This is a genomic window from Rufibacter sp. JT20002 (assembly GCF_056491185.1).
The window spans coordinates 518,890-634,232 of the sequence record NZ_JBSZJY010000002.1 but is presented as its reverse complement, the minus strand read 5'-3'; the positions used below and the strand labels follow the sequence as shown (position 1 = coordinate 634,232).

The following is a 115,343-nucleotide window of genomic DNA, read 5'->3' as shown; positions in this document are numbered from 1 at the left end:
AGGCAGCATAAATGCCAAAGTAATCATTGAACTCACGCGCCATAAAGTTGATGATAAGAGCGCAGTACACCAGCGTAAAGAGAAAGGTGGCATAAAACCACTTGCTGGATAAATGCTCCGGAAATTCGCCTCGACCGAAGCGTAGATACTGCACTAATATCCCTACATCAAACAAAAGCCACAGGTAATCTATGTACAGTTGGGGCAGCGGATGCGGATACACAAAGGAGAAGATAAACTCCCACGACAGGTTGGCACAAAGCGCAACCATGGGCATGCCGTAAATTTTATCCAGATAGCCTCGCCGGAGAATCAATAGATAGGTGATGGTCCAGAAAAGGCCACTGCCAATCATCAGAAAGTGGCTTAAAGCGGTTTCAATATGAACAGGATTCTGCAACATAAATTCCCAAACCCGAAAGGGTGCTAATTTGTTGGAAAATGGCTAATGGAAGCAGTAAGTAAACTTTCAAGTACAAATACATCAGCCTTAAATTATTCCACCCCGTTACTTCAAATACAAAAAAGTAAACGTACAATGGTCAAGGTAATGCGGGAAAAGCGAAAGGTCCTGGTCTTGTTTTTGCTGGGTTTTGTGGGCAACAATTTATCAGCTTCTGCGCAGGGGCTTACCGCCGAAGTGTTTGCCGGAACCTCCTGGAGCATCCCCACTCCTCTCACTATTAAACAGCCTGGTGAAGAAACTCTCCGTTTCAGTGCTCGCTACAAAACCCGTCCCTGGACAGGCTCTCCTTACTACACCTATAGAGTGGGGTACAACAGTTGGAGTGCCGAGTTGGTGCACCACAAAGTTTACCTTGAAAACCCTCCTTCAGAAATAGAACATTTTGAGGTGTCGCATGGGTACAATCTGGCCATGGTAAGCAAGGCTTTTCCCTTCAGAGACAACCCCGGCCTTTTCAGGATTGGTTTGGGCATGGTGATTGGTCACCCTGAGGGACGCGTACGGGGGAAAGCCATCAATCCCGTGAAAAGCTTGCTTGGGGGTGGATACCATATCTCGGGGATCTGCTTGCAGGCGGCGGTGGGTCCTAGACTTGGAGTAGCCGACCATTGGTTTTTCAGGCCAGAGGCGAAACTGACGGCAGCCTGGGCTAAAATGCCCCTTGCTGGAGGCGGAACCGCTTCGGTGCCTAACATCGCTTTCCATACTCTTTTCGGGTTTGGGTACCGGAGCAAACGGTAAAGAGATTTCCACTGCAGCTATCATCTTCTGTATCAAGTGGCTTTTCAAAAAAAAAGCCTCCAAACAGGAGGCTTCTTGGTGGTAGAAAATAATGCGGTGCAAAGTCCGTAATATTTAGGTTTAGAAAATACCCAAGGAAACGATGTGGTCTTTGCTGCCATCGGTTACCCATGAATCTAACTGGGCAGGATCTTTCATCTGTTGGCCCCGGTGACGCGGCACTGCGATGTACCCGCACTTGATATCCGGCAACGCCGACATATCACTCCAGAGTTTTTCAATCTGGGCAACGGGGTAAATGTCTTCCTGGCCGTGTCCCCAACGGTATTTCACGTCTTTGATGGTCACGTAGGTAGGCATGCGGTGCGCCACGCTTCTTACCGCTTTGGCCAGAAGTGCCTCATCGCCTTTTAAGTTCTTGCGAGTTAGCCCGAACAACGCTAACAAAGGATCAATCTGAACCCAGGTAGTCATGGTGTTGTAGTAGCTCAGGTTTAGCTCATCTTCTTCGCGAGGCTGCGCCAGACCTTCCAACAACCGAACTTTACCGTTCACCCGGGCCAACCCGCCACCTCGGTCCTCAATGCGGCGAGGCACTACCTCAAAGGTCAGCACATTGCCAGATTCCAGGTGGTACCCTAAAGCGGCCGGGTTGATGTCTGCGCCTAAAGTATCAATGTTGTGCAGCATGAGGGTCTCCAACTGCGGGTTCTCCTCCAGAATCTGGGCTAAAACCCCATTGCGCAGCATGTTGGACACCTCGTACCAGTGGCCCAGCGGTGAGAACCGTTGAGAGGCAATGTTGTCTACGTAATCAGAACCTTCACCCTTGGACTTCGCCCAATTGATCATGGCTCTTCTTCCGGCTTCCCTTACCTTTTGCTTGTTCTCGTCAAGAGTTTCCTGCGGCATCTCTTCCCACAAGAACCGCAGGTCACGCGCCATGGGAACATACCGTTGCCCAATAGAGCGTCCGGTAGATAAATAAACCGGACCTGCATACCCATATTTCTGAGTCTGCTCCAGGTGCTTCCGGATAGGCTCATGCGTGAGGTAACTGGTGGCCACCACATGGGGCAGCAGCGCACCATACTTGGTGGCTACGGCTTTGGTTTTGGCCAAATGGATTTCCAGGAAGCTCCGGTGCACACCATCTACTTCCACAAATGGATTCAAGGCTTTAATAACCCCGGCCCCTTTGGTCCAACGGCTTCCTACCCCGGCAGCCAAGCTCAGAACGCCAACTTTTCCGCCTTTGATGGCGGCCTCTCCTGTAGAAACGGCACTGGTCAGTTCCTCCAGTTTAACCAAATCACCCGCCTGCACATCTTCAATGGACGTTTCATTAGGTAAGCGGTTTCTGGACAAGCCAATGTAGCCCTTTTGTAGCTGCTCTCTTATTTCTTCGTGCTGAATAAAGTCAAACCCGTTTTCCTTTTTGATCCGGTCGGCTTTTTCATTCTCGTTGCTGCGGCTACCCTGTGACGAAGGATCAGATACCTTGAACAGGTTACTGACAATGGTCCGGAGCAACGGGTAAGCCAAATTGTTCTCGTCACAGTGGGTGGTAAAGAAGTCAATCTCCGCCCGGCGCACATACGAAATAGACTGAGGATCTTTCTTCACCAGATCTGATACATGGATGGCATAATATTGCTCGGGCATCAAGGCTTCATGGCCTTCGTGTAAATAGGACCAGGAACCTTTGTTGTTGATACTCCAATTATAAACCACCGGCTCCATGGCAAACGGAAGCGAATCTGATAGTTCCGCTTTGGTGGCCCGAAGAATATCCAGGACGCGCTGCTTGTATTCTTCGTACTGGTTTGGGTTCACGAACATCCCCATCCCTCCGCCAGACATACCGCCCAGCATCAGGAAGCCCAGGTAGTTCTCCCCAAAGGCTTTCTTTGCCCTCCGGATAATCTCCTCCGTGAAGTGCGTAGAGGCCCATGGGATGATGGTTTTGATAGGCTTTTCAAAGTTATGGGCAGTATTCGCCGCCAACTTACGGATGTCTCCTTCTTTCAGGGCGGCCAGGATGTTGTCGAACACCTGGTTTGTTTGCTGACGCGCTTCCCACTCTTTCTCGCCTCTTAGCAGGTACTTTTCAGAAACCATCTCCAAAATAGGACCCACGTTTGAAGCCATCCCCCCGTGCATGAGCACCAAGGAGTTCATCAGTTTATCGGCCATTTCCGGATGGATGTCCTCACCCTGTAACACCCGGTGCCTTGGCAACAGCGTACCACGGCTGATACCTGCTTCGGGATCCCCTTCCTTGGCAAAAGTACCCTGAATGGCTTTGATGCCTGGCCACACCCCGCCCGAGTCTTGCCAACCACCACCCGAGCCGCCAATCCACTCACCCAAAATTGCACGAGAAGCAACCAAACGGCGTTCGCTTTCCTCCAGACCGCCCACCAAGTTTTTGGCCTGACCGGTGGCGCGCATTAATAAGCTGATGATGGAGCCCAATAGGTTGGTAGAAACAGCAAAACGCGATCCCTTCGGAATGTCATTCACTTTAGTAACCAATTCAATACCCATCCCCGGAGCCACAATACGGGCCAGTACTTCAGGTAAAGATTGGTTAGTTCCCTCAAAGGAAGGCGGAATCAAGCCTGATGCAATTACCCCAGCCTTGATCAAGCTCAGGTAATCATTCCCGAAATTGAAAAGGTCATCCAGTTCGGTGATGTCTTTGGAGGTATTGAGGTCCAGGCTGGTTAACCGAAGCACCGGTTCCGGGATTACCCGCACAAAGGAATGCAAGGGCGGCTTTATGTCCTTGTCTCGGCCGAAAACGCCTAGGTCAATGGAGATATTCAGCACGCGCGCTCCCTCGGGGTAGTCCATTCCTAGGAAGAAGATATCAGACCAACCGCTGTGGGTTAAGTCCATCCGCACGGAGGTCCGTTCTTCCAAAACCGGGTAGAACAGGGAGTTCTCCTGGCGCTGAAGTAGGGACGGATGAATTTTGATTGGATGCTCCTCCTGGTGCCCTACCCGAAACATCCACTGGTTTCCGCGACTGGAGCGCACGCTTTTCCGAACCTGATCGGCCAGGATTTGGAAAGAAAGATGGTGGTAACTCTCGGCCAGGCCGCTAAACAAGGCGGCATTAGGTCCGTTGGTGTCTATTTCCTTAAGAAACGTGGAAATGGCGTGTTCAAACCGGCGCGAAAGTAAATCCTCAAAACCAGCGTAAGGTATTTTACCGGTGGCAGGTGTTTCCGCCGACTCCATGAGGAAGAACCGATACCCTGCAAACAGGAATAAAATGGCGCGTACCTTATCGTATAAACTGGGGGTTGTTTTCCGGAAATCATCTAACTCCCGCAGGGCCTTGAACAGCTCTTTGGTGGACATGTTGCGGCTCATCTGGAAAAATGAGCGGTTTCGTTCTGCCGGGTCTGTAGATGTAATGGTTTGTATAAATATGTTCATCTGCCTCTTTCTATGCCATCTTGTATGGCCTGTACAAAGCTTTACTTACAGCTTAATTGGTTTTTCTTTGGTTAGCCTCGGCCAGAAGTTCTACCATGGAGGTAAGGGTTTCATCGTGGGCCTGACCAGCTAATCCTAAAGCTATCTGGGCTTGCAGTAAACCCTGCTTTTTACTTAAGTCATACCGATTGCCTTTTACTTCCAAGGCCAGGTATTTTTCAGTGGAGGCAACTTCCTGCAAAGCGGGCGTGAGCTGTACATTCTGGCTTCCGCTTTCAATCTGAGTTTGCAGAATGCTGAAAACCGAAGGCGTTAACACGTGCATCCCGAAGAAGCAGAGGTAATAGCCTGCTCTTAGACCAGGGGTTTGTAATTCCAACTCGGCGGTACTCAAAGAAGGCTTTTCAATGATCTTGTCAATTTGGTACACCCCTTTCTGGTTGGGCTGGTGTTTACCGGTGACGGTTCCGTACCGATGAATCTGGTGTTCAATGGTAGGGTTCACCGCCGATACTGCACAACCTTCCTGCACGGCCAGGTTGATCAACTGGGTAGTACAACGTTGGCCTTGAATGGCAGAAACATATAAATGGTCTCCCAGTAAAAGCAAAAAAGGCTCTTCTTTCACGAACTCACGCGCGCAATACACCGCGTGCCCAAACCCGAGAGGCTCTTGCTGTTCAATAAATTGGATGCGGGTACGAAGATTGTCTACCTTCTCTGCTTCCTCCTGCGCCCAGTCGGTGTTCTTGAAAGAGTCAAGCAGGTTAGTTCTGAGGGAAGCAAACGCCTCCTGGTAGCGAGGGCCATCACCGGGGGCGCAGATCACGCAAATCTCTTCAATGCCACTGGCAAAAGCCTCTTCGGCAATAATCTGAATAACTGGTTTTGGAAGTCCGTCAATGTCAACGACCGGAAGCATGGCTTTTTGTACTGTATCGGCAACCGGGTATAGTCTTTCTCCGCGAGCGGCAGCTGTAATGACAGCTTTTCTTACTTTCATAGATGAGTTCTAATTTGGTGATGTGGGGTATCAACAAAGTTTTCCAAATGCTAAATAAGCATATAAAATCCTAATAACACGTGCAGGACACAGGAATAAAGCACTTTTGATTCCCACACCTTTTTTGTAAATCTTGAAGACAACCCCATTTAAGGTTATCTATTTTGGTAGCTACCAAAAACCATTTTTCACCTATTAATCCATAGTTAATTCAAGGGTGCAAATAACCTTACAAATTCGATTTCGATATACTTGTAAGTCAGTAGATTGTATTTGATGCTCCAGTATAAGTGCAGCAGGATTTACCCCTTAACTCATTTCCCTTTACTTATCATATAACTATGGCTTTAAAATTGAAACCTCTAGACCAACAGGTGATTGTAATTGTAGGCGCCTCAAGTGGCATTGGCCTGGCCACCGCCCAGGCGGCAGCGGCCAAAGGGGCTAAGTTGGTTTTAGCCGCCAGAAGTGGGGAGGTATTGGAAAGAGTGGTGCAGGATATCAATGACAAAGGAGGTGATGCAATCCATGTAGTGGCGGATGTGGCAACACGGGAGGATGTACAACGCATTGCGGATGCTGCCATAGAGCAATTTGGAGGCTTTGATACCTGGATCCATAATGCCGGCGTAACGGTTTATGGCTTTTTAGAGGAGATCAGCCAGGAAGACAAACAACGGGTATTGGAGGTAAATTTCTGGGGCGTGGTGCACGGGTCCCTGGTGGCAGTGGCGCATCTAAAGAATCAAGGAGGTGCCCTTATCATAACCGGGAGCTTGGCCTCAGATCTTGGGTTTCCGTTGCAGGGGATTTACGCTGCCAGCAAGCATGCCGTTAAGGGGTTCCTCAATTCCTTGCGGATAGAACTAAACGCCCAGAAAGCACCAGTTTCCGTTACCCTTGTAAAACCTGCCGGAATCAATACGCCTCTTGACCACCACGCCCGAAACTACATGCCCCAAGAACCACAGCTCCCTCCGCCGGTCTACGAACCCAAAGAAGTGGCCTTTGCCCTCCTTCACCCAGCAGCACATCCTGAGCGCGAGATCTACGTGGGTGGGGCCGGGAAAATGATGAGCACTTTGTACAAGCACGTACCCAGCCTGGTAGACTGGTTTAACCAGAAAGCAATGATCCCGCTCCAGAAAAGAGACGAGCTACCCCGTCACCCAGAAGGAACCCTGGACAGGGGAAGCAATGATGGCCAAGTAAAAGGTGACTGGCCGGGGTATGTTATGAAAACCAGCCTTTACACCAGGGCATCAGTATCTCCAATGGCGAAAGCAGGTGCACTTATAGGGTTGGGCTTTTTGGCTTTAGCCCTATTTACCAGAAAAGAGGGTAGAAATAAACGTTAACAGAGGCATTTTACTTATAGCAAACCCCAATTGGGTTAATGGAAACGCTTCTTCAAGCAGGGTATGTATTCTCCTGTAGGTGCTGCAAAAACTTCTGCATTTTCTCGTAATGCGAGCCTTTCCAGTACACCCTTTGGCAATGTGTGCACTGGTAAAAGACCTGAAAGAACTGCTTTGTCTTTGGGGGTAGCAAAGCAATAATCGCTTCCTTTGAAACCTCTTCTATGGTTCCGTTGCAAGCCATGCAGCGGGTAAAGGGAGCAAGTTCATTTCCTAATCCAAATCTGATTAACACCTCCTGCAGCTGTTCTTCCCATTGCTGTGACCGGAGCCAAAGCCCCCACTGAACACTCTTCAATTTCAATAGTCCAATATCTCGGGTAAGCACAATGCGCTGTTCCTGTAAGGCAATCTGCGCAATAGTGTGATCATCTAAGTGGTTTTCATAGGTTGTATCAAATCCTAAAAGGCGAAGGTAACGGGCCAATTTGCCCAGGTGCACATCCAAAACAAAACGGGCAGGTCTGGGCGAAGCGTTTTGCAAAGGCGGTAAGATGGCATTCCGACTCTCTGGAATGGTGGGAAATACGTCTACTTTCCCCTGAGGCTGCAAAGGATGCGAAAAGGACACCTCCTTTCTGTTAAGAAGGATGTTCCCTATTTCTGAATGAGGCACATTAAACGATTCTACCACATCTTTAACGGCCGGCGCTCCCAGGAAGGAATAAGGCACCCATTGTTGCCGACTACTCTTGGGTAGGAAGTCATTGAGAGCGCCATGAAAAAGGATGTGAGCAGTATGTTCCATGGAGAAGTGGCTTTGATAGTAACTACTGGTTAGAAAGCAGATAGTTTAAGCCACTTGGGTATACCCTCCTATTTAGTATTGATTAGTAGTAAAGTAAACCAATGAAAGAGGAAACAAACTGGTGGATTTTATGTTATCGGATCAGTTTTACTTCTTCACCTTACCCCTGCTGCTTTCGCTTTGCAAGTTCCTGTTGTACTTTTCTGGTTTCGGCGCGATTTGCGTTTATCAGATAATGCCGGCCTTTACCACGCTCTCACCTCTGGTCTTCCTGTTGTACCGGTTTTCATTTTTGACCAAGACATTTTAGACCAACTTTCGTCAAAACAAGACAAAAGAGTAGCGTTCATCCATGCCACTATCACCCAGCTTCAAAAACAGGTAACGTCTGCTGGTTCTTCCATGGTGGTAAAATACGGAAAGCCCTTGGAGGTGTTAGAAGAGTTGGTGAAGCACTTTCAGGTTCAGGCGGTGTATGCCAACCAAGATTACGAGCCCTCCTCCATTACCCGAGATCAGCAGGTTGCCGCCTTTCTGGAAAACAAAGGAATTTCGTTTCATACCTTTAAAGACCACGTCATCTTTGAGAAAAGTGAGGTGGTTAAAGATGATGGCACCCCATACCGGGTCTTCGGCGCTTACAAAAGAAAATGGATAGGCTTGCTCTCCGAAGCGGCCCTTTCCCCTTTTCCTTCTGAGCGTTTTCAGGCTAATTTTCTAAAAACTGCTCCTTTTCAAATCCCCTCTTTAGAGTCGATGGGGTTTAGTTCAGCTCTTGATTTTGCATTCCCTTCTCCCGAGATGCAGGAAGCCCTCATCCAAAGCTATGAACAAACCCGAGACTACCCTTTTCTGCCGGGTACCACCCGACTGGGGCTGCACCTGCGCTTCGGCACAGTAAGTGTCCGGAAACTTGTCAGGGAGGGTTTGCGTCTGAATGCTGTTTGGCTTGGCGAACTTATCTGGCGGGAGTTTTTCATGATGATTTTGTTTCATTTTCCGCATGTGACTCATAGGCCTTTTAACCTAGAGTACGAGCACCTGCCATGGCTAAACAACGAAGAGCAGTTTGAGCGGTGGTGCGCCGGTACCACGGGGTACCCCATCGTAGATGCTGGCATGCGCGAACTCAATGCCACTGGGTTCATGCACAACCGCGTCCGGATGATTGCAGCCAGCTTTCTGGTAAAACACCTGCTCATTGATTACCGCTGGGGAGAAGCCTATTTTGCCCAGCATCTGCTGGATTATGAATTATCAGCCAACAATGGCAACTGGCAATGGTGTGCCGGTACCGGCTGTGACGCGGCTCCTTACTTTAGGGTATTCAACCCTGAAACCCAAACCAAGAAGTTCGACAAGCAACAGGAGTATATCAAGAAATGGGTGCCTGAGCTGGGAACCTCGGCGTATCCTGCCCCGATAGTAGACCATGCTTTTGCCCGTGAACGCGTTCTAAAAACCTACAAAGAGGCTCTTGCCAAAGCCAGAGGCCTTTAAATCAGAGGTGTTTAAAGGCTGTTTTATTAAAAATTAGCTTAAAAAAGAGCAAAGGACAGGATAAGCTTTCCTGCCTAGAAACCTAAAAGGGCCCCATTCTATAGTAAGCAAATCTTAAACAGAGGTCAGGAGGTGGTTTCTTACAGGTAGACGCTTTGGTAAACTTCTTTCAAAGAAAGGGGTACATAAATAGATTCTCAAAATAAAACTACCATCATGGCAGATACACCAAAAACTTACCAACCTACTTTCAGCTTGGGAGCAGATTTGACGGTAAACCGAATGGGTTTCGGGGCTATGCGCATCACCGGGGAAGGCATTTGGGGACCACCCAAAGACCGGGAGGAAGCCATTAGAGTCTTGCAACGAACCGTGGAATTGGGCATCAACTTTATTGACACCGCCGATTCTTACGGACCCAATGTGTCAGAGGAACTGATTGCCGAGGCCTTGTACCCATATCCGGCTGGATTGGTGATTGGCACCAAGGGCGGCCTGCTACGCACCGGACCAAACCAATGGCCCATCAACGCCAAACCTGACCACCTGAAAGAGGCACTGGAAGGCAGCCTGCAACGCCTGAAGTTGGACAGAATTGATTTGTACCAACTGCACCGGGTAGATCCTGAAATTCCTTTTGAGCAAACACTTGAGTTTTTGCAGGATGCTCAGGAACAAGGATTGATTAAACACATCGGGTTATCTGAGGTGAATGTGGAACAGATACAGCTTGCCCAAAAGTACGTGGAGATTGTATCGGTACAGAACATGTACAGCTTTGACAACCGCAAGTGGGAAGCAGAACTCATGTACTGCGAAGACAATGCCATGGCCTTTATCCCGTGGTACCCTCTAGGAGGCGGCAACATGAAAGCCCAGGAAACATTGACCCAGGTAAGCCAAAAGTATAATGCTACTCCGCACCAGATTGCCTTGAGCTGGCTCCTGCACCGCTCTCCCAACATTCTCCTGATTCCGGGTACCTCTAAAGTGAAACACTTGGAAGAGAACTACCAAGCAGCTTCCATCCAACTTTCAGAAGAGGATTATGAAGCCCTCAACCAAATAGGTTCAGACACTTTTATAAGTTAGGAACCAAATGCAAATGGGTAAGTAGACTAAGGCTTTGTTTACTTTCTTCATTTTAAAACACTTTTTAATTACTTCTATTTAAATTGATTTGTTTTAGGTGTTTTTTTTCATAAATAACTGCTTTATGACTATTTAGCTGAAAATATGTGTAAAATAGAAAAGGAGCTTTAAAGGCTCCTTTTCTATTTTATTTAAAGCATTAAAGAACTAGTGTCTTAGGGGAATGCCTATTAAAGATAAATAAGTAAATTTAGCTTTTACCCCAATTTCTTTCCAAAAACCCTGCCCTACCAGAACCCACGTAATAGCGCCCGTAATGGCCGGGATTCTTTTTATAATAATCCTGGTGGTATTCTTCGGCCTTATAGAAAGGCGCGGCAGGTAGAATGGGGGTTACAATGGGGCTTTCAAATGGGCCGCTTTTTTGAAGTTCCTTCTTAGAAGCTTCAGCTTGTTCTTTCTGCTGTTCGGAATGGTAGAATATAGCCGTCTTGTAAGAAGAACCCCTATCCCCAAACTGTCCCCCAGCATCTGTAGGGTCAATTGCTTCCCAAAAGATGGAAAGTATCTCTTGATATGAAATGATGGCAGGGTCAAAGGTTACCTGAACGGCTTCGTAATGGCCGGTAGTTTCAGAGCAAACCTGTTCATAAGTGGGGTTAGGAACGTGTCCGCCGGTGTAACCAGACACTACCTCTATAACGCCTTCGTATTTGTGAAATGGCTTCACCATGCACCAGAAGCAACCCCCGGCAAAAGTGGCAATTTCATAGCTTGTATCTTTTTGCGTAGTGTCTTCCATAATGTGGAGGGTATAAATACTGTCGTGTTTCCCTGTAAACTCCTTATTTACCGTTTTGTTGCAATTCTGACCCTGTAAGCAGGTTTAGTATTGTATACGTGCCATTTAGTTTTACAACAATTTTCTTTAAGTAAAGATAATGTTATATCGATTTAATGATTACACATAAAATCGATATAAACAGCAAGAAGAGTAATAGGTATCTATCCATGAAGTAAATAAATTTTGAATAAAAATTTATATTCAATTGAATTTACTTCAATAAACTACCCCAATTATAACTATATCTAAAATCATTTTATAGAAAAAAACATAGAGTAAACTCCAATTAACGACAATAAATTTCAGACCTATTTCGACATCCAAAATCTTGAAATATACTATTGAGCTAAAGCAGCATTTAGTATCGAAATCCGTTAAAAGAGGAACTCATAATAAAACTATAACCTATGCTGTACTTTTTACAAAGCCACTCCGCTCCTGCTGGTCCTGAAACTACGTTTGGCGAAATTGAGGAAACGATCATTCAAGCCGTACAAGCCCTCAAACTTTTGATTGAAACCATCGGGGCTTTGATCATTGGGGTTGGTGTACTAATAGCCGTATTCTACATCATTAAAGGATTGATTCCTCCGCAGGTAGAAAGCTATAACAAAATCAGACTGGTTTTGGCAAGATACCTTGCCTTAGCCCTGGAATTCCAACTTGGTGCCGATATCCTTTCAACGGCCATAGCTCCTACCTGGGACCAGATAGGCAAACTTGGGGCAATCGCTGTGATTAGAACAGCCTTAAACTATTTCCTCGCCCAAGAAATGAAAGAAGAAAGGGAAGCTACTGAACAATCACCAGAGGAAAGGTCCATGGCTCCTGACCCGACTCCAAATCCCTCAAACAAATAGTGGAGCCTTTGAGAAGTAAAACTTCTTAAACGCTCCACTTTCTCTCTGTGATTACTTTATAGTTATAGGTTCTAATAAGAATTGTATTCAAAAACTAACTAAGTAACCTTACTTAGTTCTTCAAGGCAGATACCTTCTCCGCCTTTTGGATGGAAAGGTAAATGGCATCTAAAATCCGTTGCCTTGTCTTCAGGGAGATCAGCTTGTTAGATACTTTTGGGTGCACTCGGTTTGACAGAAACACATATACCAATTCATTTTTAGGATCTACCCAAACACAGGTGCCAGTGTACCCGGTATGACCGTAGGTTTCTGGGCTAGCTAGTCTGGCCGGGTATTTTTGGGTACTATCTGGGTCCCACCGGTCAAATCCCAGGCCTCTCCGGCTTATCGGGGATTGCTTACTGGTGAACAGTTGCACCGTTTCTGGTTTGATGTACTGTTTGCCGCCGTAAGTACCTTTATTTAGCATCATCTGGTACAGAATGGCCAAATCATTAGCCGTGGCAAATAGACCGGCGTTGCCCGATACGCCTCCTAATCGGGCTGCGCCAGGGTCATGCACCTGGCCCCTCAGCAGCGTTTTCCGGAAAGTGGCATCAAACTCCGTGGGCACAATGCGACTCTGCGGAAATCGGTTCAAAGGCAGGTAGCCGGCAGTCTGCATTCCCAAGGGACTGTAAAAATTCTCGGCCACAAAGGTGTCAATGGTGGTTTTGGCTTGTCGCTCAATTGCCTCTTTGAGGTAATACATTCCTACATCGGCGTAGACGTATTTTCCTCTGGAGGTCAGTTTTGCACTCAGCATTTTAGGCCACACCACCTCTTTATAGTAGTCTTTCCGGAGGTAAGCGCTGTCCGAGGCTTTAATAGTAAACTGACTATTGGGAACGGTGCTGACATATTGTGCCGGTAAAGGCAGGTACACCCCGGCTGGCAACCCCGATTGGTGCAACAGCAACTCTCTAAGGGTGAGGTCTGCTTTATTGGTGTTTCTGGCCGAAGGCACATAGAAACCGAAGGTGGAGTCCAAGGCAAGTTTCTGCTGGTCATACAAGTTCATGAACGCCATTGTAGTGGCCGAGATCTTGGTAACAGAAGCGACATCAAATATATCTGAGATCTGGGTGGCCTGGGTATTCTCATAGGTATGTGCGCCATACGCCTTCTGGAAAATCACCTTCCCATTTTTAGCGACCAGCACCACCGCCCCCGGGGTTGCCTGCTCTTTGATGGCCTCGGCTACTATCACGTCAATGGACTCCTGCAGCTCAGAAGTTTTGATTCCTACCTCTTCTGGCACGCTGTACTTCAACCGGATGGGCGTGATGGTAAATCCTTCTCCTTTCTTGTATTTTGAAGAATAGCTTTCTTTAAGAGTGCCCAGGGCGGGTACTCCCCCAAAGACAACTTGTGCGGCGTAGCTACTGGCAGCCGGAGACTCTTCTTTAAACCAAAGGATGGGGGCGGTTACCCCTTCCAACAACTGAAAAGCGGCCGCATCCCCGAAGAGCGCTATCACCAACTGCTTTTGACGTTGAAGCTGCAGAAGAAGATCAAGGTTAGCCCGCTTTTGCAGGTGGGTGGCCTCCACTTGCAAAATCACCGTTTGGTAAGTGGAAAGGTCTTTGAGCAGCCTTGCGAAAGATGGTTCCTGGCTATAAGGCGACACCGGAAAAGCCGTGACCGAGGTATATTTATTAAGAAGACTGTCAAACTGGGCGGAATGGGCTACTTCAAAAGAAACACTGGCTATTTTCTGCTCCAGGTTCTTCAAAGGCACCAAACCAGCTTGATTATTCAGCAAAACCAAATCTTTGGCGACTTCTTTATGCTGCTGCAGCCATGTTTGGTTTTTCTTATTCTCGTTTTTTTGGGCCAGCGTGTCACAGGAAAATCCTGCCATTATGATCAAAATAAGCCAGAAACGAATTAGATGGATTCTAATAGAAGATAAATGCATGTTCAGGGAAGAGCCCAGACAGCCTTTTCCTAAGCTTCTGGGTCATGTTGGTGGTTCTATTTGGCTAATTTACGCCAATTGCTGTTAACGGGACAATTTTAGGAAACTACTTGCAAAACAGGGTGCTTAGGGCAGGAGGACCTTCTGGATCGTATTTCCTGTTTATTGTAACTTCAAAAAGGCCCATTTATTTGATTTTGGCTTATGTGACAGGTCCTTTTCAATCTTGAAAAATAGTATTCTCCTGCCCTGTGTACAAGTTGGCAATCCCTCCGTATATCTACTAGTTAGTAGAATCTTAAACGTAAATCAAGTAGATATGAACCTTACACCTTCCACCACAAACCAGAAAGCGTTGGCACTAGGAGCAGTTGCCGGTATGCGAGCCATGGCAGCACCCGCCATCCTTTCTGATCATTTTGCCAATTCCCCTTCCTTTTTCCTGAAGGGCTCTGCCTTCAATTACCTGCAATCCTCTGGGGTATCTACCGGAATGAAAATCTTATCCGTGGCGGAGTTGATTGGCGACAAAATCCCAAAGGTTCCTAACCGGATTGCCCCGTTACAATTACTTCCAAGAGTACTTTCCGGTGCCCTGGTGGGAGCCGCCATAGCAGAATCTAACGGAGACAGTAAAATCACGGGAGGGTTGCTGGGAGTTGTGGGCGCACTGGCATCTTCTTACGCCTTCTTTTATATCAGGAAGAACTTAGGCAAACTCACCGGTCTGCCAGATGCCACTTTCGCCTTAATGGAAGATGCCCTCGCCCTGAAAGCCGGAACTGCCATTTTAAAGTTGTAAGTGTTTTAGATAAGGGGAGACAAAAGGGATTGCTAAGTAGGTAGGAACTTTATTAATTCCCCCTTTACGCCTTTTGAAGGTGTTTTTATGAAAAGACAAGATAAGCCAGGAAGAGGAATGGTGTTAGACTACCACGCCCTTTCCTGGCTTTTTAATTTAAGAAGTGGCATCCTTGTCATCCACGTACTTTCCGTGCTTGGGAATGGCAATGGTGCCAAAGTCACTCACCAGTTTCTGCAACCCCTCGGTTAAAGCCTCGCCGTGCATGTGTTTGCCGTGCCCCGGTATGATCAGGTTAGGTTTAAGGGCTTCTAATTTTCGGGCAGATTCCCAGGCGGCTTGCCAATCAAGGGTGAAATACCGGGGTGGCCCTTGCACCTCCTCGGTTTGCATCAATACCTTGTAAAATGAATCCTGCTTCACGGTAATGACCGCATCCGCCGAGATAAGGGTTCTGTCCTTCTCCCTGAAAAGCGCAACCTGCCCCGGCGAATGCCCGGGCGTGAATACCCAATGCCAGTCTGGTAACTCAGGCACCGTACCGTCTTCTGGTAGGGGAAGCAAGGTGGCTTGGCTGATGTTTATAGGATCATTGGGGTAAATAGAGGCGATTTTAGCCAACATCCCTCCTTCTACCGATGGATCTGGTTCCGGGTAGGCTTGCTGTCCGGTCAAATACGGAAACTCATAGGGGTGCGCATATACCGGTACCTTCCAGTCCTTCAGCAACCCGACCAATCCGCCCACGTGGTCAAAATGGCCGTGGGTGAGAATAATGGCCGCCGGTTGGGTCTTGGCCCCGAAAATGCTATCGGCAACCTCCCGTATTTCTTCAGAAGACTTAGGCATACCGGCATCCACCAACACCCAATGTGAAGGACTGCCTATCAAGACAAAATTCACGATCTGGTTTGTGTAGTAATACACATCGGGGCAAACCTGCCAGGCTTTTCCAGAGGTGATCGCCGTCATGGGGATGAATTTGTAGTCTTCACCCTCTTGTAGTTTGGTATCCATAAGTCTTCCATGTTAAAGGTGACAGGCTTCGTAGCCTGGTAAATCACGTAAGCAGTAATGTAAGCCCCTGTTTTTAAAGCCATTTGAGAAAAAAGGCTTTAAAAGTGATCTTGCTCTGCCTTAAATACTATTGATGGATAGAGTACGGATGTTAGACTAGAAGAGGTTTCAACGGAACCTGCGGCTACATGCGTTAGGCTTCCTTGTACTTTTGAACCTTAAGGCAGAATGGAAGAAGCGGATGAATTAGGAAACGAATGGTTTAAAAATGATTTATTCATGGTGCCATGACTACCCACTCCAGAACGGGATAGATTAGGTAAGGAGTACTGGTTTCTACCCTAATCCGGCTTCTTTGGCTAAGGTCACCAGGTCTGCAACGTTGTTGGTTCCTAAACGAGATTGGATGTTCCGGCGGTGGGTGTTGACAGTATGTACGCTCAAGAACAGCTTGTCGGCAATAATTTTGGAACTCAGCCCCTGGCATACTAGGTTCAGGATTTCTATTTCCCGCTTGCTTAAGCTGTTAATTAGAAGTTTATTTTTCTGCCGCAGGTTTTCCTGTAAGGCGGCGATCAGCTGTTTCTCGGTGCTCATGCGCGGACTCATGTCCACGTCCACGCAAAGGATTTCTTTTACTTGGCCCTCCTGCTCGTGGGTGAAAGCTTTGGCCCATCCCATAAACCATTTGTATTCCTGCTGGTCTTTGTGCCGGGCCCTGAAAACCCCACCGAACTCTGCCCCGGTGAACTCCTGGTAATGGGAAATACTGTCTTCCGGGATGTTCAAATCATCTGGGTGCACAATCTTCTGCATGTACTCCATGCCTCCCATGGCTTTGATTTCCTCCAAGGTATAACCCAGGGTGGTTTCATTGGTTTTATTGCACCAAACCACTCCTTCCTTCAGGTTTGAGATATAGATATTGGCGGGTACTTCATGAATGACTCTCTCCAGGAAAGCACATCTCTCCTTTAATTCCTGTACCTGTTGCTCCAATGCTTTCAAGGCGTTGATAGAGGAATCCATGCTATAGAATCAATTATTAAGTAAAAGCCCTTTTATTATGATAAATAACTCTTTGCAGCCCTAAGCTACTTTTTAAATTGGGTATCTGGGTGTTTTTGGAAGGAAAGTTTAAGTTAACTAATCTTAAACGCTGTTGATGTAAGAAAATAACGGCATTCTTGGCAAGTACGCAGGGATTAGTTGCAGGTACATACCCAAACCCTAAAATTACCTAAATTCAGAAAGAACAGAATCAGCCCCATCGGAAAGGGCAAATTGGTTTACTTCGGTTACTTCACCGGAAGCCAATCCAGTTAACAGAATAGCACCTATCCTAACCCGAATGAGGCGCAACGTAGGAAATCCCACGGCCGCCGTCATTTTCCTGACCTGCCGGTATTTGCCTTCGGTGAGGGTGATAGAAACCCAACTGGTGGGTCCGTGCCGGTCATCGCGTACCCGGCGGGACCGCTCTGGGAATAAGGGAGCCGGGTCTAGCTTGTAGGCAGCACAAGGTAAGGTAAAGTACGGCTGCTTTTCATGAGAAATTTCGATGCCTCCCTTCTGTAACTGAGCAATTGCTTCGGGCGTGATGATGCCATCTACCTGGGCGTAATACTCCTTCTCTACCTTTCTGCCTCTGACATACTCGCTCATCTTGCCATCGGTGGTAAGCAAAAGAAGTCCTTCACTGTCCTGGTCTAATCGGCCAATAGCCATGGTGCCCGCTGGAAAATCATAAAGATCACCCAGAAGCTTCTTGTTTTTAGGGTTCCCGATGAACTGGCTTAAATAGCCAAACGGTTTGTGCAGGAGAAAATGGCGGTGGTGGGTTTCTGAAGAGGTCAAGGAAACGGGGACTATTTTACTGCCAATTTCAGGAAAACCGGCCTAAAATGGAAATCGGCTAATCAAATGCCACTATGCTAAAGGCCTTGTTTGTTTTAAGCGCCTCTTTTTATTGGAACCCGGAAACCAGAAAGCGACTTTGACCCAGATACCCTAACCATGGAGACAATCCTGTAGATTTCGATATCAAGGTCTACCCAAATCCTGGTTTTTAGCCATAGCAAGAATGAGAGAAGTTTGCTATCTTTCAATAGTTTAGCCCCAGAGAAGATGCAAGCCCTACAAACCGCCACCCGCACTTGCCTGAACTGTTCTGCCTCTTACGAGCCGGACCAACACTTCTGCCCTTCCTGCGGACAAACCACCCAGGTGCACCGGCTTACCATCGGGCATATTTTGCACGAGTTTTTCCATGCCATCTTCCATACAGACACCAGCATCTTCGGGATTATTAAACAACTGCTGGTAAGACCCGGGATCATTGCCAGAGCCTACGTAGACGGGAAGCGCAAAAGTTTGTATAACCCCTTCAACTTTCTGGTAGTCTTAGTAGCCTTCTCTATTTTAATTATCAACCTGACCGGGGTAGATGTATTTCAGGCCAAAAACGGGAACCCGGTGGCAAACCTGATGACCAAGCACTTCAACTTGGTCATCTTTTTCACCGTGCCTCTCACTGCTCTTTATACCTCTATGCTGTTCAGAAAGCAAGGGGTAAACTTTGCCGAGTCTGCCGTGCTTGCCTGCTACACAGCCGGTGAACGGACGGTCTTCTTTTTGTTGCTGGTTATTCCTTTGATGAAGTTCTTCCCCCAGTACCACCTTGCCATCATCTGGTCTTACCTTCTGGTATACGCCGTCTATTATGCGGTAGCCTGTATGCAATTCACCGGGCAGAAGACAGTCGTTGGTTTTTTCAAAGGGATTTTACCCACTTTCTTTCTCCAGACCACCTTGTATGTGCTCATCTTTCTGGGAATTTACTTGTACCATGTCCTGAAATAAGCATTTCAGTGCCATTTTCCTGAAAACACGCTGAAAAAAGGACGGCAAGGCTTGTTCAGGAAAGCGGGTATTCTTCTACCACGGTGTAGATGGGGTGTGGCGAGGCAAGTTGCGATTGCCACAGCGCGAAGGAAGTAACCGGGAACAGTATCTCTTCTTTTGGCGTCAGAACGGGCAAGTTCTGGGGTAGGCTTCCCTCCTTCCTGAAGCGGCACAAGGTCACGTGCGGGATAAACTTTTCCTGCTTCAAAGGCGCCGGCGAAAGCGCCTGGGTAAGATCCTGGCTCAGTTTTGTAAAAGCTTCGTTTTGCTTAAAACGGGCCCAAATCAGTCTCGGGGATCTGGGCTTTGGGCCGGGCTCTAATTGCTCCAGTGAAAGGGTAAACGCCTGATGCCGCTGGGCTACCTGTGCCAGATTCTGCCGGATATACAAGTCCTCGGTGGCTGGCACATTCCCGATGAAATACAACGTGAGGTGCAGGTTTTGCTCGGGTACCGCCCTTATGTTCGGGTCTTCGTACGCCTGCCGGGCCTGCAATAAGTAACTAGTAACTTCTTCGGGCAATTGAACAGCAACAAATAAACGGAGGTGGTCTTTCATAGGTGGTGTATTTAGAACCAGGTTCGTCTGACTTATCCTACATACGTTGCCTTCTCCCCTTGCTGCCAAAATTCTTTTCAGGAAATATTTTTTTTAAAAATGAGTTAATGATTCTGATGACCTCATTCCTTCTTTTTGAATAGTGCAATTTTCTTTATCAACAACTCTTTTAATCTGTTTGGCTTTAAAGTGCCAAACCGAATCAGAAGATCGTTCCTAAGCTTTCCTCCCGCTTTAAAGCTATAGATAAATACTTGCTAGGTTTAAATTATGGTGCAGAGTTCAAGAACTCTATTTTGAATAATCCTACTAATGATAACATCCATAAAAGTAGGTTATACATATAAATAATAAGTGTTTAGTATCTAATTATTAGTTCTAAATGAAACACCTAATTAGACAATAACAGCATATATTAACTATTGCAATATTTATGTAAAATACTGAAATCCAGTATTATAAAGCTTGACGTAGGTTTCCGGGTAAAGCTTACTGAGTAGTAAGTGATGTTCATCACCTAACGTTTCAAGCTTATGGAAATTTTTACCGGATTAAAGCCAAAAATTTGGGTAACCGGACTGGCGATTGCGGGTCTGTTTACCCTGGGGGTAAGTAGTAATTACCTTGAATCGTCCAGCCACAGGGAAGCCCCTATTATTGCCAATGACCCCTTAGCCGATAACACCGATGTGTATGCCTTCCGGAGCCCAACCAACCCGGAAAACATGGTGATTATCGCCAATTACATTCCGTTCCAATTACCTCACGGCGGCCCTAACTACTATAACTTCGGGGAGGATATCGCCTATGACATTCACATTAAAAACAACGCCAGAACCAACCGTGACGACATTATCTACCGGTTCGAGTTTAAAAAAGTAAACGAAGACCCTACCACCTTCTTTAAGATTAGATTAGGGAAGGAAAATCAGAAAGCCACCTATACGGTAAAGAAAAGCTTGGACGGCGGTACCACCTGGGAGGTGATCCTGAACAATGGCCGGGTTGCTCCTTACAACGTTGGCCCGCGTTCCATTGAAGGAGCCGTTGGCCTGAACACCAACTACGATGCCTTGATGCGGGCCTCTATCATGAGCACCACTGATAACTCCAAGGTTTTCTGCGGACCGGTGGATGATCCGTTCTTTGTAGACCCAGGCGGCATCTTTGATTTAGGAAACCTGCGGCCCCAGATGGCGCCAGACGGGTTGGCTAAACTGAATGTGCACACCATTGCCATGGAGATTCCATCTTACCGCTTGTCTGATTACAAACGTAGCGTAAACCGGGCCTTCAACATTCTGGATTCACGCTTTGTGATTGGGGTGTGGGCCTCGGCCAGCCGCAAGCAGATGACCGTTAGAAACACAGACGGTACCATGACCAGCTCGGGTCCTTATGTGCAGGTTTCCCGCCTGGGCATGCCGCTGACCAACGAGGTAATCATTCCCATCGGGCGTAAAGATGAGTGGAACGCCACACCATCTACCATGGAAAACGGGAAGTATGATGAGTACTTTGTAAATCCAGAGTTGGCCTTGTACATGGATGACTCTAAGTTTGGCCAGGCCGTACCCGGTTTAGCTCCGCTAAGAATACAAACCAAGTCTTTGGGTTCCTTTGACTTCAGGAACGGTGCCCCTGGCTTATACCCGCTGCTAGGCAACCCTGCCACCCGCGGTACCGCACTGGACACCAAACTTTACGGAAATTACTTACTACGACCCAACCAACCCCGCTCCGTCGATTTACTGCCCATTTTCATGACCGGAGTGCCAAACCTGGCCCCATACCAACTGGCTACCGGCAAAGGCGGTAACCCATTGGCAAAAGGAAAACCGTTCATCAACAACTTCCTTCCTACTTTTGGCGACATGCTACGGGTGAATATGGCCGTTCCGGTTACCCCGCGTAACTCGCCAGACTTCAGCAACCTAGGCTTGGTGCAGGCTGCGGTGCTGGGCTTAACCGATCCCCGGTTCAATACCAACACCAACCTGGAGTTCATCCCCAACATGGACGGCTTCCCAAATGGTCGCCGCTTAGAGGATGACGTGACCCGCATTGAGTTACAGGCGGTGGGTGGCGTGGTACTAGCGGCCATTGGCTTGTGGTACGATGACTATGTGCCCGGCGGCAGCCCGGTTACCCAGGATCTGGTAGACGTACTGAGCTTTACCACCGGCGTGGAGAAAAACGACAAGGAGTTCCAGACGCAGTTCCCTTACGAGGCCAAGCCTTGGAGCGGGTTTGAAGATGGCCACATCGCCATTAACTGTGACCTGAACGGCAATCCTATTTCTACTTCCGGCATCCAAGGGATGGGAAGCATGAACCTGGCTGCGCCGGAGGTAGCCCTGCAACAAGTAGAGACCTTCCCTAACCCAGCCCGTGATGTGACTACCTTCCGCTTTAAAATAGGCCAGCCTGGTGAGGTAACCCTTCAAATCTATAATGAAGCCGGAGTATTGGTGGCCACGCCATTAGACAGAGCCAGTAAAGCCAAAGGCATCCATGAAACCGTGGTGGATGTGAAGAACCTGAAAAACGGCCTGTATTTCGCCCGCATCAAAACCGGCGACAATACATTCCAGACAGTCAAATTCATCGTGAACAAATAATGGCAGAAAGGCCGGTGCCCTGGTGCACTGGCCTTTTTACTTCCTTCCACCTTTTATTTCTTCTGATATGAAAAAAAACTACCTCTACTTAACGGTTCTCTTTTTTGGCTTTTCCCTGGCCATGGCTTTTTTCTACTTAAAGAAAAACAAACAAGAAGCCGCGATTCCGCAGTTGAAAGAACGGCAAGGTCCTATCTCCACTTCCAGCGAGTGGCTGAACACCAAAGCTGCCATTCAGGGATTGCAAAGAACCTTGCGCGAGAAGCCAGGGGACCACAAAAGCAAACTATTGCTGGCTTTAGCGTACATGCAGGAAGCCCGGGTTACCGGAGACCACCCCTATTATTTCCCCGCTGCTCTTAAACTAGTAGACGATGTGTTGGAAGATGAGCCAGAAGACCTTGTCATGCAGTACGAGGTCACCGTGGCGAAAGCTTCTATCCAGCTTTCGCTCCACCAGTTTGACAAAGCCCTGGAAACCGGCAAAGAAGCCTTAGCCCTCAACAACCGAGGTGCGGCAGTCTATGGGGTTTTATGCGATGCTTACGTGGAATTGGGCCAATACGAAGAAGCCATTGCCATGGCTGACCAGATGACCGCCCTCCGCCCGGACTTGAAGTCATATTCCCGCATTTCCTACCTGCGCGAAATACACGGTGATTTACCAGGGGCCATTGAAGCCATGCACGCGGCCGTGAAAGCAGGTTTTCCGGGCTTGGAACAAACGGCCTGGAGTCAGGTGACCTTGGGTAACTTGTATGAGAAAACCGGTGACCTAACCAAAGCCGAACTACACTACCAGCAGGCGCTCACGTACTACAACCAGTATGCCTTTGCGGTAAGCGGTTTAGGACGTTTGGCTTTGAAGAAAAACCAAGTCAAAGAAGCCCAGGAGCTGTTCACGCAAGCCGCTAACACCTTGCCGGAGCTATCGTTCCAGGAAGAATTGGTGCGCATTTACAAAAAACAGGGCCAAAACGCCAAAGCGGAAGCAGCGCTGGAAGACCTGCTGGAAGGCATGGAGGAAGACCAGGAAGCAGGCCATATCATGGACTTGGAGCTGGCCAATATTCACCTGGAGTTGAAAAAAGACTACTCTAAAGCCCTTCAATACGCCTTGAAAGAATATGAAAGAAGGCCAGACAACATTGACGTAAATAAGACGCTGGCCAACATCTACTACCACCAGCAAAACTACGCCAAAGCCGCGGTGCACATCCAGAAAGCCCACCGCACCAACAGCCAGGATGCCGATCTCCTTTGCCTGAACGGGCTGATCAGTTACCGCTTAGGAAAACTGGCGGATGGGCAGAGCCTAATAAAAAAATCGTTTACCATTAACCCCTACCAGAATACATCGCTTAGCTTTGAAGGCAAAAGTCTCCTGGGTTCTTCTATTTCCAAAATATAAGAACCACTTGTATGAAAAAGCTCTGTTTGTTTTTGCTGCTCTGCCTGCATCTGGTAGAGGTTGCCTACGGGCATGAAGTTTCCATTAAAGGTGTAGTGTATAGCAAAGGCACCAATACTCCCCTGGAGGGCGCGGTGGTCTCCATTCCGTTGATCGAAAAAATTTCCGTGACCGACCGTTTTGGAAAGTATGCGTTCTATGGCCTTAAAGACGGAGCCTACGAACTCAAAATCTCGTACCTGGGCTATCTGCAGGAAGTGAAAACCGTGGCGGTGCAGAACGGCATACCGACTACCCTTTCCTCCCACCTGGAAACGAGCAACCTGGAACTGCAGGAAGTCTCCATCGCCGCCCGGCGCGAGAACCCACTGCACCTGATCAGCGCCGTTGATGCCCAGTTGCGCCCCATCCAGAATGCCCAGGAAATGCTGCGGATGGTTCCGGGCTTGGTTATTGCCCAGCACGCGGGCGGAGGTAAGGCCGAACAGATTTTCCTGCGGGGCTTTGACATTGACCACGGCACCGACATCAGCCTAACCGCCGATGGGATGCCGGTGAACATGGTCTCGCACGCGCACGGCCAAGGCTATTCTGATCTCCACTTCCTTATCCCGGAGACCATTGAAACCGTGGATTTCGGGAAAGGTCCTTATTACGCAGACAAAGGCAACTTCGCCACTGCCGGCTACGCCGATTTCAGAACCCGAAGTGTGCTGGACCGAAGCATGCTCAAAGTAGAGGCTGGTCGGTTTGACACCTACCGGGCAGTGGGCATGGTGAACCTGCTGGGCCAGAATGCCCGCAACAATCAGCAGAACGCCTACATTGCTTCAGAGTACCTGTTCAGCAACGGCTATTTTGACTCGCCTCAAGGGTTGAACCGGTTTAACGTGCTGGGCCGCTACCAAGGCATCTTCAACAAAAACACCATTGTAACGGCTTCGCTGTCGGCGTTTAAAAGCAACTGGGATGCCTCGGGGCAGATACCGGACCGTTCAGTAGCCGATGGCAGCATTGGCCAGTTTGGCGCCATTGATGACACCGAGGGCGGCTACACCTCCCGCTATAATGCCAACCTAACGCTGGACAAAACCCTGGGCAACGGCGCCCTTCTGAAAAACCAAGCCTATGCCGTGAAGTACGGCTTTGAACTGTATTCCAATTTCACCTTTTTCCTGAACGATCCCGAAAACGGCGACCAGATTCGGCAAAAGGAAAACCGCGAGATCTACGGCTACAAGAGCAGCTATGAGCAGGATTTCACCTTGCTGGGTTTCCCGCTGCGTCACAAAATGGGCCTCGGGTTCCGGTACGATGACATCCATGACTCCGAGTTGTCGCACACTAAAAACCGGTCTATTACCCTCTCCCAAGTACAGAAAGGCGACATAGACGAGCTGAATGCCTTTACCTACATAAGCGAGACATGGGAACTGACGCCCCGGTTTACCGTGAACGCTGCTCTACGCGCGGACCGCATCTTCTTCACCTACCGGAATGCCTTGGCAGAGCAAGACGTACCCGCTGTGCTGAAAAATGCACAGAACCGCTTTAGCCCAAAGTTGAACCTGACCTATGCAGTATCACCAATGGTACAGGTGTACCTGAATTCGGGCATGGGCTACCACTCCAATGACACCCGCGTCTCAGCTGGCACCAGCGGACGAGCCGCTTTACCTGCCGCCCGGGGCACGGACCTGGGCTTTACCTTTAAACCCGCTAACCGTTGGTTCCTGAACACGGCGCTGTGGTTCCTTGACCTGGATCAAGAATTAGTGTACGTGGGCGATGAAGGTGTAGTAGAGCCTTCGGGCAAATCGCGTCGCTATGGGTTGGATGTCTCGGTGCGCGGCCAAATAACCGATTACCTGTATCTGGATACGGACCTGAACCTAGCCAAGCCTAGGGCTCGGGAAGAGGAAAAAGGCAATAACTACATTCCCCTCGCTCCTACTTTCACCAGTACCGGCGGCCTGAGTTTCCAGAACAAGAAAGGGATCAAAGGCAGCATGCGGTACCGCTTTGTTGGCGACCGAGCAGCCAATGAAGATTACAGCTTAACCGCTGATGGCTATTTCCTGCTGGATGCCGTGGCCAGTTACACCTACAAGAACCTGGAGTTTAAACTCAGTGGCGAAAACCTGTTGAACAGCAACTGGAAAGAAGCACAGTTTGAAACCGAGTCCCGCTTAGCCAATGAAGTAGACCCTGTATCAGAAATCCATTTCACCCCCGGTACCCCCTTCTTTGTTAAGTTTGGAGTGTCGTATACCTTCGGTTTGTAGAGCAAAGATTCACAACATTCTATTTAAGAGCTGTTTTCCATAAAACGGCTCTTAAACATTTTTTTCTTCTGCTTTAAGCCAAATACTTCTACCCATCTTCAGCAGAGTTTTCCTTACGCAAGATTTCTTTTCTTAAAGCAGCAAAGGCTTATACCCACAATTGGGCCAGGTAGCGGATGACCTAAAACATGCTTAGTTTTGGCGCTGTATACAATAGGTACCATGCAGGAGCAAGCCTTCAAAAACATCAGATTCAACAAGACCGAATGCGGAGTTGAGTTACTGCTCAACGTTATTTCGGGGCAGGAGCTGCTGGCAATTCACCCGGGCTACAAGGACCAAGATACCGGCGTGTACTCCACTGATTCCTTTGAAATTTACTTTTTCAAAAAGGCGAGCGGCTACCTGGTTTTGAACCAAAAGAAGATTCAGGTAAGGGATAACACCATCCTGTTTCTATCTCCTTTTCAGAAAAGGCAGTGGAAACTAACGGCTGATCCTTTGGACTATACCCTTCTGATCTTCCAGGAGGACTTCCTGAATGACTTTTTCGCCGATAAACTGTTCACCTACCGGCTGCTGTACTTCTACCAATTGGATCATCCGCTAAACCTGGTGGTGCAAAGCGCGGAGTTGGAAAGCATCTGCGAAAAACTAACCGAGATCAAATCAGAACTCGTTCATCCTAAACTGGACAGCGAGCACATTGTTCGGTCTCTGCTGTATTATCTTCTCCTGAAACTCAACCGGGAGTATGCCACCCGCAACCAACTGCCTCTGGAGAAACCCGAAAATAACTATGCGTACCAGTTCAAGAAACTGATAGAGCAGCACGTTAAGGAAAAGCAGCGGATCAATGAGTATGCCGCGCTGTTAGGCATCAGCCGGATCACGCTGAACAAAGCGGTGCAAGCCCAGTTCAATGTCACGGCGGCGCATTTGTTAAAGCAGCGGCTGGTCTTTGAGATCAAAAACTACCTGATCCATTCCGACTTAACTGTAAACGAGATAGCGGAGGCCTTACACTTTTCAGAAGCTAACCATTTGATGCGCTTCTTCAAAAAACAAACCGGCCAGACTACCTCTGCCTTTCTGAGTGGTTATCAAAATGGTAGTAGTTCCTGACTTTTTGGTAGGTGCTGGCTCTATCTGGGCATTTACCTTTGTGCCTGATGTACAACCTAGTATCATAAGAAAGTCATGAAGTCAAGTGCCACCATACAGTTAGTCAGAAACGCCACGCTCCTTTTAACCTATGCCGGAAAAAGGCTTTTGGTAGACCCAATGTTCATGCCCAAAGACACCATTGATCCGCTGGCCGGTAAAGCCAGAAACCCGATGGTGGAGTTACCCATGGCGGTGGAGGAAATTACCCAAGGCCTGGATGCCGTGCTGGTCACGCATACCCACCCCGACCATTTTGACGCGGTAGCGAATGAGGTGTTAGAAAAGTCTATCAAACTTTTTAACCAACCGGCAGACGAGGCCTACTTCCAAAAAGAGAAGTTCACCAATACCGAATCGGTTCAGGAGTCTACGGTTTGGAACAACATTACCCTTCATCGTACCGGCGGTCAACACGGAAGCGGTGAGATCCTAAAGCAGATGGGCACCGTGTCGGGTTTTTTGTTGCAAGCGGAGAACCAGCCTACTATCTATGTTGTGGGCGACTGCATCTGGACTGAGGAAATTGAGCAAACCATCCAGCGCTTCAACCCCGATGTGATTGTAATCAACTCAGGAGGCGCGGCTTTCCCGGGAATGGAAGCTACCCCTATCCTAATGAACGAGGCGCAAACGCTAGCTTTGCTCCAAAAAAGCGGAGACGCCAAAGTTATTGCCGTGCACATGGATGCCCTGGACCACTGCCTTACCACCAGAGAGAGTCTGACGCAGATGTTGAAGGAAAACAAAATCGGGAACAAAAAAGTGATTATCCCTCAGGATGGCGAGACCATCACATTATAGAGAGAAGTAGAACTCTACGCTTCTACATGTAAAGAAAGAGGCTGATAGAAGCACTGGAACAAGGTAACTTCCATCAACCTCTTTCCGATTCTGTGCCGATGGGTTAGTGCTCTTCGCCTCAACTACTGCCTACCGCATTCGTAGAAAGAGAACCCTTTTGAGAAAACACTCACTAAACAGAAGAAATCATGGCAGAGCAAGATAAAAAAGAGCAGGATCCAAACCCTACCACCGGAAAGCAGAGCGAGGCAGATCCGCATGCCACTTACAACCCAGACACCGAAGAACTGCGGAACAGCGCGTCATCCTCTACGTATGATGCTGGTTCCTCGGGAAATACCGGACACGAAGGTTTCCTTTCCCGGCAGGACGAGGATGATCTGAAAAGCCGCACCAATGAGCCTGAGAACAGGTAAATTACCCTATAAGTTTTAGACCTACTTTTTGTATAAAGGCCTGAAAACGAGAAAGCCATAGCAATTTGCTATGGCTTTCTCGTTTTTGATGATGACAGAATCTCCTTTACAAGGGAATCCTGGTACTACCTTTTCTACAGGTTTTACTTGATAGCCACCGGCACTTCCAGGTTCTCCCAAACCAATGAGAAGCCCTGCGGCGTTACATTATAAGCCAAACGCTCATTCATCTTAGCCAACTTCTTAGGCGTCACATTTACCGTTAACACGTTGTTTGCCGGATCAAAGTTAGCGCCTTCGCGATTAGTGCCCCATTGGCCAGTTTGTGAGTTGAAGATCACCTGCCATTGTTGCTCACCAGGTACCATAAACACGCTGTACTTGCCTGCTTTCAGGGTTTTGCCTTGCACCATGATGTCTTTGTCTGTTGTGAAAGTAGTGGCTTCGTTCGCACCAGCTCTCCACGCCTTGCCATATGGCACCAGTTCTCCCCACACTTTCCGGCCTTTCACCGCCGGGCTGCTGTAGGCAATGGTAATGTTAGCAGCCCCTACTTTTCCTGTAGCCGTTTGCGCCGGGCTGGCCTTAGGCTTAGGAGCATCCTGGGCAAACACCGAGGTGGTGATGGTGAGGAGGAAAAGGACTGCTACCAGTAAGAAGTTGTTTTTAGGAGTGTTCATAGTTCTAGTAAGTTATTTATGGTATTAAATGTAAACTATTTTGCCATTTAAAGAAATGTTTCAACAAGAACGCTGAAGTTGCTGATGTGTTGTATTGCTTCTTCTGCCAAGCATATCTGAAACTAAAAAGGCATTTTAGTGCTGTTTAGCCTAAAATAGCCTGCAAATGTAATCTTCCGCTCCTCTATCTAAGCACCTCTAACAAACGGCTACAACAATCATAGATTAGGCTACACCAGCCAGGCTGCGCTTTGTGACCTTTGGTTTATGAATCAAAGCAATACCACTATGAAGATTGTTGTAACCGGCTCTTTGGGCCACATCAGCCGTCCTTTAACTTCCACTTTGGTAAAGCAAGGGCATGCAGTCACCGTCATCAGCAGAAACGCAGACAAGAAGCAGGAAATAGAGTCATTGGGCGCAACCGCTGCCATTGGCTCCCTGGAAGATGTGCCTTTCCTAACTGTTACCTTTACCGGGGCAGATGCCGTCTATACCATGGTGCCGCCCAACAACTACTTTGATCCCTCACTGGACATATTGGCGTATTACCGGAGACTAGGTAGCCATTACCGTCAAGCCATTGCCGCAGCGGGCGTACAGCGGGTGGTGAACCTGAGCAGCATTGGCGCGAACCTGCAAAAAGGCAACGGCATACTGTTGGGCGCACATGACGTAGAACAGATATTGAACCAACTACCCGCCGAAAATTCCATCACGCACCTTCGCCCAACTTCTTTCTACTACAACCTTTTCGGCTTTGTAGAGATGATCAAGCAGATGGGCGTGATTGCCACCAATTACGGAGACTCAGTCATTCCGTGGGTTTCTCCTATAGACATTGCTGCAGCTGCTGCTGAGGAACTGGTGAGTACGGCCTCCGGCAGAAAAATACGCTATGTGGCCAGTGAAGAGCTAACGGGCCATCAGACCGCCCGTGTCCTGGGAGCCGCCATAGGTAAACCAGACCTGAAATGGGAAATAGTAGCTGATGAAGAGGTGCTCCACGCCTTGGTAGGTGCTGGCATGAACCCGCAGATTGCTGAAGGGCTGGTAGAAATGTATGCCGGCCTACAGAACGGTACCCTTGCTGAAGATTACTTTCAACACCGCCCCACGCAATTGGGCCAAGTAAAGCTGCACCAATTTGCTCAGGAATTTGCTGGAGCTTTTCATTGAAATTTCTACTATTGTATTATGTCTGGCCAACCACCCATCAGGTTTAAAACCATCTCAGAGTACCACCGGTATATGGGGCTTCCGGCGCCTGATCACCCGCTTGTGAGCGTGATAAACCTGGAAATGATTCCTAATTCGGCTGGCCAAGGCACCCGTAGTTTTGTGCTTGATTTCTACAATATCGCCATGAAACGGAACATGAATGTGCGGTTTAAGTACGGGCAGCAGGACTATGATTTTGAAGAAGGTATTCTGTTTTTCATAGCTCCCGGACAAGTGTACAGAGTGGAAGCGAATGTAGCAGAAGAAGTTCAACGGTCGGGATGGATGCTGCTCCTTCATCCTGACTTCTTCTGGAAGACACCTCTGGCCACCAACATCAAGCACTATGAATATTTTGACTATTCGGTGCATGAGGCCTTGTTTCTGTCTGAAAAGGAAGAAACCATTCTCTCCAACCTTCTGCAAACCATTCAGCAGGAGTACCATTCCAACATGGACAAGTATACACAACAGGTGATCCTAGGCCATGTGGAACTGCTCCTTACCTATGCCGAGCGGTTTTACCACCGGCAGTTCCTCACCCGTCAAAAAGCCAACCATCAGATCCTGGAAAGATTGGAGAAAATCCTGGTCGAGGCCTTCCAGGGAAACACCCTAGCGGAACAAGGATTGCCCACCGTACAGGCCATTGCCGATGCCCTGAACGTGTCTCCCAATTACCTGAGCAGCCTCTTGAAAGTCTTGACTGGCCAAAGTACGCAGCAACACATCCATGACAAGTTGATTGAAAAAGCCAAGGAGCAATTGTCCTCCACCTCGCTGACCGTGAGCGAGATTGCGTTTGACTTGGGGTTTGAGCATTCACAGTCCTTCAGTAAACTCTTCAAGGCCAAGACTAATCTGTCACCTTTAGAATTCAGGCAGTCTTTTAATTAGATTACCAATTGGTTTTTAACCATTCATTAAAAAGTGATTTAAACAGTAAAGCCATGGAAGCTGCGCTCCCATGGCTTTACTGTTTAAATACTATTCTAAAGCTTAGTCCCGGTTATACAACTTGGTCCACTCCCGCAGCTGGTCCTCGGTTTGTTTGTTAATCTGGCCCGGCATCAAACGCCAACCCCAGTTGCCTTCGCCTTTTCCGGGGGTGTTCATGCGGCCCAGTTCGTCAATGCCTAGGACGTCTTGCAGCGGCAGGATGGCCGTTTTCGCCACCGAGGCGTAGGCCAGACGAGCGAAGACCCAGTAGATGTCGTGCTCGCCCAGTTCGCGGCCTACATAGTGCTCAATCTGCTGGTGGTACTCCTTGCCTTCGTTGCGGTACCAGCCCAGGGTGGTGTTGTTGTCGTGGGTACCGGTGTAGGCAATGAAGTTGCGGGCATAGTTGTGCGGCATGTAGGCGTTCTGTGGCATCTCGTCGCCCCACGCAAACTGCAGGATCTTCATGCCTGGCAGGTTGAAATCATCACGCAGTTTCAATACTAGGTCGTTGATCTCGCCCAGGTCCTCGGCAATGAACGGCAGGCTGCCCAGCTCTTTCTGCACGAAGGTGAAGAAATCAGCGCCCGGTCCCAGTTTCCACTCGCCTTGCTTGGCCGTGGTTTCACCGGCGGGTACTTCCCAATAGTCGGCGAAGGCTCGGAAGTGATCCAGGCGCACCAGGTCAAACAGTTCCATGTTCTTGCGCAAACGCCCGATCCACCAGCCGTAGTCCTGCTCCTTGAGCACATCCCACTTAAAGACCGGCATGCCCCAGAGCTGTCCGTCTTCCGAGAAATCATCGGGTGGTACACCCGCTACGCCCGTCATCTGGCCTTCCTCGTCCACGGCGAAGATCTCGCGGTTACCCCACACGTCTACGCTGTCATAGCTGATGTAGAACGGCATGTCCCCGAACATCTGGATGCCGCGGTTGTTGCAGTACGTGCGCAGGCGCTTCCACTGTTTGTTGAAGATGAACTGCACCCACTTGATCTTGTCTACGGCATCGGCGTTGTCTTGGGCCAGTTTCTCCAGCGCGGAAGGGTCGCGTTGCTTGTATTCCTCGGTCCACTGGAACCAGGCACTGCCGCCGTTCTGCTCTTTCAGGAGCACGTACAGCGCGAAGTCATGGAGCCAGCTGGCCACGGTGCCGCAATAGTCAATGAACTGCTGCTGCAGTGTAGGGAAATCACCGGACTTAAACGTCTGCCAAGCTTGTTCCAGCAGCTCGTCTTTCACGCGCTGGGCCTGCACATAGTCTACGTTGCCGGTTTGCGGCAGGTGGTGTTGGCTGAGGTCTGCCTCGTTCAGCAAACCTTCCTTGGCCAGCAGCACCGGACTGATGAGCAGCGGATTACCCGCCCGGCTGGAGATGGAGCTGTACGGCGAGTAGCCCTGCCCCGCCTCTATGGGGTTGAGCGGCAACAACTGCCAGTACTTCTGGTTGCTGGCCTGCAGGAAATCAGCGAATTTACGTGCCTCCGGTCCCATGTCGCCAATCCCGAACGCCGAGGGTAGCGAGGTAATGTGCAACAGAATACCCGCGCCGCGCTCGTTCTGCGCCTGCAGTTTGAGCAAGGCCAGCGGGAAAATCCCGAACAGATCGGCCACGCTCAGTTCATGCGCGTAGTTGCCGTTGTTTTTGATGAAGGTGTCTTGCCAGTCTTTGGGCGCGTCTTCCGGAATGATCACCTTGGTGTCTTTCCAGTCGATGTCCTGCAGGGTCTCTACGCCTTGCTTTTTGGCCAGGGCCGCTAGGTGCAACGGCACCGCCACCACGTACCAGGTACGCAGGTGCTGCCGCGCAAAGGCCAGCACGTGGTCTTTGTATTCGCCCTCTACGGCCAGCGGCAGGTACTTGCCCTTAGCGAAAAGGTCGGCGTTGTTCTTGCGCTCGGTGAAGAGCGTTCGGGTGAGCCACAGCTTGATGCGGGCATCATAGCGGTTCTCCCACAGATCTTCCCAGAGGGCTTCTAGGCGGCGCAGATCGGTGCTATCCAGGTCTTCGAGCCAGGCTTGGCGCTTTTCATAATCTACCGGGCGACGGTTGTCTGGGTCTACCAAACTGAAGTCCCACAGTTCGGTGCCCTGGTACACATCCGGGATGCCCGGCGCGGTGAACTTGAGCAGCACCTGGCTCAGGGAATTGACAATGCCAAAGTCAGTGGTTTTAGCCCTGAATTTCTCAAAACTGGCCCAAAACGGACGGCTCTTGTCCAGCAGCTTCACGGCAAAAGCCTTGGTGGCCGCTTCGTATTCCTCGTTGGGCGTGGTCCAGTTGGAGTTGATTTTGGCTTCGCGGAGCGCTTTCTGCAGATACTCCTGCACGCGGTTCTCGAATTCATCTTCGTCCTGGCCCGGCATGGGGTACGCGCCCAGCAAGGTCTGGTAGATGAGGTATTCATCGTTCACGGTGGGGGCGTCGTTCTGCTTCAGGTCGGCGTTCAGTTCGCGCCACTCCTGCACGGCGGCGGTCCAGTCCTCGGCCAGTTCGGTGAGTACGTTTAGGCGCGCCCGCACGTCTTCACCCCGCTTGGTGTCATGGGTAGAGGTGCCGTTCATAGACAGCGGCCAGTTGGCTTGGCGGTCCTGCATGATCTGGTGGAACTCCTCGGGGCTGGTACCGAACGCCTCCGGCGAATCTCCTACCTCATTGTGCCCGACGAAGCGGTTGTAAGTGTACATGATGGTGTCTTCCACCCCTTTGGCCATGAGCGGACCGCTGAACTGCATCAAGCGCTGGTAAAATTTCTGCGACCGCTCCAGGTACGAATCATCTTCGCCTTCGGGGGCTGTCCCCAGCAAAGCTCTTTCCAGCAGCTCCACGGCCCCAACCATTTCCGGTTTACTTTCCCTGATTCGGTTGAAAATCAACTGCACGGCTTCGGCTTCTTCACCGTCCAGCGGCATCTGGTTGCCGTAGTAGCGGTACACCGGGCACTGGATCAGGAACTCGCCGATGGCGCTTTTAAGGGTTTCCGGCTCCACGCTGCTCAAGACCTCTTCGTCTACCAGGCGCTGCTCCAGGAAGAATTGGTACAGGTTCTCGCGCTCGCCGCGCATGTTCTCGTTCAGGATGTAGGCTTTCTTCTCATGGATCTGCTCTTGCACCTCGGCCCCCTCGCCTACCAATTGGTGGTACAGCTGGTCAAAGGCTTCCTGACCGGGTTTGTAGGTAAACAGGTTGTTTACGAACGACAGGAAATCATAGCCGGTGTTCCCCTGGATGGGCCACTGCTTGGGCATGGGTTCCCCGGGCTCCAGGATCTTTTCTACGGCAATATAGGTTTCCTCGCCGGCCAGTTCACGCAGTTGCTGTAGGTAACTGGTAGGGTCATAGAGGCCGTCTACGTGGTCAATGCGCAGGCCCTGGAACACACCTTCGTCCTGCAGTTGCTTGATGTACTGGTGGTAGGTAGTGAAGACCTCCGGGTCCTGGATGTTGAGGCAGATGAGTCCGTTCACGGTGAAGAACCGGCGGAAGTTGATCTGGTAATCGGTTTCCTGCCAGTGGCAGAGCTGGTACACTTGCTCCTGGGCGATTTGCAGCAGGCGGTCTTTGTCTTTATTGAACACCTGCAGCCCCTCTTCTACCGAGGCTTGCACCACGTCGTTTTTCATCAAAGACGTTAATTGCTGCCGGAACTCATCCCACTTTAGCGAGAAGCCTTTCAGGTCTTCGTCATTATGAATGGATTCCAATTTGGTGAGCAGTTGCTCAATGGCCTGGTTAGAGCCACCCGCCCGCAAAATGTCATCATAAGATTTTGGGTTCAAGGGGTAGGCGCTGTCATAATACTTGAGCACCAGGCGTTGCTGCTCCTCGTTGAAGGCTACTCTCAGTTCGCCGTTCTGGATCACTTCCTCCAGCTTGCCGCCCAAAAACGGCACCATTACGCGCCCGTTGTATACTGAGCTGGTCCAACCAATGTCAAAGAATTTATGGTACTGGCTTAGAGGGCCTTTCTCCAGCACATCCATGAGCCAGGGATTATTAGGGTGATAGGCCATGTGGTTGGGCACGATGTCCTGCAACCAACTGACACCTTGCTCTTTCAGGGCCCCAGCCAGCGTCTTCAGCTCTTCCTCGGTCCCGATCTCGGGGTTGATGCGGTGCGGGTTCACCCCATCATACCCGTGGGTACTGCCCGGAGTAGCCTCAAAAATGGGCGAAGCATAGATGGTGCTTACCCCCAGCTTCTGCAGATATGGTATAATGCGCTCAAAGTCCTGAAAGGTAAACTCCTTATGAAACTGCAAGCGATACGTCGCGACAGGGTTATGCATAGTTTTATGTTGTTTGTAGAGGTGGTATAGGAATGGGTTTGTTAGTTGTTTCCTCTTGCTTTTCTTATATCAATAAGTGAAGCGTACAAGTTGTGTATTAGGCCGTTTCTACGGATAAACGGCAGAAAACGTGGTACTATAAAGGTGTTTATTTCCTATTTAAGAAACTCCTTTCGCTGGAGCGAGCTTGTAGGGTCCGTTTCCGCACGCATTCAGGGACAGGCATTGCAGTAAAGGTTAAATCACCTTGAGAAGGCACGAGCTGGAAGCTCGCGCCAGCGGTGGACATTACACCTGGAAAACTCCCCTGCAAACGTGCAGACAAGGCAGTGCCTTGTCTCTACATTCCTTTATTTTAGAATCATTTCTGTCCTGTTTTCTCTGATACAGGCCGAAAACAGCTTTATGCCTGAAGAACGCAGACATGCCCCAGTTATGCCGCAAGTTTGAGCGCAGCGGTAACTTGTGGCTGCAATTTATGCCAGTTTGTAACTGGCTTGGCGCAATACCTGGTCGGTGTTTCGCCAGTTACAAACTGGCGGTCATTTGTACTCCAAGTTACCGCTGCGCTCAAACTTGAAGTAGGTTATATTTCAGGCCTGTTTTAGAGAAAACAGACCTGAAATGATTTATGCTGTGTACACCACTAAGCTCTCCGGCTGCAGGGTTACAGTAGCCCCCCCTGTTACCGAAGCCTCTGCGGCCTGAGGACCTTTCCAGTCCGGCGCAGCGGAATCCAGCACCAGTTGCAGGTTTTTGGCTCCCAAAGGAACAGTGACGGTTTGAGGTTGTGGGGAGAAGTTCATCAAGGCGATAACCTGCTGGTTTCCTTGTCCCCGCTGGAGAATCAGGGTTTTCTGGGACTCGTTTGCCTCGGCTTGCACGGCTTTGCGGTCCAGGTTTTTCAGAGCGGGCAGTTCGCGGCGCAGGCGCAGGAGGGTTTGGTAGTAGCGGAACAAAGTTTGATGCGGCTCCTGCTGTACCAGGTCCCATTGCAGCTTGGAGTTGTTGAACGTAGTCTCTGCCATGGGGTCCGGGGCTTCTCCCTCGGCGTGGAAAGCGGCGAACTCGGCTTTGCGGCCTTTGCGCACGGCTTCGGCCAAGTCAGGATCAGTGTGGCTCACGAAGTACTGGAACGGATTAGGTTCAGCGTACTCCTCACCCATCCAGAGCATGGGCAGGTACGGGCTCAAGAGCACGGCCCCGGCGGCCAGTTTCTGCATTTCGAAGCTCACCAAGGCACCCAGGCGCTCGCCCATCATGCGGTTGCCCACGTGGTCGTGGTTCTGGGTAAACACCACGAACTGCTTGCCCGGGTTGTTTTCGGCCTTGACCCCAAACGTTTTCATGCGGTGTTCCGAGAACTGCCCGTCAAAAACATAGGCATCCTGGTAGGCTTTGGCCAGGTGGCTGATGCCCGAGAAGTCTGAGTAATAGCCGGTCTGCTCACCGGTGATGGTCACGCGCAGGGCATGGTGGAACTCGTCAATCCATTGGGCATCCATGCCGTAGCCCTGCTCTTCCAGCGGATTGATGAAGCGGGTGTCGTTGAGGTCCAGCTCCACGATCATGTAATGGTTGCGGCCGGTTTCCTCCATGAGTTGGTTGACGTGCTGCTTCATTTCCCGCAGAATGTGGTTGGGGCTGAAGTCTTTGATGGCATGCACGGCATCCATGCGTACGGCATCAATGTGGAAGTCCCGGAACCACATCAAGAGATTCTCGGTGAAGTAGCGACGTACGCCATCGCACCAGGCATCGTCAAAGTTGAGGGCTGGCCCCCAAGGGGTGTTGTATTTGTCGGTGAAGTAGTGGCCGTACACGCCCAGGTAGTTGCCCTCGGGCCCCATGTGGTTGTACACCACGTCCAACACTACCGCAAAGCCTTTCTGGTGGCAAACGTCTACCAGGTGCTGCAAGCCTTTAGGTCCGCCGTAGGTGTTTTGGGCGGCATACGGGAAAACCCCGTCATAACCCCAGTTGCGGTTGCCTGGGAACTGCGCCACGGGCATAATTTCAATGGCGTTAACGCCCAGTTCTTTAAGGTAGTCTAGTTTCTGCTCCAGACCGGCAAAGGTGCCGTCTGGCGAGAAGGTGCCCGTGTGCAGCTCGTACATGACGTACTCTTCCAGGGGCAGGTTCTTCCATTGGTCATCCGTCCACTTGAACCTGTCTACATCAACGGCCTGGGACGGACCGTGCACACTTTCGGGCTGGGACAAAGAGGCGGGGTCTGGGTATTCCTGGTCTTCGTCTATCCTGAATTTATAGGTGTCGCCGGGCTCTACCTGGTCGGTGGTTTCGTGCCAGTAGCCAAATTCACCTTTGCGCAGCGGAATGATGGTGTTTCCGTTGTTCAGGCAGATCTCCACCTGCTCGGCTTTGGGTGCCCACACCAGTATTTCGGCGAGTCCCTGGGGGTTAAAGGTAACGCCCAGGGTTCTTTTGCTGACGTCTATTTTATTCATGGGGTGTATGAAAAATAGGGTTCTTCAAAACTAAGACCGAGCGGCCCTCTACAAAGAATGATTCGCCGGCTTTGTACCGGGTAGGGTTTTCTGGTTCTACCAGGTCACGGAAGGTATCCACCGAGACAATCCACTCCTCTCCGTATTTGGCAGGCGGGGCATGGAACACAATGGAATCATGGTAGGCATTGAAGATCACGTAGAAGGAGTCATCCAGTACCACCTCGCCCTGAGGCCCGCGGGAATGAACCCCACGCCCGTTTAGGAAAACGCCCAACGACTTGGCGTGGTCCTGCTCCCAGTGCTCGTATTCCATCTCCTCCCCATTCGGTAAGAACCATTGGATGTCTTCCAGGCCATGACCTTTGATGGGTTGCCCCTGAAACCAACGGCGGCGGCGGAACACCGGATGGTTTTTACGGAAGTGGATGAGCCTCTTGGTGAACTCCATCAGGTGGCTATCGGCGCCGGGCCAGTTCAACCATGAAATCTCGTTATCCTGGCAGTAGGCGTTGTTGTTCCCGTTCTGGGTGCGGCTCATTTCGTCTCCGGCAACCAGCATAGGTACCCCTTGTGACAGGAACATGGTAGCCAGGAAATTCCTTTTTTGGCGGTTCCGGAGGTCAATGATCCAGTTGTCCTCGGTTGGACCCTCCACGCCACAGTTCCAGGAGCGGTTATGGTCATCGCCATCTTTGTTGTCTTCGCCGTTGGATTCGTTGTGCTTCTCGTTGTAAGAAACCAGGTCATGCAAGGTGAAGCCATCATGGGCAGTAATAAAGTTGATGCTGGCCGTTGGTCTTCTGAAGTCATCAAAATACAAGTCTGAAGAACCAGTGAACCGGTTGGCAAACTCGGCTAGCATGCTGTCCTCACCGCGCCAGAAATCACGCATACAGTCACGGTATTTACCATTCCACTCAGTCCAGCCCGGAGGGAAGTTTCCTACTTGGTACCCGCCTTCGCCTACGTCCCAAGGCTCGGCAATGAGTTTGGCTTGGGAGATCACCGGGTCTTGGTGGATGATGTCAAAGAAGGAGCTCAGGCGGTCTACGGCGTGCAGTTCTCGCGCCAGCGCCGAAGCCAAGTCAAAGCGAAACCCATCTACGTGCATTTCCAGAATCCAATAGCGGAGGCTATCCATGATGAGGCGGAGTACACTGGGCAAATTGGCGTTGAGCGTATTACCGGTACCGGTGTAGTCCATGTAATAGCGCTTGTCATCTTCTACCAGGCGGTAGTAAGAAGCATTGTCGATTCCTTTGAACGACAGCGTAGGGCCTTTCTCGTTTCCTTCCCCGGTGTGGTTGTACACCACGTCCAGAATCACTTCAATGCCGGCTTTGTGCAAGGCTTTCACCATCTGCTTAAATTCAATCACCTGCTGACCTAGCACACCGCTGCTGGAGTACCGCACATCCGGGGCGAAGAAGCCAATGGAGTTATACCCCCAGTAATTGGTGAGCCCTTTTTCCTGCAGGTACCAGTCGGTGATGAAGTGGTGCACGGGAAGCAATTCCAAGGCGGTGATCCCCAGGTCTTTCAGGTACTGGATAGTGACAGGATGCGCAATACCAGCGTAGGTACCTCGTATCTCTTCCGGGATTTCGGGGTGCATCTGGGTGAATCCCTTCACGTGGGCTTCATAGATGATGGATTTGTGGTAAGAGATCTTGGGGGCTTTGTCGTCTTCCCAGTCAAAGTTGTGGTCTATGACCACTGATTTTGGAATATACGGAGCGCTGTCTTCCTCGCTAAAGGTTAAGTCTTTGTCTTCGGTGTCGGCGTAGATGTCATACCCGAAAAGCGACCCGTGCCAGTTCACTGTACCGGCAATAGCTTTGGCATAAGGGTCAATAAGGACTTTGTTATGGTTAAAGCGATGCCCGTTTTCCGGTTCATAAGGACCGTGCACGCGGTAGCCGTACAACTGCCCGGGTTCCAGTTCCGGAATGTAAGTGTGCCACACCTGGTAAGACCGCTCAATGATTTCTATTCGGGCGGTTTCTATTTCATCGGTAACATTAGAGAAGAGGCACAACTCCACCTTAGTAGCATTGTCAGCATACAGGGCGAAGTTCACCCCTTTGCCATCCCAGGTGGCGCCCAGTGGGAATGGACTGCCCGGATAGGTAATTATGTTCATTGTGTTTTAGGTTCAGTAGAAATTAAGGCGATATACTATTCTTGTGGTTGCATGCGTCCCCTTTACGGAAAAATTGTATCAGCGGCTAGGTTTAGGCAGGCTTACCTAAAAATAGAAATATTGGGAAGGACGAATTTTTTGAGTGGCCGGTTACAACAAGTTCTTTTTCATCCTCTTTTTGATAAAAGAACCCTAAATCAAAAACCGGAAATTTTATGGGTTGCCTTTACAAAGTGCCTTTACCTGCTATTGATCCTTAAGCACCCTATAAAAAGGAACCTAATCCTTGTGCTAATCAAAGGAGATTTGAGCATGAAAAGGATTTTTTCGATTTTACTGGATGACCCTCGTTTTTTTGGGTGTTTTCCTAAACGGTACTTAAAATAGAAGCTTTAGCCATCTACTTATTCTTGAAAAGACACACCACCGTTGTAGAACAGGACAGAATCAAAATTACCTGCATAAAAAAAGGCCGCTCCGGTAATTACCCGAGCGGCCTTCATCAAGAAAGTGCCTGCCTTTAGAAGATAAACTTAGTGCTGAGGAAATTGGATTGCCCCTCACTAATGATCTGGTTTAAAAGCTGCTTGTTGTTTTCATTGAACTTGGTAGCCACCAGCGACCTGATAGAGAAAGATCTTAGGGCATCTACCACGGACAAGGTACCTTCGGCGCTGTCTTTACGACCGGTGAACGGGAACACATCCGGCCCGCGCTGGCATTGGCAATTGACATTCACACGGCTCACCTGGTTTACCAAGGGATCAATGAGCGAGGCAACCTCGGTAGCATCTTGGCTGAAGATACTCACCTGCTGGCCGTGGGTAGACTCAATCAGGTATTGGATAGGCTCTTCCAGGTCATCGAATGCCACCACCGGAATGATAGGCCCAAACTGCTCCTCGCGGTACAGCTTCATTTTATCGTTTACCGGGTACATGATGGCCGGGTACACGAAGGATTCAAATGCGGTGCCTCCGCCAGGGTTCACCACTTTGGCTCCGTGCGAGAGGGCATCGTCTATGCACTCTTTTAAGTAAGCGGGTTTGTGCGGCTCAGGCAAAGGCGTGAGGGCTACCCCTTTTTCCCACGGCATGCCAAACTTCAGTTTAGCTACGGCTGGGGTAAGCAGCTCCAGAAACGCGTCTACCTTGCTCCGGTGCACGAAGATGATTTTAAGAGCGGTACAGCGCTGTCCATTGAAAGACAAGGCACCTAAAACCGTTTCTTCCACGGCTAGTTTCAAGTCGGCGTTTTGGGTGATGATGGCAGCGTTTTTGGCGTCTAATCCTAAAATAGCCCGTAAACGGTTCACTTTAGGGTGCAGCTTCTTAAGCTCATCGGCTACTTTACTGGACCCGATCAGCGTAAGTACGTTCACTTTCCCTGATTTCATGAGCGCCGGCACAATGGCGTGCCCACGTCCATAGATGGTGTTGACCACTCCTTCGGGGAACGAGTCGCGGAAAGCCTCTAATAAAGGATAGAACAAAAGCGTGCCGTGCTTCGGTGGCTTGAAAAGGATGGTGTTGCCCATGATGAGCGCCGGAATGAGCGTGGTGAACGTCTCGTTCAAGGGGTAGTTGAAAGGTCCCATGCACAACACCACGCCTAAAGGCGAGCGGCGCACTTGGGCCACAATACCCTGCTCTATCTCAAACCGGGAGGACTGTCTGTCCAGGTTCTTCAAGGCATCTATGGTGGCGTAGATGTATTCCACCGTGCGGTCAAACTCTTTCAGGGAGTCGGCCCAAGATTTGCCAATCTCCCACATGATCAGTTTCACCACAATGTCTTTCTGCGCGATCATCTTTTGGGTGAACTGCTCTACACAGCGGATGCGTCCGTCTACCCCCATGGTGGGCCAGGCACCCCTACCGTTGTCATAGGCGTTGACGGCAGCTTCTAAGGCTTCCAAGGCTTCTTTCTCAGAACAAACCGGGTACGTGCCAATGAGCTTACGGGAATAGCTTCCGTCTGCCTGGGCCACGGCAACTGGCGAGTACACCTCATGCGAGGCTCCGTTCCATTCTTTCATGAACCCGTTGGAGAGATACTCCCGTTGGTGCACTTCACCTGGGAGCGCAAACTCGGTGGGAATCTGGTCTTCGGTGGGAAATATAGTCTGCAAAACGGCCTCGGTGACCTGTGCAACTTTCGCTTCTACTTCCATAGAGATTCTTATCTGAGAACTGGTTTAACAACACTGCTTATCCTCAATCTTATGGATTAATGAAACATCCGCAAAATAAATTTTCTTCATTTAACAGAATTTCAAAAATTAGCGTTTAAAATTAAACAATTAAAAATTATTAAGATTTTATTATAAAAGTATCAAACAAAAACCAGCTAACTGTTGTTTGTTTATTAATTTATCAACAAGCATAAGTGGGATGAAAAAAATTCTAAATGGCTGTTAAAAGGTAAAAAAGTGGGGAATTTAATTGGAGTGAAACCGATGGCATCTCTATATTGACGCCGTTAAATTTTATAGACTAACCTATAGTATAAAGAAGGAGTCTTTATCGCTTTGCCCCAGGGTTTCCCGGCTTTTTTCATCCTTTAAATTAGACAACAGGATGTGCAAAAAACAGGGCAATTTCTGTGCAAGGCGCATTGGTGAAAAGAAGTATGTTCTGCATAACAAATTTCATTTTAAGGCTCTTTTGGCTAACTTCGCCGCGAGGCGAACAACCTAACTAAACACACTTAAAGAAGTAATATGTCTGATTTTGCTGAACTAATTCTTGAGGGCAAATCGTACCAGCTGCCGGTGATCACGGGTACTGAGAACGAGAAAGCCATTGATATTAATGCTTTACGCGCGCAATCTGGTTACATTACCCTAGACTCTGGCTACAAAAACACAGGTGCCACCGAGAGTGCCATCACGTTTTTGGACGGCGAAGAAGGAATTCTTCGGTACAGAGGCTATCCTATTGAGCAGCTGGCAGAAAAATCTTCTTTTATTGAAGTGGCTTATTTGCTTATCTATGGCAAACTACCTTCTCAGACAGAGTTAGACACCTTCGCGAATCAGATCAAAGTTCACACCCTGGTGAACGAGGACATGCGCAAGATTTTGGACGGGTTCCCTTCCACCGCGCACCCAATGGGCATCCTTTCTGCGCTGGTTAGCTCCCTTACCGCTTTCTACCCAGAATCTGTAAAGTCAAACCAAAGCAAAGAAGAGATTGACCTGACCATCATCCGTTTGATGGCGAAGCTTTCCACCATTGCGGCCTGGTCTTACAAGAACTCCATGGGGCACCCAGTGAACTACCCTAAAAACAAGCTGGACTACTGCTCTAACTTCCTGCACATGATGTTTGCGTACCCTACCGAGGAGTACGAGATCAACCCGGTGGTAGTGGATGCCCTGAACAAGCTCCTGATCCTGCACGCCGACCATGAGCAGAACTGCTCTACCTCTACCGTGCGTTTGGTAGGTTCTGCCCACGCCAGCCTTTACTCTTCTGTTTCTGCCGGTATCAATGCCCTTTGGGGACCATTGCACGGAGGTGCAAACCAAGCGGTGATTGAAATGCTGGAAGCCATCAAAGCCGATGGTGGTGACTCTAAGAAGTTCATCGAAAAGGCAAAGGATAAAAACGATCCGTTCCGCTTGATGGGCTTCGGACACCGTGTGTACAAGAACTTTGACCCACGCGCCACCATCATCAAGAAAACCGCCGATGAGGTATTGACTGCCCTGGGCATTAACGACCCAATCCTGAACATTGCCATGGAACTGGAGCAAGCGGCCTTGACCGATCCTTACTTCATTGAGCGCAAGCTGTACCCGAACGTTGACTTCTACTCCGGTATCATCTACCGCGCCATCGGTATCCCGACGGATATGTTCACGGTAATGTTCGCCCTGGGTCGTCTCCCAGGCTGGATTGCCCAGTGGAAAGAGATGCGCGAAGCAAAAGAGCCAATTGGCCGTCCGCGCCAGGTGTACACCGGTGCCACCACCCGCGACTACACTCCAGTTAGCGAGCGTTAATTCTAACTATAAATAAAAGAGAAGGTCAGGCAAATTGCCTGACCTTCTCTTTTATAAATCTGTGGGTTTTAGGCTTCTTTTCAGAATTCAAGCCAATAACTGCTTTAAGGTTCTTTTATGATTTAGCACCTCACGTGAGGCTGAAGTTATTATACCTTCAAGGCTTACTTGGTAGTCTCCTTCGTTGTAAGGATTGGTTCTGCGGAAAGTGCTTTCCCTCTCTGGAATAACTTCCATCCTCTAAAAGCACCGGTGGAGTCATAGTATTGCCAGTCGCCGTGCCATTTGTACATCAGCACGTTGTTTTCTTCAAACAAGAAGGCCAATCCTTCATGGGAAACTTTGCCGTTAGGGTGGTAAAAGGTGGTTTTGATGCGCTTGTGCTTGGGTTCGTAAATCTCCAAACGCTCCAATTTACCGTTCTCAGAATAGGTTTTCCAGGTGCCCCGCTCCTTTCCTTGCTTAAACCTGCCCGTGTACATGAGTTGGTCGGGTTTGTGTTCGTAGAAGGCACGCCATTTCCCTTGGCGGTTCCCGTCTTTGGTGACCTGGTTCCACTTCCAGGGCCAAATAATAGCCTGGCTGGAAAACGGAGCCGAAAGACACACTAGGAACAAAGCTGCCAGAATTGCTTTTCTAAGAGAATGCACAAGCTTTAGAATTATGGGTTTGGACTTATTACCTGACGAGCTCCTAATCTAGCTATTTCTTCCGTTTATCCATACTCTCCAGAACAGGAAGGTTGGTGGTGGGCTCGCCTTTCACAAACGTCTTGGTCCCTAGTAGTTGCCCCTCCTGGTCAAAGTACTCCCAGTCGCCTTCCCAGTAGAAATGAACACCGCCTTTTTCGGCATCGCGCATGTACGCCATTCCTCTATGGGACACCTTGCCGTTGGGGTGGTAGTACACCGTTTTGTAACTGCGGTTACGTCGTTTGATCTTCTCGGTGAAGTAGAGCTTTCCGTCTGGGGTGTAGGTTCGCCAGGTGCCCACCTCTTTTCCGTGCCGGTACTTTCCTTGATAGTGGACCACCCTCTCCTCTGCATCATGGAACACCCGCCATTTTCCGTTTTTAAGCTGTTTAGCGTCATAACGGTTCCATTGCCAGGGCCAAGCCTTTGTGGGTTGGCTTACCAGCAGAAAGCCCATTAAAAAGGTAAGTACCAGAGGAGCCTTCAGGGGGATTATAGTTTTGTTTTGTGCCTTTTCCATATATCAGAATGTATAGAAGTAGCCGTTTGGGGGATTATGGAAGATTTTAAATTTAATATGGGTATTTTCTATTTTGAAACGAATTATTTACCAATTTAGGTATTGATGATGCGCGTCTTAGTTAAGTAATTCTCCACTTCTAACCCTCTTTCGTGTGCAGACAGAAACCAAACCCCGTAAGCGTTCCGCCAAACCAAAGGCCGAGGCGCAGAAACTGAAAAAAGCCTTTGTGCTGGATACCTCTGTCATCCTTTATGACCACAGTGCCGTGGAGCATTTTGGAGAGCATGACGTGGCCATTCCCATCACCGTGCTGGAAGAGCTGGACAACTTCAAGAAAGGGAATGACATCAAAAACTTTGAGGCCCGGGAGTTTATCCGGTACATAGATAACCTCTCGGCGCAACACATGCTCCAGACCTGGATTCCGCTGGAGGGTTCCAACAAAGGCAGGTTCAAGGTGTTAATGGGAAACGGAGCCGACTTAGACGCCGAGAAAATCTTCAATGAAGACAAAGCTGATCACAAGATCCTGAATGCCGCTCTGGCCCTTCAGCAGGAAATGCCTGAGCACCGGGTAATCCTGGTCACCAAAGACATTAACCTACGGCTGAAGGCAAGAGCCTTGAACTTGTCGGCTGAGGATTATGAGACAGGGAAAATCCAGAACGTGACCAACCTGTATCGGGGCAATGACCTGGTGGAAGACATTCCGCACGCGGTGCTCACGAAGTTGTACGACGAAGGCGAATGCCCGGTAGAAGAAGCACTGCCAAATCCGCCCTCAGATAACCATTACTTTATCCTGAGAAGTGCAAAATCTTCTGCACTTGCGTATTATAATCCACAGGAGCGTATCCTGGAACGGGTGGACAAACCGCATGCGGTAGGAATTAAACCTAGGAACGCGGAACAGACATTTGCCCTCCACGCCATCCTGCACCCCGACATCAAGTTGGTGTCCATTCAAGGTGTAGCCGGAACTGGCAAGACCTTGTTGGCCTTGGCCGGAGCCTTGGAACAGCGCGAGGTGTACCGTCAGATTTACCTTGCCCGGCCTATCATTCCTTTGAGTAACCGAGACCTTGGTTTTTTACCCGGTGATGTGAACTCCAAGATTGGACCTTACATGGAGCCGCTCTGGGACAACCTCAAGTTTATCCAGAACCAATTTCCGGAGCACAGCAAGGAGGCAAACCGAATTAAGGAAATGGTGGAAGATGACCGGTTGGTGATCACCCCGCTGGCGTATATCCGGGGAAGAAGTTTGTCTAATATCATCTTTATTGTGGATGAGGCCCAGAACCTGACTCCGCATGAAATTAAGACCATCATCTCCCGCGCCGGTGAAAACACTAAAATCATCTTCACTGGCGATATCTACCAAATAGACACCCCCTATCTGGACAGCCAAAGCAATGGGTTATCTTACCTCATAGACAAAGTCAAAAACCATCCGTTGTACGCCCACGTCACCCTTCAAAGAGGCGAGCGCTCTGAGTTGGCTAACCTGGCAAATCAACTACTCTAAGTTGGGGTTAGTTTTCAATTGTTGAAAATATCAGCTTACAAAAATTAAAATCCCTTTTGGGGCAGTTTTCCTAAAACTGCTCCAAAAGGGATTCTTCTTTGCTAATACTTTCCAATGGAAGTAACCAACAATCAGCAAAAAACTAAAGCTTTGCCAGGTAGCGCTCTTTTAAAATGGTTAGGTGGTGGCGCTCATGTCCGGCAATGATAAAAGCTAAAGCGGAGACCGAAACCGGGCTCCCATTTGCGTTCCCTAATCTGGTCAAAGCCGAGGCTTGAAAGGAGTCAAACAAGGCTAAGGACGCTTCTCGTACCACCTGGTGCTCCGCCAGCAATCCGTTCAAAGAACGTTCCTGAAAGTAAGCGTTGGCGACGTACTGGTTTTCATCAAACCCCGGAAGCGAATTTTTCTCACCTCGGGCAATGCACAAGGCCCGGTACGCCAAAATTCGTTCGGTATCATTCATATGGCCCAACAACTCCTTGATAGACCATTTCCCCGGAGCATAGGCGAAATCAGCCTCACTTTCGGTTACCCGGCCAAATAGCTGGACCACTTCCTCTCGCTGCTTCTGTAGCAACTCCACTATATCTGTCTGGTCAGAGATATTCTGGATGTACTTGTGGTAATACTCGTTGTACTCGCCGGGTTGTGGTTTTGGGATCATCGTCGTGGGCTGTTTTGGATAAAGAAACAAGTACGCAAGTCTACCTCTATTTTACAAAAAGACCATGTTTTATGGCTGAAAGCTTAAAAAGAGGCTTATATCCCTAGGCGGAAGTGCGCCGTATAAGTGGCAGAAACCATGGACTTAACTTCTAAAAAATATGAGCTCGTTCGCTGAGAAAGGATTGCAAATCTCTAAAAATGCATTTTTCAACTTCATGATCTCCCGGGCTTCGGGTATTATGAAGAAACCTGTTAAAATAGGGTTGCTGTTAACTACCGCCTATGAAAAACTGACCGATGCCAATAGTTCAGAAAGCGGATTCAATCAGATAAAGGAAATTGGCTTGCGGTTGGTAAGGCTAGTGAAAGCGTACTACAACGGCAACTACCGCGATATCAATACCAAATCTTTGCTGCTGGGTGTGGCTGTGCTCCTGTACGTAGCAACGCCGCTAGACCTGGTGCCTGACTTTATTCCGATCCTGGGGTTCGCCGATGACCTTAGCCTGATGGCCTGGTTTATCACCGCTTTCCAGGAGGAACTCCAAAAGTTTCAGGTCTGGGAAGAGGGTTCTGTGGCGGTGGGCCATTCCTAATTGATTCCTAGAAAGGAAAGACAATGTTCTTTATTGCGTCCCCTTCAGGGCTTGTTTTGCGAAACATGCCCTGAAGGGGACGCTTTCGTTTTGGAGGGACCAAAGTATAATTCCTTCTCTTATACCTTAAAAGCCAACCTTAACTGGTGCTTAGCTTCTACCTGAGTGCTTTAATTGCTATTTTTGGGTTTTACCAACCTAAACTAACGTATGTTTAACAGTAAACAACTGTGTCTTTGGGTATTGCTGGCCGTCAGTTCATTTTCTGCTTCGGCCCGGTACGATGAAGGCATGTGGCTTCCGATGTTGCTAAAGCAGCTGAACGAAGCCGATATGCAGAAAAAAGGGATGCGCCTTTCTGCCGAGGACATCTACAGCATCAACAAATCAAGTTTGAAGGACGCCATTGTGCAGTTTGGCGCGGGTTGCACGGGAGAGGTGATCTCCAACCAGGGTCTGCTGCTCACCAACCACCATTGCGGATACGGCCAGATTCAGTCCCACAGCTCCGTGGAGAATGACCTGCTTACCAACGGATTTTGGGCCATGTCCCGCGATCAGGAAAAACCTAATCCGGGGCTTACCGCCACGTTCATCGTGCGCATGGAAGACGTGACCAAACAGATCCTGGGCGATGTACCGGCCGGGTTACCGGAAGCGGAACGGGAGAAGCGCGTGCAAGCCAACATCAAGAAGGTGCAGGCCCAAACTACCGCAGGCACGCACTACGATGCCATTATTCGGCCTTTCTTTTACGGAAACGAGTACTACATGTATGTGACCGAGACCTTCAAAGACATCCGCCTGGTGGGCGCTCCGCCCGAAAGCATCGGGAAGTTCGGGGGTGACACCGACAACTGGATGTGGCCACGTCATACCGGTGACTTTTCCCTGTTCCGGATCTACGCCGGTCCCGACAACAAACCTGCGGCTTATTCGCCAAACAATAAACCCTACTCTCCAAAGCACCACCTTCCTATCTCCCTGGCGGGTATCCAGCAGGGTGATTTCACCATGGTATTTGGGTTCCCGGGTAGAACCACCGAGTACCTACCCTCCCAGGCTGTGCGTGAGATTGCCGAGATTTCAGATCCTGCTAAAGTAAAGATCCGAACGGTGAAATTAGGTATCCTGGACCAGGACATGAAAGCCGACCCAAAGGTGCGCATCCAATACGCCGCCAAGTACGCCAGTGTGAGCAACGCCCATAAGAAATGGATTGGGGAAATGCGCGGTTTGCGTAAGTTAGATGCCATTGCCAAAAAACAAGCTTTGGAGCAGCAATTTGCCCAATGGGTGGCGCAGGAAACCGTTCGCAAAGCAACCTACAGCCAAGTTTTGCCACAGTTTGAGCAGAACTACGCCACTTTAGCCAAAGGCATCACCCTTGCGCGCGATTATTTCAACGAAGCTGTTTTAGGCGTGGAATTGCTAAACTATGCCCAAAACTACCTGAACCTGGCAGCCACTATCCAACAAGGCGCAGCCACCACTTCCACAGAAACCCCGCAGGAGCAGATTGAAAGGCTTAGAAAATCGGCGTCTGGTTTCTTCAAGAACTATAACCTGGCTACCGACAAAAAGGTCTTTTCTGCTTTGTTGCAGCTGTACGCCAAAGATCTAGAGGCTCAATTTCAGCCGTCGGTTCTGCAAGCTGTTACTAAGGAGCACAAAGGCAACTGGTCTGCTTACGCCGATGAGGTATATGCCACCTCTAACCTGGTTTCAGAGGAAAAAGTCCAGAACCTGTTGAAACTTGCCCCAGCGCATTTACTTACAAAACTGATGGCAGATCCGGCCATTCAGTTGCTGCAAGAGTTTTCTTCGGTGTACCGGACTAAGGTTTTGCCTACCTTCACGGCCCTTAACGACCAGAACACCCTCCTGAACCGCACTTACCTGCAAGGCTTGCGGGAAATGCAGAAAGACCGCAAATTTTACCCAGACGCGAACCTTACCTTGCGGGTATCTTACGGTCAGGTAGACACCTACAAGCCCGCCGATGGGGTTACGTATGATTACTACACCACCTTGGAGGGTATCATGGAGAAAGAAGATCCGGCTATACCAGATTACAAGGTGCCGGCCAAGCTAAAGGAACTATACCTGAAGAAGGACTATGGCCCTTATGCCCTAAACGGACAAATGCCTGTGGCTTTCATCGCCTCTAACCACACCACCGGTGGAAACTCTGGTTCACCGGTCATCAATGCCCGGGGTGAGTTAATCGGGACCAACTTTGACCGCAACTGGGAAGGCACCATGTCTGACATCATGTATGACCCCGAGCGGGTACGAAACATCAGCATGGATGCCCGTTACTTCCTGTTCATCGTGGACAAATTCGCGGGTGCTGGCCACCTGGTGAAAGAGATGACGTTGGTGAACAACGGCCCACAAGCCCCAGCAACCCAATCCTCCGGGAAAAAGCCTGAACTTAAATTCAAGAAAGGCAAGAAGAAAACCAAGTTGAAGGTAGAAGCTGAATAAGTTTACTCTTCATTCCTTTTCATCAAAAAAGCCCGGAAACGATCCGGGCTTTTTTATTTCTTGTCTCTATTTAAGACTACTCTTTTGCATTTGGCTTTTTGCCGCGTACCATGTCTTCAATGGTATCCCACATCTCATGCGGAACCTGGTCAAGGTAGTTGAACTCACCACCGCCGTACAGCCACTCGCCCCCGTCAATGGTCACGACCTCGCCGTTCACGTACGCCGAGTAGTCTGAGATAAGGTACGCGGCTAGATTGGCCAGTTCCTGGTGCTCGCCGTAACGCTTCACCGGAATTCGGTTCAATGGGTCTAACTTCTTGGCTAATGCCTCTGGGAAAAGGCGGCTCCAGGCTCCTTCGGTTGGAAAAGGCCCCGGGGCAATGGCGTTGGACCGAATGCCGTATTTGGCCCACTCCGCAGCTAGCGATCGCGTCATCGCCAACACCCCGGCCTTCGCCGTTGCCGATGGTACCACGTAGCCAGAGCCGGTCCAGGCATAGGTGGTGACGATGTTCAGGATAGTGCCCGGCTGCTGAAGGTCAATCCAATGTTTACCTAAGGTAAGCGTACAGTTATAGCTGCCTTTCAACACGATATCTACGATCACATCAAACGCTTTAGGCGACAGTCTTTCGGTGGGGCTGATGAAATTTCCGGCGGCATTGTTTAGCAGTCCGTGCACCGATCCGAACTTATCCAGAGTCGCTTTAAGCATGGCTTCCACCTCCAGGGGCTTGCGCACATCGCAGGCCACCGGTAGCACTTGTCCTCCCGTTTGCTCCGCCATCTCTTGCGCGGCTTTCTCCAACACCTCCATTTTACGGCTGGTGATGACCAGGTTGGCTCCCAGTTGCAGGAAGTAAATGCCCATGGATTTTCCCAGGCCGGTGCCGCCGCCGGTAATAATGATCGTTTTGCCGTTCAGCGCCCCGTCGCGCAGCATTGGTTCGGTGTATCTTGCCATAATTTCAATTCTCTTCGGGAAAGATAATAGTTCTGCCGAATTTTAGAATTACTCACAAAAACAATATCTTTATAAATAGATGAAATTGCACCTTTTTAGGTGCCTTACGCCACCCCAAAATACTTACAACTAAGTATTTCATTAGTTTTTCAGTTTTGTTAAACTGACCAGACCAAAGCTTTTGAGTGTACTTGCCAACTGTGATTGTATGAAAAAATTATACTTTCTTTTTTTCTGGTTCAGTCTGGCGTCTTTCCCACTACTGGGCAGATCTCCTGTAGTTCTCATGCAGGAACTTAAACGAGCCTCCACTCCCCAGAAAAAGCTGGAGTTGTATAACCTCATCAGTGAGTATTACCGGGAGGTGGACCCTAAGCAGACGGTATTGTACGGCCAAAAAGCCGCTGACCTGGCCCTCCAGATAAACGACCGTAAACAGCTAGGAACCGCTTACAACAACATCAGCATAGGGCACTATTGGCTCAACAACCTCATCCAGGCTTCGGAATACACCTACAAAGCACTTAAAATACGGGAAGAATTGCACGACTCCGTGGGCATGGCCTCCAGCTACAATGCTTTGGGTAACATTCACCGCGGGCAGGAGAACTACCAAGAATCTTTAAGTTTCTTTCAGCAGGCGCTTAACATTGGCCGCCGGATTGACCGCAAACGCACCATCAGTACCTCGTTGAACAACATAGGAGCTACCTATGAATTAATGAAGCAGCCCGAAAAGGCCTTGGCTTACTATCTACAGGTGAAAGAACTGAACGCCGACGGAGTAGACAAGTACGACCAGGCTCTCAGTGACTTAAATCTTGGCAACATCTATTTCTTACTGGGGCAGAAAAGGAAAGCGTTTTCCCATTTGTATAACTCCTTAAAAGTAAGTGAGGAAATACGTAATGAGATAAACAAACTCTACATCTACCGATCCCTGGCAAAAATTCACCTGCAGGACAAAGAGTATCCCAAAGCCGCTCAACTGGCACAACAAAGCTTGCAAGTTTCGCAGCAGGTTCCCTCCCCTGAAGGGGTCAAGGAGGCCTCTTTGCTATTGAACGAAATCTACCTGGCTCAAAAAAACTACCAGGCGGCCCACCATTACCTTATGCTGCACACGGCCTACAAAGACAGCCTTCAGAACCGGCAGCAGAACGAGGCGCAGGCCGAGATGCACGCCAAATATGAGCTGGAGAAAAAGGAGGCCGAAAACCACCGCTTGCGGGTAGAACAAGAGCTCCAGGTGGAGAAACTGCACCAGAAAGAACTTATCCAGTACGCCACAGGGATTCTGCTTTTAATGGCGTTGGCCTTGGCCTATGTTTCCTTCAAAGGCAGACGCAGAGCCAAGATCGCCAATGAACAGTTGTCTGATTACAACCAGGTAATTCTGGAGAAAAACCAGGACATTCATCAACAAAAAGAGGAACTGGTAAAACTGAACCACCAGAAAGACCTGCTTTTCTCCATTATTGCGCACGATTTAAGAAGTCCGCTTATTTCCTTGCAATCCTTGCTGCAGTTGTTGGCCATGGGAAAACTGCCCCAGGAGAAACTGGACCGTTTTGTAAAGGAACTGGATACCCAACAACAGAATACCCTTAGCCTACTGGATAATCTTTTGGTATGGGCCAGGATACAGATGAAAGGCGTGAGCCTGGAACCTGAGCCTTATCAATTGCACGACCTGGTAGAACAAAACATCCGGTTGTTGTCGCCGCAGGCCGAAAAGAAAGGAATCACCTTGAAGAACAGCGTCTCAGAGGAACACTGGGCCCTGGTGGACGAGGAAACCCTTAAACTGGTATTCCGGAACCTGCTCTCCAACTCTATCAAGTTCTGCCACCAGGGCGATGAGGTTGAAGTCATGGCAGAGCCTCTCGATGAGAATCAACTGGTGGTAACGGTGAAAGATTGCGGGGTGGGCATTAGCCCTGAGAATCAGTTGAAGCTTTTTGGAGCCAACAACTTCAAAGAAAAAGGCACGGCCAACGAGAAAGGCAACGGCTTAGGGCTTATGCTTTGCAAGGAGTTTATTGAAAAGAACGGCGGTGAGATCTGGGTGGAAAGTGAGGAAGGCGTAGGCACCCTTTTCCATTTCACGGTGCCTTCTTGCCAATTGCTGGAAGACGAAGAAACCTTCTCGGCCCCAACCGAGGCCGAAACATTGGTCTAAGCAGGAAGTGTCTTGCCAAAGTGATCCCGCAATAATTTCTGGGCAGCAATAATTCCGCTGAGGCACACCCCGGGAATACCCTGCCCCGGGTATACCGTATCCCCGCAAACGTAGGCTTTCTTTCCATCTAACCGGGCATCTTTCATCTGCCAGGGCTTAATGCGTTGGTATTGCGGGTAACCCCCTACCTGCCCCCATTCCCGCCCGGTCCACTCAATCCAGGCACCAGGCGTAGCAGCCTGCACGAATTGTACCTGGTTTTCAGAAAAGAAGCCCAAAGCCGCCAGGTAGGTCACTACCCATTGCTCTAATTCCTTTTTCTGTTCCACCCAGTTTGCCTTTGGGTGATGCACGTGGGTACTGACCGAAGCCACACAGAAGCCTTCAGGCGCCCGCTGCCGGTCCTCGGGATGGCTTAGACTCACAAAAATACTTTGGCTATTCAGAAAAGGAACGCCGCCGGGTACGTGCAATTGCTGGTGCAGCACCGTAGGCGTGGTGTGGCTCCGCTGAAAAACAATTCCCCAGGTTACCGCGCCATTAACAGCATCTGCTGGTAAGACAAACTTCTTTAATCTCTGCTGCACCTTCTCACTCTTAAACATGGACTCCAAGTTGTTTAAGGGAAGGCCGCAGATCACATATTCAGCCTTGACCGGACCTTTGTCTGTGTCAATGAGGTACCCACCAGAAGCGTCTGGAGTGATCTGCTTCACCAGGCGGCGGTACAGCATCTGCCCTTTCTGCTCCTCAATATAGCGTACCAGGCGCTCACCTAATTGCCGAATTCCTCCGGGTACATAATAGTTACCGTACAAGGTGTAACACAAAGCGGTGGCTCCAAAAAGCACATTTACTTCGGGGTGGTAATTCTGGGCCGTGATTAGCAGTTGCTGGTCTACAAAAGCTACAAACCGCTTATTTTCCAGAAGTCCATGCTGCGCCAGTAGATCGCGCATGTTTTTGAAAGCCAATGGCACCAAGCTTAATTGATTCCATCGTAAGGCTTTAAAAGCGGGCCAAAGGTCTGACCAGGAACTGAAAGGAAAACTCAACTGCTGCAAGGAGGTCCGCCAAACCCCTTTGCTGATGCGGTAGCAGGTTTCCCAGAACGCCCGCTGCCCTTCCTTGCCAAACACGCGCTCGGCTTCCTTTATCCAGTCTTCCAATTGCCCGAAGCGCGTGACCAAGGTGCCGTCTGGCAGGCGCACTTGCATTGGTATCTCTAAGGGAAGCACAGGGAATGGCGGGCCTATCTGCTCCTGCAAGTACCTGAGCGGCATGTGTTCATCCAATCCCACCACCGTGGTAGCTCCGGTTTCAAACCAATAGCCTTTCCGTTTGTAGGAAGAGGCACAGCCTCCGGGGTAATTGTTCTGCTCCAACACTGCCACTTGTAGGCCGTTCTTCGCCAACAGCGCTGCGGCTGTTAACCCGCCAAACCCAGATCCAATAATGGCCACCTGTACCTGTTGTGTTTCCATGTTCTCCATGAACCAAATTGAATCTCTTTTGTTGCGGCGTTGCCCATTTCAGTCGTTCTTTGTGCCATGGAACAAACCAAAACCAGTGTGATGGGATGTGGCTGGCTGGGGCTTCCTCTGGCCCAGCAGTTGGTAAATCAAGGCTACTCCGTGAAAGGATCTACCACCACACCCGCTAAGTTGGATCTTCTTCGCGAGAACGGAATTGAGCCTTTTTTGCTGTCTTTTCCTGAAAACAGCTCCAAAGAAAACCTTGCTGCTTTCCTGACCTCAGACGTTCTGGTTTTCAACCTGCCTCCTTCCAGATCTACTTCTGAAACAAACACCTACGAGCGTTTGCTTCAGGATATACTGGAAGCTGCTTCTTCCTCCCTCAAAGCCATCCTGTTTGTTTCTTCCACTTCAGTGTACCCTGATTTAAATCGGGATGTCACCGAGGATGATGCGGTTTCCAGCCCAGAAGCCGCTTCCCTGATGCTGCGCTGCGAGTACCTGGTTCAGAGAGCCACTCCCTCGGCAACCGTTGTCCGATTCGCCGGATTGATGGGCGGCACCCGACACCCGGGAAGGTTCCTATCCGGAAAAACCGAAGTTCCGCAGCCGGAGGCCCCCATCAACATGATTCATTTGGCAGATTGCCTAGGGTTGTTGATGTCAATTATCGAGCAAAAAAAATGGGGCTTTACTTTTAACGCCAGTGCCCCAGAACATCCCTCCCGAAAGGAGTTCTACACCCTGGCAAGTCAGCAACTTGGGGTTACGCCTCCATCCTTTGCACCTCAGCAGGAGGTGAAGTACAAGCAGATCAACAGTGACCTTATCCAGAAAGAATTGAAGTACACTTTTCTGTACCCAGACCCGCTAGCCTGCCTTACCTCCCCTGACTTCTGATTCTACAAAGGCCACCTGTTTTTTGCGTACTTTTGTAAAAGAAAGGGAGAAACAGATGCAAGAGACAGTAGTCATAATTGGAGGCGGCGCGGCCGGATTTTTCGGGGCGATTACTTGTGCCGAGACCAACCCCACTTTACGGGTTATCTTACTGGAGAAAACAACCAAATTGCTTTCCAAGGTAAAGGTTTCTGGCGGCGGCCGCTGTAACGTCACGCATGCCTGTTTTCAACCATCGACTTTTTCTCTGTTTTATCCCCGAGGGCAGAAAGCCTTGAAAAAGCTGCTCCCCTATTTTGGAGCAACTGACACCGTGGCTTGGTTTGAGAAACGGGGAGTGAAACTGAAAACCGAGCCTGATGGCCGCATGTTTCCGCAGTCCAACACCTCAGACACCATAGTGGATTGCCTTCTCCAGGCTGCCCGTAAAGCTGGCGTGGAAATTAAAACAAGTGTTGGGGTTGAAGAAATCAAAGTTCAGCCAGAGGCACCACTCCAGGAGAAATTTTCTTTACAACTAACCAACGGCGAACGCCTTTTTCCCTCCAAAATCTTGGTGGCCACGGGCGGCAACTCCAAACCTGAAAATTACCAGTGGCTGCAGAAACTGGGGCACACCATTGAATCTCCGGTTCCCTCTTTGTTTACGTTAAATGTTCCTTCCTCACCGTTTAAGGATTTACAAGGCGTATCTGTTCCTAAGGCTAGGATAAAGTTTACCGGGCAGAAACTTGAAACTGAAGGCCCCTTGCTGATCACCCATTGGGGATTGAGCGGTCCTGCCGTATTGCGCTTCTCGGCATGGGGGGCTCGGCTGATGCATGGCTTAACCTATACCGGCACGGCCTTGGTAAACTGGGTGCCAGACATAGCCGAAGAACAGGTGCGGCAGCAGATTCTGCAGCAGCGTCAGAACTCGCCTCGCAAAACAGTGTACACGAATGCCCTGTTCCAATTACCTAACCGGCTATGGCAACGTCTCTGCGAGTTAGCCGAAGTACCAGCGGAGGTGAAATGGTCAGAGTTGGCCGGAAAAGCCCAGAATAAGTTGATTGAACTTCTTCTTCGTACCCCATTTGAGGTGAAGGGCAAAACTACCTTCAAAGAAGAATTTGTGACTTGCGGCGGAATTAAACTAGAAGAACTGCACCTGGAGCGTATGGAGAGCAAGTTGGTTCCGGGGTTGTTTTTTGCTGGCGAAGTAGTAGATATTGATGGGGTAACTGGCGGGTTTAATTTCCAAGCAGCCTGGACTGGTGGTTATCTGGCTGGTAAAGCGATGGCGGAGCAGGGTTAAACCTAATTAAGAGTTGGTGTAGCTTCTGCCTGTCTATTTCTCAATAGCTTTTTTTGTTGCAGTTTTGCTTTGGTGGGCTCAAAGCCGCAGGGCCTCGTCTTCCGGTTGAGCGCCTTTGTTTTAGCCTTGGCCAGTAGGCCTGCCTGCGGCACCAGGTCTAAAACAAAGGCGCTCAACCGGAAGACTGGAAAAGGCTTCTTCAAACTTGAAGTTGCTTAGCCACTACCATTTTCCATGGTTCAAGTCTTTGACTTGGACCTACCACGTCTGCAGTTTGCAACTGCAGTGAGGCAGCAATCTAATAAAAGGAGTTTCAGATTATACCCCTTATTGGTGTTGTCACCAACAACCTTCAAAATTTTCACCCTCATAGACTTTCTACTGGCAAATCTACTTCTGCTTAGGTTTATTCTGGGCTTTCTTTTCTGAAATATATCGCAAACCGGTTGGGGTAGGTACAAAAAAAATCGCGGTCTCTTTTGGACCGCGATTTTTTTAAAACAGATACTAAACCCTTTATTAACTTTTAAGCTCTGTCCCTCATTTATACGGGAGGTATTTTGCCCGGGTTACGATATCTGAAAAAATATTTTAGAAATCTCTTCTTTTACGTTCTCTGAAGCCCCCGCCGCTGTTACCACGGTCACGGTCTCCTCCACCAAAGCTTCTGCCACCACGATCTCCACCGCCGTAGCTTCTGCCTCCGCGGTCACCGCCACGGTCTCTGTCACCACCGAATGAACGGCCGCCTCTATCGCCACCGCGGTCACGATCGCCGTAGGTTCTTCCTCCGCGGTCACCACCACGGTCTCTGTCGCCACCGCCCCGGTTGTTGTTGAACGGTCCATCATAGAATTTTTTTCTAGGACGATCTTCCAGTTCCTGAAGCTCACGACCGCCTTCCGCGGGGTCCATGTTCTTCTTTTCAGCTTTCTGGAATTTAACGGTCATGCCATTAATCTCGGTTACCGCTAAACGGTCCAAAATCTCAGCTGTGTATTCTGTGGGCACTTCAATGAAGCTGAAGCGGTCATACAAGTCAATATCGCCTACTTTACCACCTGGGATGCTGGTGTTATCGGTTAAGATATCTACCAGGTCTTTCGGGTGTAAGCGGTCTTTCTTGCCTAAGGTAACAAAAAGACGGTCAAAGCCTGGTTTAGGACCACCTTTGGCTTCACCAGCTTCGGCGCTCTTCTCCTTGTTTTTGGTGTCTTTCATCACCATTTTCAACAAAGCGGCTGCAATGTCAATAGTAGTGAAATCTTGGTCAACAAGGCGCTCAATCTTCAGGATGTGCTTAGACAAGCCACCTTTCTGGATTACTTCTTTCACCTGGTCTAATACCAACGTCGTGCGCACTTCAGCTACATCCTCATAAGTAGGTACGTTCTGACGTACGATCTTGGCCTTAGTGAAACGCTCAATGTCACGCAGTTTATACAGGTCTCTACCCGCTACAAACGAGAAAGCTTTCCCTGATTTACCAGCACGACCGGTACGGCCAATACGGTGAACGTAGTTTTCCTCGTCTTGCGGAAGGTCATAGTTAATCACGGCCTCTACGTTGTCCACGTCAATACCACGGGCAGCCACATCAGTCGCTACTAAGATCTCCAGGGTACCGGCTTTGAACTTCGTCATCACGTTGTTCCGCTGGTTTTGGTTAAGGTCACCGTGCAGACCATCGGCAAAGTAGCCGCGGGCTTGTAGGTTGCTTACCAGCTCGTCCACCATGCGTTTGGTGTTACAGAAGATGATCACCACCTTGAAGTTGTACATGTCAATCAGGCGAGTGGTCACTTCCATCTTGCCGCCGCTGCGTACTTCAAAGTAGATTTGCTCTATGTTAGTCACAGTTAACTGTTGCTGCGTTACCTTCACAATCTCAGGATTGGTCTGGTACTTGCGCGTCAGCTCCATGATAGGCTTGCTCATAGTTGCCGAGAAAAACACTGTCTGGCGATTTTCTGGCATTTTGGTCAGAACAAACTCAATGTCTTCTCTGAAACCCATGTCCAACATTTCGTCGGCCTCATCTAAGATGATGGTTTTAGTGGTTTCCAGGCGAAGGGTTCCTCTTTCAATATGGTCCATCACGCGGCCGGGTGTCCCGATCACGATTTGTACCCCCTGCTTAAGGGCGCGTAACTGGCGCTCATAGGGCTGACCACCATAGATAGGCACTACGCTGATGCCTTTTTTATATTTTACTAGTTTCTGAATCTCTTCTGATACTTGAATGGCCAACTCGCGGGTTGGGCAAAGGATTAAAGCCTGTACCTCGCGGTTGTCAGGGTCAATACCTTCAATAGTAGGGATCGCGAAAGCGGCAGTTTTGCCAGTACCGGTTTGGGCTTGTCCGATTACGTCGCGGCCTTCCAATAAAATAGGAATAGCAGCAGTCTGAATAGGAGAAGCCTCTTCGTAGCCTAAATCCACGATAGCGCGCTGGATTTCTTCCGATAACGGAAGCTCCTGGAATTTAATTCTTTCCATTAATTTTTGATAGTGTGATTAAAAGACAATACACCTGCCCTAGGGTATTCGTCATTTATCAAGATTTCGTTGCGGGAATCCGCACAGAGGTTTGCTTGAGAAGTGCCTTTTTGCCAAAAAATGAGACCAACGAAGTCTCGGCGTGTATTGTGGTGCAAAGGTACGCAAAAAAATAGTGACGTCCTAATATATAAAAGAAACTAGCTTAATAAAAGGAAAATAGATAGATATATTTTCAAGATGTAGGCCTAACGGTAATTGGCTGATTTATGTGGTGAAATTAGTTGATTTTTATTTTGATTTGCGGACATCGTAGGCGCTTGTCCATAAGTTTATGAGCGGCTCCTTCCTTAGTTTCTGATAAGCGCTCAGCCCGCGGAGCCCCGTCTTCAGCGCTCGCGCTGTACTAGCTTCCTTTGCTCCTTAAAGGTCGAAATGCATGCGGCACCGGAACCTGCATAGGCGCTCGCCCGAAATACTGGATTTAGGGGAAGCAGCATGAGCTGTAATGTTAGAATTGTAGAGACAAGACAGTACCTTGTCTCTCTTCCATAGTTCAAGTCTGTGACTTGGACCTACCTTAGTCGGAAGTTTGCAACTTCCAGAGGGCACAGGTTAAAATTAGCATCTGTAACACGGCACTACTCAGTACTTGTTTTGTCGATGGTAAAGGATCAGGTAAAAAGGGGCTATAGTTTGCGGCTGAGAAAGACTTTTCGGACACTCGTGAAATTTGGGGCGCCAACTGGCCCTTTTTGCGGGTATTCGTTTGTCCAGACCATTTCATTGTCAGAGACAATAGTAATCACGTACCTAAAGGAATAACCTGGGCCAAAAAGCCTTTAAACATGTCAGCTCCATTTTCTTGCGATACCGTGTAGTTCCAGGCATTTGCGGGCCATTCACTCATATAAAGCATTCCGCTCACCATGGCCTAGATGTGGAGACCAACAGATTCGGTTTCTGTTACAACTCTGCCATTGGCGTCTATCACTTTTTAAAATTATCTTGGTTTATTTCCACTCTCCGGGAATGTATTCCTCCATAGAGAATTGGGGCTCATCGTCGTTTTTACAACTGCTGAGAATAAGTAAAAGAAGCAAGAAGTAAAGCAGTAGTTGTTTTTTCATGGCACGTTTCCATCATGGTGTTTTGAAAATAGCTAAAAAGTGAAAGCCAAGTAACTGTCTGTTCTTTTTTGCCTATTTTCGTGAAAACAGCGCAGAAACAAATCACCTATCCTCAGAATTGCTGATTTCAAATTCTAATTTCTAATCCACAAAAGAGTGCCTGCATCTTTTAAAATTTTTTCCTCCTCAGCCGGGTCTGGCAAAACGTATCAGCTTACCAAAGAATACCTGAAACTGGCCCTGCAGAGCGAAGACCCCTCCTATTACAAGAACATTCTGGCCATCACCTTCACCAACGATGCCGCCCAGGAAATGAAAACCCGCATTTTGGGAGCCATGCGGGTCTTCAACGAACCAGGCCTTCAGGAGAAGGTTAAAATTAAAAGCGATGACCTGTTACTAAACATATTAAAAGAGATACAGGCAGAATATGCTCAACCGCACCTAACCGAGGAAGCTTTGCGTGGGCGGGCAGCCCGGGTATTTGATCACCTGCTGTTCCATTACTCAGAATTTGCGGTTAGCACCATTGACTCCTTCGTGAACCGGGTGGTGAGTGCGTTTACTACGGAACTGAAGTTACCCCACAACTTTGAGGTAGACATGGATGCACAGACGTTGCTCAGCACCGCGGTAAGCTTGTTGTTAAACAAAGTAAACACCCAAGCCGAGAACAAACTACTTGCAGAGACCCTGCAGCAGTATGCCTTGGAGAAAGCCGAGGAAGGCAAAAGCTGGAACGTGTTACCCGATGAACTAGCAGACTTTGCCCGGCATCTGCTTAACGAGCAAACTTATGAACACCTGCTTGACATAGGAAAGCTCACCCTCCAGGACTTCAAGAAGATACGCACCTCGCTTTACACCCAAAAACAGGACATAGAGCAGCAGATCAAAGGCTGCGCCGAGGAAGCGATGCGCCTCATTGAAACCAGCGGCCTTTCCCCTGCCGATCTCTCCTACGGCGACCGGGGCATCTATTCGTATTTCCGGAAGTGGACCCGTGACTTTGACATCACCACCGCCAACAGCAACGCCGCCAAAACCGTCTCAGATGACAAATGGCCCAGCGCCAAAGCCAGCACGGGTGCCAAGGCCAGCATAGACCAGATAAAGCACCGGTTGGCCGACTTGTACCGACAAATTGAAGATTTGAAGGAGCGCGAGTCCCAAAACTACATCATCATTTCGGCCATGCTGCCGCACTTGTACAAGTTATCGGTGCTGAGTGAGTTGGAGCGCTGCATTCAGGAGATTAAACTGGACAAGAACCTGGTGCACATCTCAGAGTTCAACAAGCGTATCACCGAGATCGTGTTGCAGGAACCCATCCCGTTTATTTATGAGCGGCTGGGCGAGCGATACCAGCACATCCTGATTGATGAGTTTCAAGATACCTCAGTGCTGCAGTGGAACAACCTTCTGCCCTTAGTGGAGAATGCGCTGGCGAGCGACAACTTCAACATGGTGGTGGGCGATGCCAAACAGGCCATTTATGGTTGGCGCGGAGGCGAGATGGAGCAGATTCTGCACCTGCACCGCAACCAAACCCACCACCTGTACCAGAACTCCCGCTTTGAGGAGAACGTGGCCCCACGCTACGACACCCTGCGCTGGACGCTCACACCAGCTTACCTGAACACCAACTACCGAAGCGCCCCCGAGATCATCCACTTCAACAATGAGCTGTTTCAGTTCATTAGCCAGACCAATCCGCAATTTCCGTTGCTGCAGGCTATTTATGATGATCAGTTTAAACAGAAATCACCGGAAGGTAAAAAAGAGGGCTTGGCGCACTTGCAGATCTTGTTTACCCAGGAAGAAGTTTCGCCTTACAAGTTTGATTTAGATGCTTGCAAGCAAACAGGAGAAATCTACGAAGGCTACGCCGAAGAAGACCTTCTCTCCTACCAGGAAAGCACTTTGCAACTGGTGCTGCAGATGGTGCAGCAAGCCCAAGCCGATGGGTACTCCCCAAGGGATATTGCCATCCTGAGCCGAACCAATCGCAACAGCAAACTGGTGGCTAATTTTTTAAAACAAAAGAAGTACGACATCATCTCGCAGGACTCACTTTCCCTGCAATTCGCGGAGGTCATCAACCTAATCATTTCGTTTTTCAGGATCTTGAACCAACCTGCCAATGCTTTGGCCCGGTCCCAGGCCTTGTACCTGGTTTACAAAGTAGTACACCAGCAACTGCCTGACAGCGCCACCACCGCCAAAATTGCGGAACTGGCAGTTGACCCTAACATTGACCCCTTCTTCCGGTTTCTGCAAGGGCAGGGTTTTGACTTGGCATACCGCGATGCCGGGAACCTGTCTATTTATGAACTGACCGAAAAGCTGATCAGGGTATTTGACTTGTTGGGCAAGAACAACGAGTGCGAGTACCTGTTCCGTTTCCTGGATCTGGTGCTGGAGTACACGCTTAAGTACAGCAACAACCTGAACAATTTTCTGCAGTACTGGGACCTTAACCGCGAAAACCTGAGCATCAACACTCCCAAAGACCGCGATGCTATCACCATCACCAGCATTCATAAATCCAAAGGGTTGGATTACCCCGTGGTCATAGTGCCTTTCTGTGATTGGAGCCTGGAGCCGCAGACCTCTTCCCTTTTGTGGGGCACCTTACCCGAAGAAATCGCCGCCGGCGGAAAACTGCGCACGGCCGTGGTGACGTTGAACAAGAAACTGGAGCAGACCGCCCTGCAGGAACAATACTCCCAGAAGCTGGAGAAAACGTTCATTGAAAACCTGAACATGCTGTACGTGGCCCTTACCCGGCCCGTGGACCGCCTGTACCTCATCGGAAAAGCGCAGGATTTTAGGAAAGGTGGCGCTCAGAAAAACGTAAGTTACTGGCTGCACAAGTACTTAGAGAGCAAAGAACTCTGGCAAGACGGCACCTATTGCTACCAATTAGCCAAAGGAGCGCCGCAGGCCGTTAGTCATAAACCTGTAACCCAAGACGTGTACGTGTTGGACAAATTCACCTCCGCAGATTGGGCTCGCAACCTGAAGCTAAAGCAGCACGCGAACAACGTCTTCGATTTTGAGACCCAACAGGAACATCGGCGCTGGAACCGCAAACTGCACTTCGCGCTTGCCCGCATCACCTACGCTGAGGAAGCACCTAAGGCGCTCCGGCAACTGGTGCACCAAGGCATTATATCACAGCGGGAACTGCAAACCCTCACTCAGATGGTGCAGCACGTGTTGCACCACCCGCAGATGCAGCATTACTTTAGCCGATCTGTAACGGTGGAGAACGAGCGCGAAGTATTGGACGTGCGCACCAACCGCTATAAACCAGACCGCATCGTGTTTGGGCAGAACGGAGACGTGACACTCATTGACTACAAACTTCCTCCCGCCAAACAAGAGTACAAAGACAACCTGAACTCTTACGCTACCCTGTTCAGAGAACTGGTGTTTAGTAAGATATCCTGCGTAGTGTATTATTTTGAAGAGGAACGCGTAGAGGAATGGGAGTATCTGGCAGAGGTAACTCAATAGAGTAAGTCCCTTGTTTATCCTTATAAGCCCCAGTTTCGTTTCAAAGCCCTTTTAGGTAAATAGGCTCAGAAACATAACTGGGGCTTTTTTGCTTGGTGGAACATAAACTATCACCTTTAGAACCGCCGTGCCAAAAGAAGAAAAAATTCTTCCCTTAGATGTTGGCTTTTCTTTTGAGAATGTAGTGTCGGTTATCCACTTTTACGTTAGGGTCTAGGTAGGTCTCTACCAATTCCCAACCCTGCCCCGCCAGGTGGTGGAGGGCATCAATGGGCGAATTAAACAATAGAGGCTTACCAGAAGGATCTTTCACCAAATCAGTCAGTTGTTTCCGCTCCTGCCCGAAGTCTACGGCAATGGCAACTTTGTTGGAGAAGGTTCTTTCTACTATCAAAACATCACAGTACTCGACCGTTCTTTTCAAAGGTGTTTCCTGCGCAAAGGAGGTGCCGTAGAGCAGCGAAGCTAAGGCTACCAGGTAGAAGCTCTTTTTCATAGTGAGGGATTAAAGGTTAATGATAAAACTACCCGATCTTCCTCAAAAAACCTGCCATTGTACCCCTTCTTGAACCTTCCATCATAAAATATTAGAAACTTACTACACATAGCAGTAATTGCTCCTGAGTGTGTTTCATTTACCAGATAATTACCTTAGCAATTCACAAGTTTGATTTCTGAAGACTTCAGGCAACCTTTTATTTTATACAGCTTTCTGTTTAAGCCCCTACTTTTATTCACCGAGAAAAAACAGGCTTTTATCCGGCAAATCTTTGCTTGTTCCTCTGATCTTACTTTTTTATCTCCTATTTTACAGTACTCATCGAAACATAGATAGTAATCATGCACCTACACTTACCTTTGTTATATCCAATTAAAATCTAAGAATTGTTTTACTGCCCTTTTTACACAACTACAAACAAACTGGTAGAGGCGTAGGCCTCTACCCTCCTTTTCCCACCCACTCCTACATCTGAGTACTCCAATCTGTACTTAACTCCTTTATTGCAGATCAAGAGCCAAAAGCAAACTTGTTTCAGGGGTGTTTCAACCAAAACAGATCATACCCTCCAAAGGAAGCATAGATGAGGCCTTTGAAAACTTACAAGGAGAGTTGCTTTACAGCAGTATACCATAAAGGCTGGAGGCAAACTTCTAACCCCATGAAAGACAATCAGAAAGGGAAAAGTTAGGGCTACTAAGGGCTTAGCAGGTTATTAAGGCTTTTTCTTTTCGTATCTTCCTGATTTGGGTAAAACATTTTCAGTTGGTTTCTTCGTACTCTTGGAAGTATATAATAGGAAACCATGGACAAAATAGTAACCGAACCAGATGTTGTGTTGATTGGGGCGGGCATCATGAGCGCCACCCTGGGTGTGATGCTAAAACAGCTGCAACCGGATCTGACCATAGAAATATATGAGCGCCTGGATGAAGTGGCCTCTGAGAGCTCTGACGCTTGGAACAATGCCGGCACTGGCCACTCAGCTTTTTGCGAACTAAACTATACCCCTGAGCGGGCCGACGGCTCCATCGACATTTCCAAAGCCGATGTCATTGCCGAGTGGTTTGAACAGTCACGACAGTTTTGGGCTTTCTTAGTTGAGAAAGGCATTCTGGCTGACCCCAAGATGTTCATCCGCAGTGTACCGCACATGAGTTTTGTGTGGGGAGATAAAAACGTGTCTTTCCTCCGGAAGCGCTACGATGCCATGACCAAGTCTCCGCTGTTCCAGGGCATGCAGTATTCTGAGGATTTCGACCAGTTGAACCAGTGGATGCCGCTCATCATGAAAGGCCGCAGCAGAGATGAAAAAGTGGCAGCCACGCGCATGGAAGTAGGTACCGATGTGAACTTCGGCTGTCTTACCCGCCAACTCTTCAAGCATTTGAAAGAAATGGGCGGCGTGGAGCTTTACCGGAACCACGAGGTACGCTCTTTCCGTCACAAAGACGATGGCATCTGGCGCGTGCGCATCAAAGACCTGACAACCGGCCAGAAACGCAGAGCCCGCACCCGCTTTGTATTCATAGGCGCTGGTGGAGGCTCTCTTCCCTTATTACTCGCGACCGGTATTCCGGAAGGAAAAGGCTTTGGTGGGTTCCCAGTAAGTGGCCAGTGGCTTAAGTGCACCAACCCCGAGGTAATTGCCCAACACCAAGCCAAGGTGTACGGGAAAGCCGCAGTCGGTTCACCGCCCATGTCGGTTCCGCACTTAGATACCCGCGTCATCAATGGTGAGAAAGCGCTATTGTTCGGACCTTACGCCGGTTTCACGACCAAATTCCTGAAAAAAGGCTCTTTCTTTGACTTGCCGCTTTCCATCAAACTAAATAACCTCCGCCCGATGTTGGCAGCGGGCTACACCAATATCCCGTTAACAAAATACCTCATCAACCAGGTGAGGCAGTCGCCCGAAGACCGTTTGGAGGCCTTGAGGGAGTATGTACCTACCGCCCAAGCCAAAGACTGGGAATTAGAAATAGCAGGTCAACGCGTGCAGGTGATCAAGAAAGACCCTAAACGCGGCGGTGTTCTGGAATTCGGGACTGAAGTGGTGAGTGCCGCCGATGGTTCCGTTGCCGCTTTATTGGGGGCTTCTCCGGGAGCTTCCACGGCCGTTTCCATCATGGTCAACCTCATTCATAAATGCTTCCCCCAGAAAGCAAACTCCCCTGAATGGCAGGAGAAGATTAAAGAGATGATTCCGTCTTATGGGCTTTCGCTGGCGGATAATCCGCAAATGTGTGAGGAGTTTAGAGCCCACACCGGCAGGGTGCTTCAGTTAGAGGAGCCGCATCCGGTACAACGATAGTTTAAGTAAAAGCCTCAGAGATTGTTCTGAGGCTTTTTTGTTTTTAAGAGTATAGGTTTAAATGCAGGCATTAGATGTCAGATGAAGCTTTCGGTCTATCTGTGTTGAGTTGTTTTAGATAATTGATTTAGAGGAAAGGCGCTTTCGGTCTTTAGAAGCTTTGTTGTTTCATCTCTGCTTTGGTGCGCTCAAGGCCGCGAGGCCTCGTCTTCCGGCCTCGCGCTTCTGTTTTAGCCTTGGCCAGTAGGCCTGCCTGCAGCACCAGGTCTAAAACAAAGGCGCTCTGCCGAAAGACTGGAAAAGGGTTCTTCCAACTTGAAGTTGCATAGGAGAAGGTTTACTAGTCTAAAGAGTTTACTGTGTAAAATGATTACCTCCATTCTTATCCTTCGAGACAAGTCGTATTGGTTTGTTGGAATTTAGAATGGGTTAAGGTATTGCACAAGGAATTTCTACTTTGTTGAAGGTAAGATTTTACTTGTATGTCAAATCTAAATTTCTTCTTTTCCGTTTAAGAACTTTCTTCGAGAATTAGAGTAGTAAATCTATAGAAGGCTTTTATTTCTATAAAAAAAGAAATACCTGAAAGGGTTGATGTAACCTTTAACTATATAGAACATAAAGCAGTATAAATTGAAATATATTCATAAATTAGTAGAAACTACAAGTTTATTCTCGTAAATACCACAGGTACTCAGCTAGCAATAACAAAGCGGAGATTCTCTTGTGTTTGAAGTAGAAAAGAAGACTTGAGAGGAGAATTGGAAGGCTTCTGTCGTTTTTTGGCGTAGTTTTACAAACCAAATTCTAAACCAGAAGTTTGTGAAATGGGGTCAGCCCCTATGTGCAAGTTTTTTTAGGAGCATATCATATCTATGAAGATCGTCTACCCTGCTTTGATCGCTTTCGGTTTCTTGTTGTCTGTTGGCAGCACACAGGCCCAAACGTTGGCTACGCCTCCGTCGGGGAATGCCGCTACTACAGCGCCAAAGAAACAAGATGCCACCTTGGGTTCAAAAGTGAATGCTATCATTAAACAGCAGAAACCAACTTCTACCGCCCCAGCCACGAAGCAAACTCCTCCCCAGGCCTCTACTCCCCCCGCCCAAACCACCGAGGCTAAAAATGACACTACGAAGCAAAAACCATCGGCGGTGACGCAACGGCTCTCTAAAGTAGACCGCTTAATTACCGAGCGCGAGCAATTGGTTCTGAAGTACGATTACCTGAAAACCCAGGGAAACAATTTCTGGGGCAAGGCATCTAAAGAAGATTTGCTGCTGGTGGTAGAAGCCTTAAAAGAGGTACTACAGAAAGACGAGCAGATAATTCAGGCAGTAGAACAAGCCAACTTGGAAACGCGCCGGGCTGTGGCAAAACGGGCCGCGGAGTTGGAGGCCGAGTCAAAGAAATTGAACAGCCAGGTGCAAGGCGATAAACGGGTAATCACGGATAATATCTATGATCTTAAAACCTCTTTATCCAATGCCCAGAACTTGCTCAGAAACAAAGAACGCAAGATAAAGGACCTGGAAGAGCAGCTGCAGGCTTCAAAAGACGCCAAGTTTGACCACGATGCTATTGCCGCCTTCTTTGCGATGCTGAGCTTGGTATTGATCGGGTACATTGTACGCTTGAGAGGCCAACTGGCCAGCATCCGTGATGAGAATCATGTGAAGGCATGAGTGAACGCCTGGTGCCCGCCGCCAAATACCTCACCTATACCGAGGCCATCGGCTTGTATAATGCCCTTACCCAAGTGGGCGTGGTGACTCTGGTAAAAACCTGCGGACCACCCAGTCTGCCCTTCGGAGATGGGCTTTATTACCAGCTTCAGCTGCAGAAAAAAGACTTGGCCACGGCTCAACCGGTTTTAGAAGAGTTTTCCTTAAAACAGTTCCAAATCAGCGAGGAGGCCCAAACCTGCCCAAGGTGTGGCTCCGTATACGTATGGCCTGAAAGAGATTTATCATGGTGGCGGAAAGTGATCTATGCTGGCACCACCGTGTACAAATGCCAGGACTGCACCCATTCATTTTTTGCGTAGTATCAAAGTACCTTGTATCTAGTAGCGCGTATTTGATATACGGTGCTGCCATTACCCCACGGTACAAGAGGAGCGCTACGTGATACTACAACTACAATGGACAAAATCTTAAACGAATTATTAGACGTACGCGCCCTGCTTAAACTGGAGCAGGACGAAGACCGCAAGCAATACCAACTTAAAAACGCCCAAACCAGCATCACTGAACGCAAACGGCTGGGCATTTGCTGGTATCCGGTGAACGTAATCAAACAACAAGTAGGTTTCGGGAATAAAATGGTGGTGGAACTGGAGCGCATCTCGGGCCGAGATCAGTTGCACATGTTTCAGGCAGGTTCCTCGGCGGCCTTGTTTACCAACGGAGAAGGTGGCACTTTAAATGGAGTGGTGCTGGAGGTAAAGCGGAACAAACTGCGCCTGGCTACTTCACGTGAAGACCTACCCGACTGGATTGAAGGCGGCGCCCGCCTAGGGGTGGAATTGACCTTTGATGAGGTAAGCTACCGCGAGATGGAGTTTGCCCTCATGAAAGTGATGGAAGCCCAGAAGACCCGGCTTGCGCAATTACGTGATATTATTTTAGGGGCCGAACCTGCTTTTTTCCGGAGGGAACGGGAGTTCTCCCCTGTTCCGGTCCTGAATGACTCTCAAAACGCGGCGGTACGCAACATCATGCAGGCCAAAGATGTGGCCATCATCCATGGCCCTCCAGGCACCGGAAAAACCACTACGCTGGTGCAGGCCATTCTGAAAACGTTAGAGGCGGGCGAAAAGAAACTTCTGGTCACCGCTCCCAGCAATACCGCCGTAGATCTGCTTACCGAGAAACTGGCTGAGCAAGGCGTCAACGTAATCCGCATAGGGAACCCGTCTCGGGTTTCTGAGGTGTTGCTGGAGCACACCCTGGATTCCCAGATCATGCACCACCGCGACTACAAGCAACTGAAGAAACTCCGGAAAACCGCTCAGGAGTACAAAGCCATGGCTGGCCAGTACAAACGCAACTTTGGGCATGAGGAGCGCCAGCAACGCCAATTCTTGAAAGAAGAAAGCAAACGGATTCTTGACCAGGCCGATGACATCGAAGACTACATCACCGAGGATCTGCTGGACCACGTAGAGGTAATCACCTGTACGCTGGTAGGCTCAGCAAACCGGGCCATCCGCCACCTGCAATACGATACGGTTTTCATTGACGAGGCTGCCCAGGCCTTGGAACCCGCCTGTTGGATTCCAATCACCCGCGCCAACCGCGTGGTACTGGCCGGAGACCATCACCAACTACCACCTACGGTAAAATCCTTGGCGGCGGAAAAAGGCGGCTTGGCCAGAACTTTGTTTGAGAAATGCATAGATCGGCAGCCAGAAACGGCTGTGATGCTGACAACCCAATACCGCATGCACGAGCACATAATGGGCTTCTCCAACGGGCAATTCTACCGTGGCGAACTGCAGGCCCACGAAAGTGTACGCACTGCCACCTTAACAGAAGTGCACCCGGTATTTGAACCTGGGTTGATAGTGGAGTTTATAGACACAGCCGGCTGCGGCTTCAATGACCAGACCATTGGCGAAGGTAGCAGCACGGCCAACCCAGAAGAAGCTGATGTTCTCATCAAGCACTTGCTCAACCTACTCATGCCCTACGAACCTGCAGGCCGGGACGAGGAACAGCAGGAGAAACCGCTTCGGATAGGGATCATCTCTCCTTATCGTGCTCAGATCAACTACCTTAATGACCAGGTGGAGCATCAGCCCAAACTAGCGGTCCTTCAGTCCAGAAGGCAATTATCAGTGGGTACCGTGGATTCTTTTCAGGGACAGGAACGCGATATCATTTACATCAGCATGGTACGCAGCAATCCTGAAGGAGAAATTGGGTTCCTTTCTGATATCAGACGGATGAACGTGGCCATGACCCGAGCAAAGAAAAAAATGGTCATTGTGGGCGACAGTGCCACTTTGGGCCAACACGCTTTCTACCAACAGTTTCTAACGTATGCCGAAAACATAGGGGCTTACCGCAGTGCCTGGGAATTATTGTCTTCAGAAACAGAATAAATCCTTTGGGCTTTCTGCTTCGTTAGAGGCAATATAGAGGAACATAGCGGATTTGTTCTAACTAGCAACCGCCCAATGCAACTTGCTACAGGCGACCAGGCATAACGTACGAAGAGAATCAGAGAGGGTGCGAAAGTTGTTGGTCTGGTTCTCGGCCGTAACAATTCAGGCAAAGCCATGGTACTTACCGTTGAATACCTAACTTTACATTCTATCATCAACAAACGTTTCACCAAATGAAAATCGAAGAAAACAAAGTGGTGTCGCTCACCTACGAGCTACGCGTTACCGACGAAGAAGGAGAAGACACGCTGGTAGAGACCGCCGATGAGGAAAACCCAATGGTCTTTTTGTTTGGTGTGAGCGGCCTGCCTGAAAAATTTGAGCAGGAACTGGAAGGCAAATCAGCTGGGGATACCTTTAAATTCACAGTTGCCTCTGATGAGGGCTACGGTGATTTAGACGAGTCTGCCGTGGTGCCTGTTCCTAAGAATGTATTTGAAATTGACGGAAAGATTGATGAGGAAATGGTGCAGGTTGGCAACTACATTCCTATGTCTGACAACGAAGGCAACCACATGCAGGGCCGTATTGTCAGCGTGGAGCCTGACCACGTATTAATGGACTTTAACCACCCGCTGGCAGGCATGGATATGCACTTTGAAGGCAAAGTCATCAGTGTACGGGAAGCTACCCAAGAGGAAATCTCCCACGGTCACGTTCATGGCGAAGGCGGTCACCACCACTAAAATTTGAATAAACTGTTTTCAAACTAATTTCCTGAAAACAGCTTTAAAGCAGAAAGGTCATTCCTAACTGGAGTGGCCTTTTCGTTTTTACACCGGTTTAGTTAAAAAAGAAGCCTAAATCATAAGATTGTAGCCCTATACCGCTCAAATTGCTTTACAACAAATCTACAGTTATATCAAATCAATCTGCTCTTGCACATAGGCTTGCAACTCCGGAAAGAAGCGGTGAAACTCTTCCTGGTAGAAGGCATAGTTCTCCAGCAATTCTACTCCCCCTGTTTCCATGCCCGAGTCGAATTTCGCTCGGGAGCTTAGCCCCTCTAAAGCCCGGGTAATTCCTTCCACCTGAGCGTAGGATACCAGCCAATTGTGCCTGATCATGTAAGGCAAGAAGTGCTGCACCTTTTCGGGCAAAAGCTCTGGCCTGGTTTGCACCTGGGCATAGGCCAAGCGGGCAAATTCGGGGAGCGGTTGTTTGCTGAAAAGATGGAAGTTGGAAGCCAGAAAATGGTCATAATAGATATCGGCCACTACGCCTGCGTACTTTCTGAACTTAGGGCGCAGACGTTCCTTTGTTTCGGCCACAATCAGGTGCTGATCCGTGTACGTGTCAATGAGGCGGTGTAGCCTGATCCCAAGTTGTACCCTTTCAGGGAACCGCAGGATCTGGGCGCCACGCACGCTGTCGGCTATGAAATTGCCCAAGCGAAGGTCTTCATCGTCACCGGAAAGAAATAAATGGGCAAGGTAGTTCAAGGGCGGTGGTTTAAACCAAAGGTACGTATTCTAGTTAATGAAGGTAGGTATCTCCTATGAAAGGAACCCTTAAAGGCAGATACCGTATTCTTGAAAAGCGATTTTTAGACCTAACCTACACTATGGAAAATCAACAAAGCCAAAACCAGGGAGACCTGCAAGCCCTGATAAGCAAAATCAAAGACATAGACACGGCCATGTTCAGCACGGTAGAGCCAGACGGCACCATCCGTTCGCGCCCCATGCGCCACATGACTGTGAAAGAAGACGGCACCATCTGGTTTTTTACTGGTTATGAATCTGGCAAGACCCACGAGATCAAACAAGATAGCCATGTAAACCTGAGCTACGCCAAACCAAACGATAGCCTGTACGTGTCGGTATCTGGGCATGCTCAGGTGCTGCGGGACCAACAGAAAATTGATGAACTCTGGAACCCGGCCATGAAAGCCTGGTTCCCGGAAGGCAAAGATGATCCAAACATCGGGTTGATCAAGGTGACCATTGACCAGGCAGAATACTGGGATACCCCTAACAGCGCAGTGGTGCATTTGTACGGCGTAGTGAAAGCCGCTCTCACCGGAGAGCCTGCTAAACCGGGCGAAAACAAAAAGATCAATTTGTAGTTACTAAAAGGAAGGGAGTTTCGGCTCCCTTTTTTCATGCCAAAGCGGTACCTTGTGGCGTTCTGGCTTTCAGGCTACTTTTTAGAAAACAGGTTTAAAACAATAATACTTTTTGGTTTTGACTGCTCCCGCACCAACTTCTCCGGCACATACTACGCTTTCCTTGTTTGGTGTAAAACTGGGTCATTGGCGTTGGGGCTTGGCTCAGATGGGAACATCGGTGCGGCCGTTGCAGCAAGTGAAAGGCTTGAAGTTTTTTAAGTTGCTGGGTAGTGGGCAGGGCCGTGGGTTCAGCTTGAAACCAAACTGGTACCGCTACGGGCTTATAGCCACCTGGGAAAGCCAGTGGGCGGCGGAAGATTTCTTCCACAAGCACCCGCTTTTAGAGGAATACCGCCAACACACCTTTGAGCAATACCACCTAGCCCTACAACCACTGCAGGCGCACGGGCTTTGGAGCGGCCAGAATCCTTTTACCCAGGAAAAACACCCTGCGCCAGAAAATGCTCCTATCGCGGTGCTTACCCGCGCTTCCATCAAGCTCACCAAAGCCATCGACTTTTGGAAAAACGTGCCTAAAACCAGCGACAGTTTAGACCACGCCGAGGGGTTGCTGGCTTCCATTGGGTTAGGAGAGGCTCCTTTTGTGAGGCAGGCCACCTTCAGTCTTTGGCAGGATGAAGCCAGCATGAAAGCCTATGCCTACAAGCAAGCTGCTCACCGCGAGGTCATCAAACGCACCCGCTCACAAGGTTGGTATTCTGAGGAGTTGTTTGCCCGGTTCACGCCTTTAGCCAGCTCCGGCACCTGGAACGGCGTTGATCCTTTGGCCAGAGTTTTAAACCATCAACTCAAATAAATACATCCCTTCTATAGGGCTTCCCTCCTTTTGCCCCGCTCCTTTCACAGTCAGAACTTAGCCTAGATTTAAGGAAAGGCGAATTGCAGAAATTCCCTTACTTTTGTCTTTGGCCGGTTTTGGCCTTCTGAACCTGAACACTACAAAGAAAACATACCGATGTCAGAGTACGATTATCGTCAGATAGAGCAGAAGTGGCAGCGCTTCTGGAGCGAAAAAAAAACCTTCAAGACAGAAATAGACACAAGTAAACCCAAGTTCTATTCTTTGGACATGTTCCCGTACCCATCGGGAGCGGGTCTGCACGTAGGGCATCCGCTCGGGTACATCGCCTCAGACATTGTGAGCCGCTACAAGCGCCTTAAAGGCTTTAACGTGCTGCACCCCATGGGTTTTGACTCGTTTGGCTTACCAGCCGAGCAATATGCTATCCAAACCGGACAGCACCCGGCGGTGACCACCAAACAGAACATTGAGCGCTATATTGAGCAGCTGAACAACCTGGGCTTCTCCTTTGACTGGGACCGCGAGGTACGTACCTCTGACCCCAGCTACTACAAATGGACGCAGTGGATCTTCATGCAGCTCTTCAACAGCTGGTACAACTACGCCACCGATAAAGCCGAGCCCATTGACACCTTAGTAGCCGAGTTCAAGATGCGGGGCAACACTCACGTGAACGCCGCCTGTGACGAAGATACCCCCCATGTCACGGCCGATGCCTGGGCCCGCCTTTCTGAAAAAGAACAACAGGATTTTCTACTTAAATACCGCTTGACCTTCTTGTCAGAGGCTGTGGTGAACTGGTGCCCGCAATTAGGGACCGTTTTGGCTAACGACGAGGTAAAAGACGGAGTTTCTGAGCGGGGCGGCTATCCGGTAGAGCGCAAGCTGATGAAGCAGTGGATGATGCGCATCACGGCCTACGCCGAGCGCCTGCTGCAAGGCCTGGATACTATTGACTGGCCAGAGCCGGTGAAAGAAATGCAGCGGAACTGGATCGGGAAATCAGTAGGGGCCGAACTGCACTTCCAGCTGGAGGGCCATGAGCATAAACACATCACCGTGTTCACTACCCGCATTGACACCATCTTTGGGGTTAGTTTTGTGGTTTTAGCCCCAGAACACGAATACGTACCCGAGCTCACCACGCCAGAACAACAAGCCGAGGTAGAGGAATACGTGACTTGGGCCAAAAACCGCTCAGAGCGCGACCGTATGTCTGACGTGAAAACCGTGACCGGTACTTTCACAGGTTCTTATGCCATCAATCCAATCTCAGGTGAGAAAATCCCGGTTTGGATTGCGGATTACGTGCTGGCTGGTTACGGTACCGGCGCCGTAATGGCCGTTCCGGGCCATGATACCCGTGACTACGCCTTCGCGAAAAAATTCAACTTACCTATACCTGAGGTGGTAGCTGGTGGCGATCTAACCAAAGAAGCCTACGCTGCGAAGGAAGGCAAAATCATCAACTCCGGTTTCCTCAACGGTCTGGAGGTAAAAGAAGCCATTAAAGCTGGTATCCAGCGTGCTGAAGAGTTAGGCGTGGGGAAAGCCCGCATCAACTACCGCATGCGTGATGCAGTGTTCGGTCGTCAACGGTACTGGGGCGAGCCGGTGCCCGTGTATTACAAAGACGGCATCCCTGCCCTGCTGGAAGAAAACGAATTGCCATTGGTGCTTCCGGAGGTAGACGCCTATCTGCCTACTGAAACAGGAGAGCCGCCATTAGGCCGCGCCCAGGATTGGAAGTACCGCGGTGTGTTTGAGTATGAGCTGAGCACCATGCCAGGTTGGGCGGGCTCCAGCTGGTACTGGTACCGTTACATGGATCCTCAGAACGAGAAGGAATTCGCCAGCAAGGAAGCCATTGACTACTGGCAGAACGTGGACCTGTACATCGGGGGATCTGAGCACGCCACAGGTCACCTCCTCTACTCCCGTTTCTGGAACAAGTTCTTGTTTGACCTCGGACTGGTAAACCAAGAAGAGCCCTTCAAAAAGCTCATCAACCAAGGCATGATTCAGGGCAGGTCTAACTTTGTGTACCGCATTAAAGATTCCAACACCTTTGTATCTAATGGCCTGAAAGACCAGCACGAGGTTACCGCCTTGCACGTTGATGTAAACATCGTAGAGAACGATGTGCTGGATCTGGAGAAGTTCAAGGCCTGGCGCCCGGATTTTGCTGACGCTGAATTTATCCTGGAAGATGGCAAGTACATGGTGGGTGTAGAAATCGAAAAGATGTCCAAATCCAAACATAACGTGGTGAACCCCGATGTGCTGGTGGAGGAATACGGTGCCGACACCCTTCGCATGTACGAAATGTTTTTGGGTCCTTTGGAGCAATTTAAGCCTTGGAACACCAACGGAATGGACGGCGTGTACAAGTTCCTCCGCCGTTTCTGGAAACTGTTTTTTGATGAGGCAGGAAACTTCGCTGTAACAGAAGAGGAACCAATCCCGGCCGAGCTGAAATCCCTACACAAAACCATCAAGAAGGTAGAGGAAGACATCGAACGTTTCTCTTTTGGGACCAGCGTAAGCCAGTTTATGATCTGCGTGAACGAACTCACCGCTTTGAAGTCTAAGAAGCGTGCCATCCTGGAGCCTTTGACGGTAGTACTCGCCTCTTTTGCGCCGCACATTACTGAAGAATTGTGGAGTAGATTGGGTCACGATGAAAGCATCACCTACGCTGCTTTTCCAGAATGGAAAGAAGAGTTCTTAACTGAGAGCACCTTTGACTACCCTATTTCCATCAACGGGAAGGTGAAAACCAAACTTACCTTTGACCTGAAAACGTCTAAAGAAGACGTGGAGAAAGAAGTGCTGGCGTCTGAGCAGGTGCAGAAATTGCTGGAGGGTAAACCGGTAAAGAAAGTGATTGTAGTGCCGGGTAAGATTGTAAACGTTGTAGTATAAGTATTTTAGCCTGCTTTTTCGAAAACAAGCTAAAAACAAACAGAAGGCCTCTAAGATAGAGGCCTTCTTCTTTTTACTTATTAATTGCTTTATCTTAATACCTTATACAACATCAAATAAAATCATGAATAGACGTTACGATCTTCTATTAGGTATTGCCTTATTAATCGCGGTGGGCACTGGCTATTTTTTCAATAATAACAGATACTTCCACTTCACCAAAGGGGAAGAAATAAGCAAAGAGTTGTACCAGAACATTGAAAATAAGCACAACTGGCGGGTTGACTGGCACTTCAACTATGAAGCTGGATTTACCGCCGGGTTGGCTACCCTCGGCTTTGGTTTGGTCATCTTCGGCTGGATTGGCAAGGCAAAAAAGAGGTACTCCAAACTAAAATTAAAAGTACACTTAGCTTTGGAAACCCAACTCCAGCCGTACCTTCTTCGGCAATCCGGCAGAAACTAAAGCATAGGAATGGTCGATCAGTTCAGGCAATAAACCCATGGGAAGAAATACTTCGGGAAGGACGGTATTCCAATGTTTCTTGCTCATGTGGTACCCAGGCTGAATGGCGGGATATTGCTCCCTAAGTTCCACAGCTCGTTCTGGGTCACATTTCAAAGCTACCCCGCCAGCATAATTCGACAAGCTGCACAAGGCAAACATCTTGCCTGCTACCTTGAAAACCAAGGTGTCTTGATCAAAAGGCAGCGTTTCCTCCACGTGGGGTTTACCTAAACAATATTCTCTGAATTCTTCAATGTTCATATAACCGTAAAGTAAACAAAAGCGCCGCCTGTACCAAGAACAAGCGGCGCTTTTTAGTAGGTGCACTATCTAGAATGCTTAACGCATCATCAGTTTTATAACAAGGTAAACCAACCCGCACAGGAACATCAACATAGAGATTTTGTTGATGGTGTGCATGGTGCGCAAATTGAAGTTGGTTTTACGGTTGGGGTCGTGCTTCCGGAAGAAGTAAGTTGCCACTTCGGAGAAATTAAAAAGGCCTTTCATGTCTGGGTATATCTACAGTTTAGTGAACGTCTTTATAATATAAGAACAATCTGGGTGACAGAATGATTTACCCAAGACCAATTATATTTTCTCTTAAACCTCTACTCCTACCGGTTCATTCCAGTTACCGTCTTCCCTGATCAACTCAATCAATTCATCCACGGCCCGTTCCTCCGGAACCGATTTCTTAATTACCTGCTGTCCGCGATACAAAGCAATTTTGCCTTTCCCTACGCCCACATAACCGTAGTCGGCATCGGCCATTTCACCGGGACCGTTCACAATGCAGCCCATGATCCCAATTTTCACGCCTTTGAGGTGATCGGTGCGTTTGCGAATCATGGCGGTGGTTTCCTGCAAGTCAAAGAGGGTACGGCCGCAGCTAGGGCAGCTGATGTACTCGGTCTTGCTCATGCGGGTGCGGGCCGCCTGCAGAATCCCGAAGGCCAATTTGTTCAAGCCCTCCAAGGTAAAGCCCCACTCCTCTTTGGTGCGGTAGCTTAGGTCCTGGGTGCTGAGAAGAACCCCATCGCCAAAACCGTCAATCAGCAAGCCCCCAACATCGGTGGCAGCGTACAACTGCACCTGTTCATCGGTTAGGTCTTCATAAGACCGTTTGATGATGACCGGCACGGGCTGTTCCTGGTTCATGAGCCGGATGAAAGCCTTGCGTTGCTCCGGCATGGCGTGTTCATTCTCCGTTTCCAGGATTAATACCACATCAGGCCGATTATGGAGTGTTTCTATGAAATCATTAGTTAATTGGCCCAGTGACACCTGCACAAAGTTCAGTTGCGGATGCCAGGTGCTGGCGGTCTCAAACTGCACGGCCGTATAAAGCGGGTACCGCTCATCGCGCTGCTCGGCTTCTAACCAAGCGGTATAATCCACGATCTCCTTTAAGCCGTTGGGCAACATAAACGTGATAGGAGAACTACCAGTGTACACGTAATCCGCTCCTTGGTCAGACATATGGAACTTGTCCAAAGATGGGGAGTAGATGTGCCCCACCGGCCGAAGGTCTTCATAGGTGATTTCCTCCAGTCGGCTTAAATCTGCCACCACTCGGGGTACATTGTGCCCACCCAGGTTCAATACTTCCCGTGTTTCGCGCCGGTGGTACTGGAAGGGATTGTACGGCAGGTTGCAAATTGGTTTGATTAGGGTGTGCCCAGCACGGGTGGCGTACCGGTCGATCAACATCTTGGCAACCGGAGCTTCCAGTTCAGGGGCTTCCGTCAGGGAAACGCGAACGGTATCGCCTAAGCCGTCTTCCAGCAAAGTCCCAATCCCCACCGCCGACTTAACGCGTCCATCTTCGCCTTCACCAGCCTCCGTCACACCCAAATGCAAGGGGTATGGCTGCAATCCTTCCTCATCCAACTTCTGCACCAGTAGCCGATAGGCCTGTACCATTACTTGGGTGTTACTCGCCTTCATGGAAAGCACCACATCATAATAGTTCAGGTCTTCGCAGATGCGCAGGAACTCCAGGGCACTTTCCACCATGCCCAGCGGCGTATCTCCGTAGCGGCTAAGGATGCGGTCAGATAAGGAGCCATGGTTGGTGCCAATGCGCATGGCTGTGCCATATTCTTTGCAAATTTTTACCAAAGGCGTAAAGCGTTCCCTTATGCGGTCCAGCTCGGCTTGGTAAGTGACATCTGTATAGTCAATGGTCTGGAATTTCTTTTTATCAGCGTAGTTACCTGGGTTCACGCGAACTTTCTCCACCAGGCGGGCAGCCAGCTCGGCGGCGTTAGGCGTGAAATGGATATCAGCGATTAACGGAACCGAGTACCCTCTTAAGCGAAGTTCTTTTTTTATTTCGCCCAGGTTCTCGGCTTCTTTTACGCTGGGAGCCGTAATGCGCACGTACTCGCAACCTGCCTCCACCATCCTGATCACCTGCTCCACCGAGCCTAAGGTGTCCATGGTGTCAACGGTAGTCATGGACTGCACCCGAATGGGGTTTTCACCGCCCATAGCTAGGTCACCAATGCGTACTTCGCGGGAAAGACGCCGGGTGTAATTGGTAAGGCTAGGGCAATAGATACCACCTAGGGTAAGAGATTCTGAATTCATGGGAAATGATGTTTCCATACTTCTTTAACCAAGCGCCAAACCAGTTTGTTCAGCATAGATTCTGTAAAAGTACAACGTTTTTTTGAGCTGTACTGCTATCTGTCCCTTCACCTCTACCTACTCCTGCCCGGCCGCTTTCCTTTTCTTTGGTAAATGCAGAAATCTAAGTTTTTAGACTAAAATCCAGAAAACACCTCAGGAAAGAAGCTTTCATTACAATACCTTCATTATCAATTAGAAAGATTAGAAGAGACTTCTTGGTGTCTACTATAAAGACAAGCATTTTTCAGAGGAGAGGCAGATGGTTAACATAAATTTTGGAAGAACCGGAAACACCCTCGGCTGTTGGGCGTACATTAATAGCCTAAACCATTTGCAACTATGTCTCTACTGTTTTTATCCCAAAGTCAACGCCAGGTAACTGCTTTGCTCCGGAAGGCAGGAATGGACACCTCCAATATCCCGAACACCATCCAGACTACCCGCGAAACCGCCGAACTCTGGCTCCATCAAGAAATAGAGCAGGGAAATCTGCCGCTGGTTTTTCAGATGGTAAAAGGAAACGCTCTTGAAAAAGATTCGCAGCTGCTGTTTGATGAGCTGAAAGACAAGGTGGTGGCGAAATACATCATGCGGTTGGGCATGCAATATGAACCCGCATCTAAAACGGCTGAAGTTATTCTTCCCTTCATCTTAAAGCTGATGGTGGAATTGCTGCAGAAAAACCCCATGTTTAAAATTTGGTGGGATACCCTTGATCTGCGCAAACACCTGCCCAGCAAAGAGGAGATTAAATCTAAAATAAGGACGGTGGGGCAATCCTTAACCGGTAACCAGACTTCAGAGAACGGTGCTTTTGCTTAAAACTTTGCTTTAAGCCTCTTTTAAGTAAACAGGCCTGAAAACAAACAACAAACATAGATGAGTAAAGCGGAGCAAAGTTATTGCTGCTCCGCTTCTCCTTCTCTCAGCAATGGATCTTCTGTAGAAGCATTGGCTTCACCTTGTTCTTTTAACCGATTGATGCGGTTGCCTATTCTTTTGTGAATGCCATCATCCTCCAGGTACGTTTGCTGGTCTAATTCAAAATCAGCGGGGTTGCACTCCTGGGCCAACTCGTGTAGTTGGAAAATGTAGGTGTCGATTCGGTTAATGGCCTCTGACACAAACGCACTGGCATGATGGTTTTCTTCTGATAAGCCTTCTTTCACCTCTTCGGCCTGCCGTATTTCTTTCTGAATCATGGCAGCAGGTGTCTCCCCGTTCATCCGTTCCCGGTCCATGCGTTTCTTGAATTCAGGTAAGTCAAAATCCATAGGAATAGTAAGTTAATCTTTCCGTTTGTTTCCCCGATACGTAGGATCTGCCCGGGAGTTAAACGAGCTAGCGTAAACAAACCTTCTATTTACCCGTAGCAGGTAAAAAACGAACCTTACCCCTATGTCTGCCCCCTTTTTACAAAGAAGCCATGTCTTTGCCGCCCAACTGTTACATAAGGCGGGTTTGAAGATAACCCAGATTCCCAAGGTGATTCAAATCACCCGAGAGACAGTGGAACAATGGCTTGAGAAAGAGATCGCGAATGGAAATGTCCAGCAGGTACTGCAGGTTTTGAAGGGACAGGCGCAGGAAAAAGGACCTAAACTGCTTCTGGATAAATTGCAGGACGTGTTGTTAATCCGGTTGATGGTGCATTTAGGGATCAAGGGAGCGTTGGCCACCAATATAGTCACCTTGATTTTACCTTTTGTCCTTAAACGAGTATACGACCTGGCTCGGCAAAACCCAAAGATGCAGGCCTGGTGGCGAGAACAGGAATGGCGGCAACAGCTTCCCAGCTTGGAGAAAATTAGAGCAAGGGTAAAGGAAATGGGCCAGAACTTCTCCCCTAACCGGAACCTGCCTAACGCAGATCAGACCTTGTTCATTTGAATAAACTTTGTACGATTTAAACCTTGCCTTTAAGGCTCTATTTCTGAAACAATACTTAAAAAGAAAAGCCTCTGCAGTTTTGCAGAGGCTTTTCTTTTTATACAACTAGGTCTATTAATGACGGAACATCATTTCACGGTATTTCACTAGTGGCCATTGCTCATCAGAAACAATCAACTCCAGTTTGTCAACGCTGTACCGGATGGTCTCAAAGAAAGGAAGCACTTCATCGGTGTACATGATGGCACGCTCGCGGGTGTCTTCAATCTTGTTGGCCACTTTCCGTTGCTCAATCATTGCATCTACGTTAGTCTTGATGGTTGTCAAGTGACTTGAGATGGTTTTGATGGTTTCCAGCGTGGTTTGGGTATACTCGTTGTCATCCAAGCCAATCTCGCGCAAGCCTTTGATGTTCTCCACCAATTTCGTCTGGTAAGAGATAGCGGTTGGAATGATGTGGTTCATGGCCAGGTCACCCATCACACGAGCCTCAATCTGCACACGCTTGATGTAGTCTTCGAGCAAAATCTCGTGGCGGGCATGTAATTCACGTGGGCTGAAGATGTTATGCTTGGTGAAGATCTCCATAGCGGTTTCATCCACCAGTTTATCCAAGGCCTGAGGCGTTTTGCGGATGTTGCTCAATCCACGACGCTCTGCTTCTTCTTCCCACTCCTTAGAGTAACCGTTTCCTTCAAAACGAACGGCTTTAGAAGAGATTACATACTCGCGCAGCACGTCAATGATGGCCACTTCTTTTTTCTTGCCTTCGGCCATCATGGCATCTACGCTGTTTTTGAAGTCAACCAATTGGTCGGCTACAATGGCGTTAAGGGTGGTCATGGCGTTAGAGCTGTTGGCAGACGAACCTACCGCGCGGAACTCAAACTTGTTACCAGTGAAGGCAAACGGAGAAGTACGGTTACGGTCAGTGTTGTCCAAAAGAATCTCAGGGATTTTGTCGATACCTAGTTTCAGGTACACGTTATCGCCTTTGTCAAGTGGCAACTTGGCGGTACGCTCTAACTCATCTAATACCTCGGTCAGCTTCTTACCAACGAATACTGACATGATGGCCGGAGGTGCTTCGTTTGCACCCAAACGATGGTCGTTGCTCGCAGACGCGATGCTGGCGCGCAGCAGATCGGCGTAGCGGTGCACCGCTTTCACGGTTGTGATGAAGAAAGTAAGGAACTGCAGGTTTTCTTTCGGACGACGGCCTGGAGCGAACAGGTTTACGCCAGTGTCGGTGCTAAGGGCCCAGTTGTTGTGCTTGCCACTTCCGTTTACGCCTTTGTAAGGTTTCTCGTGCAGCAATACCTTAAAGTGGTGCTTTTCAGCAACTCTATCTAAGATATCCATTAACAACTGGTTATGATCTACGGCAAGGTTTGCTTCTTCAAACGTTGGAGCGCACTCAAACTGATTTGGAGCTACCTCGTTGTGACGGGTACGCAATGGAATACCCAATTTATGCGACTCCGCCTCAAAGTCAATCATGAAGGCGTGAACACGTGAAGGAATAGCACCAAAATAGTGGTCTTCTAACTGCTGACCTTTGGCAGGCTCATGGCCAAATACGGTTCTGCCGGTCATTACCAGGTCAGGACGGGCTTCGTACAAAGCACGGTCCACCAGGAAATACTCTTGCTCAATACCTAAGGTAGTGGTCACCTTGGTAACGTCTTTGTCAAAGTACTGACACACATCAAGAGCCGCTTTCTCTACCAAGTTAAGGCTTTTCAGCAACGGCGCTTTGAAGTCAAGGGCTTCACCAGTATAGGAAACGAAGATGGTAGGGATACAAAGGGTTTTAGCACCAGCGTTTTCAATGATGAAGGCCGGAGAGGTTGGGTCCCAGGCAGTATAGCCGCGGGCCTCAAACGTATTCCGGATACCGCCGCTTGGGAACGAAGAAGCGTCTGGCTCCTGCTGCACCAGGGCGCTGCCTTTGAAAACCTCAATGGCGCGTCCGTCTGAGCTCAGGTCAAAGAAGGAATCGTGTTTCTCGGCTGTTTCACCAGTCAAAGGCTGAAACCAGTGGGTGTAGTGGGTAGCTCCCCGGCTTAAAGCCCAGGTTTTCATGGCACCCGCCACGGCATCGGCCAGGTTCCGGTCTACTTTGCTCCCAGTTTTGATGGCAAACTGCAGACGTTTAAAATAGTCACCGGACAAGGTTGAACGCATGGCCTCCAGACCAAATACGTTGCTTCCATAATAATCAGAGATTTTGTCAGAAGGTAGCTTCACCTCTACTGGCTCACGTTGGTTTACCAACTCAAGTGCTTTAAAACGAAGAATGGCCATGGATTTTGTTTTGTTTGATAACTTGCCTCAAATGTACTGCAAGAAATTTTGCAACCAAGCACCTACTTATTTTTTTAAGGTACTTTTTACAAAAACAAGCCACTTTTAAGTAAAACCACCCCTATTTGGGAACCCTTTTTCAAAATAGGCACCAAAAACAAGCAGCACCTCCTCTCCTTTTACAACCTTCTTTCAAGAACAGTACTTTTTTTGATGATGGCCCTTTAACGGTATATTTGTCTTGTGAAAAGAATACTTTTTAGAGCTGCTAGCTACTTTTTCTTCTGGACCCTCTTTTTTGAGATCTGCCGGGCTTTCTTCCTACTGTATCATCCCTCCAAAACATCGGGTCTAACACCCGCCGAGATCAGCAAGGTTTTCTGGTATGGCCTCCGGATGGACTTGTCCTTTGCCGCCTACCTTAGTGTGGTCCCTTTCCTGTTATTTCTGAACGAGGTAGCCTTCCGGAAGAAAGTATTCCTAAGGATCGTCAACACGTTCACCTATATCCTGCTGCCCCTGGTGGTTTTGCTGGTGATTATAGATTTGGAGCTGTATTCGGCCTGGGGTTTTAGGCTGGATTCCACTCCCCTGCAATACCTGAACACTCCTGCTGAAATGCTGGCTTCTACCGCCTCGGCTCCGGTGTGGTTATTGGCTTTGCTGTTTTTGCTTTTGTTTCTGATTGGGCTATGGGGTTTTCGGCTTATTAAAAGCAAATGGGAGATTTCGCCTAAAAGAGGGTTGAAACACTTAGCCCCAGAGCTTTTTATGAGTTTGTTTTTGGTGGCCTTGCTGGTGCTTCCCATCCGAGGCGGTTGGCAGCAGATTCCCCTGAACCAAAGTGACGTGTACTTTTCTCCTAAGATTTTCGCGAACCATGCGGGGGTAAACGTGCCCTGGAACGTGATGCACTCCTTAATTAAGAAGAACCACAACACTAAAAACCCTTACCAGTACCTAGAGGAAAAACAGGCTCAAGCCCTGGTGCAGGAGCTTTACCAACCTAAAAGCGATTCGGTTCCATCATTGCTGCGGGTAAAGAAGCCTAACATCCTGTTTATCATCCTGGAAAGCTATACCGCTAAATTTATTGGGGCTTTGGGAGGACCGGATGAGGTGACGCCTAACTTCAACGCTTTAGCCAAGGAAGGACTCCTGTTCAATAATATCTACGCTGCGGGCGATCGTAGCGAAAAAGGCATGGTGGCGCTTTTGAGCGGCTATCCGGTTCAAACCACGACTTCTATTATCAAGACTCCTAAAAAAACAGAGCGGCTGCCGCAACTGGCGGCAGAGTTGAAGGGATTGGGTTATAGAACCAGCTTCTATTACGGCGGCGAGCTGGCCTTTGCCAACATCAAATCGTACCTGATCAACGGCCAATATGACAAGCTACTGGAGAAAGCAGATTTCCCCAGCGAAAACTACAACTCCAAGTGGGGCGTGCACGATCATATCCTCTTTGACAAGGTTCTCGCCGATCACCAGAACCCCCAGCAGCCCTTCCTAACCACCGTTTACACCTTGAGCAGCCACGAACCTTATGACATTCCTACCCAACCCAGGTTCCCGGGTACCGACGAGGAAACCAGGTTCAAAAACTCTTTCCATTACACCGACTGGGCTTTAGGGCGTTTTATCTCAGCCGCTAAGAAAATGCCGTGGTGGCAGAATACCTTAGTGGTGTTGGTTGCAGATCACGGACACCATTTCCCCGGCAGAGACCAGAACGATGCCCCCGGTAAGTTCCGGATTCCGTTGCTAATGACCGGCGGCGCTTTGGCTGTAAAAGACTCTGTGATCACCAACATTGGCTCCCAAACCGATTTGGTGCCCACCCTCTTGCAGCAAATGGGCATCCCCACGCATCAATTTGCTTGGAGCAAAAACCTTCTGGATCCGAATGCTACCCCATTTGCCTTTTACGTCTTCAATGATGGCTTTGGGATGGTATCCCCTCAAGGGGCAGTCACCTTTGACAACGTGGCACAACGGCCGATTTTGCGGGAAGCAGGGGTACAGGACAAACAGATACAACAAGGCAAAGCCTACATGCAAATCAGTTTCGGGGATTTTCTGAAGAAGTAGTTGGCTGTTTGTTTTCTTTAGTATCAGGGGATGGTGTTTAAGTCCTGTTATTATAAAATGGGATTGATAACAGAAACTAACAATTTCAGCTAAGTTACAAAGGTAAAGGCACCTCTTGTGGGTGCCCTTACCTTGGACAATCGTATTTAATATTCCTCCCTCTGCTTACCGGTACTTACCCTTTGTTTTAGACTTGATTTCTATAAAACAGGCCTAAAACCACCTTCCAACCGCAACTATCAACCCACAACTTATAACTATTTACCGTTTCTCCGTACCTTTGTGCCTTGATTATGAAAAAGGTAGCATTTTATACGTTAGGCTGTAAACTCAACTTCTCTGAGACTTCAACCCTTTCCCGGATTTTCCAGGAGCGGGGATACGAGAAAGTAGAGTTCACAGACACGCCAGATATTTACGTCATCAATACGTGCTCCGTCACTGACAACGCCGATAAGAAGTGCCGCAAAGTGGTGAAGGAAGCGCTCAAGCATTCGCCTAATGCGTTCATTACCATTGTGGGCTGCTACGCTCAATTGAAGCCAAAGGAGATCTCCGAGATTCCAGGGGTAGATGCTGTATTGGGTGCCGCTGAGAAATTCCAGTTGGTAGACATCTTAGATGGCTTTGAGAAGAAAGAAGGTCCGCAGGTACACGCCAGCCCCGTATCTGAAGCAAACACCTTTGTGAACGCTTATTCTTTTGGCGACCGTACCCGCACCTTTTTGAAGGTACAAGACGGCTGTGATTATTCATGCACTTTTTGTACCATTCCGCAGGCACGGGGCAAGAGCCGGAGTAACACCATTGAGAAAGTAGTGGCGGAAGCCATCAGCATCGGAGAGTCTGGGGTAAAAGAGATTGTGTTAACAGGCGTGAACACCGGGGACTTTGGTTTGCAGGAAGGCGTTCGTAAGGAAAATTTCTTCCAGCTGGTGCAAGCGCTGGACCAAGTGGAGAATGTCAGCCGCTTCCGAATCTCCTCTATTGAACCTAATCTTTTAAGTGAAGAGATTATCCAGTTTGTAGCGAGTTCTCAGCGCTTTATGCCGCACTTCCACGTTCCCTTGCAATCGGGTAGCAACAAGATATTGAAGCTGATGCGCCGCCGGTACCTGCGAGAACTGTACGCCCAACGGGTAGAGTGGATTAAAGCCGCCATGCCGCACGCCTGCATTGGCGTGGACGTGATTGTGGGCTTTCCTGGAGAGACAGAGGAGGATTTTCTGGAGACGTACAACTTCCTGAATGATCTTAATATTAGCTATCTGCACGTGTTCCCTTATTCAGAACGGGCTAACACCTTAGCGATTGATTTACCCGGGGTAGTGCCGCAGAAAGATAGAAACCGCCGCGCTGATATGCTGCGCATCCTTTCAGAGAAGAAGAAACGAGCCTTTTATGAAAGCCAGATCGGCTACGAAGGAAAAGTTCTCTTTGAAGCAGACATCACCGACAATCAAATGGAAGGCTTCACCGAGAACTACGTACGCGTGGTAGCCAAGTATGACCCGGTTCTGGTGAACGAGCAAAAGCACGTCCGCTTGACCAACCTTACTCCTGCCGGCTTAATGGAGGCAGAGGAAACCTACCAGGAACTGCTGGCTCATTAAGCTTTTACCCTCCCTCGCTTCACATCATCAAAAAAGCCCGGCTATGACTTTCCTAGCCGGGCTTTTTCTATGTTCATTTCCTTTTCAACCGGAGACTGGCTGGCCATGCGTTGCGCCAGGATGCTGGCGGCAATTAACTGCAGGGCATGGTACAGCATGAGAGGCAGCAGAATGATGCCTACAATGTTGGCATCCGGAAAAATCACCTTTGACATGACCGTGCCGTGCACCAATGATTTCTTTGAGCCACAGAAAATGGCGGTGATCCGGTTTTCGCGGTTAAAGCCCAGCAGCGCACTTAGAAGTTGAATTAACCCGAACACCAGGAAAAACAAGGCGACCATAGCCACTCCTAACAACAGCAACTCGCCCGCGCTAAATCCCTTGAACATCTCCCGCGCGAAAGATTCACAGAAAGAAGAATACACGATCAGCAAGATGATGGCTTGGTCAAAGAGCCGTAACCTTCCTTTCTGGCGCTCGGCAAAGGCCCCAAAGCGTTTATTCAATAATACGCCCAGCGTTACTGGTAGTAGAACCTGCACCATTAACTTAAAAATGATGCCGCTTAAGTCCATCTCTGCCGAGGTGCTGGTGCTCATGAAAAGGCCCATCCACAGTGGGGTCATGAACACGCCTATAAGACTGGAGATACTAGCGTTGAAAATAGCCGAGGGGATGTTCCCTCCCGCAATAGACACCATTACCACCGAGGAGGAGACGGTGGAGGGCAAAGCGGCCACATAAAACACTCCTAACCACAGCAACTGATCCTCACTTGAAGCAAAAGCCAAATTCGCCAAAAACACCAGCAAGGGGAAAAGCAGAAAGGTGCTCAGCTGTACCACCAGGTGGAGGCGCCAATCACTCAGTCCGGCTTTTAACTTGGCGGGACTCAACCGCAGCCCATAAAAAAAGAAAATAAGGGAAACGCCATAAGTGGTAATCTCTTCCAGGGGAAGGGGGCCGTTTTCCTCGCCTACATGGGGCCACAGGTACGCCAACAGGATCATCGCTAGCAAGGCCAATAGAAAATTATCCAGCCCTAACCGTTTCATAAACTTACTTACCCGCTCCGTGATGGGTACAAGGGCTACTCCTCTTTCTTCTGTATTCAAAGTAAAAAGTTAATCTGGTGAATGCTGTGGTTGATAGGGCCACAGGTTATGGCCTTCTTTTCATAAATAAGCCCAAAAATAAGAGTACGGATTTTGGGGCTAAACATTTATGACTAAAGTTTAGAAATGGGTGCCTGCTCCTTCTCTTCAACAATAATCTGTAAACTACCTACTAACGGTACTTAACTGAGGATCTAATAAAGAGAAACACCCTACCCAGAATATACATTTAACTACTATGTCGGCGGCAATATGGGTTCTGGACTCTAAATGTCTTTACTCATTCAGGCTGCTTTTCTACTCCATCTATGACCTTATATACCTTAAAGGAAACAAGTCTCTTCTTCAACTACCGGATTTCTTTTGAATTCAGTTCTGCAAAACAGGCTTTTAAACCTGCTTTATAGGGGATTTACTCCCCTTTTAACCACTTACAGGAAGAAAAGAAAAATATTTTGCAACAGTACCTTGCTTTACATAGTACCTTATTATATCTTTGTTTCATCCTTAAAGAAAAAGGCAACTTAATCTTCTTATAACCATGGAAAATATAACCATCCTCCAGCTGCTTCTACAGGTAATCTTGTTTCTGTGCTCCTTCACCGCGGTAGTTTTTGGCTATGTGTTCCTGACCTCAGGCCATGGAGCTACTTCGCACAACAAGGTGTTCACCTCGCAAGATCACTTGATGCTATAGCCCTTTGGCTTTTTTTTTACCCATGTACCTTGTATAACCCAGTACTATAAACAACCCTCATCCACAAAAATCCATACCGTTATGAAAAAGTTTTATCACTTCCTCCTGTTGCTAGCCGCCTTGGCTTTCCTTACCCAGGCTGCCCTGGCCCAAACCCCTGGCGCATTGACTGGTTTAGTGGTTGATGAGAAAGGTGAGCCGCTTAGCTACGGTACCGTGGCTCTGCTCAAAGCCTCTGACGCGTCTCTTCTCACCGGAACGGCTATTGACCTGGAAGGTAAGTTCACCCTGAAAACCCCTGCTCCCGGTAAATACTTGCTCCGGATCAGCGCCATGGGATTCGCCAACCAGGACCTTCCGGCGTTTGAGGTCACCGGCACCGGCTTCACGTGTGATTTCGGGAAAACGACCCTGAAACAGGACTCCAAAGTATTGAAGGAAGTGACGGTAAACAACCTACGCCCGGCAGTAGACGTGCAAGCCGACAAGATGGTGGTAAGTGTGGAAGGAACTGCTATGGCCGCCGGGAATACCGCGTTCGATGTACTGGCAAAATCTCCGGGCGTTTGGGTAGACCAGGACGGAAACATCCAGTTAAATGGGAAACAAGGCGTGCGAGTGATGATTGACGGGAAACTGACTTACCTGGATGGAAAACAACTACAAACCATGCTACAAGGCATGCCCGCCGATAACCTGAAGAACCTGGAGATCATTGCCAATCCTTCATCGAAATTTGATGCTGAAGGCACCGCCGGTATCATCAACATCAACCTGAAGAAAAACAACCTGAATGGTCTTAATGGTAGCGTGTACGGTGGCTACCAGTACAACACAAAACACGGCGGCAATGGAGGCTTCAACCTTAACCTGAAACAAGGTAAGTGGAGCTCATTTGCTACTGTTGATGTAGCCAAGCGTCCTCATAAAAGAACGTTTAACATGAACCGCACATTTTTCAATGCGGAAGGCGACAATGCAACTCTTACGCAGAAAGGATTAGAAAATGCTTATACCCTTGCCCCTTCAACCCGCTTTGGAACTGATTTTGAATTAAACAAAAACCATAGCATAGGCGGCTCAGTGAACTTGTCTTACTCCCGCTCCAAATCAGGTGTGAAAACAAACTCCACCTTGGTAGACCCAAAAGAGATGGGCACATTCCTTAATGAAACTTCTACCCACAATAACAAAAAATTCACCAGCTCCTCTTTAAACGCCCACTACGTAGGCAAACTTGATACTGCAGGTACCACGCTTTCAGCAGACATTGACGTGGCCAGAATTAACGACCATGGACTGAGTGATTTCTTGAACTATAAGACCAGAGTGGCCACTGGTACTGTAGAGGAAGAATATTTTGAAAACGACAACCCTACTTCTTACCAGATCTATTCTGCCAAGGTTGATTATACCCGCCCTTTTCCTAAAATCAAGGGAAAACTGGAACTGGGAGCCAAAGCCAGCTACGTGGAGTCAGACAACCAGATAAATTTCTACACCCTGGAAGGCGGACAACAAGTACCTGACGAGAAACGAAAAGGCGACCACTTTATCTATGATGAAAACATCTATGCCGCTTACACTAACTTCAGCGCCACCCTTAGCCAAAAATTCACTTTGCAGGCTGGTTTTCGGGCTGAGTACACCGATTCTGAAGGAAACTCTATTCCAGAACAGAAAGTAACTCCCCGCTCCTACCTTGATCTGTTCCCCAGCGTGTTTGTGCAGCAGAAAGTATCAGAGAACTACCAGATTGGGTACAACTACAGCCGCCGAATCTATCGTCCACGGTACAGCAACTTGAACCCCTTCCGGTTCTACATTGATGCCAACACCTACGCCCAGGGAAATCCATACCTTAAACCAGAGTACACCAACTCATTCCAGGTAACCCAAACCTTCAGAAAGAACTACAACCTGATCTTCGGCTACGCCCACACTAAAGACGACATCTCTGAAGTACCAGCCTTTTACCCAGAAACCAATTCAATGGTGTTCCAGCAGCGCAACGTTGAAAGCGAAACCATTAACGCCACGGCGGTAATCCCAGTAACGGTGACTTCCAAATGGAACATGAACAACAACATTACCGTGGCATACCAAAATTACAACACCTTGGTAGACGGCAAAACCATTCAGAATGCCCAGACTATGCTTACTGCCCAAACCAGCCACAACATTATTCTACCTAAAAATTTCAAAGTAGAGGTGAACGGAATGTACCGCGGTAAAGGGGTCTTCAACGTGTACAAAACGGAGCCTGCGGGTTGGGTAGACGTAGCGGTGAAACGTTCCTTCTTGAAGGACCAACTGGATGTGAACCTGGCCGTGACCGATATCTTCAGAACCCAGATCATGAAAGGTACTTCTGAGGTGCACGGCAACATCAACATGCTGGATATGTACCAGTTTGGCCAGGGTGTTCGTTTGAACCTGCGGTACCGGTTTAACAAAGGTGAGAAATTTGAAATGAAACGCCGCAGCACCAACCTTGACGAGGTAAACCGGGCCGGCGGAAATTAATCTTCTTACAAACCACATTCTCAGGCTTACAATTAATTTTCTTAAATTGAGGCCCTAATACATGATCAGGAGTCGCGCCAAATGGAAACCCGGCCCTGATCATCCCTTTTTTCTTTTAATAACTACAGACTGTGAGCGTATCTAAAAAGCTTATCTTATTGGCTGTTCTATCAGCTTCATTTGCCGCCTGCAAAAACGACCAGGCAACAAACCAAACTACCGCGGCCAAGACCGAAACCGCTACTACTCCTGCCGCTGATAACACCGCTGCAGAAGAAACGGATTCACCTGCCACCACCCCAGCTGCCGGAACGCCTGAGATTGTTTTCGTGAACTCTGATTCCCTTTTGAATAGATATCAGTATTTCAAAGACGTAAAAGCCCGTCTGGAAGCCAAAGGAAAGAGAATGGAGAATGACCTGAGAGGCAAGGCTACCGGGTTCCAGAAAGAAGTGGAGCAATACCGCCAAACCGGTGCCGGCATGACCCAAGAGCAACGGGCTGCCACCGAGCAGCGTTTGGCCCAGAAAGAACAGCAATTGGCCGCCCAGCAGCAGAGCTTAGGACAACAATTAGCCAAGGATGAGAACGATGAGATGAAAAAAATCTACGAGAAAGTAGAAGCCCATCTTAAAAAAATCAGCACCGAGAAAGGCTACAAAATGGTCTTAACCTATACCCGTGGTAACAGCGCCATCCTCTACGGAGATGCTTCCCTTGACATCACTGATGATGCGGCAAGAGGCTTGAACGAGGAATATAAAGCCAACAAACCCAAGAAATAAACTTCTCTCAGAGATAAACATCAAAGCCTGACATTGGTCAGGCTTTTTTTATGCCTTTCTATGAAAACAGCTCAAAAAAGACGCCGCCTGATTTCCGCCAATCTGGTTCCGGTTTCCCTAACAAAGAAGGGGTGCTTACTTGCCACCACTACCTGTGCCCCATAGATGCCGGTATGTCCTGAGAATTGGTAGGCTACTACGCAGGCTAACCCGGCATACACGCCGCAGCCAGTCCCAAATAATTCCATAGCCATGAGAGTGCAGGCCAACGGCGTGTTGGAGGCTCCGGCAAAAACGGCCACAAAGCCCATTGCCACTGTCACCTCCAAAGGTAAAGGCAGCCACGGAAACAGTGCATTGCCCAACGTAGCCCCCACGAAAAACAAAGGGGTCACCTCTCCGCCTTTGAAACCACAGCCCAGCGTTAATGCAGTGAAGGCAAGTTTCAGAAGAAAATCATACGGAGGCAGCTGCGTAGAGAAAGAGGCCACTAAGGTAGGTATCCCCAAGCCAATGTATTTAGTGGTTCCCAAAGCCCAAACCAGCAACGCCAATAGGACTCCCCCAATCACCGGGCGCAAAGGTGGGTAAGCGATGTGTGATTTGAACTTATTCCCTACTGCTTGGGTAGCCCCGGTAAACAGGCGGGCAGCCAATCCAAAGCAAATACCTGCCAGCAAGGTTGCCCCTGCGGTACTGAGGGATAGTTCCGGTACTTCTACCATGGGGTACACCGTATGGCCAACTCCCCAGGCGGTAGTAACCGCATCTGCCACGTAAGCCGCTAAAAAGGAAGGAAGCAAGGCGTTATATCGAAGTTGGCCTAGCAGGAAAACCTCCAAACCAAAGACAGCTCCCGCCAGTGGGGTTCCAAATACCGACGCAAACCCCGCACTTATCCCGCAGATCAAAAGTAGCTTCCGATCTCTGGGTCTTATCTTCAAAAAAGAGGGTAATTGGTCTGCCAGAGCCCCTCCCATTTGGGCAGCGGTTCCTTCGCGGCCAGATGAACCGCCCACCAGATGAGTGATCACCGTTGCAGCTAACACTAAGGGTGTCATGCTTAATGGAATCCTTTTACCCGTTGGGTTTTGGATGCGCTGTAACAACAGGTTATTACCGGGTTTGGCTTCCTGGCCCCATTTATGATAAACCCAACCAATGGTAAAGCCGCCTACGGGCAAAAAAGCGATAAGCCAGAGATGGGCTTCGCGGTAATGGGTTGCCCAGTCCAGCAGGGTCAGAAACAAGGCAGAGGCACTTCCCGCCATCCCGCCAACTAAAAAAGCTAAGCCTAACCAGCGTATCAGGTGGTGAAGACTCACGTAAAACTCCAGGGGAAAAGACCTTTTGGAAAATGGTCCTGATTTAATTAAATGCATACAACCTCTGTAGGTACTTCCATAAGAGCCTACAAGTTACCTGTTATGCGAAGAAGTAAAGTCAGCAGTCTGTATAGAAAGAGTTCTAGATCAAGAGTACTCTATGATCCTTTTTCTTATTCGTACCGAAGTGATTCTATGGGGTCAAGTTTAGAGGCTTTGTAGGCGGGGTAATACCCAGAGACTAGCCCTACTGTAATACAGATGACCATGCCCACAATCATCCAAACCCAGGGAACAAAAAACTCGCCTTGACCGATCAAGATAGCAATTCCGTTCCCCATTAACACGCCCAGCACAATACCAGCAATACCGCCCAACACGCAAATCACAATGGCTTCAATCAGAAACTGCAGGCGTATTTGTTTGATGGTGGCCCCTAGGGCTTTCCGGATGCCTATTTCCCGGGTCCGTTCGGTTACACTAACCATCATGATGTTCATTAACCCGATGGAAGCTCCCAGCAAGGTAATGAAGCCTACTAGAAAGCCGCCTGTTTTCAGGTACCCCGTAATGTTGTTCAATTCCTGCTCCACCGAGTCGCTTCGGGTAATCTCAAAGGAGTCTTCCTGCCCCAGTCGGTCTTGCCGTACTTTACGCATGATCCCGGTTGCCTCTTCCATGGCAAACGCCAGGCTTGACCCATTCAGAATCGCCGATTTGATCTCGAAAGTCAGGGGATTTGGGGTAGGTATTTGAGTGGCTGCTTCTAAGGGAATGATGATGCGCCGGTTACTTCCGCCCCCACCCAAGCCGCCTCCCTGGCTTTTGATTTTGCCAATTACTTTGAAACGGCGGCCCATCAAGATCATGCTTTTGCCTTCAGGGCTTTGTTTCGGGAAAAGTTTTTCGGCGACTTCCTCACCAATGATGGCTACCGGGGCGCCGCTTTCAATCTCCAGGTTAGAGAAAGGACGGCCTAGCTCCAGGTCATAGTTCTCGTTCACCAGGTAATTCTCATCGCCGCCAATCACGCTCATGTTGGGGTTGGTTTTGATATTTCCGGCTTTCACAGACACATTTCCGCTCACCCAGGTAGACAGGCTCACCCGCGCTTTATCGGCCATCAACTCTTTGTATTGCCGGGCCTGGAACTCTGTGATGTTGGGGTACACTTTGGCTTGCCGCCCCCCGCTCATTCCGCCCCCTTCCCATTTTTTCTCAATATCAAAGGAATTGGCTCCCAAAGAAGAAAATGTGCTGGAAACGGAATACTTGATGCCTTCAATTGCCGTTAAAATACCTACCAAAGACATAATCCCGATGGAGATAATCAGGGCGGTGAGCACCGTGCGGAGCAAATTGCCTTTGATGGAGCGGAAACCTTCCTTTGTATTTTCTAAAAGATTCATGTTTTCTCTGTAGCCTGTACCGGTATAGGCTATGTGTCGTACAAATGACCTCTTTCTTACTGTTATAAAAGTAACGGTTTTCCTGTTTATTGCCCTATTTTCTTAAATTCGTTCCAAACTGATTATTAATGAAGACTTTGCACCGGATTTTCTTTCTTCTGCTGGTACTGCTGGGGGGGGCCACCTCTAGTTGGGCCTCCTACCTGCTCCTGCCTATGGACCAGAGCCAGAAGAACCACTTGAAAGCTTATGGTCTGGCGTATTGGGCGCTGCAGCGGCAAGTGGAAGTGGAGTGGCTTTTAAATTACAAGGGCGGCGCTTTTTCTATGAAACAGGTTAATGAGTTGGAGAACGAACTGGTGGTACGTGGCATCAGCTACCAGACCATCTCAGATGCGCAATATTCTCAGATTTTGAACGAGATAGCAGCCCCAGAGTCTAACATGGACGTGATGAAGCTGGAGAAAGCCCCCAAAATTGCGGTGTACTCCCCCAAATCAAAACAGCCCTGGGATGATGCCGTGACCTTGGTGCTCACCTATGCCGAGATCCCCTATGACATTATCTATGACCCCGAGATTCTGGAGGACAAGTTGCCCAAATATGATTGGCTGCACCTGCACCACGAGGATTTCACCGGTCAGCACGGCAAATTCTACACCGCCTTCCGGAACGCCCCTTGGTACATTGAGCAGAAACGCGAGGCCGAAGCCACCGCCAAGCGTTTTGGCTTTAGCAAGGTTCCGCAACTGAAAAGCGCCGTGGCCCAACGCGTGCGGGACTTCTGTGCCGGGGGCGGCTTTATGTTTGCCATGTGCTCAGCTACCGACACCTATGACATCGCTCTGGCCGCGGTAGGTCTGGACATCACCGAAAGCATGTTTGACGGCGACCCCTCTGATCCTCAAGCCCAGCAAAAGCTGAACTTCGGTAACACCTTTGCCTTCAAAGATTTTACCTTAATCAGAGATCCTTACCATCCCGAGTTCTCCAACATTGACAACTCTCAACTAGAGCGTGGCCTGCGCGAGAATAACGACTTCTTTCAACTCTTCACCTATTCGGCAAAATGGGACCCTATCCCTACCATGCTCACCCAAAACCATGTTAAAACCATTAAGGGCTTTATGGGCCTCACTACCGGATTCAAAAAACGCCTGATTAAATCTGAAGTGGTGGTGATGGGCGAAAACAAAGCCATTGACGAAGCCCGCTACATACACGGCACTTTCGGAAAAGGTACCTGGACCTTCTATGGCGGCCACGACCCTGAAGACTACCAACACTTTGTGGAAGAAGAACCAACCGACCTATCGCTTTATCCTAATTCACCCGGCTACCGGCTGATCCTGAATAACATCTTGTTCCCGGCCGCTAAGAAGAAAAAGCAGAAGACTTGATGAATAGTTGGTTGTTGATTGCTAATTGGTTTTAGTCAATTAGGTCTAACATAAAAGTCTGGGGCTGTTTAACGGTAGATTTTCAAAAATCTACCGTTAAACAGCCCCAGACTTTTACAATGAATATTTTTTAACTCAGCTTACCTTAATTCTAAAAAGCAATTTACAATCAGCAATTAACAACCAAGAATCAGTGAATCCGGTCGGGCCGGTGTTCTAGGTTAGCGATGATGTCTGCCTCAATCTCCAGAAGTTCCTGTAGGCGGGCATCTACCACTTCTTTGGGCATGTATTCTTTGGCTAGTTTCACAAAACTCACATAATGCCCAGCTTCGGAGACCATGAGTTCATAGTAGAACTTCTGCAGGTCTTCATCCTTTAGGTTTTTCCAGAGCAGCTTGAAGCGCTCACAGGAGCGGGCCTCAATGAGGGCGTTCACCAGAAGATGGTCCATGAGTTGGCGTTCCCGCTTGTCACCTTTCCGGATGTGCTTGCTTAGTTGCACCACGTACTCATCGGGTCGGTTACGGCCCAGTTCATAGCCCCTTTTCTTCAGTTCTTCCAAGACCCGCTCAAAGTGGCTCCACTCCTCAGCTACCAAGGCCGTCATCTCCTCTACCAGCTTTGTTTTATCTGGGTACTTCACAATAAGCGATATACCAGAGGTGGCGGCTTTCTGCTCACAGTAAGCATGATCTACCAGAATATCCTGGATGTTCATCTCGGCAATGTTCACCCAACGAGGATCAGTCGGCAATTGAAGTTTTAGGATGGATTTAGCCACGGGAATAGTGTTCGGGGTTAAAGTAAAAATCTGGTGCTAGCCATGTAGGTCTAAAAAGCAAGAGCTGTTTTCGGCGTGCTTTCCATAAAACACCCTGAAAACAGCTCAGCACAAAAGTAAGCGTTGAAACAATTCAAGCCATTACTTCACTAGGTTTATTAATCATAGAAGTTCCACTGCAAACCGAAGATAAAGCTGAACGGGTTGGCTACATAGTACGGAGTGGTAAAGTATCCTTGCTCCCAGCTTCTCACCACCGTATTGATGTTACTGAATTTCAGGAAAAAGTTAATGGTTTTGATATCCGTATTCAGGAAAACGTCCAAAGTGGGGTAACGGGTCACCAAAAACTCGTTCTGTAAATGGAACTGCTGGGTTACCGGCATATACCCTTCGGCATAATAATCAGAGTGCCAGTTTACCTCTACCCCCGCTTGCACATTGATGGCTCTTTTGAAAAGCGGCCCTTGCACGTAGGCTTTTGAGTTAACGTACCATTCCGGCATCCTGATCACGTCTTCCCCGTTCACCTTGTTGTAGTAAACGGTGTTATCAAAGACAAAAGACTTGACCCCAAATTTATAGCGCAGGCTAGCTTGCACCAGGTTGGTATTGCCAGCGGTTTGGGCCGGGGTTGCCCACCGGGCTCCACCTCGGTTGGTTGAGTCCTGGTAGTAAACGTAATTTCTTAGGTTGGTAAACTGAAGCTGCCCGTTCAGGTAATGGTTCTTGTAACCTGCCTCCAGGGTTGCCGCTGTTTGGTTCGCCTGGATGTTCTCAAAGTCATTATACCACTCAAAATGGTTGCTGATGAACACCCGCTGCAGAAGTGTAGGAGAATACGAGGTCCTGGTTTGGCGCAGGGTCAGGTACTTGTATCTGGCCTGGGCATTGAGGCGGTAATCTCCGCCCCCAATCTGGAACTCGGCATCAGTAGTGACATAGATGTCATTTTTAAGCCGGAACTGGGCATCACCGCCGATGAAGTTATCGGCAATGGACCTTTTTTCCCGGTCCACATAGTAAATGAGTTCGTCTTCCTGTCCCACCCGTGAAATCCTGTCTACTCCCTCTGAGGTCACTTCATAGGAACCGTCGCGCCGTTTCACATAGGCCCGGTACACAAACAGTTTGCCACTACCCATAACCCCAAACGTGTTTTCCATTTGTTTGAAGTAGGAATCGTCGTAGGTCCTGGTGGTGTCCCGCAGGGGTTTTTTCGGATAAAATTTCAGGGTCAGGACGTTCGGGCTGCCGGTACCCACCGTGTCATACGGTAACTGCTCGTCTGAGTAGAAGTTGTTCTGCGTATTAATGTCAATGGTATGGTACAACTGCAGCCCGGCACCCAGAAGTTTATACCATTGGGTGGCATGAAAATCATTCCGTTTCTCTTGCGTGGCGGCTTTCTGCAACCATACTGTTTCCTCTTTGTACTCAAACAGGCTGTCATATGTGTCGCCGCGTTCTGGTCTGACACCTCCGGTTTCAATCTGCTCGTGACTTGTTTGGCTGTAATTAGCCATTAAACGGTACCGGTCGTTTTTGCTGTAATAATGGGTAAAGGCCTGTATACCGTAGTGGCTCACAAAGGCGTCTCGGCCGGCGCCAATAGTACCTATTTGCCGCTCCGCCCCCAGGCGCTCATAACCAATGCCCACGTTCCAGTTAGCCGAAATATTACGGGTATGCTTCGCCCGGAAAATCTGCTCCCCCAGGCTCCCCTGCATATAGTTCAGGAACGTGAACGGCGATTTGGTGTCATAGTAGGCAATGGTAGCCGGGTTTACTGCATAAGGATCAAAGGCATTGCGCCCTAAACGGTTGCCCAGCTGCGTAGGCATCCGCCAGAAAAGAGGCTTGGAAGCGGTACCCACATTGCCCAAGTTTTGCTGCAAGGTGGTGTCATAGTACCAGTGCCGGAAGTTCTGCAGATTGGTGAGCGAAGTATCTATGCGCGACGGGGTAAGATTCCCCTTGAAGATATCTGCCTCATAGATCACGTTGGTGGTGGCAGACCCATAGATGGCCTTGGTAGAGTCATTCAGGATTTGCGCATGGGCCAGGGAGAAAGTACCCAGCCAAACCAGGAAAGCTGCAGCTAAAAATTTCTTATTAATCACGTTCAAAAGTATGAATTAAATCTGAACCCGCTTGAGGGACCCATGTTCTGATGACTTGGTCAAAAGATGGTTCCTGCGGGGCAAAGGCGTTGGTGATGGGCAAGTAGAAAACCGGCAAGTTGCTCCAGAGCGACTTGATTAGTGGCTCCTGCCATTTCACGGCATCTTTCTGCGTCATCAATATACTTACCCGAGGTTCTTGCAACGTTTGGTAAAAGGATACCACCTCCTCTACCCGCTCAGGCGTAATGGCGGCATGGTCGGGCCAATCAAAATGACGTACCAGGTCAAACCCTGATTCTAGCAAGTGCTCTACCAAAGGGTGGGCATTGGCAATACCAGTCACCAAAATCAACCTTTTCCCTAACGTCATAGACAAGCCAACTGATACAGCCGGGCCGTAGACTATTTGAGAGAAAAACACCTGGACTTTAGGTGCGATGTACTGGTTTACCTGACGGCGGATTATCTCCTGTTTTTCAGAAGATAGATCCGCTGGGCATTTAGTTACCACTACGGCATGGGCCCTACCTGCCCCGGTTCTGGGCTCACGCAATAATCCCATCGGGAGCAGGTAATCCTGGGTAAACAACCGGCTGTAATCGGTGAGCAACAGGTAAGAAGAAGCCTTTACGGATCTGTGCTGAAAAGCATCATCTAACAAGATGACCTCTAAATCTGGGAAGAGTTGCAACAGCAGCTGAATGCCTACGGATCTTATTTCGCAAACCGCCACCTTCACCTGCGGTAAACTTTGGGTATATTGAAAGGGCTCGTCACCTAATGTAGTAGCCGTTGCTTGTTCATCGGCGAGCACAAAGCCTTTGGTGGCCCTTTTATATCCACGGCTCAGGATGGCGATTTTTTGGGGTTGTAGAAGCCGGGCCAGGTATTCCACCTGGGGAGTCTTCCCGGTTCCGCCCACACTCAGGTTTCCCACGCAGATCACCGGAATGGGTGCCCGGTAGACCTGGAACACCTCTCGGTCGTATAAAAAATTACGCAGCCGCACAATGCCTCCGTACAACGCAGCGAACGGAAACAGAAGAGAACGAAGTACGGTGGGCTTAGCGGGCATAAGCTGCAAAAGTACACGATTTTTAACTTTCTTTGCCTTCAACGGCTTTAAACCTACAGAATGACGAAGATTAAAGAAGTAGTGCAGGTACTGGAGCGGTACGCCCCCCCAGCCTATCAGGAATCCTATGACAACGCCTTGCTCCAGGTGGGTGACCCGGAGACAACAGTTACCGGAGTTTTAGTCACCCTTGATTGCACCCTGGAAGTAGTGGAAGAAGCACTGGAGAGAGGATGTAACCTGATTGTAGCCCACCACCCCGTGATCTTTAAGCCTCTTAAAAGCCTGACCGGTAAAACCCCGGTAGAAAAAATCATCCTGAAGGCTTTACAGCACCAAATCGCCATTTTTGCCTGCCACACTAACCTTGACCACGTGCATAACGGGGTCAATGCCAAACTTTGTGAAAAGCTGGGCATTTTGAACCCCAAAATCCTTGCGCCTAAAACCCAGCTTCTGACCAAACTGGAAACCTACGTTCCCCTTGAGGACACCGAGAAGGTGCTGGATGCCCTTCACCAAGCCGGGGCCGGCCAAATTGGCGAGTACACCGACTGCAGCTTCAGGATTACCGGCACCGGCAGGTTTACGCCCTCGGCACAGGCCAATCCGCACATTGGGGAACCCTGCAAAACCGAGGAAACCATTGAAAACAAAATTGAGGTAGTTTTCCCCGCCTTTAAGCAGAACCAAGTCATGCGGGCCTTGCTGGCGTCACACCCGTATGAAGAGGTAGCCCATTACCTGGTATCGCTGCAAAACGAGAACCAGGAAGTAGGCGCCGGCATGGTAGGGGAACTGGAGGAAGCGCTTTCGGCTGAGGCCTTTGTTCAGCACGTAAAAGACAAGCTACAGATTAGCACCTTCCGGCACACAGCATGGCCTCAAAAACCCATCAAGAGGATTGCCGTCTGTGGTGGGGCAGGCAGTTTTCTGATCAGGCAAGCCAAAGCCGCTGGAGCTGATGTGTTCCTGACTGCTGATTTGAAATACCATGAGTTTTTTGAAGCCAACGGGCAAATGGCCTTGGTAGATGTAGGGCATTATGAAAGCGAAGTTTTCACCAAGGAGCTTTTTTATGATATACTTACCAAAACTTTTCCTAATTTTGCGGTTGATTTGTCCTATACCCACACAAATCCCGTTAGACACAGCTAAATATACATGGAAAGTACTGTAGCAAGTAAGTTAGATGCACTTCTAAGACTTCAGAGCTTAGATTCTCAATTGGACAAAATTCTACAAATTAGAGGCGATCTTCCTGAAGAGGTTCGTGACCTGGAAGATGAGATTGCCGGCTACCAAGTACGCGTGAGCAAATTTGATGATGAGATTGCCGAGTTGCAGCAAACCATTGCCAACCGCAAACAAGGTATCAAAGACGCCGAGAAACTGATCAAGAAATACGAGGAGCAACAGGAGAATGTGCGTAACAACCGCGAGTTTGACGCCATCACCAAAGAGGTTGAGCTTCAGAAACTGGAGATTCAGATCAACGAGAAAAAAATCCGCGAGGCTAATTTTCAGATAGAGCAAAAGAACCTGGAAATCCAGGAAACCAAAAACCGTTTAGAAGAGCGTCAGAAAGACCTGAACACCAAGAATGCAGAACTGCAGGTGATGGTGAACGAGAGCGAGGAAGACGAGCGCAAACTAAACGAGGAGAAGGAAGAAGCCATGAAGCACATTGAAGAGCGCCTTCTTTTCGCCTACAACCGGATCCGCAAAAACGTACGTAACGGCTTGGCCGTGGTAACGGTGAAGCGTGATGCCTGCGGCGGTTGCTTCAACACCGTTCCCCCGCAACGCCAGTCAGATATTGCCGCGCACAAGAAAATCACTGTTTGCGAGCACTGCGGCCGTATCTTAGCTGACGTAGAGCAAAAAGCTATCGCGTAAACAGACAAACTGGTTTATAAAGTAAAAGGATGGTGTGACAGCCATCCTTTTTTTGTGCCCAACAGTTTAGGTTTCCTTTCAGGAAAGTGCCCCAAGATCAGCTTTCCGTTTTTGCCCTTCTTTCCTAAAAACAGCTTCAAATCCGTGCCCTTGGATTGTGAGTCTCTGCGAAATGATTGGCTCCTTAAATCTGCTTATATTTGTCGGCTGTTTTACAAACCTACCATGCTTCACCTCACGTTGCCTTTTTCTCAACTACCCGTTTCTGATATCCAATGGAAACAGCAGGCGTTAACGTGGGCAGCACAGCACAACGAGGTGGTGGCGTACTATGAACCAAACCAAATTGGATACCGGCATGGCTCTTTTGAGAAGATGCTAGGCATGCACCGCCAAAAAAGCGAGGAGGATATTACCTCCTGGCATTCGTTGAGGAATGCGCTGAAGTTGGAAAGAAGCGTCCCATTGTTCGGCTTTCTGACTTATGACCTCAAGAATGGGTTAGAGCAACTTTACAGCCACCACCCGGATCAGATCGGTTTTCCGGAAATCTACTTCTTTCTACCCGAAACCTGGCTTATCTGGCAAAGTGATGGTGTTACCATCTTCTCCAGCACCGATGATCCGGCAACAATTGCCCGAGCTATAAATGACATTGAGGTTTCACGCTCTTTTTCTGAAAAAGGGATTGAAACCGTACCACGGGTCTCCAAGGAAGATTACCTGCGTACCGTTGAAAACCTTAGGCAGCATATTCTTGAAGGCGATGTGTACGAGGTGAATTATTGCCAGGAGTTCTATGCGGAAAACGTGACCTTAGATCCTTTGCCGCTCTTCTGGAAACTGAACCAGGCCTCTCCTACTCCTTTTGCAGGCTTTCTTAAACTCCAAGATCGTTACCTCTTGTGTGCCAGCCCAGAAAGGTTTTTGAAGAGAAAAGGAAACCAGCTTATCTCTCAGCCAATTAAAGGCACTATCCGGCGAGGCGCAACCCCTGAGCAAGATGAACAGCAGAAGCGGTTATTGGCCACAAGTGAGAAAGAGCAGGCCGAGAACATGATGATCGTTGACCTGGTCCGCAACGACTTAAACCGGGTAGCCCTTACCGGAACTGTTCAGGTAGAGGAGTTATTTGGCATGTACGGTTTCCAATATGTTTGGCAAATGATTTCCACGGTGACGGGCCAGGTAGAAGGCAAGGTGAATTCGGTAGAGATCCTTCAAGCCGCTTTTCCGATGGGCAGCATGACGGGTGCGCCTAAGATTAGGGCTTTGCAATTGATTGAGGAATACGAGAAAACCAAACGCGGCCTTTACTCGGGCTCACTGGGGTACTTCCTGCCCAATGGTGATTTTGATTTCAATGTTGTGATCCGGAGTCTGCAGTACAATGGACAGACAGGCTACCTGTCCTTTGAGGTTGGAAGTGCCATCACCTATGACTCAGACCCGGAGCAGGAATATCAGGAATGTCTTCTTAAAGCGGCAGCCATCAGGAAAGTATTGGAGAATTCATGAGCAGAATCCCTCGCTTGCACTATTCCTAAACGTATAGAATTCCTTTGGTCCTTTAAAGGCTATTTAGTTTTAAGACTGACTTTCTCAAAATAGGCTTTAAACATATAAAAATCCAGATATTTCCATTTGCCTCCTGAGAGTAGCTTCTTAAATATTCCTATTCGGCATCTTCTACAAAATATAATTATTTACAATATATTAGCGTCACAATTCTACGCGCTTTACCTAAACCCACCTTATACAACCCTTTATTAATTATTACATGAAAAAAAGTTCTACTCTTTTGGGGCTTGGCCTTGCCCTGTCAACTCTGTTAGGAGGTTGTGCGTCTTCCTATAAGTCTATTCGTCCTGAAACGCTTCAGTACAGCTTTAAAGAAACGTCAGCAGAGGATAATCTAAGTCTTTCCTATGTGTATGACGGCCTTTCTCTGCGGGGCAACAAGAAATACGTAAAGCGCGAACTGAAAAATGCCATCAAAGTGGTGGCTGTGAAAATCGAAAACAACTCGGCTTCCAAAATCTCGGTGGGGCAGGAATGCCGCTTTATGATGGGAGATCGTGTTCTCATGCCCATGGAACCAGAGTTGGCCGCAAAACTCATTAAACAGCCCGTTCCTATTTACCTGTTGTATGCACTACTTAACTTCTCTGTAGGCGGCACCCAGGATCCTTCTGGTAATGTAAGCGGAGCTACCTTCATCCCTACCGGTCCTTTCATTGCAGGTGGTAACATGATTGTGGCCAGTTCCGCCAATGCCAACATGCGCAAAGAATTGGTAGGAAATAACATCATGGCCAAGACAATTGAACCCGGCCAAACGGCTTATGGGATCCTTTGCCTGAGAGAAGCCACCAGCGGCCCTCTGAAGGTTGTGCTGCAAAAGGTCACCTCCAGCAAATAAGCAATCCAAATAAAAACTCCTACTTTCTTTTAAGCGCCTGTTTCTTAAGAAGCAGGCGCTTTTGTGTTAAAAAATAATCTGCCATTCTGTCATAAGCACATGAATATACTTACATTTGTGTTTTAAAGAAATTGCTATGCACGCACCCATCCTGGATTTAGACTTTATTGATAACCGCACGCCAGAGCAAGCCGCCGCGTGCGATACCAAAGTAACCACTGATTCAAACACCGGACGTCAGCGTAAACTCTATATTGAAAGCTACGGCTGCCAGATGAATTTCTCTGACAGTGAGATCGTTTCCTCAATTCTATTTGAAGCCGGTTTTGACACCACTTCTGAAGTGAACAACGCAGACCTGGTGTTATTGAATACATGCTCTATCCGGGAGAAGGCCGAACAAACGGTGCGCCATCGGTTAACCCAATTGCAGCACCTGAAGCGGAAGAAGCCGGGGTTGGTAGTGGGTGTGCTAGGTTGTATGGCCGAGCGTCTTAAGAAAAACCTGCTGGAAGAAGAGAAAATGGTAGACCTGGTGGTGGGCCCGGATGCGTACCGTGACCTCCCTTCACTCATCAACGAGGTTGACGGCGGACAGAAAGCAGTGAACGTGCTTCTTTCCCGTGAGGAAACTTACGCCGATATTAATCCCATTAGGTTGAACAGCAACGGCGTAAGTGCCTTTGTTTCCATCATGCGCGGCTGTGACAACATGTGCTCTTTCTGCGTGGTGCCCTTTACCAGGGGCCGTGAGCGGAGCCGTGATGCCCACTCTATTGTACGCGAAACCCAGGAACTGGTGAATCAAAGCTACAAAGAAGTGACTTTATTAGGTCAGAACGTGGACTCATACAAATGGGCTTCTGAAGACGGTACCGAGCGGGTGAACTTCGCCCAGTTACTGGAAATGGTAGCCCTCATCAGCCCAGACCTGCGGGTACGGTTCTCCACCTCCCACCCCAAAGACATCACAGATGACGTGTTGTACACTATGAAGAAGTACGACAACATCTGCAAGTACATCCATTTACCGGCCCAAAGCGGAAACTCACGGGTGTTGGAGTTGATGAACCGTACCTATGACCGTGCCTGGTATATGGAGCGCGTAGATGCCATCCGCCGGATTTTAGGAGAGGACTGTGGTATTTCCACCGATATGATTGCCGGTTTCTGCTCTGAAACCGAAGAAGAACACCAAGACACGCTGTCACTGATTGACTATGTGCAGTATGACTACGCCTACATGTTCTTTTACTCTGAGCGTCCGGGCACCTTGGCGGCCCGTAAACTGGAAGATGATATTCCGTTGGAAACCAAAAAGCGTAGGCTACAGGAAATCATTGACAAGCAGCGCCATTACTCACACGTGCGTAACCTAATGGCTGTAGGCCAGGTGCAAAAAGTATTGGTAGAGAACTTCTCCAAGCGCTCAGATGAGATGCTCAGCGGCCGCAACGACCAGAACAAGGTGGTGATCTTCCCTAAGATGCATTTCAAGAAGGGCGACTACGTAGACGTGCTCATCACCGACTGCTCAGTTGGCACTTTGTTTGGGGAGCCGGTACTTTAATCTGAAAATTTGTAATGGAGGAGATATAAAAAAAATCTCCTCCATGGCTTTTCAACAGCATTCCCAAATCTTCACCTTTTCACACCTACAAATTGAACGCATGCGCGATATTGAAATACAATCTGTGAAGCAGCGGTTTGGCATCATCGGGAACTCGCCTTTGCTGAACTATGCCATCCAGGTGGCGGTGCAGGTGGCTCCTACCGATATGACTGTCCTGATTACCGGGGAAAGCGGAAGCGGGAAAGAATCTTTCTCTAAGATCATTCACCACTTGAGCCCCCGCAAACACGGTCAGTTCATTGCCATCAACTGCGGCGCTATTCCAGAAGGGACTATTGATTCTGAGTTGTTCGGGCACGAGAAAGGCTCTTTCACCGGGGCCGCCGAAGCCCGTAAAGGCTACTTTGAGGTCACTAACGGCGGAACCATCTTTTTGGATGAGATTGGCGAAATGCCGCTGGGAACGCAGGCCCGTTTACTGCGCGTGCTAGAGAACGGCGAGTTTATTAAGGTGGGTTCCTCAAAAGTGCAGAAAACTGATGTGCGGGTGGTAGCTGCCACCAACGTAAACCTGATGCAGGCGGTGGAGCGCGGGCAGTTCCGCGAGGACCTTTACTATCGTCTGAACACCGTTCCTATCAACGTACCACCTTTACGCGAACGCGGGGAAGACACTCATCTCCTGTTCCGTAAATTTGCCAGCGACTTCTCTGAAAGATACCATGTGAAGCCCATTACCCTGCAACCCGATGCGGTACAGGAGCTATTGCGCTATCGGTTTCCGGGTAACATCCGGCAGTTGAAAAACATTGTGGAGCAGATCTCCGTGTTGGAATACGACCGCGAAATCAGCGGGGCTACCCTGCGCAAGTACCTGCCGCACGAACAGCAAAACCAATTACCGGCTTTATTCCACCCCAATGCCCCCGCAGACGTCGCTGGCGGGATCTCTGAACGCGACCTGCTTTACAAAGTTCTTTTTGACATGCGCAAAGACATGAACGACCTGAAGCAGGTGGTTTTTGACCTCTTGTCGCACCAACAGGAAGACGCGGAACTTCTGAAAGCCAACCGGCATTTGTTTGAAGAGATGCGGCCCATTGATCCGCAACCCGTGTACAGGGCACCCGACCGGCGCGACGGATACATGCTTTCCGTGGAAGAGCCCGAGGAATACGAGGATAAAGTGGAAGACATCTCCCATGAAACCGAAGAAGAAAGTCTTTCTTTGGAGCACAAGGAAAAGGAAATGATCTTGAAAGCGTTAAAGAAACACGGGAACAAACGCAAGTATGCCGCGAAGGACCTGGGTATTTCTGAACGCACGCTTTACCGCAAACTAAAACAATACGACCTTGAAGACTTATAAACCCTTAACGTACCTGCTCCTGCTCTGCCTTCCGTTATTTTTGGGCGGTTGTTATTCCTTCTCTGGCGTGAACCTGTCGCCCGAGGTGAAAACTATTTCCATCACCAACTTCAGTAACGCTGCGGGCCAGGGACCTTCTAACTTACAGCAGTTTGTCACTGAAGACTTCAAAGATTACTTTCAACGAAACACCACCTTACGTATTCTTCCGCAGGCAGGGGATTTGCAGATTGAAGGTCAGATCATGAGCTACACCTTTAGTCCGGCGGCAATCCAGCGTAGCACAACGACCGCGGGTAGCAACACCGGGTTAGACCAGGCGGGAGCCAACCGCCTGACTATTGTGATCCAGATCAACTATACAGACACAAAAAATCCGGCAAACAACTTTGACCAAAGTTTTTCCGGGTTTGCTGACTTTCCTCCTACCCTGGATATCAACCAGATAAACCAATCGCAGATCAGGCAAATCACAGAACGCATTATTTACAGCGTTTTTACCAAAACGGTAGCGAATTGGTAAGTATCTTTGCAGAACTAAAAGGCACTGGAAACAATCTTTTCAGTGCCTTTCTCCTGTGATTCCTTTTTAACTAGTAATTTGTATTTGCCAGGTCCATGACAAGGCAAACCAGCGTTCTATGAACAAAGCGGCGTTTCTTAATATTGTACGGCAGGTTGCCCCCATTCAAGACCAGGAAGTTGAAGACCTGGAGCGTCTGGTGGTGTCTTTTCCGTATTGCCAGACTGCCCATGTTCTGTTGGCCAAAGCGGCCCATGATCGCGGGAGCATGCTTTCCACTCAAAAACTTAGGAGGGCCGCCGCCCACGTCTCTAACCGACAGCTTTTAAAACAATTAGTGTACGCTCCTCCTGCTGTAGAGGAGGTGGTATTGGAGGAAGCGGAAGCAGTTAATATTTCAGCACCAGCTTCTCCCTCTGTTTTAGCACCCGTTTTAGCAGAAGAGCCCCAAAACGGATTCAATGAAGAGTTTCTACCTGAAGAGGCAAACCTTGTAGTTCAGGAACTTGAAACTGAAAAGGAAGAAGCCTTTAGAATACCAGAAGCAGAAGCAATAGATTCTTCTGAAGTCGAACCAGAAGAAACCGTTGAATCTTCTATTCCAGTTGAAGCGGAAGAGCCTGCCTTCAATTTTTCCGAAGAAGTAACTGTAGACGAACTTCCAGGAGAGACAAACTTGGAGGCGGTTATTAATGAAGGATCAATTCAGGAAGAATCGTTTAACTATATTGAAGAACAGGTAGTTGCTTCTAAAACACATGAACCTGTTCTTGAGGAAGCACCAGCGAATAGCTTAGATGCCCCTTCCACAGAGGAGGAGGAAGAACTTCAGGAAGACGTAACTTTATCAGAAGAAGACGACAACCTGGATGAGCTGCTGGAATTAATTCAGATTAGCAGTTTAACGTCTTACAGTGCGCCTACACCCAGCATTGATCTTTCACATGATGAAATCCATCCAGAGTCTAGCTCTTTAATTGACCTTGATTCTGTGGAGGAGCCAGCCATTGATTTCGAGAAAGTGGCGGAGCGGTTGTCTTCTCCAAAGTCTGAACAAGGCAATAGTCTGGAGTTAGCTGAAACGGAGGATCAAGAAGTTAGTGCATACCTGGAGATTGCTAAGCTAGACTCCCTGTATGACACCTCTGGCTATGAGTTCCCTACCCTGAAACTGCCGGAAGTAGTACAGGGCGTGACTTCTCCAAATGAGGCGGATCAGGATCCTTACCTTTCTATCTTTACCCAGAACAACCTGGCCTATTGGATGGGCTCTAGCCGGTTGGGGGAAAGCATTCAGCTGAAAGACGACCTGACCACTGCTACTCCTTACTTTTTCCAGCCAGAGCTTATTCTGGAACATGTAAAAGAGAAAAGCGCTCCGACTCCTACGCCTGAGGTAAGCCCGGCCGCCAAACTAGACCAACAGCTGGACATTATCAACCAGTTTCTGAAAAACACGCCTAAACGCAAGACGCTGGCTAATGCCCAACTGAACAACGAGCCCCAGGAAGACCTGTCGGCTAAAAGTTCAAAGATCAAGAAAACCCTTGTGTCTGAAAACCTTGCCCTCATCTTCATCAAACAGGGAAAAGGCAAGAAGGCCATCAAAATTTATGAACAACTTATAGTGAAGATTCCCGAAAAAAAGAGTTACTTTGCCGAACAAATTGATAAATTAAGAAACGAATAGTCCAATTATGTACATTGCTCTGATCAGCGTTATTATTTTCCTGTGCGTGCTGTTGGTTTTGGTGGTATTATCCCAAAACTCCAAAGGAGGCGGATTATCCAGCCAGTTTGGCGGCGGTGGCACCAGCCAGTTAATGGGCGTTAAACGCACCGGCGACCTTCTTGAGAAGTTGACCTGGGGTTTCGCGATCGGTATTATTGTATTGACCTTGGCTTCCCATACTATTGTAAATGACGGTGCAGGCGCAGATAACCGCACCATCAACGAGCAACGCGCGGGTCAGGCCGCTCCGGCCCCTGCCCCTGCTGCCCCAGCTCTTCCACAGCAAAACGCTGCTCCGGGCGCTGCCACACCAGCACCGGCTGCCACACCTGCTGCTGGAGACTCAGCAAATCAGTAATCAAAGCCGATACTGAACAACCCTTTATTGGAGTCCGGTCTTTTCTAGACCGGACTCTTTTTTTTCTGCCGCTTTAAAGGCTTTTTTGGCAAAAGCGCCCCAAAATGAAATTTCGTCATTTTTTACCTGACAAAATTTTAGCCCAAGGTAAGCCGCCTGTCAGTCTCCTTGCCTACTTCTTTGGGTAAAAACTGACAAAAAGTGGCAAGTTTGGCAGAAAAGAGGAGTTGGCACAGGAATCGCTAATAGGCATTGCGTCATGGGAGGTAAAACTCCCAGCATATTCGTTAACTTAACCTAATATCATAACAAACCTATGGCATTAAACATCAAACCAATTGCTGGAACTGCTAACAGAGTAATTGTAGAGCCAGCTCCTGCGGAAGAAAAAACTGCATCTGGATTGTACATCCCAGACACTGCCAAAGAAAAACCACAGAAAGGTACGGTAGTAGCGGTATCAACCGAAGACGGAGAAGGCAAAAAGCCAACAGTAAAAACTGGCGATGAGGTTCTTTATGGTAAATATGCGGGCACCGAGATTTCTTTAGAAGGATCAGATTACCTGATCATGAAAGAATCAGACATCCTGGCCGTTCTTTAATCATCCCTTTTAATTCACATCAACAACCATAATCTATTACAAGAAACTATGGCATCTAAAAACATCACTTTCGACATTGACGCCCGCAATAAGATTAAAAAAGGCGTGGACACTTTGGCGAATGCCGTGAAAGTAACTTTAGGCCCTAAAGGCCGCAACGTAATCATCGACAAAAAATTTGGTGCTCCTAGCATCACCAAAGACGGTGTAACAGTTGCCAAAGAAATTGAATTGAAAGACGCCGTAGAGAACATGGGCGCTCAACTGGTGAAAGAAGTAGCTTCCAAAACTGCTGACATGGCTGGTGACGGTACTACTACTGCCACTGTATTGGCTCAGGCTATTTACACTGCCGGTTCTAAAAACGTAGCAGCAGGTGCCAACCCAATGGACCTGAAGCGCGGTATTGACAAAGCCGTTCACAAAGTGGTTGAGAACCTGAAAGCTCAATCTAAGAAAATCGAGAACTCTTCTGAAATTGCCCAGGTAGGTACTATCTCTGCCAACAACGACAGCGAAATCGGTCAGATGATTGCTGATGCGATGGACAAAGTTGGTAAAGACGGTGTGATCACGGTAGAAGAGGCAAAAGGTACTGAGACTGAAGTGAAAACTGTAGAAGGTATGCAGTTTGACCGCGGTTACCTGTCTCCTTACTTCGTGACCAACCCAGAGAAAATGGAAGCTGAGTTTGAGAACGCTTTCATTTTGATCTATGACAAGAAGGTTTCTACCATGAAAGAATTGCTTCCGGTATTGGAGCAAGTGGTACAAACTGGTAAAGCGTTGGTGATCATTTCTGAGGATGTTGACGGCGAAGCCCTTGCTACCCTGGTAGTAAACAAACTGCGTGGATCCTTAAAAATTGCTGCTGTGAAGGCGCCAGGTTTCGGTGACCGCAGAAAAGCTATGTTAGAAGACATCGCCATCCTGACTGGTGGTACAGTGATCTCCGAAGAGCGTGGTTACAAATTAGATAACGCTACTTTGGACTACTTAGGCCAGGCTGAGCGTATCATCATTGACAAAGACAACACGACTATCGTGAATGGTCGTGGTGAAAAAGACGGCATCACTGCTCGTGTGAATGAGATCAAAGCTCAGATTGAGAAAACTACTTCTGACTACGACAAAGAGAAACTGCAAGAGCGTTTGGCTAAATTGTCTGGCGGAGTTGCTATCCTTTACATTGGTGCCTCTACCGAGGTTGAAATGAAAGAGAAGAAAGACCGCGTGGATGATGCCTTGCACGCTACTAGAGCTGCCGTTGAAGAAGGTATCGTTGCTGGTGGCGGCGTTGCCCTTATCCGCGCTCTGGATGCTCTGGAAGATGTTGATACTCGCAACGAAGATGAGAAAACCGGTGTGCAGATTATCCGCACTGCCTTGGAAGCTCCTTTGAGAACCATCGTGGCAAACGCTGGTGGCGAAGGTTCAGTGATTGTAAACGAAGTACGTGCTGGTAAAGCTGACTACGGTTACAACGCCCGTGATGACAAGTTCGAGAACATGTTCGCGGCTGGTATCATTGACCCAACTAAAGTAACTCGTCTTGCATTGGAGAACGCTGCTTCAGTAGCTGCCTTGTTGCTGACTACTGAGTGCGTGATCGCAGATGAGCCGGAAGAAGCTGGTGCTGCAGCCGGTGGCGGAATGCCAGGTGGCATGGGCGGCATGGGTGGCATGATGTAATCTGCTCTCAAAACACGCTTAAATATAAAAAGGCCCCGGTAGGTACCGGGGCCTTTTCTTTTATAAACTTGTTTATTGGCTAGTTTAAAGAAAAAGCACGCAAATCAGCCACTACTTCAGGACTTTGATCTTAATCTTGATTTCGTGCGGTGCGGTCTCATCTCCCCCGAAATAAGGATACAATTGATAGCCTACTCCCTCTCCGTTGCAACCGCGCGCATGCTCAATCGTCTTCTCTCCTACTTTATAGACGTACTTAGAATCAGTTAGGTTCAGCTCACAGGTGTAGGTTTTCTTCAGGTCAATGGCGGAGATGAAGGACGAGGTATTTTTGCCGCCGCTGTACGAGTAAGCGTGCAACTCTAAGCGGCTGTTATACCAGCGCCACCCGAACCGGGCACTGTTTTGGTGATGGAACGTACCGCAGTCAGACATGCCGTAAAGTTTGTTGATGTCGGCTTGATTTGAGGGATCCTTGGTGGAGTAAATGGCGGTTGAATCAAACTTCACCTCAAACTTAAGCGAATTCGTTTTTAATCCTTGGAAGGGGTTAGTGGTTTCATGGGCGCCAGAATTAATCAGGTAGGTAACTCCTTCTTCTATTACGGGTTCGCTTGGTTTTACATCATCTTTTACAACTTCACAGGACAAAAACAGGAAGGGCATTGCTACTAGCAATCGTACTTTTTTAATAAAGGGTTTCATGGATTTAGATTAGAATTAGCAATTTATGCATATTCCTTTTCCCCTAAAACTCTATTCTTTAACTAAATACAGATTCAATAAAAGTTAAAATGCAATACAGGAAAGATTATAAAGCATCGGGCTCATAGCATAGATTGTATAAATCTTCCATCGTTCCGTTAAACACATTAAGATCCAGGTTGCCTTTCACACCTTTCAACTTCCCGGTCTCCGTATGTTGCCAGAAAGCCCATTTTCTGTCTGCCAACTGGTGACTTTTATCGGGGTTATAATGGGCAATCCATAACGGGTAATCGTCAAAATACCCTTCCAGATGTTCTTTGTAGAAAGCATAATTGGTGTAGATGATGGGTTTGAGGTTGTACTCCTCCTCTACCATGTCTAGCCAAAGCTGCACACCAGCCCGTATCTCTTCATCAGACTGGTGGTTGGTAACTTCTACATCAATCACGGGTGGCAAATCACCCGCTTCCAGTTTCACCTTTTTCAAGAAGCTTTTAGCCTGCAATTCAGGGTCACGGGCCGGGAGGAAGAAATGGTAGGCTCCCCTTAGCACATCATGTTTCTTGGCTTGGCGCCAGTGCCGGGCAAAGAATCTATCACTATGGGTGATCCCCTCCGTAGCTTTGATGAATGCGAATTTAATCTTCTGGGCTTTTACCGCTTTCCAATCTATCTGCCGCTGGTGGTGGGAAATATCCAAGCCTTTCACCTCGTATCCGGCGGGGCTGAAGGTGGAGACGGTGTTGGTCTGGGTTGCCTCTTCTACTTTATGCCGTAGGAAAGCCAATCTTCCACCTTCCTTGAAGTATTCAATGGCCAGGCACAAAACCAGGAAAGCCCCTATTCCTAAAGACAAGGGTTTCCACCAGGTGCCTTGGGCAGCAGGTTTCTTGCGGGAAGCATTTCCGGTACGTTTGCGTGTGGCCACAGACCTAACTTAAATATCCAACGGTAGCTGCGGTGACAGCTTTTTCAACTCTCTACAAATTTACCAATTTTTTAAGACCCTTTGGCGCTAAAACAAAAAAGCCCCTGCCAA

General features: G+C 48.8%; 87 protein-coding genes (1 of these 87 running past the window's edge). 51 read left to right on the top strand and 36 right to left on the bottom strand.

From position 1 onward, the window contains the following. Nucleotides 1–403, bottom strand: partial view of a transmembrane-type terpene cyclase gene (locus tag ACW9SV_RS12125; RefSeq protein ID WP_479557030.1) — the 5' portion only. It extends 260 nt beyond the left edge of the window; only the first 403 of its 663 coding nucleotides appear in the window; it begins with the start codon at nt 401–403; its stop codon lies beyond the left edge, outside the window. A 135-nt stretch (nt 404–538) separates the two neighbouring features. Here ACW9SV_RS12125 and ACW9SV_RS12120 point away from each other — a divergent pair, with 135 nt between their 5' ends. After that, entirely contained in the window at nt 539–1,207 is a 669-nt protein-coding gene (locus ACW9SV_RS12120) for a hypothetical protein (RefSeq protein ID WP_479557029.1), read from the top strand. Nucleotides 1,208–1,327: 120 nt separating this feature from the next. Here the strand turns inward: ACW9SV_RS12120 and ACW9SV_RS12115 are convergent, their stop codons facing one another. Together ACW9SV_RS12115 and ACW9SV_RS12110 are read right to left on the bottom strand one after the other, a co-directional pair. Then, nucleotides 1,328–4,657 carry a UTP--glucose-1-phosphate uridylyltransferase gene (locus ACW9SV_RS12115; protein ID WP_479557028.1) on the bottom strand — a complete coding sequence of 1,110 codons (3,330 nt, stop codon included), beginning with the start codon at nt 4,655–4,657 and terminating at the stop codon, nt 1,328–1,330. Nucleotides 4,658–4,709: 52 nt separating this feature from the next. Further along, complete coding sequence (locus tag ACW9SV_RS12110) at nt 4,710–5,660, bottom strand: UTP--glucose-1-phosphate uridylyltransferase (protein WP_479557027.1); 951 nt, start codon at nt 5,658–5,660, stop codon at nt 4,710–4,712. Between the two features lie 341 nt (nt 5,661–6,001). Between ACW9SV_RS12110 and ACW9SV_RS12105 the strand changes: the two genes are divergently transcribed. Further along, nucleotides 6,002–7,018, top strand: coding sequence for an SDR family oxidoreductase (locus ACW9SV_RS12105; RefSeq protein ID WP_479557026.1), 1,017 nt, complete (start codon nt 6,002–6,004; stop codon nt 7,016–7,018). 52 nt (nt 7,019–7,070) lie between these two features. On the opposite strand, the gene ACW9SV_RS12100 is transcribed toward ACW9SV_RS12105, so the two are convergent. Then, nucleotides 7,071–7,826: a Mut7-C RNAse domain-containing protein gene (locus ACW9SV_RS12100; protein ID WP_479557025.1), complete on the bottom strand. Its 756-nt coding sequence runs from the start codon at nt 7,824–7,826 to the stop codon at nt 7,071–7,073. A 180-nt stretch (nt 7,827–8,006) separates the two neighbouring features. Between ACW9SV_RS12100 and ACW9SV_RS12095 the strand changes: the two genes are divergently transcribed. Continuing rightward, nucleotides 8,007–9,326, top strand: coding sequence for a cryptochrome/photolyase family protein (locus ACW9SV_RS12095; protein WP_479557024.1), 1,320 nt, complete (start codon nt 8,007–8,009; stop codon nt 9,324–9,326). A 216-nt stretch (nt 9,327–9,542) separates the two neighbouring features. Next, on the top strand, nt 9,543–10,418 hold the full coding sequence (locus ACW9SV_RS12090; RefSeq protein WP_479557023.1) for an aldo/keto reductase: 876 nt from the start codon (nt 9,543–9,545) through the stop codon (nt 10,416–10,418). Between the two features lie 250 nt (nt 10,419–10,668). On the opposite strand, the gene msrA is transcribed toward ACW9SV_RS12090, so the two are convergent. Next, a complete protein-coding gene (gene msrA / locus ACW9SV_RS12085) occupies nt 10,669–11,220 on the bottom strand; it encodes a peptide-methionine (S)-S-oxide reductase MsrA (protein ID WP_479557022.1) in 552 nt (183 codons plus the stop codon). 449 nt (nt 11,221–11,669) lie between these two features. On the opposite strand from msrA, the gene ACW9SV_RS12080 reads away from it, so the two are divergent. After that, the gene (locus ACW9SV_RS12080; protein WP_479557021.1) at nt 11,670–12,122 is read left to right on the top strand and encodes a DUF1622 domain-containing protein; all 453 of its coding nucleotides are present in this window, start codon (nt 11,670–11,672) and stop codon (nt 12,120–12,122) included. A gap of 112 nt (nt 12,123–12,234) precedes the next feature. Here ACW9SV_RS12080 and ACW9SV_RS12075 read toward each other — a convergent pair whose 3' ends face one another. After that, nucleotides 12,235–14,028 (bottom strand): serine hydrolase domain-containing protein, encoded by a 1,794-nt coding sequence (locus ACW9SV_RS12075; RefSeq protein ID WP_479557020.1) that lies wholly within the window; start codon nt 14,026–14,028, stop codon nt 12,235–12,237. Between the two features lie 376 nt (nt 14,029–14,404). Between ACW9SV_RS12075 and ACW9SV_RS12070 the strand changes: the two genes are divergently transcribed. Next, the gene (locus ACW9SV_RS12070; protein WP_479557019.1) at nt 14,405–14,887 is read left to right on the top strand and encodes a DUF4126 family protein; all 483 of its coding nucleotides are present in this window, start codon (nt 14,405–14,407) and stop codon (nt 14,885–14,887) included. Nucleotides 14,888–15,043: 156 nt separating this feature from the next. Here the strand turns inward: ACW9SV_RS12070 and ACW9SV_RS12065 are convergent, their stop codons facing one another. From ACW9SV_RS12065 to ACW9SV_RS12055, 3 genes are all read right to left on the bottom strand, one after another. After that, nucleotides 15,044–15,904, bottom strand: a complete 861-nt coding sequence (locus ACW9SV_RS12065; protein ID WP_479557018.1) for an MBL fold metallo-hydrolase — start codon at nt 15,902–15,904, stop codon at nt 15,044–15,046. 336 nt (nt 15,905–16,240) lie between these two features. After that, a complete protein-coding gene (locus ACW9SV_RS12060) occupies nt 16,241–16,933 on the bottom strand; it encodes a LuxR C-terminal-related transcriptional regulator (protein ID WP_479557017.1) in 693 nt (230 codons plus the stop codon). Between the two features lie 207 nt (nt 16,934–17,140). Continuing rightward, a complete protein-coding gene (locus ACW9SV_RS12055) occupies nt 17,141–17,761 on the bottom strand; it encodes a pseudouridine synthase (protein WP_479557016.1) in 621 nt (206 codons plus the stop codon). A 270-nt stretch (nt 17,762–18,031) separates the two neighbouring features. On the opposite strand from ACW9SV_RS12055, the gene ACW9SV_RS12050 reads away from it, so the two are divergent. After that, nucleotides 18,032–18,766, top strand: coding sequence for a DUF3667 domain-containing protein (locus ACW9SV_RS12050; RefSeq protein ID WP_479557015.1), 735 nt, complete (start codon nt 18,032–18,034; stop codon nt 18,764–18,766). A 55-nt stretch (nt 18,767–18,821) separates the two neighbouring features. On the opposite strand, the gene thpR is transcribed toward ACW9SV_RS12050, so the two are convergent. Further along, the gene (gene thpR / locus ACW9SV_RS12045) at nt 18,822–19,367 is read right to left on the bottom strand and encodes an RNA 2',3'-cyclic phosphodiesterase (RefSeq protein ID WP_479557014.1); all 546 of its coding nucleotides are present in this window, start codon (nt 19,365–19,367) and stop codon (nt 18,822–18,824) included. Between the two features lie 533 nt (nt 19,368–19,900). Between thpR and ACW9SV_RS12040 the strand changes: the two genes are divergently transcribed. The 6 genes from ACW9SV_RS12040 (at nt 19,901) to ACW9SV_RS12015 (ending at nt 28,068) form a co-directional block, all read left to right on the top strand. Continuing rightward, nucleotides 19,901–21,988: a DUF4331 family protein gene (locus ACW9SV_RS12040; RefSeq protein ID WP_479557013.1), complete on the top strand. Its 2,088-nt coding sequence runs from the start codon at nt 19,901–19,903 to the stop codon at nt 21,986–21,988. 67 nt (nt 21,989–22,055) lie between these two features. Continuing rightward, a complete protein-coding gene (locus tag ACW9SV_RS12035) occupies nt 22,056–23,399 on the top strand; it encodes a tetratricopeptide repeat protein (protein ID WP_479557012.1) in 1,344 nt (447 codons plus the stop codon). Between the two features lie 11 nt (nt 23,400–23,410). Further along, nucleotides 23,411–25,684: a TonB-dependent receptor gene (locus tag ACW9SV_RS12030; protein WP_479557011.1), complete on the top strand. Its 2,274-nt coding sequence runs from the start codon at nt 23,411–23,413 to the stop codon at nt 25,682–25,684. A gap of 198 nt (nt 25,685–25,882) precedes the next feature. Then, on the top strand, nt 25,883–26,809 hold the full coding sequence (locus ACW9SV_RS12025) for a helix-turn-helix domain-containing protein (protein WP_479557010.1): 927 nt from the start codon (nt 25,883–25,885) through the stop codon (nt 26,807–26,809). 75 nt (nt 26,810–26,884) lie between these two features. Further along, the gene (locus ACW9SV_RS12020; RefSeq protein WP_479557009.1) at nt 26,885–27,652 is read left to right on the top strand and encodes an MBL fold metallo-hydrolase; all 768 of its coding nucleotides are present in this window, start codon (nt 26,885–26,887) and stop codon (nt 27,650–27,652) included. Between the two features lie 188 nt (nt 27,653–27,840). Continuing rightward, complete coding sequence (locus tag ACW9SV_RS12015; RefSeq protein ID WP_123125786.1) at nt 27,841–28,068, top strand: hypothetical protein; 228 nt, start codon at nt 27,841–27,843, stop codon at nt 28,066–28,068. A gap of 143 nt (nt 28,069–28,211) precedes the next feature. Here the strand turns inward: ACW9SV_RS12015 and ACW9SV_RS12010 are convergent, their stop codons facing one another. Continuing rightward, entirely contained in the window at nt 28,212–28,748 is a 537-nt protein-coding gene (locus ACW9SV_RS12010; protein WP_479557008.1) for a DUF2911 domain-containing protein, read from the bottom strand. Between the two features lie 288 nt (nt 28,749–29,036). Between ACW9SV_RS12010 and ACW9SV_RS12005 the strand changes: the two genes are divergently transcribed. Continuing rightward, a complete protein-coding gene (locus tag ACW9SV_RS12005) occupies nt 29,037–29,927 on the top strand; it encodes an NmrA family NAD(P)-binding protein (RefSeq protein WP_479557007.1) in 891 nt (296 codons plus the stop codon). Between the two features lie 18 nt (nt 29,928–29,945). Further along, the gene (locus tag ACW9SV_RS12000) at nt 29,946–30,866 is read left to right on the top strand and encodes a helix-turn-helix domain-containing protein (RefSeq protein ID WP_479557006.1); all 921 of its coding nucleotides are present in this window, start codon (nt 29,946–29,948) and stop codon (nt 30,864–30,866) included. Between the two features lie 102 nt (nt 30,867–30,968). Here the strand turns inward: ACW9SV_RS12000 and treY are convergent, their stop codons facing one another. From treY to ACW9SV_RS11980, 4 genes are all read right to left on the bottom strand, one after another. Continuing rightward, entirely contained in the window at nt 30,969–35,198 is a 4,230-nt protein-coding gene (gene treY, locus ACW9SV_RS11995; protein ID WP_479557005.1) for a malto-oligosyltrehalose synthase, read from the bottom strand. A gap of 629 nt (nt 35,199–35,827) precedes the next feature. Beyond that, the gene (gene treZ, locus ACW9SV_RS11990; RefSeq protein ID WP_479557004.1) at nt 35,828–37,666 is read right to left on the bottom strand and encodes a malto-oligosyltrehalose trehalohydrolase; all 1,839 of its coding nucleotides are present in this window, start codon (nt 37,664–37,666) and stop codon (nt 35,828–35,830) included. Then, entirely contained in the window at nt 37,659–39,812 is a 2,154-nt protein-coding gene (gene glgX / locus ACW9SV_RS11985; RefSeq protein WP_479557003.1) for a glycogen debranching protein GlgX, read from the bottom strand. The genes treZ and glgX overlap by 8 nt, the downstream gene beginning before the upstream one ends. Nucleotides 39,813–40,332: 520 nt before the next feature. After that, on the bottom strand, nt 40,333–41,985 hold the full coding sequence (locus ACW9SV_RS11980) for an NADP-dependent glyceraldehyde-3-phosphate dehydrogenase (protein ID WP_479557002.1): 1,653 nt from the start codon (nt 41,983–41,985) through the stop codon (nt 40,333–40,335). Nucleotides 41,986–42,534: 549 nt separating this feature from the next. Between ACW9SV_RS11980 and ACW9SV_RS11975 the strand changes: the two genes are divergently transcribed. Further along, entirely contained in the window at nt 42,535–43,821 is a 1,287-nt protein-coding gene (locus ACW9SV_RS11975; RefSeq protein ID WP_479557001.1) for a citrate synthase, read from the top strand. Between the two features lie 164 nt (nt 43,822–43,985). On the opposite strand, the gene ACW9SV_RS11970 is transcribed toward ACW9SV_RS11975, so the two are convergent. Then, the gene (locus tag ACW9SV_RS11970; RefSeq protein ID WP_479557000.1) at nt 43,986–44,471 is read right to left on the bottom strand and encodes a toxin-antitoxin system YwqK family antitoxin; all 486 of its coding nucleotides are present in this window, start codon (nt 44,469–44,471) and stop codon (nt 43,986–43,988) included. Between the two features lie 52 nt (nt 44,472–44,523). Then, complete coding sequence (locus ACW9SV_RS11965) at nt 44,524–45,033, bottom strand: toxin-antitoxin system YwqK family antitoxin (protein WP_479556999.1); 510 nt, start codon at nt 45,031–45,033, stop codon at nt 44,524–44,526. A 154-nt stretch (nt 45,034–45,187) separates the two neighbouring features. Here ACW9SV_RS11965 and ACW9SV_RS11960 point away from each other — a divergent pair, with 154 nt between their 5' ends. Further along, entirely contained in the window at nt 45,188–46,564 is a 1,377-nt protein-coding gene (locus ACW9SV_RS11960) for a PhoH family protein (protein WP_479556998.1), read from the top strand. A gap of 142 nt (nt 46,565–46,706) precedes the next feature. Here ACW9SV_RS11960 and ACW9SV_RS11955 read toward each other — a convergent pair whose 3' ends face one another. Further along, nucleotides 46,707–47,231 carry a DinB family protein gene (locus ACW9SV_RS11955; RefSeq protein ID WP_479556997.1) on the bottom strand — a complete coding sequence of 175 codons (525 nt, stop codon included), beginning with the start codon at nt 47,229–47,231 and terminating at the stop codon, nt 46,707–46,709. A gap of 160 nt (nt 47,232–47,391) precedes the next feature. On the opposite strand from ACW9SV_RS11955, the gene ACW9SV_RS11950 reads away from it, so the two are divergent. Together ACW9SV_RS11950 and ACW9SV_RS11945 are read left to right on the top strand one after the other, a co-directional pair. After that, a complete protein-coding gene (locus ACW9SV_RS11950; RefSeq protein WP_479556996.1) occupies nt 47,392–47,829 on the top strand; it encodes a YkvA family protein in 438 nt (145 codons plus the stop codon). 210 nt (nt 47,830–48,039) lie between these two features. Beyond that, nucleotides 48,040–50,319, top strand: a complete 2,280-nt coding sequence (locus ACW9SV_RS11945; RefSeq protein WP_479556995.1) for a S46 family peptidase — start codon at nt 48,040–48,042, stop codon at nt 50,317–50,319. A gap of 76 nt (nt 50,320–50,395) precedes the next feature. Here ACW9SV_RS11945 and ACW9SV_RS11940 read toward each other — a convergent pair whose 3' ends face one another. Then, the gene (locus ACW9SV_RS11940) at nt 50,396–51,286 is read right to left on the bottom strand and encodes an SDR family oxidoreductase (RefSeq protein ID WP_479556994.1); all 891 of its coding nucleotides are present in this window, start codon (nt 51,284–51,286) and stop codon (nt 50,396–50,398) included. A gap of 208 nt (nt 51,287–51,494) precedes the next feature. On the opposite strand from ACW9SV_RS11940, the gene ACW9SV_RS11935 reads away from it, so the two are divergent. Beyond that, complete coding sequence (locus tag ACW9SV_RS11935) at nt 51,495–53,468, top strand: tetratricopeptide repeat-containing sensor histidine kinase (RefSeq protein WP_479556993.1); 1,974 nt, start codon at nt 51,495–51,497, stop codon at nt 53,466–53,468. Here the strand turns inward: ACW9SV_RS11935 and ACW9SV_RS11930 are convergent. After that, on the bottom strand, nt 53,465–54,952 hold the full coding sequence (locus ACW9SV_RS11930; protein WP_479556992.1) for a phytoene desaturase family protein: 1,488 nt from the start codon (nt 54,950–54,952) through the stop codon (nt 53,465–53,467). The two genes, ACW9SV_RS11935 and ACW9SV_RS11930, sit on opposite strands and share 4 nt — an antisense overlap. Nucleotides 54,953–55,018: 66 nt before the next feature. Here ACW9SV_RS11930 and ACW9SV_RS11925 point away from each other — a divergent pair, with 66 nt between their 5' ends. Together ACW9SV_RS11925 and ACW9SV_RS11920 are read left to right on the top strand one after the other, a co-directional pair. Beyond that, nucleotides 55,019–55,843 (top strand): SDR family oxidoreductase, encoded by an 825-nt coding sequence (locus tag ACW9SV_RS11925; protein ID WP_479556991.1) that lies wholly within the window; start codon nt 55,019–55,021, stop codon nt 55,841–55,843. 55 nt (nt 55,844–55,898) lie between these two features. Then, entirely contained in the window at nt 55,899–57,140 is a 1,242-nt protein-coding gene (locus tag ACW9SV_RS11920; RefSeq protein WP_479556990.1) for a BaiN/RdsA family NAD(P)/FAD-dependent oxidoreductase, read from the top strand. Between the two features lie 591 nt (nt 57,141–57,731). Here the strand turns inward: ACW9SV_RS11920 and ACW9SV_RS11915 are convergent. After that, entirely contained in the window at nt 57,732–59,639 is a 1,908-nt protein-coding gene (locus tag ACW9SV_RS11915; protein WP_479556989.1) for a DEAD/DEAH box helicase, read from the bottom strand. Nucleotides 59,640–60,925: 1,286 nt separating this feature from the next. On the opposite strand from ACW9SV_RS11915, the gene ACW9SV_RS11910 reads away from it, so the two are divergent. After that, complete coding sequence (locus tag ACW9SV_RS11910) at nt 60,926–64,291, top strand: UvrD-helicase domain-containing protein (RefSeq protein ID WP_479556988.1); 3,366 nt, start codon at nt 60,926–60,928, stop codon at nt 64,289–64,291. Nucleotides 64,292–64,445: 154 nt separating this feature from the next. Here the strand turns inward: ACW9SV_RS11910 and ACW9SV_RS11905 are convergent, their stop codons facing one another. Then, nucleotides 64,446–64,787, bottom strand: coding sequence for a hypothetical protein (locus tag ACW9SV_RS11905; protein WP_479556987.1), 342 nt, complete (start codon nt 64,785–64,787; stop codon nt 64,446–64,448). An 808-nt stretch (nt 64,788–65,595) separates the two neighbouring features. Here ACW9SV_RS11905 and ACW9SV_RS11900 point away from each other — a divergent pair. The 5 genes from ACW9SV_RS11900 (at nt 65,596) to ACW9SV_RS11880 (ending at nt 71,961) form a co-directional block, all read left to right on the top strand. After that, the gene (locus ACW9SV_RS11900) at nt 65,596–67,104 is read left to right on the top strand and encodes a malate:quinone oxidoreductase (RefSeq protein ID WP_479556986.1); all 1,509 of its coding nucleotides are present in this window, start codon (nt 65,596–65,598) and stop codon (nt 67,102–67,104) included. Between the two features lie 875 nt (nt 67,105–67,979). Then, the gene (locus ACW9SV_RS11895) at nt 67,980–68,789 is read left to right on the top strand and encodes a hypothetical protein (RefSeq protein WP_479556985.1); all 810 of its coding nucleotides are present in this window, start codon (nt 67,980–67,982) and stop codon (nt 68,787–68,789) included. Then, the gene (locus ACW9SV_RS11890) at nt 68,786–69,151 is read left to right on the top strand and encodes a hypothetical protein (RefSeq protein ID WP_479556984.1); all 366 of its coding nucleotides are present in this window, start codon (nt 68,786–68,788) and stop codon (nt 69,149–69,151) included. The genes ACW9SV_RS11895 and ACW9SV_RS11890 overlap by 4 nt, the downstream gene beginning before the upstream one ends. Nucleotides 69,152–69,247: 96 nt before the next feature. Further along, complete coding sequence (locus ACW9SV_RS11885; protein WP_479556983.1) at nt 69,248–71,212, top strand: AAA domain-containing protein; 1,965 nt, start codon at nt 69,248–69,250, stop codon at nt 71,210–71,212. A 236-nt stretch (nt 71,213–71,448) separates the two neighbouring features. Beyond that, nucleotides 71,449–71,961, top strand: coding sequence for an FKBP-type peptidyl-prolyl cis-trans isomerase (locus tag ACW9SV_RS11880; protein ID WP_479556982.1), 513 nt, complete (start codon nt 71,449–71,451; stop codon nt 71,959–71,961). Between the two features lie 171 nt (nt 71,962–72,132). Here the strand turns inward: ACW9SV_RS11880 and ACW9SV_RS11875 are convergent, their stop codons facing one another. Continuing rightward, the gene (locus tag ACW9SV_RS11875) at nt 72,133–72,717 is read right to left on the bottom strand and encodes an acyl carrier protein phosphodiesterase (RefSeq protein WP_479556981.1); all 585 of its coding nucleotides are present in this window, start codon (nt 72,715–72,717) and stop codon (nt 72,133–72,135) included. Nucleotides 72,718–72,839: 122 nt separating this feature from the next. Between ACW9SV_RS11875 and ACW9SV_RS11870 the strand changes: the two genes are divergently transcribed. The 4 genes from ACW9SV_RS11870 to ACW9SV_RS11855 all read left to right on the top strand — a co-directional run bounded on the left by ACW9SV_RS11870 (nt 72,840) and on the right by ACW9SV_RS11855 (nt 77,599). After that, complete coding sequence (locus tag ACW9SV_RS11870; protein WP_479556980.1) at nt 72,840–73,343, top strand: pyridoxamine 5'-phosphate oxidase family protein; 504 nt, start codon at nt 72,840–72,842, stop codon at nt 73,341–73,343. 118 nt (nt 73,344–73,461) lie between these two features. Continuing rightward, complete coding sequence (locus ACW9SV_RS11865) at nt 73,462–74,202, top strand: spheroidene monooxygenase (RefSeq protein WP_479556979.1); 741 nt, start codon at nt 73,462–73,464, stop codon at nt 74,200–74,202. Nucleotides 74,203–74,361: 159 nt separating this feature from the next. Then, entirely contained in the window at nt 74,362–77,133 is a 2,772-nt protein-coding gene (gene leuS, locus ACW9SV_RS11860; protein WP_479556978.1) for a leucine--tRNA ligase, read from the top strand. A gap of 124 nt (nt 77,134–77,257) precedes the next feature. Next, nucleotides 77,258–77,599: a hypothetical protein gene (locus tag ACW9SV_RS11855; protein ID WP_479556977.1), complete on the top strand. Its 342-nt coding sequence runs from the start codon at nt 77,258–77,260 to the stop codon at nt 77,597–77,599. Here ACW9SV_RS11855 and ACW9SV_RS11850 read toward each other — a convergent pair. The 3 genes from ACW9SV_RS11850 to ispG all read right to left on the bottom strand — a co-directional run bounded on the left by ACW9SV_RS11850 (nt 77,543) and on the right by ispG (nt 80,236). Next, a complete protein-coding gene (locus tag ACW9SV_RS11850) occupies nt 77,543–77,902 on the bottom strand; it encodes an MmcQ/YjbR family DNA-binding protein (protein WP_479556976.1) in 360 nt (119 codons plus the stop codon). The two genes, ACW9SV_RS11855 and ACW9SV_RS11850, sit on opposite strands and share 57 nt — an antisense overlap. A gap of 78 nt (nt 77,903–77,980) precedes the next feature. Next, the gene (locus ACW9SV_RS11845; RefSeq protein WP_479556975.1) at nt 77,981–78,151 is read right to left on the bottom strand and encodes a DUF6728 family protein; all 171 of its coding nucleotides are present in this window, start codon (nt 78,149–78,151) and stop codon (nt 77,981–77,983) included. Between the two features lie 93 nt (nt 78,152–78,244). Further along, the gene (ispG, locus tag ACW9SV_RS11840; RefSeq protein ID WP_479556974.1) at nt 78,245–80,236 is read right to left on the bottom strand and encodes a (E)-4-hydroxy-3-methylbut-2-enyl-diphosphate synthase; all 1,992 of its coding nucleotides are present in this window, start codon (nt 80,234–80,236) and stop codon (nt 78,245–78,247) included. 381 nt (nt 80,237–80,617) lie between these two features. On the opposite strand from ispG, the gene ACW9SV_RS11835 reads away from it, so the two are divergent. Continuing rightward, complete coding sequence (locus ACW9SV_RS11835; protein WP_479556973.1) at nt 80,618–81,100, top strand: hypothetical protein; 483 nt, start codon at nt 80,618–80,620, stop codon at nt 81,098–81,100. Nucleotides 81,101–81,177: 77 nt separating this feature from the next. On the opposite strand, the gene ACW9SV_RS11830 is transcribed toward ACW9SV_RS11835, so the two are convergent. Further along, nucleotides 81,178–81,552 carry a hypothetical protein gene (locus ACW9SV_RS11830; RefSeq protein ID WP_479556972.1) on the bottom strand — a complete coding sequence of 125 codons (375 nt, stop codon included), beginning with the start codon at nt 81,550–81,552 and terminating at the stop codon, nt 81,178–81,180. 124 nt (nt 81,553–81,676) lie between these two features. Here ACW9SV_RS11830 and ACW9SV_RS11825 point away from each other — a divergent pair, with 124 nt between their 5' ends. Continuing rightward, nucleotides 81,677–82,168 carry a hypothetical protein gene (locus ACW9SV_RS11825; protein ID WP_479556971.1) on the top strand — a complete coding sequence of 164 codons (492 nt, stop codon included), beginning with the start codon at nt 81,677–81,679 and terminating at the stop codon, nt 82,166–82,168. Nucleotides 82,169–82,282: 114 nt separating this feature from the next. Here ACW9SV_RS11825 and ACW9SV_RS11820 read toward each other — a convergent pair whose 3' ends face one another. Next, nucleotides 82,283–84,475, bottom strand: coding sequence for a glutamine synthetase III family protein (locus ACW9SV_RS11820; protein WP_479556970.1), 2,193 nt, complete (start codon nt 84,473–84,475; stop codon nt 82,283–82,285). Between the two features lie 243 nt (nt 84,476–84,718). On the opposite strand from ACW9SV_RS11820, the gene ACW9SV_RS11815 reads away from it, so the two are divergent. Both ACW9SV_RS11815 and mtaB read left to right on the top strand, forming a co-directional pair. Beyond that, on the top strand, nt 84,719–86,566 hold the full coding sequence (locus ACW9SV_RS11815) for an LTA synthase family protein (protein WP_479556969.1): 1,848 nt from the start codon (nt 84,719–84,721) through the stop codon (nt 86,564–86,566). A 293-nt stretch (nt 86,567–86,859) separates the two neighbouring features. Continuing rightward, entirely contained in the window at nt 86,860–88,179 is a 1,320-nt protein-coding gene (gene mtaB / locus ACW9SV_RS11810; RefSeq protein WP_479556968.1) for a tRNA (N(6)-L-threonylcarbamoyladenosine(37)-C(2))-methylthiotransferase MtaB, read from the top strand. Nucleotides 88,180–88,220: 41 nt separating this feature from the next. Here mtaB and ACW9SV_RS11805 read toward each other — a convergent pair whose 3' ends face one another. Next, nucleotides 88,221–89,237: a bile acid:sodium symporter family protein gene (locus ACW9SV_RS11805; RefSeq protein ID WP_479557384.1), complete on the bottom strand. Its 1,017-nt coding sequence runs from the start codon at nt 89,235–89,237 to the stop codon at nt 88,221–88,223. A 601-nt stretch (nt 89,238–89,838) separates the two neighbouring features. On the opposite strand from ACW9SV_RS11805, the gene ACW9SV_RS11800 reads away from it, so the two are divergent. The 3 genes from ACW9SV_RS11800 (at nt 89,839) to ACW9SV_RS11790 (ending at nt 93,305) form a co-directional block, all read left to right on the top strand. After that, on the top strand, nt 89,839–89,994 hold the full coding sequence (locus ACW9SV_RS11800; protein WP_479556967.1) for a hypothetical protein: 156 nt from the start codon (nt 89,839–89,841) through the stop codon (nt 89,992–89,994). 81 nt (nt 89,995–90,075) lie between these two features. Continuing rightward, complete coding sequence (locus ACW9SV_RS11795; RefSeq protein WP_479556966.1) at nt 90,076–92,520, top strand: outer membrane beta-barrel protein; 2,445 nt, start codon at nt 90,076–90,078, stop codon at nt 92,518–92,520. 131 nt (nt 92,521–92,651) lie between these two features. After that, nucleotides 92,652–93,305, top strand: coding sequence for an OmpH/Skp family outer membrane protein (locus tag ACW9SV_RS11790; RefSeq protein ID WP_479556965.1), 654 nt, complete (start codon nt 92,652–92,654; stop codon nt 93,303–93,305). A gap of 71 nt (nt 93,306–93,376) precedes the next feature. On the opposite strand, the gene ACW9SV_RS11785 is transcribed toward ACW9SV_RS11790, so the two are convergent. After that, nucleotides 93,377–94,687, bottom strand: a complete 1,311-nt coding sequence (locus ACW9SV_RS11785; protein ID WP_479556964.1) for a voltage-gated chloride channel family protein — start codon at nt 94,685–94,687, stop codon at nt 93,377–93,379. Nucleotides 94,688–94,803: 116 nt separating this feature from the next. After that, nucleotides 94,804–96,039, bottom strand: a complete 1,236-nt coding sequence (locus ACW9SV_RS11780; protein WP_479556963.1) for an ABC transporter permease — start codon at nt 96,037–96,039, stop codon at nt 94,804–94,806. A 128-nt stretch (nt 96,040–96,167) separates the two neighbouring features. Here ACW9SV_RS11780 and ACW9SV_RS11775 point away from each other — a divergent pair, with 128 nt between their 5' ends. Continuing rightward, nucleotides 96,168–97,439, top strand: coding sequence for an asparagine synthetase B (locus tag ACW9SV_RS11775; RefSeq protein ID WP_479556962.1), 1,272 nt, complete (start codon nt 96,168–96,170; stop codon nt 97,437–97,439). A gap of 190 nt (nt 97,440–97,629) precedes the next feature. Here ACW9SV_RS11775 and ACW9SV_RS11770 read toward each other — a convergent pair whose 3' ends face one another. The 3 genes from ACW9SV_RS11770 to lpxK all read right to left on the bottom strand — a co-directional run bounded on the left by ACW9SV_RS11770 (nt 97,630) and on the right by lpxK (nt 101,424). Further along, on the bottom strand, nt 97,630–98,223 hold the full coding sequence (locus tag ACW9SV_RS11770) for a MiaE family protein (protein WP_479556961.1): 594 nt from the start codon (nt 98,221–98,223) through the stop codon (nt 97,630–97,632). Between the two features lie 158 nt (nt 98,224–98,381). Further along, entirely contained in the window at nt 98,382–100,346 is a 1,965-nt protein-coding gene (locus ACW9SV_RS11765; RefSeq protein ID WP_479556960.1) for a putative porin, read from the bottom strand. Then, entirely contained in the window at nt 100,339–101,424 is a 1,086-nt protein-coding gene (gene lpxK / locus ACW9SV_RS11760) for a tetraacyldisaccharide 4'-kinase (protein WP_479556959.1), read from the bottom strand. The genes ACW9SV_RS11765 and lpxK overlap by 8 nt, the downstream gene beginning before the upstream one ends. A 60-nt stretch (nt 101,425–101,484) precedes the next feature. Here lpxK and ACW9SV_RS11755 point away from each other — a divergent pair, with 60 nt between their 5' ends. The 11 genes from ACW9SV_RS11755 (at nt 101,485) to groL (ending at nt 113,596) form a co-directional block, all read left to right on the top strand. Next, on the top strand, nt 101,485–102,582 hold the full coding sequence (locus ACW9SV_RS11755; protein ID WP_479556958.1) for a Nif3-like dinuclear metal center hexameric protein: 1,098 nt from the start codon (nt 101,485–101,487) through the stop codon (nt 102,580–102,582). A 6-nt stretch (nt 102,583–102,588) separates the two neighbouring features. Continuing rightward, nucleotides 102,589–103,323 carry a zinc ribbon domain-containing protein gene (locus ACW9SV_RS11750; protein WP_479556957.1) on the top strand — a complete coding sequence of 245 codons (735 nt, stop codon included), beginning with the start codon at nt 102,589–102,591 and terminating at the stop codon, nt 103,321–103,323. A 225-nt stretch (nt 103,324–103,548) separates the two neighbouring features. Next, entirely contained in the window at nt 103,549–104,841 is a 1,293-nt protein-coding gene (pabB, locus tag ACW9SV_RS11745) for an aminodeoxychorismate synthase component I (protein ID WP_479556956.1), read from the top strand. A gap of 262 nt (nt 104,842–105,103) precedes the next feature. Further along, the gene (locus tag ACW9SV_RS11740) at nt 105,104–105,745 is read left to right on the top strand and encodes a hypothetical protein (RefSeq protein ID WP_479556955.1); all 642 of its coding nucleotides are present in this window, start codon (nt 105,104–105,106) and stop codon (nt 105,743–105,745) included. Nucleotides 105,746–105,881: 136 nt separating this feature from the next. Next, entirely contained in the window at nt 105,882–107,315 is a 1,434-nt protein-coding gene (miaB, locus tag ACW9SV_RS11735) for a tRNA (N6-isopentenyl adenosine(37)-C2)-methylthiotransferase MiaB (protein ID WP_479556954.1), read from the top strand. Nucleotides 107,316–107,415: 100 nt separating this feature from the next. Next, a complete protein-coding gene (locus ACW9SV_RS11730) occupies nt 107,416–108,687 on the top strand; it encodes a sigma-54 interaction domain-containing protein (RefSeq protein ID WP_479557383.1) in 1,272 nt (423 codons plus the stop codon). Continuing rightward, entirely contained in the window at nt 108,674–109,210 is a 537-nt protein-coding gene (lptE, locus tag ACW9SV_RS11725; RefSeq protein WP_479556953.1) for an LPS assembly lipoprotein LptE, read from the top strand. The genes ACW9SV_RS11730 and lptE overlap by 14 nt, the downstream gene beginning before the upstream one ends. Nucleotides 109,211–109,328: 118 nt before the next feature. Further along, nucleotides 109,329–110,900, top strand: coding sequence for a hypothetical protein (locus tag ACW9SV_RS11720; protein WP_479556952.1), 1,572 nt, complete (start codon nt 109,329–109,331; stop codon nt 110,898–110,900). A 7-nt stretch (nt 110,901–110,907) separates the two neighbouring features. Beyond that, nucleotides 110,908–111,300, top strand: a complete 393-nt coding sequence (secG, locus tag ACW9SV_RS11715) for a preprotein translocase subunit SecG (protein WP_479556951.1) — start codon at nt 110,908–110,910, stop codon at nt 111,298–111,300. Between the two features lie 316 nt (nt 111,301–111,616). Continuing rightward, nucleotides 111,617–111,904, top strand: a complete 288-nt coding sequence (locus tag ACW9SV_RS11710; protein ID WP_479556950.1) for a co-chaperone GroES — start codon at nt 111,617–111,619, stop codon at nt 111,902–111,904. Between the two features lie 48 nt (nt 111,905–111,952). Further along, nucleotides 111,953–113,596 (top strand): chaperonin GroEL, encoded by a 1,644-nt coding sequence (groL, locus tag ACW9SV_RS11705; RefSeq protein ID WP_479556949.1) that lies wholly within the window; start codon nt 111,953–111,955, stop codon nt 113,594–113,596. A 111-nt stretch (nt 113,597–113,707) separates the two neighbouring features. On the opposite strand, the gene ACW9SV_RS11700 is transcribed toward groL, so the two are convergent. Together ACW9SV_RS11700 and ACW9SV_RS11695 are read right to left on the bottom strand one after the other, a co-directional pair. Then, nucleotides 113,708–114,301 carry a hypothetical protein gene (locus ACW9SV_RS11700; protein WP_479556948.1) on the bottom strand — a complete coding sequence of 198 codons (594 nt, stop codon included), beginning with the start codon at nt 114,299–114,301 and terminating at the stop codon, nt 113,708–113,710. Nucleotides 114,302–114,407: 106 nt separating this feature from the next. Further along, complete coding sequence (locus ACW9SV_RS11695; protein WP_479556947.1) at nt 114,408–115,232, bottom strand: glycoside hydrolase family 25 protein; 825 nt, start codon at nt 115,230–115,232, stop codon at nt 114,408–114,410. Nucleotides 115,233–115,343 lie beyond the last annotated feature (111 nt).

What these genes read in the sequence shown, in the direction of transcription:
- ACW9SV_RS12120 (WP_479557029.1), top strand. Translation starts at nt 539, where the DNA reads ATGGTCAAGGTAATGCGGGAAAAGCGAAAGGTCCTGGTCTTGTTTTTG.
- ACW9SV_RS12115 (WP_479557028.1), bottom strand. Translation starts at nt 4,657, where the DNA reads ATGAACATATTTATACAAACCATTACATCTACAGACCCGGCAGAACGA.
- ACW9SV_RS12110 (WP_479557027.1), bottom strand. Translation starts at nt 5,660, where the DNA reads ATGAAAGTAAGAAAAGCTGTCATTACAGCTGCCGCTCGCGGAGAAAGA.
- ACW9SV_RS12105 (WP_479557026.1), top strand. Translation starts at nt 6,002, where the DNA reads ATGGCTTTAAAATTGAAACCTCTAGACCAACAGGTGATTGTAATTGTA.
- ACW9SV_RS12100 (WP_479557025.1), bottom strand. Translation starts at nt 7,826, where the DNA reads ATGGAACATACTGCTCACATCCTTTTTCATGGCGCTCTCAATGACTTC.
- ACW9SV_RS12090 (WP_479557023.1), top strand. Translation starts at nt 9,543, where the DNA reads ATGGCAGATACACCAAAAACTTACCAACCTACTTTCAGCTTGGGAGCA.
- msrA (WP_479557022.1), bottom strand. Translation starts at nt 11,220, where the DNA reads ATGGAAGACACTACGCAAAAAGATACAAGCTATGAAATTGCCACTTTT.
- ACW9SV_RS12080 (WP_479557021.1), top strand. Translation starts at nt 11,670, where the DNA reads ATGCTGTACTTTTTACAAAGCCACTCCGCTCCTGCTGGTCCTGAAACT.
- ACW9SV_RS12075 (WP_479557020.1), bottom strand. Translation starts at nt 14,028, where the DNA reads ATGGCAGGATTTTCCTGTGACACGCTGGCCCAAAAAAACGAGAATAAG.
- ACW9SV_RS12070 (WP_479557019.1), top strand. Translation starts at nt 14,405, where the DNA reads ATGAACCTTACACCTTCCACCACAAACCAGAAAGCGTTGGCACTAGGA.
- ACW9SV_RS12065 (WP_479557018.1), bottom strand. Translation starts at nt 15,904, where the DNA reads ATGGATACCAAACTACAAGAGGGTGAAGACTACAAATTCATCCCCATG.
- ACW9SV_RS12060 (WP_479557017.1), bottom strand. Translation starts at nt 16,933, where the DNA reads ATGGATTCCTCTATCAACGCCTTGAAAGCATTGGAGCAACAGGTACAG.
- ACW9SV_RS12050 (WP_479557015.1), top strand. Translation starts at nt 18,032, where the DNA reads ATGCAAGCCCTACAAACCGCCACCCGCACTTGCCTGAACTGTTCTGCC.
- thpR (WP_479557014.1), bottom strand. Translation starts at nt 19,367, where the DNA reads ATGAAAGACCACCTCCGTTTATTTGTTGCTGTTCAATTGCCCGAAGAA.
- ACW9SV_RS12040 (WP_479557013.1), top strand. Translation starts at nt 19,901, where the DNA reads ATGGAAATTTTTACCGGATTAAAGCCAAAAATTTGGGTAACCGGACTG.
- ACW9SV_RS12035 (WP_479557012.1), top strand. Translation starts at nt 22,056, where the DNA reads ATGAAAAAAAACTACCTCTACTTAACGGTTCTCTTTTTTGGCTTTTCC.
- ACW9SV_RS12030 (WP_479557011.1), top strand. Translation starts at nt 23,411, where the DNA reads ATGAAAAAGCTCTGTTTGTTTTTGCTGCTCTGCCTGCATCTGGTAGAG.
- ACW9SV_RS12020 (WP_479557009.1), top strand. Translation starts at nt 26,885, where the DNA reads ATGAAGTCAAGTGCCACCATACAGTTAGTCAGAAACGCCACGCTCCTT.
- ACW9SV_RS12015 (WP_123125786.1), top strand. Translation starts at nt 27,841, where the DNA reads ATGGCAGAGCAAGATAAAAAAGAGCAGGATCCAAACCCTACCACCGGA.
- ACW9SV_RS12010 (WP_479557008.1), bottom strand. Translation starts at nt 28,748, where the DNA reads ATGAACACTCCTAAAAACAACTTCTTACTGGTAGCAGTCCTTTTCCTC.
- ACW9SV_RS12005 (WP_479557007.1), top strand. Translation starts at nt 29,037, where the DNA reads ATGAAGATTGTTGTAACCGGCTCTTTGGGCCACATCAGCCGTCCTTTA.
- ACW9SV_RS12000 (WP_479557006.1), top strand. Translation starts at nt 29,946, where the DNA reads ATGTCTGGCCAACCACCCATCAGGTTTAAAACCATCTCAGAGTACCAC.
- treY (WP_479557005.1), bottom strand. Translation starts at nt 35,198, where the DNA reads ATGCATAACCCTGTCGCGACGTATCGCTTGCAGTTTCATAAGGAGTTT.
- treZ (WP_479557004.1), bottom strand. Translation starts at nt 37,666, where the DNA reads ATGAATAAAATAGACGTCAGCAAAAGAACCCTGGGCGTTACCTTTAAC.
- glgX (WP_479557003.1), bottom strand. Translation starts at nt 39,812, where the DNA reads ATGAACATAATTACCTATCCGGGCAGTCCATTCCCACTGGGCGCCACC.
- ACW9SV_RS11980 (WP_479557002.1), bottom strand. Translation starts at nt 41,985, where the DNA reads ATGGAAGTAGAAGCGAAAGTTGCACAGGTCACCGAGGCCGTTTTGCAG.
- ACW9SV_RS11975 (WP_479557001.1), top strand. Translation starts at nt 42,535, where the DNA reads ATGTCTGATTTTGCTGAACTAATTCTTGAGGGCAAATCGTACCAGCTG.
- ACW9SV_RS11965 (WP_479556999.1), bottom strand. Translation starts at nt 45,033, where the DNA reads ATGGAAAAGGCACAAAACAAAACTATAATCCCCCTGAAGGCTCCTCTG.
- ACW9SV_RS11955 (WP_479556997.1), bottom strand. Translation starts at nt 47,231, where the DNA reads ATGATCCCAAAACCACAACCCGGCGAGTACAACGAGTATTACCACAAG.
- ACW9SV_RS11950 (WP_479556996.1), top strand. Translation starts at nt 47,392, where the DNA reads ATGAGCTCGTTCGCTGAGAAAGGATTGCAAATCTCTAAAAATGCATTT.
- ACW9SV_RS11945 (WP_479556995.1), top strand. Translation starts at nt 48,040, where the DNA reads ATGTTTAACAGTAAACAACTGTGTCTTTGGGTATTGCTGGCCGTCAGT.
- ACW9SV_RS11940 (WP_479556994.1), bottom strand. Translation starts at nt 51,286, where the DNA reads ATGGCAAGATACACCGAACCAATGCTGCGCGACGGGGCGCTGAACGGC.
- ACW9SV_RS11935 (WP_479556993.1), top strand. Translation starts at nt 51,495, where the DNA reads ATGAAAAAATTATACTTTCTTTTTTTCTGGTTCAGTCTGGCGTCTTTC.
- ACW9SV_RS11930 (WP_479556992.1), bottom strand. Translation starts at nt 54,952, where the DNA reads ATGGAAACACAACAGGTACAGGTGGCCATTATTGGATCTGGGTTTGGC.
- ACW9SV_RS11925 (WP_479556991.1), top strand. Translation starts at nt 55,019, where the DNA reads ATGGAACAAACCAAAACCAGTGTGATGGGATGTGGCTGGCTGGGGCTT.
- ACW9SV_RS11920 (WP_479556990.1), top strand. Translation starts at nt 55,899, where the DNA reads ATGCAAGAGACAGTAGTCATAATTGGAGGCGGCGCGGCCGGATTTTTC.
- ACW9SV_RS11915 (WP_479556989.1), bottom strand. Translation starts at nt 59,639, where the DNA reads ATGGAAAGAATTAAATTCCAGGAGCTTCCGTTATCGGAAGAAATCCAG.
- ACW9SV_RS11905 (WP_479556987.1), bottom strand. Translation starts at nt 64,787, where the DNA reads ATGAAAAAGAGCTTCTACCTGGTAGCCTTAGCTTCGCTGCTCTACGGC.
- ACW9SV_RS11900 (WP_479556986.1), top strand. Translation starts at nt 65,596, where the DNA reads ATGGACAAAATAGTAACCGAACCAGATGTTGTGTTGATTGGGGCGGGC.
- ACW9SV_RS11895 (WP_479556985.1), top strand. Translation starts at nt 67,980, where the DNA reads ATGAAGATCGTCTACCCTGCTTTGATCGCTTTCGGTTTCTTGTTGTCT.
- ACW9SV_RS11890 (WP_479556984.1), top strand. Translation starts at nt 68,786, where the DNA reads ATGAGTGAACGCCTGGTGCCCGCCGCCAAATACCTCACCTATACCGAG.
- ACW9SV_RS11885 (WP_479556983.1), top strand. Translation starts at nt 69,248, where the DNA reads ATGGACAAAATCTTAAACGAATTATTAGACGTACGCGCCCTGCTTAAA.
- ACW9SV_RS11880 (WP_479556982.1), top strand. Translation starts at nt 71,449, where the DNA reads ATGAAAATCGAAGAAAACAAAGTGGTGTCGCTCACCTACGAGCTACGC.
- ACW9SV_RS11870 (WP_479556980.1), top strand. Translation starts at nt 72,840, where the DNA reads ATGGAAAATCAACAAAGCCAAAACCAGGGAGACCTGCAAGCCCTGATA.
- leuS (WP_479556978.1), top strand. Translation starts at nt 74,362, where the DNA reads ATGTCAGAGTACGATTATCGTCAGATAGAGCAGAAGTGGCAGCGCTTC.
- ACW9SV_RS11855 (WP_479556977.1), top strand. Translation starts at nt 77,258, where the DNA reads ATGAATAGACGTTACGATCTTCTATTAGGTATTGCCTTATTAATCGCG.
- ACW9SV_RS11850 (WP_479556976.1), bottom strand. Translation starts at nt 77,902, where the DNA reads ATGAACATTGAAGAATTCAGAGAATATTGTTTAGGTAAACCCCACGTG.
- ACW9SV_RS11845 (WP_479556975.1), bottom strand. Translation starts at nt 78,151, where the DNA reads ATGAAAGGCCTTTTTAATTTCTCCGAAGTGGCAACTTACTTCTTCCGG.
- ispG (WP_479556974.1), bottom strand. Translation starts at nt 80,236, where the DNA reads ATGAATTCAGAATCTCTTACCCTAGGTGGTATCTATTGCCCTAGCCTT.
- ACW9SV_RS11835 (WP_479556973.1), top strand. Translation starts at nt 80,618, where the DNA reads ATGTCTCTACTGTTTTTATCCCAAAGTCAACGCCAGGTAACTGCTTTG.
- ACW9SV_RS11830 (WP_479556972.1), bottom strand. Translation starts at nt 81,552, where the DNA reads ATGGATTTTGACTTACCTGAATTCAAGAAACGCATGGACCGGGAACGG.
- ACW9SV_RS11825 (WP_479556971.1), top strand. Translation starts at nt 81,677, where the DNA reads ATGTCTGCCCCCTTTTTACAAAGAAGCCATGTCTTTGCCGCCCAACTG.
- ACW9SV_RS11820 (WP_479556970.1), bottom strand. Translation starts at nt 84,475, where the DNA reads ATGGCCATTCTTCGTTTTAAAGCACTTGAGTTGGTAAACCAACGTGAG.
- mtaB (WP_479556968.1), top strand. Translation starts at nt 86,860, where the DNA reads ATGAAAAAGGTAGCATTTTATACGTTAGGCTGTAAACTCAACTTCTCT.
- ACW9SV_RS11805 (WP_479557384.1), bottom strand. Translation starts at nt 89,237, where the DNA reads ATGAAACGGTTAGGGCTGGATAATTTTCTATTGGCCTTGCTAGCGATG.
- ACW9SV_RS11800 (WP_479556967.1), top strand. Translation starts at nt 89,839, where the DNA reads ATGGAAAATATAACCATCCTCCAGCTGCTTCTACAGGTAATCTTGTTT.
- ACW9SV_RS11795 (WP_479556966.1), top strand. Translation starts at nt 90,076, where the DNA reads ATGAAAAAGTTTTATCACTTCCTCCTGTTGCTAGCCGCCTTGGCTTTC.
- ACW9SV_RS11785 (WP_479556964.1), bottom strand. Translation starts at nt 94,687, where the DNA reads ATGCATTTAATTAAATCAGGACCATTTTCCAAAAGGTCTTTTCCCCTG.
- ACW9SV_RS11780 (WP_479556963.1), bottom strand. Translation starts at nt 96,039, where the DNA reads ATGAATCTTTTAGAAAATACAAAGGAAGGTTTCCGCTCCATCAAAGGC.
- ACW9SV_RS11775 (WP_479556962.1), top strand. Translation starts at nt 96,168, where the DNA reads ATGAAGACTTTGCACCGGATTTTCTTTCTTCTGCTGGTACTGCTGGGG.
- lpxK (WP_479556959.1), bottom strand. Translation starts at nt 101,424, where the DNA reads ATGCCCGCTAAGCCCACCGTACTTCGTTCTCTTCTGTTTCCGTTCGCT.
- ACW9SV_RS11755 (WP_479556958.1), top strand. Translation starts at nt 101,485, where the DNA reads ATGACGAAGATTAAAGAAGTAGTGCAGGTACTGGAGCGGTACGCCCCC.
- ACW9SV_RS11750 (WP_479556957.1), top strand. Translation starts at nt 102,589, where the DNA reads ATGGAAAGTACTGTAGCAAGTAAGTTAGATGCACTTCTAAGACTTCAG.
- pabB (WP_479556956.1), top strand. Translation starts at nt 103,549, where the DNA reads ATGCTTCACCTCACGTTGCCTTTTTCTCAACTACCCGTTTCTGATATC.
- ACW9SV_RS11740 (WP_479556955.1), top strand. Translation starts at nt 105,104, where the DNA reads ATGAAAAAAAGTTCTACTCTTTTGGGGCTTGGCCTTGCCCTGTCAACT.
- miaB (WP_479556954.1), top strand. Translation starts at nt 105,882, where the DNA reads ATGCACGCACCCATCCTGGATTTAGACTTTATTGATAACCGCACGCCA.
- ACW9SV_RS11730 (WP_479557383.1), top strand. Translation starts at nt 107,416, where the DNA reads ATGCGCGATATTGAAATACAATCTGTGAAGCAGCGGTTTGGCATCATC.
- ACW9SV_RS11720 (WP_479556952.1), top strand. Translation starts at nt 109,329, where the DNA reads ATGAACAAAGCGGCGTTTCTTAATATTGTACGGCAGGTTGCCCCCATT.
- secG (WP_479556951.1), top strand. Translation starts at nt 110,908, where the DNA reads ATGTACATTGCTCTGATCAGCGTTATTATTTTCCTGTGCGTGCTGTTG.
- ACW9SV_RS11710 (WP_479556950.1), top strand. Translation starts at nt 111,617, where the DNA reads ATGGCATTAAACATCAAACCAATTGCTGGAACTGCTAACAGAGTAATT.
- groL (WP_479556949.1), top strand. Translation starts at nt 111,953, where the DNA reads ATGGCATCTAAAAACATCACTTTCGACATTGACGCCCGCAATAAGATT.
- ACW9SV_RS11700 (WP_479556948.1), bottom strand. Translation starts at nt 114,301, where the DNA reads ATGAAACCCTTTATTAAAAAAGTACGATTGCTAGTAGCAATGCCCTTC.